The following is a 113,275-nucleotide window of genomic DNA, read 5'->3' as shown; positions in this document are numbered from 1 at the left end:
AATACTGCCGACGGCGGGAGCGTCACCGCCGGGCAGGAAGAGACTCGCCGTGGCGGGGAAGGCCGAGAACCGGACTTTGTTGTCGAGTGTCTGCTGGCGGAAGGTCTCGTCCACCACGAAGCCGCGGTTGGCCACCTTGATGGCAGGTTCGAGGGCCTCGTCAAGGTCCAGCGTCCCCCAACGCTCCAGCGCCCGTTCCCATGTGGCCGGCGTTCCGGGGACGCCCACAGAGACGCCGCTCGAGACAAGCTCTGCGAACGTGTATACGACGCCGGTGGCCGGATTCACGAACGCAGTGGTCGGCATCGTTGCCGGAGCCGTTTCCCGGCCATCGATGGTTCCCACTTTGCCGGACTTCCCGTCGTAGAACACGAAGTATCCGCCTCCGCCGACGCCGGCGCTGTACGGCTCGGTCACACCCAGGGTCGCGGCCGCGGCGACGGCGGCATCCGCCGCATTGCCGCCGTCGCGCAGGACCTCGATAGCCGCAGCGGACGCCTCTGGGTCAACGGTGCTCACCGCCCCGCCGTACCCGGTCGCCATCGCCTCCTTCTTGATTTCCCGGGGATCAGCAAACGCGGGACTGGTCACCGCCCCACCCGTCACGCTCAAGGCCAGAACAGCCGTTACAGCAGCCAATTGACGTCGCACACTAGGCATGATCTCTCCCAAGTCGGGGTGTTGCGCAGGGTGGGTTTGCGCCACGATACTCCGCCCTGTTGGGACTCTCAAGGCTCAACTTTTTTGTGCCGAGGCCATGGCTTCAGGCCGGTGCGCCGGCTTCGGTGGTTGCTGTGTCGGCCGGCGAGCGCCGCCGCCGGCTCGCCAGCAGGAACGGCACGGCGAACAGCTCGATCACACCGCTGATGGCCAGCGACAACGGATAGCCGTATACGTCTGCGGCCCGGCCCATCAGCGGCTGCACCACAATTCCACCGCTGGATCCCATGAGTGAATCGAAGCTGAGCACCGTTGCCCGCTGCTTTGAAGCAATCATGTCGTTCAAATAGGCCTGCCGCACCGGAGTGCCCGCCGCGGAGACGAGGGCCCAGAGCACCATCAGCACCAATGCCACCCAAAACACGCGCGTGAAACCCAGCGCCACCAGAATCAGCGCGCCCACGCTGCTGCTCACCACCAGCACCGTGGTGCGTCTGCGGACCCGGCGCCGGACAGTTGGTGCCAACCAGCCGCCCAGGATCTGCGCTCCCGCCATAACGGCCGCCGCGAGTCCGGCGACGGAGTAAGCCCGCGGGTCCCCGAAGAGCTCCAGCAGGTACGGTTGCAGCGCGTAGAACACATAGAACCCGATGCCGGCACTGAACGGGGCGGAAAGCATTACGTACCGTACGGGCGGGTTCTTGAGGCCACTCTCAATGGAGGCCGTCAGCACTGCCCGGGTCGCTTTGAGCGGATGCGGGGAGCGTTCCGGAGTGAATCCAACATCGCGCATCAGCAAGAAGGCCACACTGAACATCGCCACGAGCACTCCGACGCGCACCAGGAACGGCACGCCCAGGTCAGTAACCTGGGCGATCACGCCGCCGGCCGCCGAGCCCACCAGCATCGCGAAGCCCGACACCATCTGTCCCCGTCCGAAGACGGTCTCCAGGTCCCCGTAATAACCCGAAAAATGCAGCGCATCGACGAGCCACGCCTCCACTGCCCCGGAGAAGAACGTGAAGCCCAGGCCCAACAGGACCGACACCACCGCCCAGGACCAGAACGGCGCGGATATCTGCCAGAGCAGGTAGTACAGGTAGGTGGAGACTGCCAGGGTGACGGTGCCGAGCAGGAATGAAACGCGGCGCCCCCAACTGTCTGCGATGACGCCGGTGGGTACTTCGAACAGGACCATGCCAGCTGTGAAGAAGGCGTTGGCCGCGAATGCTTCAAGGTTGCTCAGCCCGGCGTCCAACAGGAAGAGCGTATTGATTCCCCAGATGAAGGAGGCCGCAAGGGTATTGCCCAGCGTCAGGGTGAGGTAGATGCGTTGGATCCTCCGCGCGGCAGCGTTCATGACGATCCGTTCATGACTTGGCGTTCATGAACCGCTGGGCACCGGGTCATGCCGGAGGTACCGGCGCCGGAACCGGCCGGTCCCGGCAGTCAGCGCCCGCAGCTCCACGGCGTACTTCAGCAGCTCCTGGTCAGGGACTTCAGCGCTGATTTCGGTAAGTTCACTACCGGACGTGGCCGTGCCGGTTAGCCTGCCGCGGCGTGCTGAAAGGTCACTCATCACGGCCCCCACGTGCGCCTCGGACACGGTGATGCTGACCGCAGAAACCGGCTCGAGCAGCTGGATACGACCGGCCGCGGCAGCCTCCCGGAGCGCCAGCGCCCCCGCCGCCTGGAAGGCGGCGTCGGAAGAGTCAACGCTGTGGGCCTTGCCGCCCACCAGCGTGACGCGGAGGTCCACCACGGGGAACCCGGCAGCCAGCCCTTTCTGCATCTGCGCACGCACCCCTTTCTCCACGGAGGAGATGAACGTTCCGGGGATCACCCCGCCCACCGTTTTGTCGACGAATTCGAACCCGCCGCCACGGTCCAGCGGCTCCACGTCGATGTCGCAGACGGCATACTGCCCGTGGCCGCCGGACTGTTTGACGTGCCGGCCGTGGCCCGCTGCCGGGGCGGCGAACGTCTCCCGCAGCGGCGTCACCACGTCAATGGTGTGCAGCTTCACGCCCTGGTCGCGCAGCCTGTCCAGCACCACCTCGGCATGGGCCTCCCCCATGCACCAGAGGATCAGCTGGTGTGTTTCCGCGTTCCGCTCAACCCGCAGCGTGGGATCGCCGGCGGCCACCTTCGCCAGGCTCCGGGCCAGCGCGTCCTCGTCACTGCGCGAGTCCGCCTCGACGGCCACCGGCATCAGCGGCTCCGGCATCTCCCAGGTAGCCAGCAGGAGTGGCTGGTCCTTCGCCGAAATGGTGTCCCCCGTTTCGGCGCTTCCGAGTTTCGCCACCGCGCAGATGTCACCGGCCACGCAGTGCGCGACAGGCCGCAGGTTGGGGCCCAGCGGAGAATACAGGTGCGTGACGCGCTCGTCGGTGTCATGGTCCTGATGGCCGCGGTCCGCGAGCCCGTGCCCGCCGACGTGCACGGGAGTATCAGCACGCAAAGTACCTGAAAATACACGCGTCAGGCAGACCCTCCCCAGGAACGGATCAATGGTGGTGCGGACCACCTCAGCCGCCAGCGGCCCGTCAGGGTCACAGGCCAAGGCCGCCGCTGGAGCGCCCGCCAGGTCAGTCACCTCCGGGAGGCCGCCCTCCACCGGCGACGGGAAGCCCCGGGTCAGGACTTCCAGCAGTTCCGCCGTGCCGAGGCCGGTGACAGCCGAGGCCGGCACCACCGGGAAAAAGGAACCGCGGGCGACGGCGGTTTCCAGGTCCGCGATGAGGACATCGGTATCGATGTCCTCACCACCCAGATAGCGGTCCATCAGGGTCTCGTCCTCGCTCTCGGCGATGATCCCTTCGATGAGCCGGCCCCGGGCGGCTTCCGACGCCGCGCGCTCGCCGGCGTCAACGTCCCGGGAACCGGCGGCCGGCTCCCCGGCGGAATAGTCAGAGACTGTGCCCGTCAGCAGTCCCAGCAACCCGGTGGTTTCGCCGGCGGACCTGACCGGGACGTACAACGGCAGCACCGCGTCGCCGAACGCCTGCTGGCAGGCGGCCAGGACGCCGTCGTAATCTGCCCGAGGGTGGTCAAGGCGGGAGATGACCACAGCCCGCGGCATCCCGAGGCCTTCGCATTCGCCCCAGAGCGCCGTAGTGGTGGCGTCGATGCCGTCAACGGCGGAGACAACAAAGAGGGCGGCGTCCGCAGCCCGGAGCCCCGCCCGAAGTTCGCCGATAAAGTCCGGATATCCCGGAGTATCCAGCAGGTTCACCTTGGTCCCGTCAACGAGCAGCGGAACCAGGGACAGCGTGACCGACCGTTGCTGCCGCACTGCCGAAGGGTCAGAGTCGCTGACGGTGGTGCCCTCCGCGATGGAGCCTTTGCGCGAAATCATGCCGTGGGCGGCCAGCAGTGCTTCGATCAGCAGGGTCTTCCCGGCTCCCGAATGCCCCACGAGCGCCACGTTGCGCACCTGTTCCGGATCTGTGGCCGCGATGCCGTGCGGAGCATCGGCCCGGCGCACCTCCGGCCCTCCCCGCCCCGGTGTCCGCGCTGCGTCCTTTGCGGCTTTCACTGACATGGGAACCTCCTGGCGTCTTTGCCATGCACCGGGCCGAATCGTGTTTCTCTGATTCGACACCCTGGCGCGCGCAAGGGCAAGAGCACGCGCCGGGACGACGTGGCCGCGGCGGAGGATAATGGCAGCCACAGCCCAAAGTCTGTGCCACTGCGAGGGGGTCCCATGCAGCCGGTTCCGCGCATCACAGTAGAGGTTCCCGTCCTCACAGTGGGATCAGGTTCCTCTGACTACGAGGCCTTGGGCAGCTATGTCAACGCCCTGCGCAGGCCGCCGGGGCTCCACCTGACGCTGCTGCATATCGGCATCCTGGCGGATTTTGCGCAGGACGTCGCGGACTGGACCAAGGGGATCACCCCGGCCGGTGAAGCCGCCCGGCGCACGACGGGGTGGTTGCAGGGCCTGCCCGTTCTCGACGGGTTTGCGGGCACCTCGGAACAACTAATCGTGCTGGGCGGCGGCGGCATCTCCGGGCTCGAAGTGGATGTGCCCGATCGCGTACACGACTACCAGGTGTCCCTGGTGCAGGGCCTGCACGTTCTCTTGGACGGGCTCCTCGTGGACAATGTGGACGACTTCATCCTCAGCTCACCGGCACTGGGCTACCGGTACCCGCACTGGGTGCCCCATGTCGCCGTCGGCCGTCCCCTGTCGCGGGATCACCGGCCGCGGACGATTGCCCCGCTGGACGTCGTTTTTGGCCCATCGCGGATCAGGAACGCCCGGTTCCTCACGGCTGACTGAGCTGCCATTGCGTCAGAGCGCGGCACCGTTCCAGGCCCGCACGCTGCGCGAACGGACACTTGAGGCCCCACGCGAAAAACTTTCCCAAAGTATTTCTCGTCACTGGCTAGAGGGGACCTTAAATGTCAGTGGCTCGCAAGATGATGTGAGTATGAAGGGGACAACCGCAGTGGAGGCGTTGGAGGCCATCAAGGCCTCTGTCGCTGCGCTTGCTGCGGTGATTCCTGGCGCGGGCCCTACCGGTCAAGAGGATCCGGATCCGCTGCGGCAGCAGTCTGACCGCTGGCTGGACACCCTCGCAGAGTCTGCCCGGCTGCAGGCTGCAACGGCTGCCCTGGTGGTCCACGCCGCAGCCGGGTTTGCCAACACGACCCGGACGATGGCCTCCCCGAACGCGCTTCCGCAGGGCCGCATCGCTCAGGAGATGGCGGTAGTCGCTGAGGTCGCGTGCGTCCTGGCGGTCAGCGAGCGGACGGCCGGTGCGCTCCTGTCCGAGGCCCACGAACTGACCACCACCCTGCCGCTGACGCTGGCCGCCCTGCAAGGCGGGAACATTTCGTGGCAGCATGCCCGGGCCATGGTCGACGAAACCGCCAGCCTGAACCCGGCTGGCGCCGCCGCCCTGGAAGCCCACTTTCTGGACCCCGACGCACCGAACCCTGCACAGGGCTGCCCCCCGGGGGAACTCGTGCCGTCCAGGTTCCGGCACAAAGCCCGGACCTGGCGCGAACGCCACCACCCGGACAGCATCGAAAAACGCCACACCAAAAGCGCCCTGGACCGCCGGCTGGAGTTCGCCCCGGACCGGGACGGCATGGCCTGGCTGAGCGCGTACCTCCCCGCGGACCAGGCGGCCGGGATCTGGGACCGCACCACCACGGCGGCCCGCGCCCTCCAAGGACCCCATGAGGACCGGAACCTGAGCCAAATCCGCGCCGACGTGGCCGCCGGGTGGCTCCTTGGCGGCACTGCGGAGCACGTGCCGTCACCGTCGGCGCAGGTTCTGGTGACTGTGCCGGTGTTCGCCCTGATGGGCCTCACCGACGAACCCGCCATGCTCGACGGATATGGGCCCATCCCGACGTCGATGGCCAGCCGGCTGATGGCCGAAAGTTCCTCGTCGTTCCACCGTGTCTTGACTGATCCTCGCGACGGGGCGCCGCTGGAGATCGGACGGACCAGCTACCGCATCCCCGTCAGCATGCGGCAATGGCTCCGTCTGCGGGACGGGAAATGCCCGTTCCCCGGCTGCAGCAACCAGTCTCTGGACAATGAGGCCGACCACCTCCTCGCCTGGGCCGACGGCGGCACCACCGGCATCAGCAACCTGGGCCAGCCATGCCGCAGGCACCACAGGCTGAAACACGCCACAGCTTGGACACCCACTTGGGCCAGCGCCGGCAAGCCACCCGGCTGGATTTCACCGACCGGCCGTCAGTACGCCAGCGAACAGCAGGACTGGGAACCACCCCATTGGCCACCCGAAATCCTGAACCAACGATGGCACCGGGAAGTTGGTCCTGCCCTGCCCGAAGAGATCCGGCCCGAAGACATCTTGCCCGGCGAAGCGCCTAAGGACCTGCGCCCGGTAGATCCCTTCCTGGAGTGGAGCTGGCAACAGGCACCGGTCGACGAGCCATGGCCGGAGTGGAGCATCCCCCAAACGGTCTAGCTGGCCTATGCAGCAATCACCGCTACTGCCGGTCAAGCGCGTCGAGCAGCCGTTTGACCGAGCCTCCAAGGTTCCATTCGACGGCGAGACGCTCCAGCTCGGCGCGCGATTCGCCGTCGACGGGGTGCAGCTGTGCTCCCGCTTCCTCGAGGGTGGGAAGCGGGAGGTCGCGCACGATTTTCACAACCGTTGGCGCGACCGTGAGGTAGTCGGCGGCCGCGGCCAGCTTTGACCGAACCGAGGCGGATACCCCGCCTCCCCCGTCGGCGGCTGCAGCGAGCAAGTTCTCCAGCGTGCCGTACTCGCCAAGGAGCGAAGCAGCGGTCTTCTCGCCGATGCCGGCAACGCCTGGCAGCCCGTCGGAGGCGTCGCCGCGAAGGGTCGCGTAATCGGCATACTGTTCGGGCAGCACGCGGTACTTCCCGACGACGACGGCGTCCGTCACGACTTCGAGGTTCCTCATGCCCCTCGCGGTGTAGATCACCCGGACCTGACGGTCATCGTTGACGGTCTGGAAAAGATCACGGTCGCCGGTGACCACATCCACGGGGAGGTCTGCGTGGCTGGCATAAGTACCGACGACGTCGTCGGCCTCGTGTTCCGCGACTCCCACGATGGCGATGCCGGCGAGTTCGAGCACGCGGCGAATCATCGGAAGCTGCGCCTCGAGCGCGTCCGGGACGACCTCGACGTCGGGGGCGTTCGACACAAGTTCGGCAACCCGGTGCGACTTGTAGGTCGGGATGAGGTCCACACGCCACTGCGGACGCCAGTCGTCGTCCCAGCAGGCAATCAGATGCGTTGCCCCGTAATCCGTGGTGAGGCGGGCGATCATGTCCAGGAGGCCGCGAACCGCGTTCACAGGCGTTCCGTCAGCACGGCGGATCGTGTCCGGCAAACCATAAAAGGCGCGAAAGTACAGTGACGCAGTATCAAGCAGCATCAGGCGGTGTGGCATACCTGATCCTGACACGGAAGCAGCTGCCGGGCTACGAGCATTTACCGGCGACAGAACGCTCCCATGGGGTTACGATGCCTCTATCGGTTCAAGCAGCGGGCCAACCTTCTGTGTTTGTGAGGTTTCCTCGTGGCCGAAGATGAACCCGTAAAGACTGCGCCCCGAGTGCCCTTGAAGCAGGCTTCGGACCCGCACCCGCCGCCGCGTCATCACGACGACGAACGGAACGGCCCCGCCGCAGCGGCTGACCGGGATGCTGCTCCCAACCCCTATGGCTTCGACCGAGAGCACTGGCCGGGCCCGTGAGCCCGGGTGGTGTCCTGCGATGAGCGCGCGAACTCCAGGCTGACGACATGCCCCACGTGAGCGTCAACGGTGTTGATCTCTACTACGAAGAGAGCGGCCAAGGGACACCAATACTGGGCGTGCACGGAACACCCAGTTCGGCTGTCATGTGGGCGGACGCCGCAACCGAACTCGCCCGGCATGGCCGCTGCATCATCTACGACCGCAGGGGTTTCCACCGCAGTGCCCCGCCGCGGCCGTTCGCGACCTTGGACCTGGTGGATCATGTCGACGACGCAGCCGCAGTCCTGGCGGCGCTCCGTGCCGGGCCGGCAATCGTGATCGGCCGCAGCACAGGCGGCCTGATCGCCATCGAACTTGCCCGCCGTTTCCCGGACAAAGTCAAAGCGCTGGTCCTATTGGAACCGGCGTTGTTCACCATCGCTCCGGATGCAGACGCCTGGGCCCGCGGCCTGCGCCGCCGTGTGCTTGAGCACACGGACGCTCAGCCCGGGCTTGCCGCCGAGATTGTGATCCGGGAAGCCCTGGGGGATGCGACGTGGGAGTCGCTTCCCGCAGGGCTCAAACACATGTTTGCCGACACGAGCCACGCTGTCCTGGCCGAAATCAACGGCCACGGCCTGGATCTCAGCGACGATGCTCTGGAACTGAACGAGGAGCAACTCGCAGGGATCCGCCGGACCACCCTGATTGTCTCCGCCGAGGACTCCCCCGAGGCCTGCCGGTCCGTGAACGCCAGGTTGTCGGGTGCACTGCCCTTCACCCATACGGTGCTGGTCCCGGGCGGGCACCTTATTAATCCTGCCCATCCGGCTGTCCTGGACTTCATCGACCGGAACGCCGGACCGGACCCTTGGGCCTAGACAGGTTGCCTTGATCCCGGCGGCTGCCCGGACCGTCCCCGCCGTCAGGGAGAATAGACAGCATGACCCTTACGACCTTCGCCCTGATCCGCCATGGCCAGACAGACTGGAATGCGCAGCGTCGGCTCCAGGGAGCCACCGATATTCCGCTGAACGACGTCGGCCGTGGGCAGGCGCGCGACGCCGTCGACGTCCTGTCAGACTACGAGTGGGATGCGATCGTGTCCTCGCCGCTTAGCCGTGCCGCGGAAACCGCCAGCGTGATTGCGGACGGGCTGGGGCTGAGCGTTACGCGGCACATTCCGGCGCTGGCCGAACGCAGCTTCGGACCGGCAGAGGGGTTGCAGGCCGGCCCCGAGCTGGAGGCCCTGCGCATACCCGGTGGTTACCGCGGCGCCGAAAGCGAGGAAGACGCGGCCGCGCGCGGGTTGGGTGCACTGGAAGCGCTCGCCGAAGAATTCCCCGCCCGCCGCGTCCTTGTGGTCGCCCACGGCACACTCCTCCGGGTGAGCCTTAACCGCGCCATCGGCCGCACATTGCACAGGATCGACAACGCGGTGCTGAACCTGGCCCACTACCATGCCACCGAGGGTTGGCACCTCGAATACTTCAACGGCGAGCGCGTAGTGGCTGCAGCCCAGGGCTGATAAACCTAGGCGTCCGCCGTAACCTCGAACGTTTGGATGGTCCTGCGCTCCAGCCGCGGAATGAGCTGTGCAGCCCCGATCCGCTCGATGTGTTCATATTCGCGGTGGGCGGCAAAACCCAAGGCATCCGTGTAGCGTGCTCCAGGATCACGATCTGTACGTCTCTGACACATCGGCATTCCTCGCTCAGGAGAGTATGGGCTGCTCCACTCAATTGTTTGCCGCACGGACCCATCCGCCGGCACCACAAGGGCGTAAGCCGGAGTTTCCGGGCGGCGCCGCGGTGGTCTTGACCGTAGCATCGGTGCTGGATAGCGTCGCGACTATGGGCACCATCTTTGGCGGCATGGCGGTCAGCCTCGATGGCTACATCCGTTCAGAGAGCGGGGACCTGTCATGGCTGAACGATGCCATGGCCAAGAATGAGGATTACGGATTCGAGGCAACTGAGCGCAGAACCGGGGCCTATGTCATGGGTGCCAATACCTACCGGGAAATGGCGGCAATGGGCAGCCGGGGCTCCGCGGTTCCCACGTATGTCCTCTCCCACGATGAAACTCTGGCCACGGGACGGAACACGCACCTGTACTCCGGAGATTTGCGCGATCTTGTCGTCCGGATAAAGTCCGCCATCCCTGCGGAGAAGGACATTTGCGTGTTCGGCGGCGGTCAGCTCATCACTGAATTCATCGAGTTGGGTCTGCTGGACGAACTGGGCGTCGCCGTCGTGCCGGTCATCCTCGGCGGCGGAGTGCCCTTCTTCGGCAGGATGAGCGAATGGAAAAAGCTTGCGCTCCGGGAGTGCCGCTCCTTTCCGTCCGGCATCGTGCTGCTGAACTACCAACTGACCGGCCCCACCGGCTAACGGGAACCGGCGCGGCCGGACCAAGCGGAAGCTGCCCTATTCAACTCAACCCCGGCCAGCTACACTCAGAGCCGAGAGTCCGTGACAGCATCCGGACATCTGGAGAGAAACGGAGGTGGTTTTGATGATTGCTACAGCCCCGCGCCCAGTGCGCCCCGCACGCATCAAACCAAGCATCACCGTCTCCAGCATCCGCACGGCGTAAGCGCCCAACACACCAACCGACAGGCCTAACGGCCGCAGGGCTGCGCTGATTCCGGAGTCTGGAGACCTCTCCCGAGGACTCACCTTGAACAATTCCTCAGGCACCAGCCTGGACAGCTACTCCCCATCAACCTCCGACTCGATCCCTGGGCCCGAAGGGCCCACGACGTATGGCTACTCCCCCGCCGTCGCCGGCTATTTTGACGCCCACCAAACCCAACACCGGACCCGCCACCCAGCGAACCAACACAGCGAGCGCGGACGGGTGGTGCGCCTGGACCGCAACCTCGTGCTCACAGCCGTTGGCGGCGAACTTCTCCACCTGCCGTACCCGCTCGACGCCGGCGTTCCGGTCACCGGCGACTGGGTCTGGATCGGGCCCAACCGCGCGGGCGGCCGCCAGATCACCGAGATCCTCCCGCGCCGGTCTGAGCTCAGCCGGAAGCGCGCCTTTGAAGATTCCTCGGAGGCGCAGGTACTGGCCGCCAACATGGATGTGGTGGGTGTAGTGGTCCCGGTGGACCGGCCGCTCACGCACAACCGCCTCGAACGCACACTCGTGGCAGCCTGGGATTCCGGGGCGGTTCCGCTGGTGATCATCACCAAAGCCGACCTTGCGGACATAGCGGACGACGTCGTCGGGAAGGTCATCCTGCAGGCGGCGGGCGTCGACGTGGTCACCACGTCAGCCGAGAACGGCGACGGGATCGATGCGCTGCTGGCACACTTGCCGCCGCACGGCACGCTGGTCCTCCTCGGCCCCTCGGGCGCCGGCAAGTCCACGCTCATCAACGCCTTGGCGGGCCGCGAGGTCCAGCACACCGGCGAGGTCCGCTCCGGCGACTTCAAAGGCAAGCACACCACCACGTCGCGCGAACTCGTGCCGTTGCCGAACGGAGCCGTCCTCATGGACACTCCGGGCGTCCGGGGATTCGGCCTGTTCGACGCCGATGACGGCATGGTGGAGATGTTCGGGGACGTGGAGGAACTGGCAAGCCGCTGCCGGTTCGCTGATTGCGCCCACCAGCAGGAGCCCGGCTGCGCCGTGCAGGCGGCTTTGGCGGACGGGACACTCGATGAGCGCCGCTGGCTGAGCTACGGCAAACTTCAGCGCGAACTCGCCGCCCTGGCCCGCCGCACCGATGCCGCCGCCCGCCGGGCCTACCAGCGCGAGTGGCACCAGAAGGTGGTGGTGGCAGGGAAATCGCAACGTTCGGCTGAACGTGACAGCTCCGAGCGGCGGGAGGAGCAACGGTCCAAACGTAAGCGGCGCTGAGCCGACGGTTCAGAGCCACAGATCCTGGTCATAGCCATAGAGACGGTGCCTGGCCTTTGGCTGGGCCTTGGGCTTGTCGGACAATTGTGATCTTCCTCGTGTCCCGCGGCGGTGCCTGGTTCGTCTTCCACTTTTTCGCTCCAAGGTGAAGGCAGGATTTCGTTTTTCTGGGCCACTTAGTGCGCTCCGAACGCTGGTGATTTTGATCCGGCCGCCTGAACCATTGGGCCCCACCCTAAATGGCAATGGGTGCACCAACATGCCGGTTTGGGTCAAGATTGCGGCAATACTGCTTCGGATCCGGCCGGAACGCGGGTTGCCGCCCCTCGCACCGCCGCCGCGTCGCCTCGCTCGCGCTTCCTGTGGCATCGGGCACAATGTGCGTCATGGGGCGTTGGAGCGAGGAACGGCTCACGTCCCGGGTGGACCGGGTGTGGCGGGTGGTGGACGAATTCGCCGCACACACTCAAGCTATTCGGCCGAGCGCGGTCCGCATGGCCCAGGAGGAATCCAATATCCGGCGCGAATTCATCGCCCGGCTGTTCAGCAAGTCCGAATTCTCGGCGGACACCATCAGCCAGGCGTCCGCCGCCCTGGTCGCCGACCCTGACGCCCGGTACTCGATTGAGGCCGCCAGCGCGGAGGCAGCCACCAAGCTCCGCGCCTTTGCCCAAGGGCCCCAGTCCTCGCAGCGGCTTTTTGTCCACGAGTTCGGCGGCAGCACGTATGTCTTCTGGCAATTGGGTAAGGCCACGGCCGGCGGGCGGCATCCTGCGGGGCCGTTCATCCCGGCCGGCATCGCCGGGATCCCCTGCGGCTATGTGGAAAGCTTCTCCGGCCTCCGCGGACTCCCGTCGGCCGCCCGGACCGCCGAGCGGCTGGCCCTGCTGCTCCACCCATCGGACCGTGGACCCCTAACGGCCGCCGCGGCGTGGGCCCGGCGGGCCAAACAACAGCTCCAGGACGCCAGCCTGGACCTGTGGGCGGACCTGGACGCGGCACTCTCACCGTGCCGCGGCGGAGAACGCGAACGCCTCGAGGAGACGGTGCGCCATTTCCTGTCCATAGGCAACATCACCACCACGGCCCAGGTCCTCTTCTGCCACCGGGTCCCCTTGACCGTGGAGCGCAACGGTGCCGTAATGAAGTTGAGTGGAGGAGGACGATCGTGGACGTCTTGGAATCCGTGTCCAAGGGAATGCGTGTTGTGGATGCGTCGGGCGATGATATCGGTGCTGTTGAGCGCATCGTTCCCCCCAACACTAAGGCAGAAGTGTTCGAAGAAGCCGCCACGGCTTCCCAACAGGATTTGATCAACCTCGGGCTGAGTGCTGTCTTCGGCAGGGAACCGAAAGTACCCGAGCTGATGGCCCGGCGGTTGTTCCATTCGGGCTACATCAAAATCGATGCCCGCGGATTCTGGGCCAGCGACTCCTATGCGGCTGCGGATGCCATCAACCGGGTCGAAGACGGAAAGGTGTACCTGAGCCTGACCCGGCACGAACTTTCTGCCCAGGTGTGATGCACTGATCCGGCGCAGACCGCCCGACTGGTAGTGGCCTGCGCGTAGCCGCCCATTAATACCCCAAGGGGTGTGTTGTGTGAACTCACATTTGTCGGCGTTTTCTGGTGGATTTATTGCCATTGAACTGTGATGGCCGACACAGAATAGTTGGTAACTACCTGCACCGGACATCGTCCCCGCACCCCATCTGGCGAACTGATGGCCAACATGGTAAATACCACCGCCACTGCTACGGCACGGCTGGACCTCACAAAAATCCGCAAAAATCGCCGTCGCCAGCGTCATCGGCACCACCGTCGAGTGGCACGACCTCTTCGTTTTCGGAACAGCATCCGCGCTCGTCTTCAACAAAATCTTCTTCCCCAGCTTCGACCCGCTGGTGGGCACCATGCTCGCATTCGGCACGTTCGCCTCGGCCTACATCGCCCGCATGGTGGGCGCCATCATCTTCGGCCACTTCGGGGACAGGCCGGGACGCAAGTCCATGCTCCTGATCTCGCTCCTGACCATGGGCGCCGCCACGTTCGCCATCGGACTGCTGCCGGACTACAACAGCATCGGCATCATGGCCCCAGTGCTCCTCCTCTTCCTCCGCGTCATTCAGGGCCTGGCCCTGGGCGGCGAGTGGGGCGGGGCCGTGCTGATGACAGTGGAACATGCACGCGCCTCACAGCGCGGGTTCTACGGTTCCCTGGTCCAGGTGGGCGTGCCCGCCGGAACACTGATCGCCAACGTGGCGTTCCTGATCGTCGCCTCAAGCGTCAGCACCGAGGCACTGCTCAGCTGGGGCTGGCGCATCCCGTTCTTGCACGCAGGTCCTCGCTGGCCTGGCGGCCGTCAGCTACGCCACCATCGGGCATTTCCTCGAAGTCGGATTCGTTGACCCGGCCATCCAGTCGCTGCTGGACGGCGTGAAGGTGGCCGGGCCTGCAGTCACCGTCCGGATCGTCGGCAATGACGCGATCGCCATGAACCGGGCGTTGCTGGAGCTGTACCCCGGCGCAGTGCTGGTGGTGGACATGGACGGCGATCGCCGCCATGCCCCCGTCGGCGCAGTGACGGCCGCAGCCGCCAAGGCCCAGGGCGCCGCCGGCATCGTGGTGGACGGCGTGGCAACGGACCTGCTGGAGCTGCGGAGCACCGGCCTGCCGGTCTTCGCCCGCGGCACGTCATGCCTCACCACCAAGCGCCTGCACGGCACGGAGTCTGCGGTCAACGTTCCCGTGACATGCGGGGGCGTGGACGTGGCCCCCGGCGACTGGGTGCTGGGCGACGATAACGGCGTGATTGTGTTGACCCAGCAGGAAGCGCCAGCTGTCCTGGAGCAGGCGCTCGACTCCGATGCGGCCGAGCCGGAGCTGCTGGCACGGATCGCGGCGGGAGAACCGCTCGAGACGCTGCTGGCGCACTGACCCGCGCATGCACTGACGCGATTGTGCACTGACCTGCTTGTCCATTGAAGCGGCCGGCCCCGGCAGACTGCCGGGGCCGGCCGCTTCTGCGCGTGTCAACGCCACCACCACGCGGCATCAGGCGGCGAAGATGCTCCAGCCGGCCTGGTGGCTGCTGCCTGGTTCCAGCTTCAGCAGATCCTGGCCGCTGTTGAAGGCGTCCGGCGGACAGGTCATCGGCTCAACCGCCAGGCCCAGCCTGTTCGCTGCGGGGGCGGGTTTGTCGGCGGTATGGATCTGCAGCCAGGGGCATGTCCGGTCCCAGGCCATGCCCACCCCGGTTCCGCCTGGGTCCCTGGCGATCAGGTGGGCGTGGCCGCCGTCGTCGAACTCTAGGTCGGTGAAGGCGTGGTCGATCTGCGTGCCGCCGATTGCCCGCGGCGCCCGGAAGTCGAACTGATGCCCCTCCACCGTCCGGGTTGCGACCGGCAGGAGCCGGTCCGGCGTGACCTCGAGAAAAGACCCCGCGGGGATCCCGACCGTCCACTCATCCAACGGTGCAGGTCCGGCCAGCAGATACGGGTGCGGGCAAACCCCGTAAGGGGCCGCCTCGTCTCCGGCGTTGTTTGCCGTGACGGTGGTGTGCAGCCCGGCGTCGTCCAGCTTGTATTCGACGTGGAGCCGAAGGTGGAACGGATACCCTGGGGCCCCGGGGAGCTCGCAGGACAGGCTCACCGCGTCGGCACGGCTGCGTTCAATGGTCCACAAACGGTCGAAGGCGAGCCCGTGCAGCGCCGTGCCCCTCTCCGGTTCGTTGATGGGCAGTTGATGCTCGACGCCGGCAATACGGTAGGTGCCGTCGGCGATCCGGTTGGGCCACGGCGCAGCGATGATCCCCCGGTAGGACGGGATGGGCGCATCGGCGTCGAACGGCACCACCAGGTCCCGGCCTTGGAACGTCAGCCGCCTCAGCGCACCGCCGCGCTGCACAACGGCGGCGTTGTAGTCCCCCGAGACGAGCTGAAGTTCGGTGCCGTTCACAGCCCGCCGGCCAGCTTGTAGTAGGCGGCGTTCCAGTTAAGTTCCTTCTTGAACTGCTTGATGGTGGTGCCTTCATCGATGGTGAGGAGCTCGGTCTTGGCAATTTCGGCGAAGTCCTCGAACACGTCCAGCCCCACCTGCGTGGACAGTACCGTATGGTGCGCGGCGCCTGCGGTGAGCCACGCGGCGGCCGACGTGGCGAAGTCGGGTTTCGGCGACCAGAGAGCCCGGGCCACCGGCAGGTTGGGCAGCGGCTCGTCCAGGTCCACGACATCGACGGCGTTCGCCACGAGCCGGAAGCGGTCGCGCATGTCCGAGAGCGCCACCACGACACCGGGGCCGGCGTCGGTGTCGAACACCATCCGGACCGGGTCTTCCTTGCCGCCGATACCGAGCGGGTGGATCTCGACGCGCGGTTTTGTGGCCGTCAGCGACGGGCAGACCTCGAGCATGTGCGCGCCCAGGATCTTCTCGGCGCCGGGCTCGAGGTGGTACGTGTAGTCCTCCATCAGGGAGGCGCCGCCGGGCAGGCCCGCGCCCATTACCTTGGCGGCGCGGACCAGAATGGCCGTCTTCCAGTCGCCCTCGGCGCCGAAGCCGTAGCCGTCGGCCATGAGCCGCTGCACGGCCATGCCGGGCAGCTGGCGAAGTTCGCCCAGGTCTTCGAAGGAGGTGGTGAACGCGGCGGAGCCGTTGGCCTCAAGGAAGCTGCGCAGCCCCAGTTCGATCCGGGCGCTGTATCGCAGCGACTCGTGCCGCGCTCCCCCGGCGCGGAGTTCCGGGACCACCTCGTAGAGGCTCTCGTATTCCGCAACCAGGGCGTCGACGTCGGACTCTGCGGCGCCGTGCACGGCGTCGGCGAGTTCGTTGACGGACCACGTGTTCACGGAGACGCCGAAGCGCAGCTCCGCTTCGGTCTTGTCGCCTTCGGTGACGGCGACGTTGCGCATGTTGTCACCGAAGCGGGTCAGCTTGAGGGTCCGGACCGCGGCCCAGCCGGCCGACGCCCGCTGCCACACGCCCACCTGGCGCGAGACTTCCGGGTTGGACACGTGGCCCACCACGGTCTTGCGGGGAATGCCGAGGCGGGACTGGATGTAGCCGAACTCGCGGTCGCCGTGGGCGGCCTGGTTCAGGTTCATGAAGTCGAAGTCGATGTCCGCCCAGGGCAGCTCAACATTGGCCTGCGTGTGCAGGTGCAGAAGCGGCTTGCGCAGCAGGTCCAGGCCCTGGATCCACATCTTGGCCGGGGAGAACGTGTGCATCCACGCCGTCACGCCGATCACTGAATCGTCCGAGTTCGCTTCCAGCGCGGTGCGGCGGATGGCCTCCGAATCAGTGAGGACCGGCTTCCAGACCACCTTGACGGGGACGTCGGAGGAGGCGTTCAGCGCGGCGGCAATCTCCTGCGACTGGGCGGCGACCTGCTTGAGGACGTCCTCGCCGTAGAGGTGCTGGCTGCCGGTGAGGAACCAGACCTCGTAGTGGCCGAGGGACGTGCTGTTGGCGTTGTTCATGGTTGTCTCCTGTGAAAGTTTGGGGCTGGGCCGACGGCGGCAGTTACTGGCCGTAGACGTTCTGGTAGCGGGCGTAGAGGGAGTCGATCCGGGACTGGTCGATGGCGATAGGTTCGCCGAGCTGGCGTGCGACATGGACGGTGCGCGCCACTTCCTCGCACATCACGGCGGCCTTCACTGCGGAACGGGCGTCCTTGCCGATGGTGAACGGGCCGTGGTTCTGCATCAGGACCGCGGGTGAGGTGGAATTCTTCAGCGTCTCCACAATTCCCTGCCCGATCGAGTCGTCACCGATCAGCGCGAACGGGCCTACCGGGATGGAGCCGCCGAATTCATCGCCCATCATGGTCAGCACGCACGGGATCGACTCGCCCCGGGCTGCCCACGCCGTGGCGTAGGTGGAGTGCGTGTGCACCACACCGCCGACGTCGGGCATGTGCCGGTAGACATATGCGTGCGCCGCGGTGTCCGACGAAGGCGACAGCGGCGGGTTGCCCCACTCACCATCCGCATCGCCATCCACGGGCACGCCGTAGAGGTCGGTGACCACCATCTGTTCGGGTGTGAGGTCATCGTAGGAAACGCCGGACGGCTTGATCACCATCAGGTCCCGGCCGGGCACACGGGCGGAGACATTGCCGGCGGTCCACACCACCAGCCCGTAGCGGGTCAGTTCGGCGTGCAGGGTGCAGACTTCCTGCCGGATCCGGGCGATGGTGTCCGGTGTCTTTACGTTCGCGGTGCTCATGCGGAGGCTCCAACAGTTGAGGGTGCGGCGGGTACTGCCGCGGCACCGGACGCCCGGGGCTGAACTCCGGTGGCCCGGCGCTGGATGGCCTTGAGCCGGTGCATTACGTCATTGGCGCCCCGGCCGAAGTAGTCGTGGAGCGTGCGGTATTCCTGGAACAGCTCCTCATATGCGGCCACGTTCTCGGCGATGGGCGTGTAGACGTCGCCGGGTTCTGCGCCCATGGCGGCCGCCGCTTCGCGGATATTGGCGTACTGTCCGGCCGCAACGGCGGCGTGGATGGCGGAGCCCAGCGCGGGGCCCTGGGTGGAGCCGATGGTGGAAAGCTGCAGGCCGGTGATGTCCGCGTAGATCTGCATGAGCAGCGTGTTCTTCAGCAGGCCGCCGGCCACGATGAACTCCTTGACGGGCACACCGGAATTGCGGAAGGCATCCACGATGGTCCGGGTCCCGAAGGCCGTGGCCTCCAGCAGTGCCCGGTACGTGTCCTCGGGCTTTGTGGCGAGGGTCTGGCCCACCACCACGCCGGAGAGTTCGTGGTCCACCAGTACCGAACGGTTGCCGGAGTGCCAGTCCAGGGCGATGAGTCCGTGCTCGCCGATGGCCTGGCGGGCGGCAAGGTCGGTGAGGTATTCGTGAATGCCCAGGCCTGCCGCGGCCGCCGCCCGGTGGTATTCAGGCGGGACACCGTTGTTCGTGAACCAGCCGAAGATGTCACCTACGCCGGACTGGCCGGCTTCGTAGCCCCACAGGCCGTCCACGATCCCGCCGTCCACTACGCCGCACATGCCCGGCACTTCCCGCAGTTCGGCGCCGTTCATCACGTGGCAGGTGGAGGTGCCCATGATGGCCACCAGCTGCCCCGGCTCCACGGCTTTTGCGGCCGGGGCGGTGACATGGGCGTCCACGTTGCCGACGGCCACGGCAATGCCTTCCGGCAGTCCGGTCCAGGCGGCGGCCTCGGCGGTCAAGTAGCCCGCGGCGTCGCCGAGGCGCCCGATGGTGTGTTCGAGTTTGGTGCTGACGAAGTCCTTGAATTCCGGGTTCAGCGCGGCGAGGAAGTCCTCCGAGGGGTACCGGCCGTCCTGGTAGATGCCCTTGTAACCGGCGGTGCAGGCGTTGCGAACGTACTGGCCGCAAAGCTGCCAGACGATCCAGTCGGCCGCCTCCACCCAGTGGTCCATGGCGGCATAGGCATCCGGGTCGTCCTCCAGCAATTGCAGGCCCTTGGCGAATTCCCACTCGGAGGAAATCAGTCCCCCGTAGCGCGGCAGCCAGGCTTCGCCGCGCTCGGCGGCCAGGGCGTTGATCCGGTCCGCCTGCGGCTGCGCGGCGTGGTGCCGCCACAGCTTCACGTAAGCGTGCGGGCGGCTGGCAAAGCCGGGCAGTTCGTTGAGCGGGGTGCCGTTGGCCTTGACCGGAACCATGGTGCAGGCCGTGAAGTCAGTGGCAATTCCGATGACGGCCGCCGGGTTGATCCCGGCGTCTACGATCGCTGCGGGGACGGCGTGGCGGAGGACGTCGCGGTAGTCGTTCGGCACTTGAAGTGCCCATTCCCCGGGAAGCCGGGCGGCGCCGTCGCCCGCATCACCCGCTACATCCGCCGGCAAAGCACCGGTGACCACGGCGTGCGGATAGTCGAAGACACCGCTGCCCAGTTCCTTGCCGTCACGGACCCGGACCACAACGGCCCGTCCCGAAAGCGTTCCGTAGTCCACGCCGATGACGTAGTTGTCTGTGCCGTCCACTGTGACGTCCATGAAGTCCTCCAAATAGCTGGTCCGGTGAGCGCGGATTGATTCAATTGTGAGCGCTAACAATTGGCACGTCAAGTGTCGGGGTTATGGCTGGGAAGATCAGGAAGGGTTCAGGCGGGAGCGGACGTGCTGCTGCGGACAACCAGCTCCGGCTCCACCATGATGGTGCCTGCGCCCGCGCCGCCCTCAAGGGCGTTCAGCATAACGCCCATGCAGCGCCTGCCGAGTTCCTCGAAGTCCTGGCGCACGGTGGTCAGGGGCGGCGTGAAGTAGCCCGACTCAGGCTGGTCATCGAAGCCCACCACGGAGACGTCGTCGGGCACGCGGACCCCCGCTTCGCTGAAGGCGCGCAGCAGGCCCAGGGCCATCTGGTCATTGCCAACGAACAGAGCCGTAGCCGTACGCTCAGCCGCAAGCTGCCGGCCGATCCGGTACCCGCTGCCGGCGCTCCAATCTCCCTCGATCAACAGGTCATCAGGAAGACCGGCCTCGCGGAGCCGCTCACCCCAGCCCTCGGCACGTGACCTGCCGTCAACCCAGTCCTGGGGCCCGGAAACATGCCCGATCCGCCGGTGCCCCAGGTCGATCAAGTGCGAGACCGCCAGGCGCGCCCCGAGCTTCTGGTCCACCAGCGCTCCGCTGAAGAGGCCCCCACCGGCGGCACCCACAAGGATCACGGGAACGTCCAGGGTGAGGCCCTCCAGCGCCTGAACGGTACCGTCGTGGGGCACAATGACGATGATCCCGTCCGCGCCCTGGTCCGTGAGATGGCGAACGGCGTCCGAGATGGCATCCGCTCCAGCCTCCTTGATGGCCTCGATGCTCACAAAGTAACCGGCCTCCCGGGCAGCCTGCTGGACTCCGAGAAGGGTGTTGGCCGGGCCGTACTGCCCCATTTCGGCCGCGAGCACACCTATGGTTTGCGAACGCCGGGTGACCAGGCTCCTGGCGGCGGTGTTGCGCCGGTAGCCGAGTTCCGCAATCGCCGCTTCCACTTTCTCCCTGGTGGCGCTGCTGACATTGGGGTGGTTGTTGATGACCCGCGAGACCGTCTGGTGGGACACTTTTGCCCGCGCTGCCACGTCCTCCAGGCGTGGCTGGCGTCGGTCAATGGTGTTGCCCATGCGAGGGACCCTTCGGTGGAAGACAAGGTGGTGTCCAATATTCTATGGCCGTGATCGATGCGGAAAGCAGCGTGCGCCGTGGGGACTGGCCCGGGCACGCCCGCCCACGGGGAGGTGCCGTCCTCAGGCCGCTCAGCGCACCTTCGCAGGAGGTGCGGGCAGGGTGGTGATGCCTGCCGGGTCCGCGAGTAATCGGGTAAACGCCAGTTCGGCAGCCCCGATCATCATTAGATCCGAGCCCAGCGCGGCACGGTAGATCCTGGCCCGGCCCGCCGCCTCGTCCAGGGCCTGGGTCCGGATCAGGCCGTCCAGCGTGTCAGGCGAGAGTGCGTGCAGAATGCCCAGGAACCCATCGAGGACGATCGCGTCCGGGTTGAACGTGTTGACGGCGTTGCGCAGGGTGATGCCCAGATAGCCCAGTTGGCGGGCCACTTCCGCGGCCAGCTCCTCACTGACTTTCGAGCGGAGGGCCGCTTCGAGCTGGCTGGCGTCGCCGCCGCCGAGCCCGGCCAGGTCAAAGAGCCGCGACTGGGACACTTCGGTTTCGAGGCAGCCGGAGGCACCGCAGTGGCAGATCTTACCGTCGGTGCGCACGAAGGTGTGTCCGAGTTCGCCGGCATATCCGGCGGACCCGCGCAGCAACGCCCCGTCCGCAATAACGCCGCCGCCGATGCCGCTGGCGCCGCCGTTGAGGTAGACCAGGTTGCCGCGTCCGGCGCCGGCCCCGAAAATGAGCTCGGCTTCCGCACCCAGGGAGGCATCGTTGTCCGCCAGGCACGGGTAGCCGGTGGCCTCGCCCATCATCCGGGCCACGGGTTGGTCGCGCCAACCCAAATGGGGAGCGTGGCGGACCACCCCGTCGGCACGGTTGACCAGGCCGGGCACTGCCAAGCCGATGCCAACGATCCGGTAGGACGCATCGAGCTCCGTCCGCATCCCTGCAATGACTGCGGCAGCGATGTTGACGGCTTCCTTGGCGGTGGGGATCCGCTCCGTGGCGAAGCGGATTTTCTTCTGGACTTTTCCGCCCAGGCTCACCAGTCCGATGGTGACGGCGTCCACTTCCGGGTTCACGGCCAATGCCGCCGTGGACGGATCAGGCCTTACGTCCGGGCTCGGACGGCCAACCTGGGCCTCGCCGGACGGCGCCGCTTCATAGACGAGTCCGAGGGCCACCAGCTGGCCCACCAGCGTCCCCACCGTGGACCTGTTCAGCCCGGTCCGTCTGGTCAGCTCCGCTCGGCTGAGGACACCATGGTGGTGCACCAGGGTTGCGATCAGGGCAAGGTTGTTCCGCCGCGACGGATCGGGATCGCTGGCCGTTGCGGGGAGGCGGGTTGCTGAGGACATCATCCGTGACAATATCAGGAGCCGAAGACCGCGTAGTCCAGGAACCGGTTGCGGAACTTTCCGGCCGGATCCAGCCGGCCGGCCAGGGCCCTGAAGTCATCGAAGTGTGGGTACAGGGGCCCGACGGCGGCAACACCGCCGTCGAACAGCTTGCCCCAGTGAGGCCGTGCGCCAAAGGGCGCCAGCTCCGCCTCAAGCAGTGGCAGTACCGCCTCCACCGCAGGCTGGTCCTGCCGCCAGGTGAAGTGCAGGCCGATGCCGTCGCGACCATAATTTGGGCTCAGCCAGAGCCGGTCGGCAGCAATCGTGCGGATCTCGGAGACCAGGAGCAAGGGAGTCAGGACCCCGGAGAGTTTGCGCAGCGTGCGGATGGCATCCGCAGCGTGTTCCCGGGGCACCAGGTACTCGGACTGGAGTTCGTCGCCCTTGCTGGGCGTGAATTCCATCCTGAAGTGGGCAAGCCGGTCCGACCACGGCCCCGGCACGCCGAGTTGTTCCGTGCAGTTGCTTCCGGAGACGCCCGGGAGCGGATGCCGGGCCGACAGGGCCGGGGTGCCGCCGAAGAAGTCACGCCTGACGGCATCCCCTTTCAGATCCGGCAACCGGCTTTTCAGCCAGGCTTGCCCTACGGTACTGCCGCTCCAGTCGGTGAAGAGGCTGACGCTGTACGCGGAGGAGGTGACGCCGTCGAAATTCTCCAGAACCTGCTCCCAGTCCAGGTTCTTAAAAACGTGCTGGGCAACATGGAAGGCGGGCTCTATGTCCAGGGTCACGCTGCTAACGATTCCTAGGGCGCCGAGTCCCACTACCATGCCGTCAAAGTCCATGGTCTCGCTGCGGCGGGCGGTGAGGATGCCGCCGTCGGCTGTCACCAGTTCCAAGCCGGCGACGGCGGTGGCCAGATTCCCGTTGCCGTCACCGGAGCCGTGCGTGGCCGTGGCCACCGCACCGGCCACCGAAATGTGGGGCAGCGAGGCCAGGTTGTGCAGGGCGAAGCCTTGCCGCTGCAGCTCAGCGGCGAGCGTCCCGTACCGCGTGCCTCCGCTCACGGTGACGGTCATGTTCTCAGCATCGACGGTGATGGCCGGATCCAGCAGGTCCAGGGCCGACAGTGTGCCGGAAGTGTCGGCGATGTCGTTGAACGAATGGCGGGATCCCAGGGCGCGGATGGTTCGGGCTCCGGCCACCAGTTCCTGCAGCTCCGCCACGGTGCGCGGGTGTGCGATCCGCTCCGCCCGGTAGCCGAGGTTTCCGGACCAGTTCCGTTCTTGCACACGTTGTTCAGTCACGCTCTGGGTCCTCCACGGAGTCTGGTTTTCAGGTTTGGTGTTCTTCGCAACATAACAGCTTCGGGTGCACAAAACCAGAGATTTGCAGGGAGTGGGCATTCAGAACCCAGCCTAGCTCGGAGTGCCTAGTGGTTGACATCACGGAAATTCCTAATATGTTTGTGTGCAGAACAAAATGCTGCGACTCATCAAAGGGACGCGGTACGCACTCCTCTTCACACCTACTAACGGAGCATTCAATGACGATTCAGCCCACCCGCGAAGACAAGTTTTCCTTCGGCCTTTGGACGGTCGGCTGGGAGGCCCAGGACCAGTTCGGTTCTGCCACCCGTCCGCCCCTGGACACCGTCAAAGCCGTCAACAAGCTGAGTGATCTGGGTGCCTACGGCATCACCTTCCACGACAACGATCTGTTTCCCTTTGGCTGCTCGGCAGCTGATCGCCAGCGTGAGATCGACCGGCTGACCGGTGCGCTCAAGTCCACGGGGATGATCGTTCCGATGGTCACCACGAATCTGTTCAGCCACCCGGTTTTCAAGGACGGCGGCTTCACGAGCAATGACCGGGGCGTGCGCCGCTTCGCCTTGCGCAAAGTGCTGGACAACATCGACCTCGCAGCTGAACTGGGCGCCGAAACGTTCGTGATGTGGGGCGGCCGTGAGGGCAGCGAGTACGACGCCGCCAAGGACATCCGCGGCGCCCTGGAGCGTTACCGCGAGGCCGTGAATCTGCTCGGCGACTACGTCACGGACAAGGGCTACAACATCCGCTTCGCCATCGAACCGAAGCCGAACGAACCCCGCGGCGACATCCTGCTCCCCACCCTGGGACACGCCCTTGCGTTCATCGAGACCCTGGCACGTCCCGAACTTGTGGGCGTTAACCCCGAGACCGGCCACGAGCAGATGGCCGGTCTCAACTTCACCCACGGGATTGCCCAGGCCCTTTACCAGGGCAAGCTGTTCCACATCGACCTCAACGGCCAGCGCAGCATCAAGTTCGACCAGGACCTGGTGTTTGGCCACGGCGACCTGCAGAACGCGTTCTCCCTGGTGGACCTGCTCGAAAACGGCGGCCCCGACGGCGGACCGGCCTACGGCGGCCCCCGCCACTTCGACTACAAGCCCAGCCGCACCGAGGACATCGACGGCGTGTGGGACTCCGCCGCCGCGAACATGCAGACCTACCTGCTGCTGAAGGAACGCGCGAAGGCCTTCCGTGCCGATCCCGAAGTGCAGGAAGCGCTGCTGGCTTCCCGCGTTGCCAAAATCAATGAGCCCACCCTCAACCCGGGTGAAGGCTACGAGCAGCTGCGATCGGACCGCGCTTCCTACGAGGATTTCGACGCCGATGCCTACTTTGGCGGCAAGGGCTTCGGCTTCGTGCGGCTGCAGCAGCTCTTCATCGAGCACCTTCTCGGAGCGCGCTGATACTGTGGCGGCTGCTTCCTTGAACCTCGTTGCCGGGGTCGACTCCTCTACCCAAAGTTGCAAGGTTGCGGTCCTGGACGCCCAAAGCGGTGTCCTGGTCCGCGAGGGCCGGGCGAGCCACCCGGACGGGACGGAAGTCCATCCTGACCATTGGTGGCGGGCCCTGGCCGAAGCCATCGAGGACGCCGGCGGTCTGGCGGACGTGGACGCATTGTCCGTCGCTGGCCAGCAGCACGGCATGGTGCTGCTGGACCGCGACGGAAACGTGGTGCGGCCCGCGCTCCTGTGGAATGACACCCGCTCCGCTGCAGCTGCAGCGGCACTCATCGACGAGGTAGGGGCCGGGGAGTTCGCGCGGCGTACCGGGCTGGTGCCGGTGGCATCCTTCACGGTGACCAAGATCCGCTGGGTCAGGGACAACGAGCCCGAAAGTGTGGCCAGGGTGGCAGCCGTTGCCCTCCCCCATGACTGGCTGAGCTGGCGCCTGCGGGGATACGGTCCGGCCGGGGCCAGCCCGCTGGGCCCGGACCTGGAGGCGCTCACAACGGACCGCTCGGATGCCAGCGGGACCGGCTACTGGAGCCCCGCTTCCGGCAGCTATGACGTGGAGCTATTCCGGCTGGCCTTCGGCAGGGACGCACGCGAAGCCCTTCAAGAGCAGGAAGCGGCAGGAGCTGCACCTGTTTCGGCTGCCCCCGCGGCCGGGGGCGCTGTCATCCTGCCGCGCGTGCTGGCTGCCGGCGAAACCGCCGGCCGTGTTCATCCACTCTGTTTTGCCGGGAGCAACGCCGGCGCTGGCCCTCGTACGGATGCTGGCCCAAGTGGTGGCGGCGGGCGGGCTGAAATCCTGCTCGGCGCCGGCGCCGGGGATAACGCAGCCGCGGCCCTGGGTCTGGGCGCCAGGCCCGGGGATGTGGTGGTCTCGGTGGGCACCAGCGGAACAGTCTTCGCCGTCGCATCCGAGGTTGGTTACGATCCCAGCGGAACAGTTGCCGGCTTTGCAGACGCGGGCGGCGACTACCTGCCCATCGCCGTGACGCTGAACGCCGCCAGGGCGCTGAGCTCCATGGCCACGCTGCTGGACGTCGGTTTTGATGAACTCTCCAGGCTGGCATTGGACGCTGCGCCCGGGGCAGATGGAGTGGTGCTCGTGCCGTATTTTGAGGGCGAACGCACCCCCAACCTGCCGCACGCCAAGGCCAGCCTGCACGGTCTCAGCATCGCGTCCGCCACCCGAAGCAACATTGCCCGGGCGGCCATAGAAGGGATGCTGTGCGGATTGTCCGGCGGCCTGGCAGCCTTGCAGGCTTTGGGCTACCCGGCGCGGCGGCTGCTGCTGATCGGCGGAGCCGTGCAGAACCCGGCGGTACAGAAGATCGCGTCACAGGTGTTTGACCTGCCGGTTGTGGTGCCAAGCCCCGACGAATACGTGGCCCGCGGTGCCGCAGCACAGGCCGCCTGGGCACTCACGGGAGCCCGTCCCGACTGGCAGGTGGCACTTGCCGCGGCGCCGGCGTCGGACTTCCAGCCCGTCATCGGCGAGCAGTACGCGCGGGCCTGTGGGCATATTGATGAGGACAGCCGCGCCAATGTGTCTTCGACGTCCAGCTAGCCGACCTCGTGTCAGCACCGAAGTGGGTCGCTAAGGTTCTCCTGTAAGGATGAAGCCCCCAGGACCCCAGAAAGTTCTGTCCAATGCCCAGTAACCCGCGTGGGATCGCCGTGGAGTTCGCTGCTGCCTGGAACGCGGCGGATCCGGAGGCCTTGGCGGCCCTCTTTGTAGAGGACGCCGACTTCGTTAACGTTGTCGGTCTTGGTGGACGAACCGGCCTCAGATCCGTGAGAACCATGCCATTGGGTTCCGGCGCATGTTCCCGGACACCGTGATGGTGCTGGAGCGCGTGTTCTGGAAAGTCCGACAAATTCCGCTCTCCGCTCCATCAGCCGCATCACCGTTTCGCCATCCCCCTCCGTGAGGCCCGCCGTCGTGACTTCCTCAAGTCTCCGCCAGAGCCCCTCCACGCGATTTTGTAGAGCCTAACCAGCGCGAGTGGCGCTAACGATGACCGTGCGGCGATCGACCGTGGAAGGCTTGCGGGAAACAAATCCCGACTGTTCCAAACGCTGCAGCAAGCTCACGAACCAGGAGACACAATGTCCGAGTCCTTTACCGCCCAGAACACCGCAATGCTGTTGATCGACCACCAGGTCGGCACCATGAGATGGGTCCGTTCCATTGGGTTCAACGAGCTCAAGGCCAACTCGCTTGCCCTCACCGAGGCCGCCAAGGCCCTCGACATCCCGCTGATGCTGACCTCGTCCATGGAGGCGTACGCCCAGGGGCCGCTGCTGTCCGAACTGAAGGACATCGCACCCGCCGAGTTCGCTGCCCGCATTCAGCGCCAGCTGTTCAACCTGGATATGGGCGGCATGCTCGGCCGGAAAACCGGCCGGGCCTCTCGCCTGCTCGCGTCATGATGGGAACCACTACGGCCTCGCCGCGCGCCCTTGACGCCGCCAGGGATATCTGCCATATTACTTCGTATACGATTTCGTACTCGATGAGGAGTAATTCTTGGATCAGGTCACCGAGCACACCTTGGCCGCGGCCCGCAAGGTCATCGCGGTGCACATCAATTACCCCAGCCGGGCAGCCCAGCGCGGCCGCACCCCGGAACAGCCTTCCTACTTCCTGAAGCCGCCATCCTCCCTGGCGTTCAGTTCGGCAGACGACCCTTCGGTTGTGGAGCGTCCGGCCGGCTGTGAACTCCTCGGTTTTGAGGGCGAGATCGCCCTGGTCATCGGCAAGGCCGCCCGGCGGGTCGGGCTGGAGGACGCCTGGAGCCACGTCGCGTGGGTCACCGCCAGCAACGACCTCGGCGTCTACGATCTCCGCTACGCGGACAAGGGCTCCAACCTCCGGTCCAAGGGCGGCGACGGCTTCACCCCGATCGGTCCCGGTTTGATCCCCGCGGATGCCGTGGATCCGGCCCAACTGCGTATCCGCACCTGGCACAACGGCGACCTCGTCCAGAACGACAGCACCGCGGGCCTGCTTTTCCCGTTCGCCCGGCTCGTCGCGGACCTCTCCCAGCTGCTGACGCTCGAGGCGGGCGACATCATCCTGACCGGCACCCCCGCCGGTGCCACCGTTGCCAAGCCGGGCGACGTCGTCGAGGTTGAAGTGAGCACGACGACGGGAGCCACCGGCGGTGCTGAAATCACCACCGGGCGGCTGGTCACCCGGGTGGAGGAAGGCACGACGGCTTTCGCTGAGTTTGGTGCGCAGCCCAAGGCCGATGACGTGCAGCGGGAGGAGGCGTACGGTTCCCGGGCAGCGGCGGGCCTTTCACCTGACGAAAGCGCCGCCGTCGGGCATGTCCTGACCCCCGAGCTGAAAGCGAAGCTCGAAAGTGTCTGCACCGCCACGCTCTCCTCCCAGCTGCGCAAGCGCGGCCTGAACAACGTCAGCATCGACGGCCTCACCTCCACCCGCCCGGAGAAGCGGATCGTGGGCATGGCCCGGACCCTGCGGTATGTGCCCAACCGCGAGGACCTGTTCAAGACACATGGCGGCGGTTTCAACGCCCAGAAGAAGGCCATCGATTCCGTGAACGAGGGCGAGATCCTGGTCATGGAAGCCCGCGGAGAGAAGGGCACCGGCACCATCGGCGACATCCTGGCCCTGCGTGCCCAGGTCCGCGGGGCCGCGGCCGTTATCACCGACGGCGGCGTCCGGGACTTCGCCGCCGTCGCGGCCATGGACATGCCTACCTACTATGCGAACCCGCACCCGGCCGTCCTGGGGCGCCGGCACATCCCGTGGGACACGGACATCACCATCGCCTGCGGTGGCACCACCGTCCAGCCCGGGGACATCATCGTCGCGGACTCGGACGGCATCCTGGTGATCCCGCCGGCCCTGGCCGAAGAGCTCGCGGACGACTCCATCATCCAGGAGCGCGAGGAAACGTTCATCGCCGAAATGGTGGCAGAGGGCCACAGGGTGGACGGCCTCTACCCGATGAACGCGGCCTGGCGGACTACGTATGAGCAATGGGAAGCAGGCAGAGTCAATGACTGAGACGTTGTTGGCGACTGGCAGCAAATCCGAACAGGCCTATGCCGCGGTCAAGGCACGGATCGTGGACGGGACCTACTCCCCCGGCTACCGGCTGGTCCTGGCCGCCATCGCCAAGGATCTGGGCATCAGCGTGGTCCCGGTCCGTGAAGCGATCCGCCGCCTCGAAGCCGAAGGACTGGTGACATTTGAGCGGAACGTCGGCGCCACGGTCTCCGGGATCGACCCCACTGAGTACCTCTACACCATGCAGACACTCAGCATCGTGGAGGGTGCCGCCACCGCGTTGTCTGCGCCGCTGATCGATGCCGTGGCGATCGCCCGCGCCCGGGCCGTGAACGAGGACATGCGCGAATGCCTCCAGCACTTCGACCCCGTCCGCTTCACGCACCTGAACCAGGACTTCCACAGCATCCTCTTCGAGCACTGCCCCAACCCGCACATCCTGGACCTGGTCCACCGGGGCTGGAACCGGCTCGCTTCACTGCGGTCTTCGACGTTCCGCTTTGTTCCCGGCCGTGCCCACGAATCGGTGGACGAGCACGAGGCGCTGCTGCAGCTCATCGAATCCGGCGCCGCCGCGGAAGAGATTGAGAAGTCCGCCCGCCGGCACCGCGCCGCCACCCTGGACGCGTACCTCGCCCAAAGCAACGCGGGACCACTTAACGCCCGATAAACGGCCTCGCATGGGCAAGAAGTGACCCCGCGTTGCATTAGAAGCAAAGGAAGATAACAATGACGTTCACCGCCGCAGAAGCCGGCACGCATTACGTGCCGCAGGACCTCCCCACCCACATCCAGCACTACATCAACGGCCAGTTCGTTGACTCCGTGAACGGAGCGACCTTCGACGTCCTGGATCCGGTCTCCAACACCAACTACGCCACCGCCGCGGCGGGCCAGAAAGAGGACATCGACCTCGCCGTCGCCGCCGCCCGCGAAGCCTTCGCCACCGGCCCGTGGCCACGGATGAAGCCCCGTGAACGCGCCCGCGTCCTGAACAAGATTGCCGACGCGGTCGAGGCCCAGGAAGCCAGGCTCGCCGAACTGGAAACCTTCGACACCGGCCTGCCCATCACCCAGGCCAAGGGCCAGGCCCTCCGTGCGGCGGAAAACTTCCGCTTCTTCGCGGACCTGATCGTGGCCCAGTTCGACGACGCCATGAAAGTCCCCGGCGCGCAGATCAACTACGTGAACCGCAAGCCGATCGGCGTCGCAGGCCTCATCACCCCGTGGAATACGCCGTTCATGCTCGAGTCCTGGAAGCTCGCCCCGGCCCTGGCCACGGGCAATACCGTGGTCCTCAAACCGGCAGAATTCACGCCGCTCTCCGCCTCGCTGTGGGCGCAGATCTTCAAGGACGCCGGCCTGCCCGACGGCGTGTTCAACCTCGTCAACGGCCTCGGCGAGGAAGCCGGCGATGCCCTGGTCAAGCACCCGGACGTCCCGCTGATCTCGTTCACCGGTGAGACCACCACGGGCCAGACGATCTTCCGCAACGCCGCCGCCAACCTCAAGGGCCTGTCCATGGAGCTCGGGGGTAAGTCCCCGTGCGTGGTGTTCGCGGACGCCGACCTGGACGCCGCGATCGATTCCGCCCTGTTCGGGGTGTTCTCCCTCAACGGCGAACGCTGCACCGCCGGCTCCCGCATCCTCGTCGAACGCGCCGTCTACGACGAATTCTGCGAAAAGTACGCCGCCCGGGCCAAGAAGATTGTGGTCGGGGACCCGCACGACCCCAAAACCGAAGTCGGCGCCCTGGTCCACCCGGAGCATTACGAGAAGGTGGCCTCCTACGTGGAGATCGGCAAGTCCGAAGGCCGGCTCCTGGCCGGCGGCGGCCGCCCCGACCACCTCCCCGAAGGCAACTACATCGCACCCACCGTGTTCGCCGACGTCGCGCCGGACGCGCGGATCTTCCAGGAGGAAATCTTCGGCCCGGTCGTCGCCATCACCCCGTTCGAGAACGACGACGAGGCGCTGGCTTTGGCGAACAACACCAAGTACGGGCTGGCCGCCTACATCTGGACCCAGAACCTGACCCGCGCCCACAACTTCTCGCAGAACGTCGAAGCCGGCATGGTGTGGCTGAACAGCCACAACGTCCGCGACCTCCGCACCCCGTTCGGCGGCGTCAAAGCCTCGGGCCTGGGCCACGAAGGCGGCTACCGCTCCATCGACTTTTACACCGACCAGCAAGCCGTCCACATCAGCCTCGGCACCGTCCACACCCCCAAATTCGGCGCCTGAGCCACCCACCCTTTCAAAGAAGAGAGACTCCCATGACTGACTTCGTTCCCATCCCCACCGTCCCGGCTCCGGACATCGTCCGCTGTGCCTACATGGAAATCGTGGTCACCGACCTCGCCAAGTCCCGCGCGTTCTACGTGGACGTCCTGGGCCTGCACGTGACCGAGGAAGATGAGAACAACATCTACCTGCGGTCCCTGGAGGAGTTCATCCATCACAACCTGGTGCTCCGCAAGGGACCCGTCGCCGCCGTCGCCGCTTTTGCCTACCGGGTGAAGTCCCCCGCCGAGGTGGACGCCGCCGAGGCCTATTACCAGGAACTGGGCTGCCGCACCGAACGCCGCAAGGAGGGCTTCACCAAGGGCGTGGGCGATTCCGTCCGGGTGGAGGACCCGCTGGGCTTCCCTTACGAGTTCTTCTACGACGTGGAGCACGTGGAGCGCCTCACCCAGCGCTACGACCTCTACTCCGCCGGCGAACTGGTCCGCCTGGACCACTTCAACCAGGTCACCCCGGACGTGCCCCGCGGCCGCAAGTACCTCGAGGACCTCGGCTTCCGCGTCTCCGAGGACATCCAGGACTCCGACGGCATCACGTACGCGGTTTGGATGCACCGCAAGCAGACCGTGCACGACACCGCCCTGACCGGCGGCAACGGCCCGCGCATGCACCACATCGCGTTCGCCACCCACGAGAAGCACAACATCATCCAGATCTGCGACAAGATGGGCGCCCTGCGCATCAGCGACCGGATCGAACGCGGCCCCGGCCGGCACGGCGTGTCCAACGCGTTCTACCTCTACATCCTGGACCCCGACGGCCACCGGATCGAGATCTACACCCAGGACTACTACACCGGCGACCCCGACAACCCCGTCATCACCTGGGACGTCCATGACAACCAGCGCCGCGACTGGTGGGGCAACCCCGTGGTCCCGTCCTGGTACACCGAAGCCTCCCTGGTCCTGGACCTCGACGGCAACCCCCAGCCCGTCATCGTGCGTGAGGAAAAGAGCGAAATGGCGGTCACCGTGGGCGCCGACGGCTTCTCCTACACCCGCAAAGACGCCGAAAGCACAGCCGAAGGCTTCAAGCTCGGGGCGCAGCTGTAGCCATGCTGGACGAGAAGACGATAGAGGCCATCGCCGACGAACTCCTGGAAGCCGGCCGGACCCGCACCCCGGTCCCCCGCCTCACGGCCCGCTACCCGGGGATGACGGTCGAGGACTCCTACGCCGTCCAGCAGCTGTGGCGGCGGCGCAACGAGGACGCCGGCCGCACGCTGGTGGGCCGCAAGATCGGCCTCACGTCCAAGGCCATGCAGGCCGCCACCGGCATCACCGAGCCGGACTACGGCGCCATCTTCGATGACATGGTGCTCGGATCCGGCTGCTCGGTGGAGTGGGACCAGTACACCCATCCCCGGGTGGAAGTTGAACTGGCATTTGTGCTGAAGAAGGACCTGTCCGGACCCGGCTGCACCATCTTCGACGTCCTGGACGCCACGGACTACGTGGTGCCGGCCCTGGAGATCCTGGACTCCCGGATCGAGATGGAGGGCCGGACCATCGTGGACACCATCGCGGACAACGCCGCGATGGGCGCCATGGTGATCGGCGGCAACCCGGTAAAGCCCGACGCCGTGGACCTCCGCTGGGTCTCGGCAATCCTCTACAAAAACCAGACCGTGGAGGAAACCGGGGTAGCAGCCGGCGTCCTGGACCACCCCGCCAACGGCGTACACTGGCTCGCCAACAAAATCGCCGCCCACGGCGACGGGATGAAGGCCGGGGACATCATCCTCGCCGGCTCCTTCACCCGCCCACTGTGGGTGTATAAAGGCGACACCGTCCACGCCGACTACGGACCATTGGGGGCCATCACATGCCGCTTCGAGTAGAACCCGGAAATCCTGACGACGCGGACACGTTCCGCGACGCCCTCGCCACGGCTGACCGTCCCCTGGCGGGGATGTGGGTCTGCTCCGGCAGCCCGCTGATCGCCGAACTCTGCGCCGGATCCGGCCTGGACTGGCTCCTGATCGACGCCGAACACAGCCCCAACGGCCTCGAATCCATCCTGGCCCAGCTCCAGGCCGTCAACGGCTACCCGGTCCAGGTCCTGGTTCGGCCGCCGGTCAACGACACCGTGCTGATTAAGCAGTACCTGGACCTGGGCGTGCAGAACCTGCTGGTCCCGATGGTGAACTCGGTGCAGGCGGCGGAAGCTGCCGTGGCCGCCACCCGCTATCCTCCGCACGGCGTCCGCGGCGTGGGGTCCGCCCTGGCCCGGGCCTCACGCTGGAACCGTGTCCCGGACTACCTCGCCCGGGCGTCAGAAACCGTCAGCGTCACCGTGCAGATCGAATCGACGGCGGCCGTCGAAGCCGTCGAGGAGATCCTGGCCGTGGACGGCGTGGACGCCATCTTCCTGGGCCCCTCAGACCTCGCCGCTTCCATGGGCGTGCTGGGACAGCAGGAACACCCTAAGGTGCGCGCCGCCGTCGAACGCTGCCTTGCGGCCGCAAAAGCGGCCGGGAAGCCCGCGGGCGTCAACGCCTTCAACCCCACCACCGCCCACAGCTACCTGGCGGCCGGCGCCACCTTCGTACTGGTGGGCGCCGACGTCGCCCTCCTGGCCCGCGGCTCCGAGGCACTCGCCGCCGCATTCACTAAGGCCTCCGACGGCGAAACCCCCGCCAGCTACTGACGCGGGAACTGCTGCGGGAAACATAGTTTCACCGCGTGTGGGCTTGGCCGCCCGCTCGTCGTCAGCGGGTGAGGACGAAGGCGGCAAGGATCGCCGTGGAGGCGTCGCTCAGCCAGTGGACGGCGGTGGATGCCAGGAGCCGGCGGCGGAGACGCACGAAGGTCAGTGTCAGACCTGCGGTGACCAGGGGTGCACCAAGTAACCGTGAGATGAGGTAGGTTCCGTCGGGAATGAAGCGGATCACCAGGTGCTGAGCACTCCAGAAGCAGACAACGACGGCTGCCCCCTTCCAGCCGCTGCCCGTGAACGCCTGAAGGCGTGGCAGCAAGAAGCCGAGATAGACCATTGTTTCAGTGAACGCCCAGATCACGGGCTACAGGGTGCTGCTGTAGATGGCAGCCCACAGCGGCAGGTGAATGGCTGTGACCTGGGGCGGGAGGGCTCGGGGCCCGTAAAAGGGAAGGGTGGCCGGGCTTGCGGCCGCGACGGCGGGCAGCAGGGCTAGCAAGTACACGGGGATGGCACGCAGTTGAGGGCCCCAGTTGGTGCGGGTGAGACCGAACACGTCGCGGAGGCGCAGTCCTTCCCGGCGGAGCAGCAGCACCAGCAGGACCAGGCACGCCGCGTCGGTGAGCGTGCCGTAGACGGTCCACCAACCCCGGGAGGATTCCCAGGGAGTCAGATCGCCCGTGGCCCAGAGGATGCCGGACGTTGTTATCTGCGCCAGGCGTAATGGATCGGTGTTCTTCACGGCGCGACGTTCGCGTTTCCCGCGCGACTGCTTGAGCGTATCCGCCAAAGCATCCCCGTGTGCAAATTGCGCATGAACGGTGCCGCAATGGTTGAAGGCAGTACGCAGCCGTCCCGATGAAGCATCGCTATGTTTCGAGGGCCGCCTCGGCCTGGGGTCGGTGAGAACATACAGGCATGGCATCCATACAGCGCATCCGCCCCCAGGGGCTCATCTCGAGCCCGGCCTTCAGCCACGTCGCCATCGTGCCGCCCGGCGCGACTACCATCTACGTCGGCGGGCAGAACGCCGTCGACGCCGACGGCGTACTCGTCGGGGAGGGCGACGTGGCCGTCCAGTCTGCCCGAGCCCTTGAGAACGCGCGGACCGCGCTCGCCGCAGCCGGCGCTACCCTCGGCGACGTTGTGCAATGGACAGTGCTCTTCGTCGATGGGGTGGACCTCGCGGCGGCGTACGGGGCGATCGCTTCGGAACTCGCGTCCGACGAACCGGCCCTGGTGACCGGAGCGCGTGTCGCGGCGCTGGGCGTCCCCGGCGCACTGGTCGAGATCAGCGCGGTCGCCGCCGTTATGCGGTGACGGAGATCCCGGCGAGGAGTTGGCCAAGCCCTCGGCTGGACGGTCACCGCCAATGTAATCGTCGACGACGACCGCGGCTATGTCGCGTTCGGCTCCAGTGGCGGTGGTGGCCACTGTCGTTACGGGCATTGTCCTCCGCCGCGTTCACGGCGCCGGAACCGGGCCGTCCGCTCCCCCGGTGAGCGCCGCCGTCGGGCGTTACACTGTGCTCGCTGGAATTTGTGGGATCGTTCGAACCGCATGGCTGGAAGCCGGCCGCGACGCTGACGCCGGTGATCTGCGTGGTGTGGTCACTTTGGCTGGCGGCAGTCGGCGTGGTCCTCCTGCTTTGAACTGCGCGAACATAAAGGACGAGGCTCCCGCTTTGGCGGTCCCTCCTGATGCAGCCATTCCGCACGGGGTCTGGCTGGGACAAACGATCGTTGCTAGCGTGGCGCCATGAGCCCGTCGAAGACCCCGGCCGAAATCCTCGACATTGCCGGCGCCGAGGTACGCATCTCAAGTCCGGACAAAGTGGTTTTTCCCGAGCCCGGGCTGACGAAGCTCGACCTGGTCCGCTACTACCTCGCCGTCGCGGATGGTGCGCTGCGCGGCGCCGGCGGCCGGCCCATGGTGCTCAAGCGCTTCCCGAAGGGCATCGCCGCTGAACCGTTCTTCCAAAAACGGGTGCCCGAAAACCACCCCGACTTCATCGACACAGCAACGCTGCACTACGCGTCGGGGACATCAGCCGAGGAGGCCGTCATCCGGGATGCCGCAGGCCTGGCGTGGGTGGTGAATCTTGGCTGCCTGGACCTCAACCCGCATCCCGTGCGCGCTGAGGACCTCGAACACCCGGACGAGCTCCGGGTGGACCTCGATCCTATGCCAGGCGTCGGCTGGTCCCAGATCGTTGATGTCGCATATGTCGCGCGGGAGGTGCTCGACGACGTGGGGCTGGTGGGGTGGCCGAAGACGAGCGGATCGCGCGGACTGCACATCCTGGTGCGCATCGCGGCGCAGTGGTCGTTCCGCGAGGTGCGGCTCGCCGCCGAGACCCTCGCCCGCGAGGTCGAAAACCGCGCTCCCGGCCTCGCTACCGCGCGCTGGTGGAAGGAAGAGCGCGGCGAAAGCGTGTTCGTCGACTTCAACCAGAACGCCAAGGACCGCACCGTGGCATCGGCGTACTCGATCCGGCCCCTGCCCGACGCCCGGGTCTCGACGCCGCTCACCTGGGAAGAGGTCCGCTCCATCCGGCCGGAACAGTTCACGGTCCGCACGGTGCCCGGGCGCTTCGCCGACGTGGGGGACCCCCACGCAGGCATCGATGACGCGGTTGGCACACTCGATAGACTTCTGGCACTGGCGGCCGAGCTCGGCCCCGCCGAGAAGCCGCCGCGCAGCGGTGACGGCTCCGGCCGCCGGCAGTCGCTGATGCCGCTCATCGAGGTGGCCCGCACCAGGACCAAGCCCGAGGCGCTCGCGGCACTCGACGTGTGGAAGTCCCGGCATGCGGACGTCACCCCGGCCCTGCACCCCGCCGACGTGCTCGTCGACGGAATGCGCGGATCAAGCTCGCTCTGGTACCGGGTGCGGGTGAACCTGCAGCACGTCCCCGAACCGGAGCGTCCGCCACAGGAGGGGCTCATCGCCGACTACGACCCGTGGGCCGGCAAGGAATGGCCCGGGCGCCCGGGATCCTGACACCGTAACGGAACCGGACGTGCGCGCGCGCCGAGCGGGTCTTCAGCGCTCCCCTCCCTGCAAAATGTGATAGACGCCACACGTCTCCGGTATCAAACTAGTTGGATGGAAGATACGGAGAAGCACGACACCATCACCAAAGTCAGCGACCTGCTCGCCGCACGCTATCCCGACGCACCCCGGCCGGTGGTCGTCCGCGTCGTCACAGAGGAATACGAAACATTGGATGCCGGCCGGATCCGGACCTACATCCCGACCCTTGTCGAACACGGCGCCAGGAACAAACTCCACCGCGAGTTCTCCCGCCGGAACAGGGAAACCTGACGTCCCGCCGAACCGCGTCCGCAGCTGGTCAAGGACGCGCCATCTCACTCGCAGGTCCCTGGTCGCCTCCGCTGACCGGATGATCCCACCGGCCGCGCAACATGCCATGGCGGGACGAGCCGGTTCAACCGTGTCCGAAGTCGCAGCAGGCCACTCGGTTCATATCTCATAGCCGCAAAGCTGTGGCTTCAATAATCAAGGAGGCGGCAGCGGCCCGCTGAGGCAAGCTGGCTGGGGACGTTGGTACTCGACTGATGGGCTGAGTACGGCACGGTGACCTTGGCCCCGCAGCCCGGTGGGGGAATCACCCCGGCGAGCGCCGCCGTCGGGACACCTCAAAGCCGCATCAGCCTGGACCGTCGCACGGGATATACCCTGGACGTCGAACTCCCCCGCGGCGTCAGGGCCACGGCGGAAATGCCGGACGACGGCGGCAGCCACCACGGCGCGGATCTCACCAGAGTTGTCGGCTGAGAGCCCGGCACGAGGACCCGGAGGCGGCGGCAAAAAGAGCCATGCTGGTCCGGCCCCAGGAAAGCACCGCGCGCTCGGGTTGGAGCCCGGGGTCCTGGTGCGTGGGAGCAGCTGGAGCTCCCGGCATCAGTTCAGCGCGATCAGGATGATCACTACAGCTGCAGTGACTGCCCCGCCCAGGCCGAGGAGCGGAACAATGATCGGCAGGGGAAGTGCAGCATGCTCGACTCGATGGAGACCCACCGCACTGCGGCGCCGGCACTGATCAGCATCCCGATAGCCACCAGGCTTAGCGAATCCCGCTGTCAACAACCAGCGTGATGTGAACGGGCCTGTCCGAGATGACCACCAGCTCGGTAGCCGTCGAAGCGTAACCGCCGACGTTGGTCGCCCTGATCATATAACGACCGTCAGGCAGCGTCAGATTGAAGGCACCGGTGCTATCAGTTTGTGTTGAGCCCTGGACGGCATCCCCGTCCAAGGCCACAACCGCGGCCCCTGATACTGGGCGCGGTGGACACTCCTGACCAACACGCTCGACGGGACAGACCGGGGCGGTCAGGACCACCCCGGCAACATCCCCGGAATGCCCCGTGACCGGACCGCTTGGACTGGTGCACCCGCACAACCACAGGACGGCGGCCAATAAAACCCAGACGGAACACTTCACCTCACTCACCAACCGCCTCGCGTAGGCGTATGTCCCTTTCGGGCATCGTCGGGCATGGCCATTTCGGCCCGCAGGCCTAGGAGCCGGATCGGACGGCCCGCTTCGATTCCTGCTGCGAGGCCCAAGGCCCGCGCGAGGATTTCCTCCCTGTCGAATGTCTGGGGAATCTTCCTCCCGTGGTTCTTGGTCACGAACGGCGCGTACCGAACCTTCAGAGTCAGCCCAACCACGGGCCGTCCTTCAGCCACAACATCCTCAAGGACACGAGCTGTCAGCTCCCTCACGGCGTCGTACACCTGGGCGGGCTCGGTCAGGTCCCGCTGGAAGGTGGTCTCCCGGCTGTGCCCGCGGGCAACCCACGGAGTATCGTCCACAACGCTGGCGCCGTCCCCGCGTCCGAGCTCCGCGTACCAAGGACCCATCCTGGGGCCAAACTCCGGAACCAGGTTCTGGGGGTCGGAGGCGGCGAGCTCGGCCACTGTATTGATGCCGAGCTTGGCCAGCCGGCCCGACACCTTGGTTCCGACACCCCACAGGTCCATTGTGGGCCGACTGCCCATAACGTCGAGCCAGTTCCCGGCAGTGAGACGGAAGACGCCGGCCGGCTTGCCGAAACCGGTGGCGACCTTGGCTCGGACCAACGTGTCACCGATGCCCACGCTGCAATGCAGCCGCGTTCGCTCCAGGACAGCGGCCTGCACCTGCCGGGCGTAGGCTTCCGGATTCTCTGTCTCAGTGCCCATAAAGGCTTCATCCCAACCCAGCACCTGCACGGTGGCGCCGGGCTGCGCTCGCAGGGTGGCCATCACCGTTTCAGACGCCGCGAGGTAAGCCTCCTGATCGACGGGCAGGATCACAGCGTCGGGCACTTTCCGGGCCGCAATGCGTAAGGGCATTCCGGAACCCACACCGAACGCCCTGGCCTCGTAGGATGCGGTCGATACCACCGCTCGTTCCGTGGGGTCCCCCCGACCGCCGACAATGACCGGCTTCCCCGCAAGCTCCGGCCGCCGGAGCACTTCGACCGCCGCGATGAACTGGTCGAGATCGACATGCAGCACCCACCGGATTCCGCTCACGCCACCAGTCTGCCCTAAACATCCCTGCCAAGCATCGGCCCCCACAGGGCGTGGCCTCTGAGCCCACTGATGGTCGACTAAAAGGCCTGACCCGTGGCCCGTATCGCCACTTCTGAGACGTCGACGCCGGCGGGCTGGGACAAAGCCCAAAGAAACGCCCCGGCCACGGATTCAGGTGCGATGGCGGCGTCGGGCGCTTCCGTCCACAGCGGCGTGTCCACATGGCCCGGGGCAATGTGCAGTACGCGGACCCCGGTGCCCACGACCTGCTGGCGGAGCGATTCCGCGTAGCCGGTGACAGCCCATTTGGTGGCGGTGTACAGATTGCCCGGATACACCTTGCGGCCGGCCGTGCTGCCCATCAGCACGAAGTGGCCGCGGTTGGTGATGAGCTCCGGGAGCGCAGCCTTCGCCAGGACTGCCGGGCCGTAGACGTTGGTGAGCACCATGTCCCGCCAGCGCTCCGGGTCGCCGTCCGCCAGGTCGCCGGGAGCCGAGAACCCGGCATTGGCCACCGCGACGTCGAGGCCGCCCATAGTTTCCACCGCGGCCGCCACGGCGACGCGGGTCTGGTCCCAGTCCCCTGCGTCGGCCACAGAGCCGTGGACAGGCCCGAGGCCCGAACACGACTCAAGGAACTCCGCCAGCCTCCCGGCGTCGCGCCCTGTGGTGAACACGGCGTGCCCGGAGCGGAGGGACTCGCGGACCAGGGCGGCTCCGATCCCGCTGGTGCCGCCCGTGACGAGTATGCGAAGCATCAGGACGGGTCCGCGATTCCGATGTACCGGGTCTCCAGGTATTCCTCGATGCCCTCCGTACCGCCTTCGCGGCCCAGGCCGGACTGCTTGACGCCGCCGAACGGGGCCGCCGGGTTGGACACAATTCCGGTGTTCAGGCCGAACATCCCCACGTCCACCTTTTCGGAGAGCCGCAGCCCTCGGTTGAGGTCGCGGGTGTAGGCGTAGGCCACCAGGCCGAACTCCGTGTCGTTGGCCGAGGCGATCGCCTCGGCTTCGGTCCGGAAACTCACGATGGGAGCCACCGGACCGAACACCTCCTCCTGCAGGATGCGGGCCGTGGCGGGCACATTGGTGAGTACCGTGGGCGGGTAGAAGTATCCGGCACCGTCCGACGGCGCTCCGCCGGTGAGTGCCGTGGCTCCCCCGGCGACCGCGTCCTGGACCAGTTCGTCCACCTTCGCCCGGCTCTTGGCATCGATCAGCGGCCCGATGTTGGTGCCTTCCGCCGATCCCCGGCCCAGCTTCAGGGACGCCATCCGTTCCGCGAGGCGCCGGCCGAACTCGCCCAGCAGCGATTCATGCACGATAAAGCGGTTGGCAGCGGTGCAGGCCTCGCCCATGTTCCGCAGCTTGGCCAGCATGGCGCCGTCCAGGGCAGCGTCGAGGTCTGCGTCCTCGAATACCAGGAAAGGAGCATTGCCGCCGAGTTCCATGGAGGTCCGCAGCACCTGGTGGGCGGAGTCGGCGATGAGTTGCCGACCCACGCCGGTGGATCCGGTGAAGGAGAGCTTGCGGAGGCGGCTGTCCCGGATCAGGGGTCCAGTCACCTCGCCCGGACGCGTGGTGGGAATGACGTTCAGGACGCCGGCAGGCAGGCCGGCTTCCCGGAAGACTTCGGTGAGCAGGAGCGCCGTCAACGGGGTCAGGTTGGCGGGCTTGAGCACCATGGTGCAGCCGGCCGCGATGGCCGGGGCGATCTTGCGGGTGGCCATGGCCAGCGGGAAGTTCCACGGCGTGATGAACAGGCACGGGCCCACGGGGCGCTTGGTGACCAGTAGCCGGGACTTACCGTCCGGTGCCGTGGAGTAGCGGCCGGAGATGCGGACGGCTTCTTCAGAGAACCAGCGCAGGAACTCGGCGCCGTAGGCCACTTCGCCGCGGGATTCGGCCAGGGGTTTGCCCATTTCCAGGGTCATGGCCAGGGCGAAGTCGTCCGCCCGGGCGGTGACCAGTTCGAAGGCGCGGCGCAGGATCTCGCCGCGTTCGCGCGGCGGCGTCGCCGCCCAGGAATCCTGGACCCGGGCCGCGGCGGCAAGGGCGCAGTCGCCGTCGGCCGGGGAGGCGTCGGCGATCTCCGCCAGGGTGGCGCCGGTGGAGGGATCCTCGACGGCGGACGTGGCGCCGTCGGACGCGCCCGTCCACTCGCCGTCGATGAACAGCTGCGTCGGCAGTGTCGCGAGGAACTCCCGCTCTTTGTCGGTCACGGACGTTTCGGCCAGGGCGGGGGCAAGGGTGTTTTCCACTTAGAGCGCTTTCTCGAGGATGGTGCGGATTTCGACGGCGGTGGGCGGCACCGGGGTGTTGTTGATGACGGCGTCGGCCAGGGTGTCCTCCACCAGCGAGTCGAGGTCCGCTGCAGTAACGCCGAAATCGGCCAGCCGTGCGGTCATGCCCACTTCGCGGGCCAGGGCGGCGACGGCGGCGACGGCTGCCTCCGCGTTCGTCCCCGTAGTGGCTGCGGTGTCCCCCACGCCCAGCGCGAAGGCGAGGCGGGCGGTCCGGTCCAGGCGGTTGCGGAGGTTCAGCCGCAGCACGTCTTCGATCACCAGGCAGAGGGCCAGGCCGTGCGGGATGTTGAAGCGGCCGCCCAGCGGGTGGGCGATAGCGTGCACCAGGCCCAGGCCGGTGTGGGAGAAGCCGACGCCGGCAATGTGGGACGCCAGAAGCAGCTGGGACCGGGCTTCGATGTCGGTCCCGTCAGCCACGGCGCGGGGCAGGAATTCGGCCACCATGGACACCACCTGCAGGGCGATGCCGTCGGAGTAGGGGTTCTGCCGGATGGAGGAGTACGACTCGACCGCGTGCGTCAGGGCGTCCATGCCGGTGGCGGCCGTGGCTTTCGGCGGCAGGCCCAGGGTCAGCTCCGGGTCCAGGACCGCGGCCTTGGGCAGCGCGGATTCGTGACCCACGTAGAACTTGCGGTGGGCTTCGACGTCAGTGACCACACCGAAGGCGTTGACCTCGGCGCCGGTGCCGGCCGTCGTCGGGACCGCCACGATGGGCAGCGCCGGGTTTGCGAACTGGTTGCTGTAGTCCAGGCCGGCCCCGCGGGCCGGGTTCACGGCGCCCAGGGAGATTCCCTTGGCCGCATCCATGGATGAGCCTCCGCCCACCGGGACCAGGACGTCCACGCCGGATTCCGCGGCCAGGTCGGAGCCGGCGTCCACGCACGTGGTGGTGGGGTTGGGGGTGACGCCGTCGAACACGGTGACCGAGAGTCCCGCGGCCTCGAGCGAGGTGCGGACTGCTGACACCACATCGGTGGTGGCGAGGAACGGGTCCGTGACGATCAGGGCCGATTTGGCGCCGAGCGAGGCCACGATGCCGCCCACCTCGGCCACCCGGCCGCGGCCAAAGTACGCGGTGGGTTTGGGGTCCAGGGTCAGTTCGGTGGAGGCGAGCTCCGCGTGGATCTGCATCCGGGTGTGCATGTCAGGCTCCTTCTGCCGGGGTGGCCTCGGTGGCGGCTGCGGTCCGCAGCTGCACGCCGATGGCGTCTTCGTAAAGTTTCACGGGGGTCATTTCGCCGGCATTGTCGCCGTAGAGGGCCTTGGCCCGGCGGTAGAGCTGCTCCACCAGGGAGGACAGTTCCACCGGAACACCCACCGAGCGGGCCAGGTCCACGGAGAGTCCCAGGTCCTTGCACGCGAGGGCGATCGCGAAGCCTTCGTCGTAGTCCCCGTGGTTGAGGATGGACAGGACATCGTTTTCGACGAAGTTGGAATTGGCCGGGCTGGCGATGAGGGCCTGGCGGAGGACTTCGAGGTCCACGCCGGCTTTGACGCCGGTGCTCAGGACCTCGGCGGTGGCCACGAGGTGGGAGAACCACAGCTGGTTGATCATGAGTTTCACGGCGTAGCCGGCGCCGTGGCCGCCCACGTGCAGGATCCGTTCGGGGTCGCCCATGGCTTCGAACACCAGTCGGAGGCGTTCGACGTCGGTGCTCTCGCCGCCGACGAAGATCTGCAGCATGCCGTTCGCAGCGCCCACTGACATGCCGCTGACGGGGGCGTCCAGGACGCGGATGCCGCGGGCGGCGCCGGCCTCACGGACGCGGTTGGCCACCTCGGGGACGGAAGTGGACATGTCCACCCAGGTGCCGCCATCGGGCAGTCCGTCCAGGATGCCGCCCGGCGCGAGGGCCACCGTCTCGACGTGCTTGGGCGTGGGCAGCATGGTGATGACGACGTCGGAGCCGGCGGCGACGGCCGCGGCGCTGTCCGCCCACTCGGCGCCGTTGGCGAGGAGTTCCGCGGCGGATTCCTTGCGGACGTCGTTGACGATCAACTGGAAGCCGGCGGCCTGCAGGTTCCGGGTCATGCCGGAGCCCATGTTGCCCAGGCCGATGAAGCCGATGCGGGCGGTTCCGGGCAGCAGGGGCGCTTGTGCTGGTGCCGCGGCGGCGGAGAGGGTGTGGGTTGTTGCAGTCATTTGTGGGGGTCTCGCTTCCGGGAGGTCAGGCGTCGTCCAGGGCTGCGTCGCCCAGGTTGATCCAGGTGGTTTTGAGGGCGGAGTAGGCGTCCAGGGCGTGCAGCGAGCGGTCCCTGCCGAAGCCGGATTCCTTGAATCCGCCGAAGGGTGTGATGATGTCCGCGACGTCGAAGGTGTTCACCCAGACGGTCCCGGCGCGCAGTTCGCGCGCCGCCGTGTGGGCCTTGGTGATGTCCTGGGTCCAGACGCTCGCGGCGAGCCCGTATTTGGTGTCGTTGGCCATCCGGACTCCCTCGGCGGCACCGCGGAACGTGCTCACGGCCAGGACGGGTCCGAAGATTTCCTCCTGGCCGATGCGCCCGGCGTTGTTGACGCGGTCCAGGACCGTGGGCTCCAGGTAGAAGCCGTTTTCGACGCCGGCCGGCCGGACCCTCGTACCGCCAGTGGCGACGCTGATGCCTTCGGATTCGGCGATTCCGTAGTAGCCCAGGATGTTCTCAAGCTGCCGGTCATCGATGATGGCGCCGACCTGCGTGGCGGGGTCCAGGGGGTCGCCGAGCTGGAGCGAGCGGCCCACCTTGATGACCTCTTCGAGCAGTTCGTCGTGCACGCGTTCGTCGACCAGCAGGCGGGAGCCGCCGTGGCAGGTCTGACCGGCGTTGTAGAAGATGCCCCAGGCGACGGCGGACGCGCACGCGGCGATGTCGCCGACGTCGTGCAGCACCACCTGCGGCGACTTGCCGCCGAGTTCCAGGGCCACCTGCTTGCCGTTGGATTCGGAGGCGTAGCGCTGGAAGTACCGGCCCACCTCCGGGGACCCGGTGAAGGTGATCTTGTCCACCAGCGGGTGGCGACCTAGGGCGGCGCCGGCCACTTCGCCGAGGCCGGGGACCACGTTGAAGACGCCGTCGGGGACGCCAGCCAAGGTGGCCAGTTCGGCGAGGCGGAGGGCGCTGAGGCTGGTCTGCTCGGACGGCTTGAGGACCACGGAGTTGCCGGCGGCGAGGGCGGGGGCCACTTTCCAGGCGGTGATGATCAGCGGGTAGTTCCAGGGCACCACGGCGCCGATCACGCCCAGCGGTTCCCGGGAAATGATCGCGAGGGCGTTGCGCGGGGTGGGCGCGACGTCGTCGTAGACCTTGTCCAGGGCTTCGGCGTACCAGCGGAACGTGCGGGCGCAGCTGGGGACGTCGACGCCGAGGGCGTTGCTGATCGGGTGGCCGCTGTCGGTGGATTCGAGCAGTGCGAGTTCCTCGAGATTTTCGAGAATCAGGTCGGCGAGCCGGGTAAGGACCTGCTGGCGGTGGCGCCGGTCGGTCCGCGACCAGGCACCGGATTCGAAGGCCCGGTGGGCCGCCTGGACGGCGTCGTCCACGTCCTGCCCACCCGCGGCCGCCACGTGGGCGGTGACCGAACCGTCCCGCGGCGACACCGTGGGGAAGGTGTCGCCGTTGCGGGCGTCCCGGAAACCGCCGTCGATGTACAGTCCCGTGGCCGGGCGCTGGGCGGCGGCCCGTGCGATCCAGTCGTTCTTTGTTGCTGTCATTGCCTGTTCCTTAGACCGAGTATTTCTTGACGGCGTCGTAGTCGATGACGGCGCCCAGGCCCGGCAGGTCCGGAACCCGCAGCGAACCGTCGCTGTCGATGTCCAGCGGCTCCATGAAGAAGTCGCGGCGCTCCGGGGTCCAGCCGGGCGGATCATAGGGGAACTCCAGATAGGGTCCGGCGTCCACGCCGGCAGCCACGTGCAGGTTCGCCAGCAGGCCGAGGCCGTTGCTCCAGGTGTGCGGGGTGAAGAAGCGGTGTTTGAGGTTAGCGGTTTCGGCCACCTGGCGCGCCCGGTACATGCCCACGGCCAGCGCCACGTCGGGCTGGTAGATGTCGTAGGCGTCGGCTTCGATCAGGGCCATCATTTCGCCCATGCTGCGGACCATTTCGCCGCCGGACACCTGGATGCCTGTCTGTTCGCGCACCCGCTGCGCGCCCCTGATGTCGGCCTGCGGGAGCGGCTCTTCCAGCCAGCGGACGTCGAGTTCGGCCAGCTGGGAGGCCAGCCGGTGGACCTTGGCGAGTTCCAGCGCCGGTTCGATGTCCCCGCTCATGCGCCACATCTGGTTCAGGTCCACCATGAGGTCGAAGCCGCTGCCTACGGCTTCGCGGGCGGCGCGGACGGATTCGACGCCTTCTTCGAGGCGGTCGCGGGAGATGCGGATTTTCATGGCCTTGAAGCCGCGGTCCTGGGCTGCGAGCGCCGACTCGGCACGGGCGGCCGGGGCCTTCAATTCCCCGGAGGATGCGTAGGCCACCAGCCGGTCGCGGGCACCGCCGAACAGGGTGGCAACCGGGAGGCCAGCCACTTTGCCGATGATGTCCCAGAGCGCTGCTTCGAGGGGCCAGTAGCGGCCGCCGTGGAAGTTGATCGTTTCGATCCGGCGGACCTGGTTGAGGATGGCCATCGGGTCGGTGCCGATGAACAGGTGCTCGTAGGCTTCGAATCCGTCCATCGTGTCGCCGGAGCCGACGCCGGTGATGCCTTCGTCCGTCTCCACCTCCACCAGCGTGGCCGGGAACGAGGTGCGGGGCTCCGGGTCCCAGGCGGCGTTGAACGGCGGGTCCAGCGGCAGGACCATGCGGGTCAGCCGGATTGCGGTGATCTTCATTGCTGTCAGCCTCGCGGGGTGAAGAAGGGATTGGACGGGGAGTTGCGTGCCTCGATCACTGCCGCGGTGGAGGGCAGGTGCCGGGCACCGTTTTCCAGTGCGGTACGGGCGGATTCGCGGTTGTTGCGGTAAACGGCGTCTTCGTCGTCGGCGGAGGGGTTGACCCAGACGGCGGCGATCACCACGTGGGAGTCGGCCTGCTCTTCGGTGACGGCGCCGTTGGCCAGGGCGTCCGCGACGCCGGCGGCGATGCCGGCCTGGGCGGCGCCCCAGATCAGGAGGCCGTGCTGGTCGCTGGCGGGGGCGGCCTTGGTGACGAAGAGCGTCAGTGGCTTGACCGGGAGGGACGGACGGAGGACGGTGACGAACGGGACGTGGCCCGCGCTGGGTGTGGCGAGTGCTGTGGCCCATGCGGTGCCGGCGGGACCGTTGCGGTGGCCCAGGACGGTGTTGACGTGGGCTGCGTTGACGCCGTCGCCGATGAACGATTCGCCGATCTGGACATCTGTCTGGTCCCGAGGAAGCACCTGGGCCTGGTCAACGGTCTGTGTTTGGGTGGTCACGGTTAGATCAGTCCTTCGGATTCGAGCCATGCCTTGGCGATTTCGTCCGGATCGTCGCCGTCGACGTCGGCCTTGGCGTTGAGCTGCTGCATGACCTCGGTGGTGAGCTTCGGGGAGACCTTGGCCATGATGTCGGCGATGGCCGGGTACTTGGCCAGGACGTCAGCCTTGATGGTCAGGGCGCCCTGGTAGATAGGGAAGAAGTGCTTGTCATCCTCCATTACCTGAAGCTTGAGAGCCGCGAGACGGCCGTCCGTTTCGAAGACTTCGCCGAAGTTGCAGTCCTGGCCCTTCTGGGTGGCGGTGTAGATGACGCCGGTGTCCAGCATGGAGACCTTCGCCTCCGGGCTCAGCCCGTACTCCTTCTGCAGTCCCGGCCAGCCGTCGTCGCGGGTGGAGAATTCGCTCTCCAGGCAGAATGTCTGCTCCTTTGCCGGGAGTTTGGCGACGTCGGAGAGGGATTTGATGTTCAGTTCCTTGGCTTTGTCTTCCCGGATAGCGAAGGCATAAGTGTTGTTGAGCGGCGCGGGGTCCAGCCAGGCGATGCCCTTTTTGGCGTCGGCGGCCTTGACGGCGTCGAACATCTCCTTCTTGTCCTTCAGCGGGGTGGTCTGCTTGTTGTAGGTGATCCAGGACGTACCTGTGTACTCCCAGTAACCGGCGAACTGCCCCGTTTCAAAGGCGGTGCGGACGTTGGCCGAGCCCACCACGCTGGTGTTGGTGGTGGTTTCGGCGCCGTGGGCGTTAAGCACCTGGCTGGTGATGTGGGACAGGATGAACTGCTCGGAGAAGTCCTTGGCTCCGAAGACGCCGGTCAGTCCCGCGAGCTCCTTGCCTTTGCCGTCGCTGGTGGATGAGGTGGCGGAGCCGCAGGCGGTGAGGCCCAGCGCGGCGACGACGCCGGCGGCCAGGAGGGCGAGAACGGGTTTCTTCATGATGGGGTCCTTTGTTGTGATGGGAAGCAAGGGTCAGGTGCCTTTGGGCTTGAGGAGGTCCTCGGCGAGGCCGGCAAGCCAGTCGATGGTGAGGGCGATGCAGGAGACCACCACGGCGCCGGTGATCAGGACCGGCCAGCGCTGGAGTTTGAGGCCGTTGACGATCATGTCGCCCAGGCCGCCGGCGTTGATGAAAGTGGCAACGGTGGCAACGCCCACACAGAAGACCAGGGCGGTGCGCAGCCCGGCCACGATCACGGGGATGGCCAGCGGCAGTTCGATCCGGGTGAGGACCTGCAGCGGGCGCATGCCCATTCCCCGGGCGGCTTCGGTAAGGCTTGAATCGACCTGTTCCAGGCCCACGAGGGTGTTCCGCAGGACAGGGAGGATGGAGTAGGCCACCAGTCCCACGAGTGCCACTTCGAAACCGAGTTTCCACACGATGGCGAGCAGGATCACGAGTCCGATGGCCGGCGTGGACTGGCCGATGTTGGCGATTCCGAAGACGACGGCGTGCACGGCTTTTGAATGAACCCGGCTCAGGGCGATGCCGGCGGGGATGGCGATCGCGGCCACGATCGCCGAGGCAACCACGGTCAGCCTCAGGTGCTCGGATGTCCGGTCCTGCAGGTATTGCCAGTTCAGGGTCCGCAGCTCGATGGAGTCCAGCGAGAGGGAGGATATCCACAGGAAGAGGGCCAGCAGTGCCGCGGCAATAACGATCGGGGTGCCGAACCGCTTGAAAGAAAAGTATCTTCCGCGGCGGTTGGACGCTGTTCCGAACGCTGTGGACAGGTCCCGGGTTGCCTGGGCCGTCATGGCCTGCCCCCGGCTGCAAGGACTCCGCCGGTCAGGGGCTCACCGCCCAGGCTTCCACGGGTGAGCGCAGGGATTTCGGCGCCCAGAACGGCCGAGATTCGCTCGATGTCAATGGAGCCCACCACGCGGCCCTGCCCGTTGACCACTGCCACCGGTGTTCCGCCGGAGAGGACCAGGGAATCTAGGGCGTCACGGAGGGAGTCGTTGATGCTGACTTCAATGGCTCCGCGGACGGGGACGTTGGGTCCCAGGGCCGCCTGATGGACGGGGATGAGGCCGAGGCGTTTCAGGGCGGCGCCGTGGCCCACAAACTGGGAGACGTAATCGTTGGCGGGGTTGGCCAGGATGTTCGCCGGAGTGTCGAACTGCTCGATCTGGGAGCGTTCGGAAAGCACGGCGATCCGGTCCCCGAGCCGGACTGCCTCATCGAAGTCGTGGGTGACAAAAACGATGGTTTTGCTCAGTTTTTCCTGCAGCCGCAGGAATTCGGTCTGCAGTTTTTCACGCGTGATGGGGTCCGTGGCGCCGAAGGGCTCGTCCATGAGCATGACGGGAGGATCGGCGGCGAGGGCACGCGCCACACCGACGCGCTGCTGCTGGCCGCCCGAGAGCTGCCTGGGGTAGCGGGACGCGTACGTTTTGGGGTCGAGTTCGACGACGGAGAGGAGCTCTTCGACGCGGGCCTGGGTCTTGTTCCTGTCCCAGCCGAGCAGCCTGGGGACCACGGAGATGTTCTCGGCAATCGTCATGTGCGGGAACAGCCCGATCTGCTGGATCACGTAGCCGATCCGGCGACGGAGTTCGTTCGGGTTCAGGGACAGGATGTCTTCGCCGTCGATGGTGATGGACCCGGACGTGGGCTCGATGATGCGGTTGATCATCTTCATGGTGGTGGTCTTGCCGCAGCCGGACGGTCCCACGAACATGATCAGCTCGCCGGGCGCAATGTCCATGGAGAAGGAGTCGACGGCGGGGCCTGCCTGGCCCGGGTAGGTCTTGGTAACGTCTTTCAGGACGATCCGGGCGCCGGCGGCCGGACGGGAGATTGGTTCAGACACGAAGTCCCCTTGAGGTAGTGAGGCGGCGGATGAGCACAAACGCTCCATCCAGCAGGAGTGCAAGGACGATCACGCCGACTGTGCCGACGATCGCGAAATTGAGGGCGTTCTTGGAGCCGAGGCTGGACAGGCCCTTGAAGATCATTTCGCCCAGGCCGGGGCCACCAACGTAGGCCGCAATGGCGGCGATTCCCATGGAAAGCTGCGCGGAAACCCGCACACCGGTGAGGACAACGGGCCAGGCCATGGGCAGCTGGACGCGGAAGAGGGTTTTGACCCTGCCCATGCCCATGCCTAGGGCGGATTCAGACACGGCGGGCGGTACTTCACGCAGCCCCACCACGGTGTTACGGATGATGGGGAGCAGTGCGTAGAACGCGAGACCCACCACCGTGGGCGTCCAGCCAAGTCCAAGGACCGGGATAAGGATTGCCAGCAAGGCCATGGACGGGATGGTCAGGCCCACGCCCGCTCCGGCAATGGCGACCGAGCGGAAAATCGGCTTGTCCCAGACAAGCACTCCGATGCCGACACCGACTACCGTGGCGATCAGCAGGGAAACCAAAACGACCACAAGGTGCTCGGTGGCGGATTCGGCGATGTCTGCCGATCTCTTCGTGAGGAACGTTCCGAAGTCCGAGATGAACGAGTCGTTCAACGTGATCCTCCTTTTCACTTCGTCGGGTCAAGGATCGTGGCTTACATCTGCGTGAGCCATGCCACAACCGTAGATCCGCAGTTCCCTTTTGCGCAATGCAAGTTGTTGATATGTCAACGCAGTGTTGTTATGGTCATCATGTGACTGACTCTTTGAACGGTGCAAACGGCGCCCCTGAAACGACTGCCCGCCCCGCGCGCCGCAACTCCTCTGGGCTCAGGCGCGACCTGGAACTGCTGGAAATCCTCGGTTCACCCGAGGCCGCCGCCGCCTCGGGCCTGGGCGTGAGCAAGGTCGCCGAAATTGCCGGCCGTGACAAGGCCCAGGTTTCCCGCACCTTGGCCACGCTTGCTGAAGCCGGCTTGGTGAATCGTGATCCTGAGAGCCTGCTCTACAGCCTCGGATACGGGCTCTATGCCTTGGCCGCCAGAACGGCCGAAGCTCGCATGGTGGCCGCCGCAGCCCCCTTCTTGAAACGTGTGTCGGCCGCGACGCATGAAACGACGCACCTGTGCGTGCTGCGCGGCGGAACGGTGCTGACACTCAAGAGCGAGATGTCCAACCACACTTACCGCGCCCTGGGATGGGAAGGCGTCAGCGTCGACGCTTGGGGAACCTCCGCCGGCAGGGTTCTCGTCAGCGACTGGGACCGCACCGCTCTCCGTGACTGGTATGACACACACGAGGCCAAGATCGCGGGTGAGCGAGGAGCGCCACAGCAGGAACTGTCGCCCCTGGCGCTGGAGGCAGGTCAGGGGCCGGCAACTGGACACATTCCGTCCAAAATCAAGTCGTTTAATGACCTTTGCCAAGAGATCGCCCTCATTCGGCGGCGCGGATATGCCGTCGTGGATGAAGAATTCGAGCTTGGCGTTGTCGGCGTCTCAGCACCGGTGTACGACTTCAAGCAGCGAATTGTTGCCGCCTTCAACGTCAGCGCCCCCAAACAGCGATTCGGCCGTCATCTCGAACAGGCAGGAGCCCTCGCCGCCAAAGTCGCCATGGAATTTTCCACAACGCTGGGTGCGCCATCCGAGTCAGCCGTAAGGCCACCCAGATAGGGGGCCGCGGAGTGTGGAAAACCCGGCGAGCCGTATCCAGGGTTGATTTCAAGTTGGCCTCCCTGGAACGGCGGGTTCGGCTCGACTCCAGTTGGCTAGAACTGTTGGACCGTCGTCTTGATCCACTCCGGCTTCCACTCCACGCGTACTGCAGAGTTGCGCTGCTCAACGCGCAGCAGGTTCCTGCCTTGTGGTGCCAGCGGCACTCCTCAGGCAATCACGTTGAGCGTGAGTTCTGCGGCGCCGAGGAAGAGTGCCAGAACCGACGTGCCAAGCCCAGCCACCAGAAGCAGGCCGGGGTGGGCGAGACCCACCACAACGCGCCGGAGTTGGGGCGAATGCCGCAGGAATCTCTTGGGCAGCCGCGAATCTTGCGGGTTCTGGCGCCAGCCGCGGAGACGGCGCAGGAACCACGCACAGCGCACAATAAGCGCCATCCACAACACCGAGACAACCAGGGGAACCGCCGCCAGGAGCAGGTTGAACCCCAACGACGTCACGGCTCGCTCGGAGTTCCCGGCCAGTGCCTGCACCGTTGTGGAAATCGAGGCGCTAGCCACCACAGAGAGTCCCCACACCATGAACGCAGCCGTCAGCGCGAGGAACCGGACAAAGAAGTGCGCGAGCACCGATTCTTTCTGGGGCTTGAGGTACCGGCGCGGGGTCGCATGGAGCACGGCCACTGTGCAGGCCAGTGTGGGCAGGGCAGCCATCCCCACAAGCACGTACCAGGTCCAGCCAGCCAGGTCCACGAATTCGTCAACGATGATCAGCAACGCCCAGAAACCCGTCCACGCCCAGCCTGCATGGAGCGGATTCCGGACAAGCCAGGCGGGCAGCCGCTGAGGCAGCCGGACAGGCGGCGCGATAGAGGGCCGGGAAGCAGGATTCCGGACTGTCCTATTTGCGGGCGCAACACCAGCCGGACCGACGCCGGCTGGGCCGTCCGGCAGGGCACCTGCCTTGGCGTCCGGCGGGTTTTGTTCACCGCTAGCCATGCTCATGGGCTCACTGTAGCAATGCGGGGGCGGGCCCGCCGTCGTCCGTCCGCGCGGTTAGGTATCAAGGCCTGGTCCATGACTGCGGCCGACGCGGCGGGTCCTCGGCAGCTATCGGTTACGACAGGCAGCGTCTCACAGACTTCGGCGGTCCAAGCCAGGATAGCGCGGAGGGTCGGTGATAGGTCAAGGTGGTGCGGGGTGCCGGTGAGGCCCGGTCAGGGGTGGCCTGCGGGAGGTCCAGCGGACTCGCGGATCACGAGTTCCACCGGGAGGGTGAAATGCCTGGGGCTCTCATCCCGGCCTTCAGGGGCCTGGACAAGACGCTCCACGCCCCTGCGCGGTTTCCTGGAAATCCGCCCGCACGGTGGTGAGCGGCGTGTGAAGGAAGGCGGAGGCGTCCGCGTCATCGAAGCCGATAACGCTGACATCGCCGGGGACCGACAGGCCTGAGCGTTCCACTGCGTGGATCGCCCCGACCGCCATCTTGTCATTGGCCACAAATACTGCTGTTGGCTTTTCTGCTTCAAGGAGCCGGAGCATCTGGGCGTAGCCTGACGCCGGCGTCCAGTCACCATAAACGGGCTCGACGGCGGGCGCCCCTCTGCCTCGAGGGTTTCCTGCCACCCCCGCACGCGCTGCCGGGCTGCTGCCCACGACGGATCGCCGGCAACGTGATGAACAGTGCGATGGCCCAGCGACAGGAGGTGCCTGACCGCCTGGCGCGCCCCGTCCACTTCGTCAGGTCCGACGACGATTTCCTCGGCACTGTGCCTGCTGTCCGGGAAATCGATACTCAAAAGCGGAACACCCGCCGGGGCGTGAATTCCCAGGTCGTAGGTATCCACGGGTTCGGAGAGAATCAGGCCGTCGATCCCCTGCTTATGAGCTGGGCAATCGCGTGCTGGATATCGTAGCCCTCGTCGGGCTGCGTGCGCACGATGGCCAACGAGTAGCCTTGCTGCCGGACCGCTTTCTCCACGCCGTCCAAAATGGCGGACGGGCCGGAGAGCGCCGTGCTGGCAGCAATCATCCCGATGCGGCGGGTCCTCTTGCTTGCGAGCGCCCGCGCCGACCCGTTCGGCTGGTGTCCGAGCTCCTCAATGGCAACTCGGACAACATCGCGGACGCTGATGCTGACATGCGGTTCATCATTGACCACCCTGGAAACAGTCTTCAAGGAGACGCCGGCAAGTCGAGCGACGTCGGACATCGAAACAGCCGCTGGGCGGCGTTCACGGCTGGCAGACTCCACGATTATTCCTTCCATTGACAGCGCTGTCAGTGATGACGCTCGTACTCAGCGAGGGAAGCGAACGTGTCGAAGATGAGCGTGCCGTGCGCGCTGAGGATATCCAACCACCGCTCAGCAAGGGAACGGAACTTATCCCCCGCTGGCGGAGCACTGTCGCGATGTCAGCCGGTCAGCGATGCTACGGTCCAGCCTGGACAGATCGGCCACCATCACCACATTGCCCGGCTGCAGGTAGTCAAGACATTCCGTCCAACGTCCCCTCGCTTGGGTATTGGTCCTTCTAATTTCAGGTTCACCACGTTGTTGGAACCCGACAAAATCTCGCTTGTAACTGGGAACTAGCGTTTCTTCCGAGGCATTATCCGCAGCTATGCACCCCCAAAGGACTATCGATGACGATGCAGCCAGAGCTCCAGGCCAACCCCGGCCCCATCCTCGAGACCGCCCGGAAGCAGGTTCTGGAGCAGGGCATCGGACTCTCCGAAAGCCAGCTGGTGGAAATCCTCAGGCTGCCGGACCAGGATCTGCCCGCAGCCCTGCAACTGGCCCACGAGGTGCGGCTCAGGCACTGCGGCGAGGATGTCGAGGTGGAGGGCATCATCTCCATCAAGACCGGTGGCTGCCCCGAGGACTGCCACTTCTGCAGCCAGTCCGGCCTGTTCGACTCGCCCGTCCGCGGCGTCTGGCTCGACATTCCTGAGCTGGTCAAGGCCGCCAAGGAGACCGCCGCAACGGGAGCCACCGAATTCTGCATCGTCGCCGCCGTGCGCGGTCCGGACATCAAGCTCATGAACCAGATCAAGTTCGCCATCGACCGGATCAACGAAGCAGTGGACATCAACATCGCCTGCTCGTTGGGCATGCTGACACAGCGGCAGGTGGACCAGCTCGCCAGCTGGGGCGTCCACCGCTACAACCACAACCTCGAAACCGCCCGCAGCTACTTCCCCGAAGTCGTCACCACCCACAGCTACGAGGAGCGCCTCGACACCTGCAACATGGTCAAGGCCGCCGGCATGGAACTGTGCTGCGGCGCCCTGATCGGCATGGGCGAATCCCTGGAACAACGCGCGGAACTCGCCGCCCAGCTCGCGGCCCTCGAACCCCACGAAGTCCCGCTGAACTTCCTCAACCCCCGCCCCGGAACCCCGCTGGAAAACCAGGGCATCATGGACGGCAAGGACGCCCTCCGCGCCATCGCCGCGTTCCGGCTGGCGATGCCCCGCACCGTGCTCCGCTACGCCGGCGGACGGGAGCTGACCCTCGGCGACCTCGGAACCAAGGCAGGCCTCATGGGCGGCATCAACGCCGTCATTGTCGGCAACTACCTGACCACCCTGGGCCGCCCGGCAGACGCCGACCTGAACCTGCTCGTCGAGCTGAACATGCCCATCAAGGAACTCCAGAAGACACTATGATCCCCAACCGCCCCCTAACCCCGCAAGCTCGGCCAGGGAACCCTGCGGTCGTGGCCCCAGCCTCGACGAGCTTAACCACCGGCGATCCAGCAACCGCAACCACGGCTGAGTTCTGCGGGCACTGCGGTGAACCTTCCGACGGCGGCGACAGCCCGGCGTCGGACGTTCACCGCCGCTGCGGTGAGCATCTCGCGATGGAACCGCCGCGGTACTGCGCCGCCTGCCGGCGCCGCATGAAAGTCCAGGTGACTCCGTTGAGCTGGTCGGCGGAATGCTCCCGCCACGGGGTGCTCGCACGATGAGTGGCGAGGCGCAGCCGGGCCTGATCCAGCGGGACCGCGCCAGGCTTTGGCACCCCTACGCGCCGGCGTCCCCGGACCTTCCGCTGTGGGAGGTCGAGGCGGCCGACGGCGTGCGGCTGCGGCTTCGGGCCGAGGACGGCGCACGCCACGAGGTGGTTGATGCGATGTCCTCGTGGTGGTCCGTGATTCACGGCTACCGCAACCCGGTGCTGGACGCCGCCGCCCATAAACAGCTGGAGAGTTTCAGCCATGTGATGTTCGGCGGACTCACGCACGCCCCGGCGGTGGAACTGGCCGAGCGGCTGGTGGACATGGCCCCTTCCTTACCAGGACGGCCGGGTTTGGAGCGGGTGTTCCTCGCGGACTCGGGTTCGGTTGCCGTGGAGGTTGCACTGAAGCTGGCCGTGCAGTTCCAGACCGCATCAGGGCACCCGCAGAGGCAGCGGTTCCTGAGCATCCGCGGCGGGTACCACGGCGATACGTTCGCGGCGATGGGGGTCTGTGATCCCGTGGACGGGATGCACTCCGCGTTCCCGGGCCTGCTGGCCGGCAACGTGTTTGCGCCCCGTCCCCCGGCGGCGTCGTCAACCACGCCCGAGTCCGTTCAGGCGTGGGCATCCGAGCTCGGGGACATCGCGGCTGCGCATTCCGGGGAGCTGGCCGCGATCATCGTCGAACCGGTCCTGCAGGGTGCCGGCGGCATGCACTCTTACCCTGCCGAATGCCTGGCCGTGCTGCGGCAGGTGGCGGACCGGCATGGCCTGCTGCTCATCTTCGATGAGATCGCCACCGGTTTCGGGCGCACAGGTGAGCTGTTCGCGGCCGATCATGCCGGCGTCGTACCGGACATCATGTGCGTGGGCAAAGCCCTGACCGGCGGGTACCTGACGCTGGCCGCCATGCTCTGCACGGCAGACGTGGCCGAGACAGTCTCCACCGGCCAGGCCGGTGCGCTGCTGCACGGCCCCACCTTCATGGGCAACCCGCTGGCGTGTGCGGTTGCCAACGCCAGCCTCCGCATCATCGACGGAGGCAACTGGCGGGCCGACGTCGCGCGGATCAACGCCGGCCTTGTGTCCGGGCTCGCCCCCGCCCTGGACTTTGAGGCCGTCCGGGATGTCCGCACCATCGGCGCCGTCGGAGTCATAGAACTGCACGACGCCGTCGACGTTACGGCGGTCACCGCTGCGGCCATCCGGCACGGCGTCTGGATCCGGCCGTTCCGGAACCTCGTCTACACCATGCCCCCGTACATCAGCACCTCGGCGGACATTGAGCAGATCACCTCGGGGATGACGGCGGCCGTCGCCGAAGTGCACGGGCGCGTCGTACATGAGTGCGTCCCGGCACGGGCGGGAGGCGCGGCATGAGCAGCTCCATGATCCAGTGGCTCGAGCGGCAGGCCGCGGTCCGGGAGCGCCGGGGCCTGGTCCGCCGCCCGCTCCCCCGAGCCGCGGACGAGCAGTTCATCGACCTTGCTAGCAACGACTACCTTGGCCTCGCGGCGGACCCTCGGGTTGCCGGGGCTGCTGCGGCCGCCGCTTCGGTGTGGGGCGCCGGCGCCACGTCCTCGCGCCTGGTGGCCGGAACCACACGGCTGCATCTGGACCTCGAGCAGGAACTGGCCATGCTGGCGGGGATGGAAACGGCGCTGGTGTTCTCCTCCGGCTACCTGGCCAACATCGGCGTGATCACGGCGCTCGGGGGCCCCGGGACTCTGATCGTCGCGGACGAACACTGCCACGCCTCCATGATCGACGGATTCAGGCTCAGCCGCTCCCGCACCGAATCGTTCACCCATAACAGCGTGGAGGAGGCCGGCCGCCTGCTTGCCAGCCGGCCGGAACCGCGCGCACTGATCGCCGTCGAATCCCTCTACAGCGTCCTCGGCGACGAAGCCCCGCTCGCCGCCCTGCTGGCCCTGGCCGAGGAACACGACGCCGTGCTGCTCATCGACGAAGCGCACAGCCTCGGCGTCACCGGCACCGGCACCTTCCAGGGCCGCGGCTCGGTGGCCGGCACCGCACTCGCCGGGCATCCGAACGTGATCGTGACCGCGACGCTGTCCAAGGCCCTGGGCAGCCAGGGCGGAGCCGTCCTGGGATCCGCCCTGCTGCGGGAACACCTGCTCAACCGGGCACGCAGCTTCATCTTCGACACCGGGCTCGCGCCCTCCTCCGCCGCCGCAGCCCTCGCGGCGGTGCGGATCATCCGGGAGGAGCCGTGGCGGGCCGGATCCGTCGGAAGCAACGCGGCAGCGGTGGCCGCCGGGCTTGGCCCTGCCCTTGCAGCCCGCGGCGCCGCCGTCGAGCAGACAGCGGCCGACCGGGCCGCCGTCGAGCAAACGGCGGGGGCCGTCCAGTCCATCGCTATGCCGTCCGCCGCATCAGCCCTGGCAGCTGCCGAGGCGGCACGGACTGCCGGCGTCCGGATCGGCTGCTTCCGCCCACCGTCCGTTCCGGACGGGATTTCACGGCTGCGGCTCACCGCCCGTGCCACCCTTACCCCCGCGGAAATCGAAGACAGCTGCGCAGTGCTGCGTGGCATTTTGGAGGAACTTCCATGAACCTGCCCGGCATCATCCTGGTCACCGGTACGGACACCGGCGTCGGAAAAACCATCACGACGGCGGCCCTCGCCGCCGTCCTCCACGGGACGGGGCGCAGCGTCGCAGTTTACAAACCGTGCCAGTCAGGAGCAGCCGACGGCGATTCCGACGCCGCCGAAATTGTCCGGCTCGCCGGCGCCGTGACAGCAGAAACCGGGGTCGTCCTGCAGCAGCCGCTGGCCCCCGTCGCCGCAGCAGCCCTCGACGGAACGCCGCTCCCAACGCTGGCTGCGCACGCCCAGAAGGTCCACGAGCTCGCAGCGTCCCACGACCACGTCCTGGTTGAGGGCGCGGGCGGCCTGCTGGTGGAGCTGGATTCCGACGGCGGCACCCTGGCGGACCTCGGATCACTCCTGGCGGCCGCTTTTGTGCTCGTCGCCCGGCCGGCCCTCGGCACCCTGAACCACACCGCGCTGACGCTCGAAGCGCTGGACGCGCGGGACCTGCAGGTCCTTGGGGTGGTGCTCGGCAGCTGGCCACTCTTCCCGGACGTTGTGCACCACAGCAACCGGCACGTGCTCGGATCGCTGGGGGTGCCCTTGCTCGGCACCCTGCCCGAGCAGGCGGCGGATCTGTCGCCGGCGGATTTCCGTGCCGGAGCCACTGCCTGGCTGAACGGCCTGCCCGCATGAACCCGGCGATGATCACCGCCCGCCCCGCGGAGACGCCGGTGGCGGCGGGACCGGCAGCGACAGAGGCCCCGGGACAGACTGCCGGCGCCGGCCAGGCGCGGTGCCCGTACCTCGTCGTGCGGAACCCGGACGCCGTCCGTGAGGTACTGCACCGTCCTGCCGACTTCAGCCCCGGCAATGCCCTGGTCGCGGTCACGCCCTTGGAAGGACCGGCCCTGCGGGTGCTGCAGCGCGTGGGCTTTGCGTTGCCGCCTGTGCTGGCGAGCAACGACACGGGCACGCACGCGGGGATCCGCAAGGTCGTGGCGGGCTTCTTCACCCCCGCCACAGTCGCCGCCATGGAACCACGGATCCGGGAACTGGCCCAGGAAGCGGCACGGAACGCCGCGGACCAACTCGACTCTTCCGGCCAAGTGGACCTCGTTCAGGCGGTCGCGGCTTTTCCCCCAGCAGTCGTCATGCTCGAACTCCTCGGACTGCCCGTCCGGGATCTTGCGGACCTCAAGCGGTGGGGTCTTGACTCCATGGAGCTGTTCTGGGGCTGGCCCGACGGGGACCGGCAACTCGAACTGGCCCACAGCGCCGCAGGCTTCTACGTCTGGCTGCGGAAGCTGGTTAAGGAATCCCTGACGGCCCCCGGCCGGAACCTGTTCAAATCCCTGGCCGACCACGGTCTGTCCACGCCGGAGATCTGTTCGCTGGGCTACTTTCTGCTGATCGCCGGACAGGAAACCACCACACAGCTGATCAGCACCATCCTGTTCCGGCTCCTGGAAGGGTCCACGCCCGTGGGCTGGAAGGACGCGGCCACCGAAACAGGCTCCGGGGCCATGGTCCGGCACGTGCTGGCCACGGAATCATCTGTGCCCACGTGGCGCCGGGTGGCAGCCCACAACACGAACCTCGGCGAAGATCTGATCCCTGCCGGCACCGAAATTCTCCTCGAACTGAGCGGCAACCACATCACGTCACCGGCCGCACTCGAGAGCCAGTCCATGCCTTCGGAGGCGGTCCGGCACGGGAAATCCGCCGGCTACGGCCTTGTTTTTGGCTCCGGCATCCACCGCTGCCTCGGCGCCAAGCTCGCCGAACTGGAAGCCGCCATAGTTGTCCAGGAGACTGCCACTGCACTGACGGACGTGCAGCTGCAGGACCACCAGCCCGATTGGATCAGACTCCTGTCCTTCCAAGCACCCCGGACCGTCACCGTGGCGACCAGTCCACGTAACTTTGCGCTTCATTCGTAAGATATTCCTGCCCCGTGCTGGTTCTAGACGCCCTGTTGACGCGACGGGTGATGCAGGTTACCCGGCGGAATGCGTCCCTCGAGTCCGGAGTGTGGTCTACGCGTCGGTCCGGTGGAACAGGCGGAGGTGACTTCCGTCGGTTATTAGGGTATGCGGTTGGCGGCCACCCGACGTTGTCCAGGGAGAGGGCCCGAGACAATTCAGGTGGTCGGGAGACGCTCTTGGCTGGTGCCTCATCTGCCCATTCCATAGAGCATGCGCACGTCAAGTTTTTGAGACAGTTTCGTCGTTGTATTTCGGTTACGCGGCCAAGGATGGCAGCTGAACGTACCCTCGGGCATTCCGTCTTCCAGCCCCCAACCCTCGCGCAGATGCCGCTATGGCGGCCTCAACCGCACGGTTCGCGGCCGCGGCGACGCGAGCTTCAGCTACAGCGGTACTCAAATCATGGCGGTGGGCGTTAACGGAGAGCCCACGCCGTGCGTTGTTGCCGTCGATCAGCGGGTGGAACCGCGCCACCGGCTCTGGCTTCATAGCCAAGTGCCGATAGGCTTCCACACCCATGACCGTTGCTGTCCTTTCGCTGCTAACTGACAGGCGCCACGACGTCCTCAAGCATTGACCTGTCGAAAAAACGGACCTCGCCAGTTGCCTCGAAGAACACCGGAACCACTGACGTGTTCGGGTCTTTGGACGTTTCGTAGATGTCAGGTCCGCTTCCATGCTTCCGGGCGATTGTTCCAACCAGCCCGGTACCGCGAACGCGGACGGTTCGATATTTGTAGCTCATGTTGACCCCTTCGTCGACTAGGGCAAACCCTACTCCTGAGACGTATTCGCAGGACCCATAGGAGCAGTCGAGGCACAGGAAACGCCAAATTCATTCGGCTCATCCGTCGATCCTGATCTGGATTTTTACACAGCTGGTGTTCGTGCCCTTCAGCATTCTCCAAGCCGCCTACTTTGCCGCCGGGGATGGCTGAACTTGGCTTCCTCCTGCTGCGGCTGGGTCGCAGTGCCCCGCAGCAGGTCGAAATTCTGTGAGAATGCCGGCTCAGGGCCGGAAGACACATACAAGGGCTGCTGGTGCGCCATAGTGACGGCATGAACGCTGCGACGAGAAAACCCGACCGGATTCTCATCGCCATCCTTTCCGCAATTGCGCTGTTGGTGATCGTGGCACTGGCAGTCGTTTTTACACGCGGCCAGACAGAGGCACTGGACGGGTCGACACCCCAGGGAGTGGTCCAGCGTTACAGCACCGCGGTCATCGACGGCGATACGGCTACAGCCAATTCCTACCTCACGGAAGCGGCCAGTTCCTTGTGCTCTTAGTGTTTGCGCTGCTGCTTGTCGGCTGCGCTGCAGCCCTCGGGCTCGCGCCGATCAACGTCGTCGTTGTTGACGACCGGGCAGGAGTTCTTGACCGCAACACCCTCGTCCCGGCCATCACTGCGATCGAGTTCCATGAGCCCACCAAGGTGGCTGTGTATACCTATAACGGGAGCGCCGCGGACAACCCGAACGAGGAGGTTCTCAGGTTCGCCCGCGAGGAACACCCGGACTGGATCAGTCCCGACGGGCAGAAGTGGGCCGCCGGGCTTGGGCCGCCGGTCGAACCTCAAGCTGGTGCGGGAGTACGCAGATGCGGCGGCGGAACTGGACGCCCTGGACGACGTCATTGCCGACAGCAACGCGTTGCTCAACAATTTCACTGCCTGGCCCTCAGCTTGGGACCGGCAGCTGGCGCCCCTTCCGCAGCGATCTGGCGGGCGTGGAGCAACTGCTCAGCAAACGTCACGGGCAAGGTGACTCCGCCACCGCCGCGGACCTCAGGTCCTTCCGTGACGCGAGCCTGCCCGAGATCGAGCGCTGGCCGCAGAACTCGCGGACGGCACGATCACACCGGAAACTGCCTTGGACCGGTTGCGCGACGGCCGGAGCCATCTTTCAGTTCTCCTGATTAACCACGCAGAAACCGTGATCGAGGGTTTACCAAGACCGACCGCGAAGCAAAGCTCATGCGCACGGAGATGGAGAACGCGTCGGAAGGCACGGACCGCCACCGTAAGGGGACTTACGAACCCAGCATCCTCGGCACCGTCTACCCGTCCTACTATTTCTTCTCTGTTCCCGCCTTCAACTCCGGCCTGAACGCAGGCGTGGGCAGCGTCAGCTCTGCCAGGGGCGGCGGCGGAACCACGGGCTATGGCAGCAGCCGCGGAAGCTTCTCCGGCTCAGGCAGTTCCTCGAGTTTCTACGTAGCAACGGGCCAAGGGCAACCACTCCCCCAGCACCGTCCCGGTCATGTAGCTCCAGTCGTGGCCCACTATGAATAACTACGAAACGACATCAGCCCACAGCGATAGAAGGAGGGGCCCAGGGCGTGCACAATGTGCACACCCCTTCTTGCCCACTTCACGTCCCATCACAGGCATGCGTCCACGCTGCACACCTTGCTCTCCAGGGGGAAGATGTCATGCCCGACTCATCCGGTCTCTGGATAGCAGCTCAAGGCTCCTGCTCCCGCAAATTTGTCGATAAGGCGAGTGGTTACACGGTTCGGACGGACCGGTGGACACTGCTTTAGCCCATGCGGCTACTTCGGTGATTGGACCTAAATAGCATCGGATTCCCGGACAGACCCGAGAAACATCCGTAGGCAGTTCCGTTCGCCTGCGGGTGCGCATATGCTCGGCACACAGCTACCGCTAATGGGAGCTGCAAACTAGGAACAACCAGGGGATTCACCTTCGAGGGAGAATGATCATGGATGCGGAAGCAAAGGTTCTTGTCGGTGTGGACGGTTCGGAATCGTCCATCCAGGCGCTCCGTCTGGGGGCACAGCTGGCTCCGGCCCTGAACGCCACCATTGTCGCTATTGCCTGTTGGGATTTTCCAGAGATTTACGCCGGATATGTTCCACCCGATTTCGCCCGGTTTGAAGCGGCTGCGGCGAAGACTCTTGCGGACGCCTTGGAAAAGGCGTTCGGTGAGGAGACTCCGGAAAGCATGACCTCGCAACTGGTCCGCGGACCGGCTGCGGCGAAGCTCGTCGAAGCGGCGGCCGACGCTTCATTGCTGGTGGTTGGACGCCGGGGCCACGGGGGTTTCCTTGGCATGCACCTCGGCTCCGTGAGCTCTGCGTGTGTTGCCCACGCGGACTGCCCCGTCTTGGTGCTGCATGCCGAAAGCAGCCACCGCTCCCATCATCTATGGAGGGGCTCCAAGGCGAAATGACAGCCTCCCGGAAAAGCCGGGATTCCGCCTCTCAAGCCGTAAGACACGGCTTCTCACACACGAACCGGGTCCCTCTCACTGCGCCGCTCCATCCACTCGGTTACCGGATTGGTCGAACTCGTGGCCTTCGATTTCGTGGCGGATTTCGGCGGCGATGGGGTCCAGTTTCCGGTTGGAGTAGCTGACATACCAGCCGGTGATGGCGAACGTGGAGACGAACTGCAGCAGGCCCAGGATCAGGCCGATGTTGATGTTGCCCCACACTTTGGTGGACATAAACTCGACGGCGTAGTCAGCCAGCAGGACGTATGCGAAATACCAGAGCAGGAATGCAATGGCCATGGGAAAAACAAAGCTACGGTGACGTTTGCGCAGTTCCTGGAACCGCTCTGTCGACTGGACCTGTTCGAAGTCCACGGACGCCGCTGCTTCCGGAGTTTCGGCTTCGTTACCCATCGTTCCTCCTCATTGAGACTTACAGTCCACACCGGCTGAACAGACGTCCGGCCAATGTGACTGCTCTCACTGTTGCACGTGGCGGCCGCCGTTCCCATTGTCTCGCATAGCCCCGATTTAGTCTCGCACTACTGCGACATCAGCCCCGAATTGAGGCGCACAGAAAGGGAACTATCTCGGAGATCATTGCGCCAAACCCAGCCCTTACCAAGGCCACAAACGCCTACTGAAACTGAGTATCAGTTGACTTGACACTCAGTTTCAATGTAGAACGGTGACATGGTTCCTGACAATGTCGTAGAAACTGCCTCACTCACTGGCGCTGCCGTCGACCGCAAGTCGCCCGGAAAATCGGCGCAGACGTATGCCGCGGCCCTACTGGACACTCAGCGGCAGCGGCCGGCGGGCGCACCCAGCGCCGATCCGCGCCCCGTCCGAAGTGTTGGCGTAATCGGGGCCGGGCTCATGGCGAGCCAGCTTGCCCTTGTTTTTGCCAAACAGCTCGGCGTTCCTGTCCTGATCACGGATCTTTCCCAGGCAAAGGTGGATGGCGCGCTTGGCTCGATCGCCGGGCACTTGGAGAGGCTGGTGAGCCGGGGGCAACTCAGCGAAACGGCGGCCCGCGACTTGGGAAGTCTTGTCCGCGGCACCGTGGATAAGCGCGAGTACCAGGACTGCGATGTGGTCATCGAGGCGGTGTTCGAGGAGTTGGCCGTCAAACGCGCCGTCCTCGCGGAGATCGAGCCCCTGCTGCGCACTGATGCGCTGCTCCTGACGAATACGTCGTCCCTTTCCGTGACGGCGATGGGCCACGGCCTGGCCCATCCGGAACGCCTGGTGGGACTGCATTTCTTCAATCCGGTGGCTGTGCTGCCGCTCGTGGAAATCATCAGCACTGAAAACAACGACGACGTCAGCGTCGCCACCGCGTGTTCGCTTGCCCGGCTTCTGGGCAAGCGTGCGGTCCTGGTTACGGACACGCCGGGCTTTGTGGTGAACCGGATCCTGACGCGGCTGTTCTGCGAACTGCTGCAGGTCATTGATGACGGGACGGATATCGAACTGGCGGACCATACTTTGGACCCGCTCGGGCTACCCATGACTCCGCTGACGCTGCTGGGTTTCATCGGACCCGCCGTCCAGCTGCACATCTGCGAGACCATGCACGCCGCCTACCCTGACCGGTTTTATGTCAGCAGCAGCCTGGCAGCCATTGCGGATGCCCGGCTGCGCGGCTACCTGGCTAAGTCCGGCACGGTGCTTCCCGAGGCGGCCGCCCTGCTGCCGTCTGCCGATGCCGGAGGTTCAGTGCCGGCACGGGACGCGGAGGCCATCAGGGCACGGATACTTGACGCCCTGGCCGAGGAGGTGGGCCTGATGCTCGCCGAAAAAGTGGTGGCCGGTCCGGCGGAAGTGGATTTGTGCATGCTGCTGGGCGCCAACTTCCCCCAGCGTCTGGGGGGCCTCACCCCGCTGCTAGACCAAAGCGGCGCCTCCCGGCGTGTGTGGGGTAGGGATTTCCACCCCGGGTCCGGCTTCGCCTGATAGCCCGGGCCGCGCGGCCCGCCTCAAACAAGCGCCGCCACCTCCGCGCCATTTCTCAGTTCCTCCCCAAAAAAGGATGTAAGCCCATGCCCGACTATGACGTCGCTGAACCGCTGGACACGGACTACTACTCCGTCTTCGCCAACATTTCTGCACCCGACCGCGAAGCGTGGAGGCGTGCCCGGGATTTCACCGCGGAGGCCCTGCCGCAGATGAACGACTACTGGGAACGGGCCGAGTTCCCCGCCCACCTGGCGAAGCGGATGGGCACCATGAACCTCCTGGCCGATGGCATTGACGTACAGGGCCTGGAGCCCATGTCCGCGCTGGCAGCCGGCCTGGTCAACATGGAGGTCTCCCGCGGGGACGGTTCCCTGGGCACTGTCATCGCAGTGCAGGGCGGCCTGGTACTGCGGTCGATTGCCCTTTTTGGCTCCGACACCCAGCGCCGGACCTGGCTCGGTCCGCTGGCCCGCGGCGAAAAGCTCGGCGCCTTCGCCCTAACGGAACCGGACCACGGATCCGATTCCGTGGCACTGGAAACCACCGCCTCGCTCGACGGGGAGGACTACGTCCTCAATGGCGAGAAGAAGTGGATCGGCAACGGCTCCGTAGGCGATGTCACGGTGGTCTGGGCACGCGATGACGACGGCGATGTCCGCGGTTTGCTGGTGGAACAGGACCGGGAGGGTTACGAGGCCGAAACCATCACTGGAAAGGCCTCGCTGCGCGCAATCCACCAGGCCCGGATCAAGCTCAACAACGTCCGCATTCCAAAGGCCAATCTTCTCCCCGGTGCCCGCACTTTCAAGGACACGTCCGAAATCCTTGTTGCCACGCGTTTGGGGGTGGCCTGGTCCGCTCTCGGCCACGCCACCGCCGTCTACGAAGCCGCGTTGAACTATGCCACGCAGCGGACACAGTTCGGCAAGCCGCTGGCAAAGTTCCAACTTGTCCAGGAGCGACTGGCGTACATGCTCTCGGAGCTGACCAGCATGCAGCTGCACTGTTTCCACCTCGCGGAGCTTGATGCGGCCGGCGAGATGCGCCCCACCCAGGCCTCGATGGCGAAGTACCACAACACCCGCAAGGCCCGCGAGCTGGCGTCCATTGCCCGCGACATGTTGGGCGGCAACGGCATCCTGCTGGAAAACCACGTGATCCGGCACCTTCTCGACATTGAATCCATCCATACCTACGAAGGAACGCAGAGCATTCAGACCCTATTGATCGGCCGCGATGTCACCGGACAAAGCGCCTTCGCCTAAGGATTCGCCATGACCACAATTGAGCTTCCCAATGAAACCCCACTGAGCCCCCTGCGGTTCCTGCAGCGCTCCGCCGAGGTGTTCGGACAGAAAACGGCGATCATCCACGGTGACCGCTCCTATACTTACCTGGACTTCGCTGCCGAAGCCCAGGGGCTGGCCAAAGCGATCAAGAGCAGGATCCAGCCCGGTGACCGGGTGGCCTTCCTTTGTCCTAATGTGCCGGAACTGCTGATTGCCCATTACGCCGTCCCCATGGCCGGCGGCGTCCTGGTGGCCCTGAACTCGCGGATGTCCGCCCGGGAACTCCAATACATCCTGGAGCATTCCGAAGCCAGGCTGCTGTTTGCCGATTCGGAACTGCTGGCCACCGTGGCGGGAATGGACCTGGGCCTGACACAACTGGCTGAGGTGATCGAAGTGCCTGACAGCACCATCCCGTATCCGGAGGTCCCGGCAGGCATCGGCACGACGCAGTACGCAGACTTCCTCGCCGCGTCCGGACACCAGGACGCAGATCTTCCGTGGAGCGTGGAGGACGAACGCGCCCCGATCACGCTCAACTACACCTCCGGCACCACGGGCAAGCCCAAGGGCGTGCTGTATTCGCATCGCGGTGCCTACCTGAACTCGCTCGGGGAAACCTTCCACAATCACTTCACCGGCGACACGCGCTACCTCTGGACCCTTCCGATGTTCCACTGCAACGGTTGGTGCACCACTTGGGCCGTGACGGCGGCCGCAGGCGTCCACATCTGCCTGCGAGCAGTGCGCGCCGACGCCGTCTGGGACGCCATCGACACTCTCGGAGTCACCAACCTCTGTGGCGCCCCCACGGTTTGCAGCATCATTGCCGGCGCACCCCAGGCCCACGAGCTGAAGGTGCCGCTGCGCATCACGACGGCGGGCGCACCGCCGTCGCCCGCGATCATCACGTCCCTGGAGTCAATCGGGATCAGCGTGGTCCACGTTTATGGGTTGACCGAGGTGTACGGCCCGTACACGATCTGTGAGCATCAAACCGAGTGGGATGATCTTTCCGCCCAGGACAGGGCCGTCAAGATCTCCCGCCAGGGGGTGGGGATGCTGCAGGCCGAGACGGCGCGCATCGTGGACCTGGACATGCTCGATGTCCCGGCCGACGGCGCAACGCTGGGCGAAATCGTGCTGCGGGGTAACAACGTGATGCTCGGTTACTTCAAGGATCCCGAAGCCACGGCCGACGCCTTCCGCGGCGGCTGGTTCCATACCGGCGACCTCGGCGTGATGCATCCCGACGGCTACATCCAGCTCAAAGACCGGGCCAAGGACATCATCATCTCCGGCGGAGAAAACATCTCCACAATTGAGGTGGAGCAAGCCATCATGAGCCACCCGGCAGTGCTGAACGTGGCCGTGATCGGCGTCGCGCACGAGAAATGGGGCGAACGCCCGGTGGCCTTTGTCATCCGCAGCAGCTCCAGCTCGGTCACGGCCGAGGAGATCCGCTCGCACGTCAAGGGCCTGCTCTCAGGATTCAAGGTTCCGGACAGGATCCTTTTCCCCGAAGAGCTCCCCCACAACTCCACCGGCAAAGTCCTGAAGTCGCGGCTACGTGCCCTGGACCTCAGCACCCCCGTCCCCTGCAAGGAACCCACCAAATGAGTAGCCAGGACATAGTTGTTGTGGGCGCGGCCCGCACCCCTCAAGGAAAACTGATGGGCCAGCTGGCATCACAAAGCGCTGTGCAGCTGGGCGCCGCGGCCATCGCCGCGGCCCTGGAACGCTCCGGGATCGGACCGGCGTCCGTCGACGCGGTCATTGTGGGCCAGGTCCTGACGGCCGGCGCGGGCCAGAACCCCGCGCGGCAAAGCGCCGTCGCGGCAGGAATACCGCTCAGCGCCCCCGCCGTCACCGTCAACAAGGTCTGCCTCTCCGGGCTGAGTGCCATCATCCAAGGCGTCAGGCTGCTCAAACTGGGCGAGGCGGATGTGGTGGTCGCCGGCGGCCAGGAATCCATGAGTCAGGCGCCGCACCTGCTCACCGGCTCGCGCGCCGGCTACCTCTACGGCGGCATCACGGCCGTGGACTCGGCCGGCCATGACGGGCTCACGGATGCCTTTGACCAGGAGCTCATGGGCATTGCCACGGACCGCGCCAACGCGGACCTTCAGCTCTCCCGCGAAGCGCAGGACACTATCGCGGCGCTGTCCCACCAGCGGGCAGCCGCGGCCCGGGCCGGGGGAAGATTCAGCGCCGAAATCGTCCCTGTTTCGGTGCCGCAGAAGCGCGGCGCGCCCGTACTGGTAAGCGATGACGAGGGCGTCCGCCCGCAATCCACGCAGGAGGTGCTGGCCGCGCTGAAGCCGGCCTTCACCGCGGAGGGAACAGTCACCGCCGGAAATGCTTCACCGCTGAGCGACGGCGCCGCCGCCGTCGTGCTGGTGACCCGCGCGTACGCCAACGCCCACGGGCTCGAGGTGCTGGCCGTCGTCGGGCCCGCCGGGCAGATCGCCGGGCCCGACACAACACTGCCGGACAAACCGGCGCAGGCAATCGCCGCGGCCCTGGCCCGCGCTGGCTGGACGGCAGGGAACCTTGACTTCGTGGAGATCAACGAGGCATTCGCCTCGGTGGTGGCGCACTCCGCAGCGGCCCTGGGCCTCGGTTTGGACAAGGTGAACGTCAACGGCGGTGCCATTGCCATCGGACATCCGATCGGCGCCTCCGGAGCGCGGCTGGTGGTCTCGGCCGTCCATGAACTGATGCGGCGCGGGAGTGGCAAATCCGCGGTCGCGCTTTGCGGCGGCGGCGGACAGGGTGACGCGCTGCTACTGTACCGGGATGGCATCAGTGGCTAATTTCCGTTCCGGCGTGGCCGAGGCCGCGCTGGATCTGTTCACCGACAATGGCTACGACCCGACCAGCGTGGACGATATTGCCCTCGCTGCCGGAATCTCCCGCAGCACCTTCTTCCGTCAGTTCCGCGCCAAGGAAGACGTGATCTTTGCGGACCACGAAGCCCTGCTCGCCGAGCTGACGGGCTACCTGGCAGCCAGCCATCCCGATCCCTGGGAGGCTGTGTGCCAGGCCGCAGAGCTGGTCTTCGTGAAATTTTCCGAACGCCGGAAGCTGTCCCAAAAGCGCTACCACGTGGTGCAGGCGGTGCCCGCGCTGCGGGACCGGGAAACGATCATGGTCTCCCGCTATGAACGGCTTTTCTCGGACTACCTTCGCCAGGCACTGCCGGGCATATCAACTCTTGATGCAATCCGATTCGCCGCTGCTGTCACCTCAACCCATAACTATGTGCTGCGCGAAATGATGCTGGACTCCGCCCGCGGTTCCCTCCAGAACCTGGAACACGAGCTGCTGGCGGTGCGGCGTATGTTCGGGGTACTGCCGCAGGGCGACCCCGCATCCGTCCCGGCTGGGGACGACCTGGTTGTGGCCGTCTTTCCCCGCTCTACACCCACTGCTGAGCTGGCGCGTCGCATCCAGGACAAGCTCGACGGCCGCTCCGTCTAGCCTGCTCCATCCAGCTGCTCCATCTTGCTGCTCCATCCTGCTGCTCAATCTAACCGGAGAAGGGCCCTATGACAGGGCATGACAACGACGTCTACCGTCCGAGCGACCGCGACCTGCTGAAGCGGGCGATCCGGGAAACCGCAGCCCGGACTGGCTCAGCCGTGTTCTTCGCTGGCCTCGTCAATCGCACCGAGCTCACCATCACCGAGTTCTTTGGCACGACGACGCACGGTCTGAAGAACCTCAGCGTGCAGCCCGGCGAGGGCGTGGGCGGGCGGGCCCTCTCCCAGGCGCGCACGGTCGGGGTGGCCGATTACTTCGACTCCGACAGCATCACTCATCATCACGACGACGCCGTACGCATCGAGGGGCTGCGGACCATGGTGGCGCTCCCCATCCTCGTCGACGGCCGCGCCCGGTGTGTCCTCTACGCGGCAACGCGGGAGCGCACATCGATCGGCGAGTGCGTGGTGACGGAACTCAGCGCTGGCGCCTCGAGGATCTCGCGGGAACTGGCCATTCGGGACGAGGTGGACCACCGGGTCGCGATTCTCCGAGTCGTCCAAAGCCTGGCCGCGGAGCCACCGGACCGGAACCTCATCGAGACCGTCCGGCTCGCGCATGCCGAGCTCCTCTCGGTGGCCAGCACCACGACTGATCCCGAGCTCGCCCAGCGCATCCTCGCCGTGACCGCACGGCTCGAGGGCTCCGACGCGGCGCCGGCCGGCGTCCCGCACCTCACCCGACGGGAGACGGATGTGCTCGCCCAAGTGGCGCTCGGCTGTTCCTATGCCGAAACCGGCAAACGGCTCTCACTCAAGGCAGTCACCGTGAAGAGCTACATGCAGTCGATCATGGCGAAACTGGACGCGCACAGCCGTGCGGAGGCCGTTGTGGCCGCACGCCGGCTCCGCCTTTTGCCCTGACCGGTGGCGCGAAAACACCTCCATCGGGAGGTGGTGGCGAACGCACGGCGCTGGCACGATGACATCTTCGCGTCGAAACAAACCTCGTTTCGACGACCGATGTCAAAGGAGATATCGCATGCTCGGAAGCCTCGCACCGGTTGCGAACCAGTCCAGTCCGCGCCCCACCTCGATGGCAAGGGTCGCCGTCGCCAGCTCGATGGGCAGCATCATCGAGTTCTACGACTTCCTCATCTACGGTACGGCTGCCGCCCTCGTCTTCCCCCAGGTCTTCTTCCCGGCGCTCGGCCCGGCCGCCGGCACTCTCGCCTCATTCGGAACCTTTGCCGTGGCCTTCGTCTCGCGCCCCCTTGGTGCCGTCCTGTTCGGCCACTTCGGTGACAGGCTGGGGCGCAAGAAAACGCTCGTCAGCACACTGCTCATCATGGGCATCGCGACCGTCACTATCGGGCTGCTGCCCGACGCCAGCGTAATCGGGATCGCCGCGCCGATCATCCTCGTTGTTCTCCGCTTTCTTCAGGGATTCGCTGTCGGCGGCGAATGGGCCGGCGCGGCACTGATGGCCGCCGAGTACGCCCCGCCCAAACACCGGGGCCTCTTCGCAGCCTTCCCCCAACTGGGCCCGTCAATTGGCTTCGCCCTCGCGAGTGCAACCTTCCTCATCATCAATCTGTCACTCGGCGACAAGTCGGAGGCATTCCTCACGTACGGCTGGCGCATTCCTTTCATCGGAAGTGCAGTGCTCGTTATGATCGGTCTCTACATCCGCCTCAAGATCGAAGAGACTCCGGTCTTCAATGAGGCCAGCAACTCGAGCGCCGTCCCGGCCGGGCCCCGCAAGCTGCCCGTGTGGGAGTCGGTGCGAAACCAGCCACGCCAGATCCTCCTGGGCGGCGCCTCCACCATGATGCTCTTTGCCTTCTTCTACATCGGCACAGCCTTTCTCAGCAGCTATGGCACAAGTGCCGAGGGCCTTGGCCACAGCCGGCCCACCATCCTCTCGCTGGGAATCGTCGGCGCGATGTTCTTCGCAGCAGGAACTATTGGCAGCGCAATGCTCTCCGACCGGATCGGCCGCCGAGCCGTGATCATTGGCTCGTGCGTCGTGGCGATCCCCTGGTCGCTCCTGCTCTTCCCGATCCTCGACATCGGCACCACCTGGTCGTTTGCAGTCGGGCTGTCCGGCACGCTGCTGATCGTCGCCGGAATCTACGGTCCGGTGGGCGCCTTCCTGCCGGAGCTCTTCGCCACCCGCTACCGCTACACGGGTGCCGGAATGGCCTACAACCTCGGAGCGCTCGTCGGCGGCGGCATCACACCGCTGGTGGCGGCATCGCTCGGCGCCAGCCTGGGAAGTCCCGCCATCGGGCTGCTTCTGGCCGGCGTGAGCCTGGTGAGCCTCTTCGCCACGTTCGGCCTCCCGGAAACCCGTGGCATCGACCTCGCAACCTCCGGAACCACCGCCGCAAAGTGACCGCAGCGGGCGCCCTTTTCACCAGATTTGTCGGCATGGACGAACTCGATTTCCTGCTCCCGGGCCCAGGGCGTGTCTCCTAAATCGGTGGGGTGCTGGCTTGAATGCTTAAGGGGTGTCGCGAGCTTCTGTTTTGAGTGATGATCAGTGGTCCCGGATCGAGCCGTTGCTGCCGTGTTCTGACGGGGAAAGGGTCTCAAGAAATCTCGTCCAGGTCATATCATCAGCGCAACCGCGAGACATGAATACGTGACAGACCAACTACGGCCGCCACAGCAACCGGAAAGGAAACACAAATGCCCCACATCCCAGCAAACGGAGGGCCTACTCGCCAGGGTCCTGAGCCCGCCACCCACACAGTTTTCATAGGCGCGTGCGGCGCCAGACACGCTCCGCAGCCGGTCTCAGAGGGACACGCGGAGGGTAAATGTACACACATCAGAAGCAAAAAACGCCTCTGACATGGGAAAACGTGCCCGAGGTGGGACTCGAACCGGACTCCAGCCTTTGCAAACACTGGGAAGTCAAGGAAACATCCCCAATCCAAGCCAGTCCGACCCGATCCGACGCCCAGGGTGTGCACATTGTGCACAATACAGCTCAGTCAGCTGGGTGTTGACTGTGGCGCAGGGCGTGCAGCCCTGACCTTGCGCTTGACGAACAGGCACTGCCTCCTTTTTGCAAAGCCGTCGAAGAGTACGCCGAAGGGCCAATATCCTTCCACGAGCACAAGCTCGCTAAGTCAAGGAGTCAACAAAACCGGGGCAGTCCCTTCTGCCGGGCAGAGCATGTCGGCTAGTTCCATGAGCTGTTTCGGCCGGAACGGTTTGGTCAGGTAGGCGGCTGCGCCAGAGGCCATGCTGGCCATCTCGTCGTCGGGCTCGGCGTGGGCGGTGACGAAGAGCATCGGGGCTTCTGACAGGTCCCGGATCCGGTGTGCCACCTCGTGCCCATCGATGTCAGGCAGCCCGAGATCCAGCGTCACCAGCACCGGATGCAGGGTCCTGGCAGCGGCTAGGCCCTCTGCACCCGAAGCGACAGCATGGACGTCGAACCCCATCTGGGTCAGAATGACGCAGATCAAACTTCGAATGTCCTGGTCATCTTCGATGACCAGGACAACTCCTCGTGATTTCATGGCATCTCCCGGTGCTGTCTGCGAAGTGTAAGACCGAAGCCGCCGCTGCACGTCCTAGGACCGCCTAAGCCCACACTCACAGACAACTTTGGAATGATTCAATGCTGTTTGCGCCGGGGGTGTAGGCCCAGCTTAGCGCCGGGTTTGACCCGTGGAGCCTTTACTCGTGCAGCCCGACGGATACGGAGCAGCTTCACCGAACGGGCAAACTCCTCCGAGGCTAGCTCAGGCGTGTTTTGAGGTTGTCGTCCAGAGCTGCGAGGAAGTCCTCGGTGGTAAGCCATTTCTGGTGCGGGCCCACCAGAAGCGCGAGGTCCTTAGTCATCTTGCCGGATTCGACCGTCTTAATGACGACCTCTTCGAGGGTGACGGCAAAGTCTATGACGGCGGGGGTGCCGTCCAGTTTGCCGCGGTGCATGATGCCCCGGGTCCAGGCGAAGATCGAGGCGATCGGGTTGGTGGACGTGGGCTTGCCTTGCTGGTGCTGACGGTAGTGGCGGGTGACGGTGCCGTGCGCGGCTTCGGCCTCTACGGTCTTGCCGTCCGGGGTCATCAGCACGGAGGTCATGAGACCGAGCGAGCCGTAGCCCTGGGCGATGGTATCCGATTGGACGTCGCCGTCGTAGTTCTTGCAGGCCCAGACGTAGCCGCCGTCCCACTTCATCGCCGATGCCACCATGTCATCGATCAGGCGGTGTTCGTAGCTGATGCCGGCTGCTACGAACTGATCCTTGAACTCGGCGTCGAACACTTCCTGGAACAGGTCCTTGAACTGGCCGTCGTAGGCCTTCAGGATCGTGTTCTTGGTGGAGAGGTACACCGGGTAGTTCCGCTGTAGCCCGTACGCGAAGGAGGCACGGGCGAAGTCGCGGATGGAGTCGTTGAAGTTATACATGCCCATGGCCACGCCACCGCCGTCGGGGTATACGACCACCGTCTGCTTGATCTCTTCGCCGCCGTCGGAGGGGGTGAAGGTCATGGTCAGCGTGCCCGGACCCGGGACCTTGAAGTTGGTGGCCATGTACTGGTCACCGAAGGCATGGCGGCCAATGATGATCGGCTTGTTCCAGCCCGGGACCAGACGGGGGATGTTGGAGATGATGATCGGCTCGCGGAAGACCACCCCGCCCAGGATGTTGCGGATGGTTCCGTTCGGGGAAGCCCACATCTTCTTCAGGCCGAATTCCTCGACCCGGGCCTCGTCGGGGGTGATCGTGGCGCACTTGACGCCCACATTGTGTTCCTTGATGGCGTTTGCGGCGTCGATCGTGACCTGGTCATCGGTGGCGTCGCGGTTCTGGATGGACAAGTCGAAGTACTTCAGGTCCACGTCCAGGTGCGGGAGGATGAGGCGGTCCTTGATGAACTGCCAGATAATGTGCGTCATTTCGTCGCCGTCCAGCTCCACGATAGAGCCGACGACCTTTATCTTTTTACTCACAGGGTCTCCTTGATGCACGGGCAATGACCCGTGGTTATGGTCTTTTTTCGCTGCAGAAGCCCGGTGATGATCCTTCCCGACACCCCCGGGCCGGGTGGGGCGCGGTCCGGACGCTTCCGAGCCGCCGCATCGGCAGGCAAACCCAAGGGGTTGCGTCCGGCGGGGACGTTTCCGGACCTCGGGCGCATTCTTGTGAACCTAGCGGGAGCTGATGCGCGGCGTCCCCCGTCGGGCGGCGAAGCGGTTTTTGAGGCGTTGCAGCTCGACCGGCAGCTCGGGGGGCAAAGAGTCGCCGAACCGGGCATACCACTGGTCAATGCTGTCAATTTCCTGGGCCCATTCCTGCGAATCGACCGCCGACGCGGCCCGGAGGTGTCCGGGTGTGATGTCGAGGCCTTCGATATCGAGGCAATCCAGCGCTGGGACGAAACCGATTGGGGTTTCAATGGCGGCAGCTGTCCCCTCGAGCCGTTCGATGGCCCATTTCAGGACGCGGGAGTTGTCTCCGAATCCGGGCCAGAGGAAACTTCCGTCGCTGTCGCGGCGGAACCAGTTGACCAGGAAGATCCGGGGCAGTCTGGCGGGATTGGCCGTCCGGCCGATCTCCAGCCAGTGTTTGAGGTAGTCCCCGGCGTTGTAGCCGATGAAGGGGAGCATGGCCATCGGATCGCGGCGGACGACCCCGACCTGACCGGCCGCTGCTGCTGTCGTCTCGGAGGAGAGAGTTGATCCCATGAAGACGCCACCCGTCCAGTCCCTGGACTCGGTGACGAGGGGGATGGTTGTTTTACGTCGGCCGCCGAAGAAGATCGCAGAGAGTGGGACCCCGTCTGGTTGGTAGTATTCATCGGCCAGAATGTCGACCTGGCTGATGGGGGTGCAGAACCGCGAGTTGGGATGGGCCGCGGGCCGGCCGGAGGCGGGGGTCCAGTCCTGTCCGGTCCAGTCGGTCAGGTGCTCCGGTGTGTCCCGGGTCATGCCTTCCCACCAGACGCCGCCGTCACCGGTGAGGGCCACGTTTGTGAAGATGGTGTTGCCCTTGGCGATGGCGTCCATCGCGTTGGGGTTGGTGTGCCATCCGGTGCCGGGTGCGACGCCGAAGAGGCCCGCCTCCGGGTTGGTGGCCCGCAGTTCCCCGTCCTTTCCGACACGTATCCAGGCGATGTCATCTCCGAGGGTTTCCGCCTTCCAGCCGGCAACCGCGGGGTTCAAAAGTGCGAGGTTGGTTTTGCCGCAGGCGGACGGGAACGCGGCAGAGATGTAGTAGACCTTCTGTTCGGGGCTGGTCAGTTTGAGGATGAGCATGTGTTCCGCGAGCCAGCCCTCCTGACGGGACATCGCGGAGGCGATGCGCAGCGAGTAGCATTTCTTGCCCAGCAGCGCGTTGCCCCCGTAACCGGAACCGTAGGACCAGATGGACTTTTCCTCAGGAAAGTGGACGATCCGTTTATCGTCATTGGAGGGCCAGCTGACATCCTGTTGACCTGGCTCCAGCGGTGCGCCGACGGAGTGCAGTGCTGGGACAAAATCCGCGTCCAGTTCGACCATTTTGGCCAGGACATCGTTACCGGTGTGGGCCATGATGCGCATGGAGGCGACGACGTAGGCGCTGTCGGTGATCTCCACCCCGAATTTGGGGTCCTCCGCGTCCAGGTGGCCCATCACAAAAGGAATCACGTACATGGTGCGCCCCCGCATGGCCCCGCGGAAGAGCCCGTGCAGCTTCTCCTTCATCCGTGCCGGCTCCATCCAGTTGTTGGTGAAGCCCGCGTCGCGTTCGTGTTCGGAACAAATGTAGGTCTGCTCCTCGACCCGGGCGACGTCCTTGGGGTCGGAGAAGGCGGCAAACGAGTTGGGAAACCTGTCCTCGTCCAGGCGGACCAGGGTTCCGGCCGCAACGAGCCCGTCGGTGATCGTGCGGTATTCGGCATCTGAGCCGTTGACCCAGTGGATGCTGTCCGGCCGGGTCAGGCCGGCAACTTCGCTGACCCAGTCCGAGAGGCGGGCAAGGGCGGCCGGGGCGGTATCCATGACGGTGGACTGTGTGGAATTTGGCAAGGTTCTCTTCCTTCCCCCGCGCTTTGTACCGTTGGCGGGGACGATCTTAGAAGGTGATGGATTAGTTCATCGGAGGACCGTAGTCAGGGGCAGATGAGAGTCCAGGAGCGGCTGCGAATCCTTCGAAGGTTGGCCACATTCCTTCAGGCACTTAACTATTTGATGGTTTCATCATTTTATATAATAGTCCATATTGGGCCGCCGGTTCTCCTGAGCCCGGCGTTCCGGGGCGCCGTCATGCCGCGCCGTGACGCATCGCCAAGTGAAAGCGACTGTTCCGATGGACCGAATTCCCGACCGGCAGGGCGCACGTATGCGAAGTAAAAGCCGAGATCTTCAATGGTCTGGTCCGGCTCCGTCAGGAGTCATTCGAGCACTTCGAGCACCGGCGCTGCGTCGGTCAGGGTTTGCCCGCGGGCCGCGGTCCATTCACGGTGCTGCTGCACCGACCTACATTGGGCATCGAGCTATCCCTCCCCGGAAGCAGCGTTGCCCGTCGGTACCCTGGTGAAAGAGATTGCATAGTCTCGGACGGTGCCCGCGCCCGGGTTGTGCCGTCAAAAATCCGCGGGGCGTCCGCTCATCACCCGAGGCCTCCCGGCGTCACCAGGGGCAGCGATACCGAGGTCCTCCCGAACTCGGCCAGGGAGGCCCGCGGGAAGAGCGCCGTGACGAACACACCCGCAGGACGGGGCGCCGCGGCGGTGCAGAGTGCGGGTGCTGGTCCCAAATTCGTAGGTCGTCAGGCCGGTGCCGCGCCCTACGGATACTGACCGTGAGGTGCCTGGTCGTGTTCCGGTCCGCGTCGCCTTCGCGGAGCCCGACCAGGCAGCTCCCCCCGCCGGCCGGCGCGTTCCGCACTGTGAAACGGGAGCGGACCGGTCCGTGGAAACCGGGCCTGACGGGGACGGGATGCTCCGACCCCTGTTATATTGGATGATGGATCTATAAAGTAGTCAAGCAAGCGTTTATTATGATCGGCCGGGGAGGCACGCATGGAAGAATTCTCGGATTTCCGGGCACCGTTGTACGAGGTGAAGGCCAACCTTTTCAAGGGCTTGGCGCACCCGGTCCGGATCCGCGTGCTGGAGCTCTTGTGTGAGGCTCCGGAGGTGTCGGTGACGGAGCTGTTGGCGGCGACGGGACTGGAGGCCTCGCACCTGTCCCAGCACTTGTCCGTGTTGCGCCGGTACCATCTGGTCCGGGGGGAGCGGCGGGCGCTGCAGATGTTCTATTCGTTGGCGTACCCGCAGGTCGCCGACCTGCTGTCCGTGGCGAGGCTGCTGCTCAACGAGATGCTGCACGCCACCCGTGAGCAGCTCGAACATTCAGCCGCCACGTCCCCTCTGACTGCGGCAGCCGGAAGTTCAAAATGAAGGCATTGACGGCGGCGCGCGCGCTGCTGCCGGGGTGGAAGGACTATGCAGATCTGCCCCGCACCTGGAAAGGCGACCTCATCGCCGGGGTCACCGTGGGTATCGTCGCCCTGCCGCTGGCACTGGCCTTCGGGGTCAGCTCCGGCGCCGGAGCGGCCAGCGGACTGATCACCGCCGTCATCGCCGGCATAGTCGCCGCCGTCTTCGGCGGTTCCAACATCCAGGTTTCCGGCCCGACCGGGGCGATGGTCGTGGTCCTGGGCCCGGTCATCGCCACGCACGGCGGCGGGGCCCTGGCAGCCGTGGCGGTCCTCGCAGGGGTCATCGTCGTCGCCGCCGGGGTGCTGAAGCTCGGCAGAGTCGTGACGTTGCTGCCCTGGCCCGTCATCGAGGGCTTCACCCTCGGGATTGCGATGATCATTTTCCTCCAGCAAGTCCCGGCCGCGTTCGGCGTCAAAGCCGGCCCGAGCAGCAACGCCGCTGTTTCGGCCCTCCAGGGACTCGCAACAACGTCCCCCGCCGCACTCCTGGCCCCAGTGGCACTGGTGGCACTGGTCACGGTGATAATGATTACCTCACCCCGCATCCACCCGCAGATCCCCGGTTCCCTCGTCGCCATCGTCGTGGCCAGCATCGCCGCCCAGGTACTCGACCTGCCCGTGGCCCGGATCGGCGCCCTGCCCGACACCCTGCCGGCCCCTTTAATCCCCGCCCTGGGCTGGGGTACCGTGACCGCCCTGGCCGCACCGGCGGCGACCATCGCGGCGCTGGCGGCGATCGAGTCGCTGCTCTCGGCCCGGGTTGCCGCGTCGATCTCCGATACCGGCCCCTACGACGCCGACCGTGAGCTCCTGGGCCAGGGCCTCGCCTCTGTGGCATCCGGGTTTTTCGGCGGCATGCCGGCCACCGGGGCCATCGCCCGCACTGCGGTGAACATCCGCTCCGGCGGCCGGACCCGGCTGGCCGCCATCACGCACGCCCTGGTGCTGCTGGCCGTGGTCTATCTGGCCACCGGTCCCGTCTCGAGGATCCCGCTGGCGGCGCTGGCCGGGGTTCTGATGGTCACCGCCACCCGTATGGTCTCCCTCGGCACGCTGCGCAGCGTGATCGGCTCAACCCGGGCCGACACTGTCGTGTTCTTCGTCACTGCCCTGATCACCGTGTCCTTCGACCTGATCGAGGCAGTGGCAATCGGCATCGCCGTCGCTTCCTTCTTCGCCCTGCGCGCCCTGGTCAAGTCCAGCGGCGTGCATCGCGAAGAGATCCCCGGCCCCGCCCGGGACGGGGATGAGCACATCGCTGTCTTCCGCCTTGACGGGGCCCTGTTTTTCGCCGCCGCCGAGCGCGTCCTGGACCGGGTCAGTACGATCCGCAACGTCGATGTCGTCATCATCCGCATGTCCCAGCTCCAAGTTCTGGACGCGACCGGTGCCCGGGTCATCACCGACATCGTCAATGCCCTCGAACGCCGCGACATCACCGTGCTGATCAAAGGCATTCAGGACCGCCACCTGGCCTTGGTCACCCGGGTCGGCGTCCTGGAATCCCTGCGCCACCACAAACACCTCTTCGCGGAACTGCCCCCGGCCGTGGAGCACGCCCGCAGCCACGTTGCCCGTGCCCAGGCCGAACGCGCCGCACAAAACCCCGGACAGGGCGCCGCGCCTGGCGCCGGCACGGCGGAGGCCCCCGGCATGCCCACGGCGCGCAATGAATGATATGGAGCACCCATTGCTGTCAACAGCGCCCGTGCAATCCCGGCCGGAACGGGACCGCATGCCGCAGTACCTCATGGTTTTCGGACTAGCGGCCCTTCTTCTGCTCGACGGCCCGGCACTCGTCACAGTGCCCGGGAGCCCGGCCTGGATGGCCGGGGTGGTACTGACCGGCCCGATCGTCGGCATCCCCGCGGGGATCGCCGTTTTCCGACTCCACAACCGGGCGGGCCGCCGCTCAGACGGAACAGCCGCCCGGCGCCCGAATGGGAGCCGGCCATGAGCGTGGATGGCATGCCGTTGCCGGCGTGGAAGCACGCAGGGCGGGGCCGGCCCGGCTACCCCGCCGACGCCCCGGCCTGGAACCGCTGGTACGCCGAAACGGACTACGGCTGGGCGCCTGCCAGCTCGTCGGTGCGCTCAGAACTCAACGGACTGGCCCCGGGACGAGCGCTGGACCTCGGGGCCGGGGACGGGCGCCACGCGGTGTGGCTGGCCGGCCGCGGCTGGCGCGTGCAGGCCATGGACTTTTCCTCCGAGGCCCTGGCGATCGGACGCGAACGTGCCTTCGCCGAGGGCGTGACCGGCCTGATCACCTGGTCGGTGGCCGACGTCACCGCCCACACCCCTGACCCGGGGAGCCTGGACCTGGTCCTGGCCGCCTTCCTTCACCTGCCCGGACCGGAACTCGAAGGAACCATCGCCCGCAGCGCTCGGAGCCTGGTCCCCGGCGGGCTGTTCCTGTACATCGGCCATGCCCCGGCGGACCCCCGCGAAAGCGCCCCCGTGCCACGGACCGCGGCCGTGCTGCACGACAGCGCCCGGGTGGCCGCCTGGGCCCGGAGGGCCGGACTGTACGTTGAATCAGCCGGAACCCGGTCCCGGCCCGTTCCAGGTTCCCGCCGCCCCGCGCTGGACTGCGTCGTTCTGGCCCGCTGCCCGCCCCCTCCAGACCCGTCTCCGTCCACCGAACACGCTCACCGCGAGGTCCCGTCATGACAGCACGCACCAGCACCGCTACGGTCCCTGTTTCTGTGGTTCCCAGGTCCAAGGGCAAGACTGTCGTCAGCTGGATCACGACCACAGATCACAAGACCATCGGGTACATGTACCTCATCGCGTCCTGCCCGTTCTTCTGCCTGGGCGGTGTGATGGCCCTGCTGATCCGGGCCGAGCTCTTCGAGCCCGGGATGCAGATCCTGCAGACCAAGGAGCAGTACAACCAGCTGTTCACGATGCACGGCACCGTTATGCTGCTGATGTTCGCGACGCCAGTGTTCGCCGGGTTCGCCAACGTCATGTTGCCGCTGCAGATCGGTGCCCCCGACGTCGCGTTCCCGCGGCTGAACGCCCTGGCCTTCTGGTTCTTCCTCTTCGGTTCCCTCATCGCCCCGTGTCCGGCTTCATCACCCCGCAGGGGGCGGCGTCGTTCGGCTGCTTCGCTTACGCGCCGCTGTCCAACACGACGTTCAGCCCTGGCATCGGTGGTGATCTATGGGACTTCGGCCTTGCCCTGTCCGGCTTCGGCACCATCCTTGGTGCGGTGAACTTCATCACTACCATCATCTGCATGCGCGCACCGGGCATGACCATGTGGCGGATGCCCATCTTCACCTGGAACACCCTGGTCACGGCCATCCTGATCCTGATGGCCTTCCCGCCCCTGGCCGCCGCCCTGTTCGCGCTGCGCGCCAGCGAAGTCTGACCCTCTCCCGGTCTCTGCCATATCCCCGACCCGCCCGCCCACAGGAGGACAGCCATGGAGAAATACCTGAGGAACATCTGGTCCGCTTCGGCGGAGCTGGAAATGATCCAGTTCCAGACCGACCAGGCTCACGACGGGCTCGTTCAGGCCATGTGCGAGGCAATGGCGGCACGGATGTCCCCCGCCGACGTCGCAGCGGCTGCCAACATGAGCCTGAGCGAACTGTTCGACACGCTCCGCAGGCGCAGCACCGTTCCCTCCGCGGAGAACAACCATGCGGTACACGACTCGTAAGCCCGGTCCCCTGCGCCTAAGCGTGGAGCAAAACACCCCCGGAGCGAACATCACCACTTTCGGCGAAGCCCTCTGGTGGGCCGTGGCCACTATCACGACGATCGGCGACAGCAATTTCTACCTCGTCACGGAGCTTGGCCGGTTTGTCGCCGCTGAAACCGCCGCCGCCGAAGCCCCTCACGAAGAACTCACCCGGCTCACCGCCCGCATCAAAGAACTCACAGCCTGCATCCACCAGCTCAGTGCCCCTTCCCTGGGGCATGCCGGCGCCGAACACGTTCCCACTCACCGGCGCTGACGGGCCCGTCATGCCATACCGCACACAGACCCAGGAGCCACCCATGAACCCGTCCCTGCCCCGCAGTATGCCGGACCCGCCTGTCCGCGGATCCCGTGTCGTCGGCGTCGGATCCTACCAACCGGCCAGGATCCTGACGAACAGTGAGCTGAGCCTGATGGTGGACACCAGTGACGATTGGATCCGCAGCAGGACGGGCATCGAAACGCGCCGCATCGCCGATGCCGAATCCGTGGCCGACATGGCCATCCGGGCCGGACAGGACGCCCTTCAGCACGCCGGGATGGACGCCGGGAACCTGGACCTGATCATCGTTGCCACCGTCACGGCCAAGGACCGCTCCCCCAGCACCGCAGGCCGGGTCTCAGCCAGCATCGGCGCCGGCTCGCCAGCCGTTTTCGACGTCAACGCCGCCTGTTCCGGTTTCACCCATGCGATGGCCATCGCCGATCAGGCGATCAGGGCCGGGTCCGCGACCACGGCGCTGGTCATCGGAGCGGAAAAACTTAGCGCCTTCACTGACTGGGCCGACCGGAGCACCTGCGTCCTGGTCGGAGACGGTGCCGGCGCGGCACTCCTGACTGCCACCGACGAACCCGGGGTAGGGCCGGTCCACTGGGGCTCAATACCTGCCCTCGCACAGGCAGTTAGAATAGAAGAACCCTCCCTGCACCTGGAACAGGAGGGCCTCACCGTCTACCGCTGGGCCATCACACAGGCAGCGCAACTGGCACGCCGCACCTGCGAACTGGCAGGAATCCGCCCCGAGGACCTCGCCGCGTTCATTCCGCACCAGGCGAATCTGCGGATCATCGAACCCCTTGCCGACCAGCTCGGCATCCCCCGGGCAATTACCGCCCGCGACGTGATCCACTCCGGAAACACCTCATCAGCCAGCATCCCGATCGCACTTGCCAAACTCGTCCGCTCCGGGGAAGTCCCCCCGGACAGCCCGGCCCTGCTCTTCGGATTCGGCGGCGGTTTCGCCTTCGCCGGCCAGGTCATCCGCACCCCTCGGAACACCGCAGCTGCTCCCCCGGCAGGCGACCCCGACCTCTCCTGACCGCCGAGAACAGTGCCGGGGCAGGACCATCGGCACTCACGGGCCCAAACGAAGTACCGAAACTTTTATGGGCACGGCGACGATTCAGGACCAGGCAGAAACACATCCTGCGCTTGTTCAAGGTGGAGCCCAAGGACGAGGCCACCAGCGCCTACACCCTGGACGAGGTCGCGAACATCGTGGAGCAGTCCATCCGGGACGGTATGCTCACCGACGCCAGCGGAACGTTGACAGCGGCGTTCGAATTCACGGCCAAAACCGTCGCGGACGTGGAAGTGCCCATTTCCGAGATGGTCCTGCTTCCCGCGTCCTCCACGCCGGCGGACATCCAGCGCGCCGTGGCCGAGCACGGCTTCTCCCGCTACATCCTTACCCACGAGGACGGCGAGCCCTCGGGTTACCTGCACCTCAAGGACGTCATGGACCTGACGTCCGCGGAGCAATTCAGCCAGCCTGTGCCCGCCAAGCGGATCCGGCGCCTGGCGTCGGCGTTCAGCGGCAGCGAACTGGAGGACGCGCTGGCCACCATGCGCCGCACCGGCGCCCACGTCGCCCGGGTTTTCGACGCCCAGGGCAACACCACCGGTGTCCTCTTCCTGGAGGACATCATCGAAGAACTCGTCGGCGAAGTGCAGGACGCCACCAGCGACTAACCGGGGCATGCCGACTTCGCTGTTGGCGATCTGAAGCACGACGGGTGCGGCTCCAATGGAGCCGCACCCTTCGCCAGTTGAACCCCGGAATCAATCTCACTATCAATGAGAACGTGCTCTTCGAAGCCGACGGCATCACCAGCGAGGAAGCCTGGAGCGTAGTGGTCAAGGGAACGGCCCGTGTGCTTACCCTGGGCCAGGAGATCGCCGATGCGGAAGCACTGAACCTGAAGACGTGGGTGCCCACGTTCAAAGACTTCGATGTCGAAATCAAACCGTCGCGGATCAGCGGGCGACACTTCAACTTTGGCGAGCAGCCGGAACGGTTCTAACGCATTCCGACTAGACTGCATCGCGGCCGGCTCGACGGCATCTGCTTTCGGATAGGGCGGGGACCAAGAATCACCGGAGAGATACATGCATACCGCAACGCCTAGGCACCCTGTCCGCTCCCATCAGTGAATGACCGCGTGCAGCGCACCCGGCCTCGGCGTACCTGGCCAATAGAGGCGGGGAAACGCTAGCCAAATCTGTGGTCATCTTGGCCCTCCGTCGGCAGACCTCAGCAAACGCGAAATCATCAGGTGCCGCTAAAGCTCCGAGCTATGTTGTCTACAGCACGTTTGTATGCCGGTTGACCATCAAAAGGAGCATCGCGACATGCATCCCCTAGCGCGGGACGTAGCCTATCACTTAGTGTGTGCGCATGGCTGCCGGACCTTTAGTAGTGGGGCTCGATGGGCCCGCCTCGGATGCAATGTTGAAGCTGGGCCGGTTTTTCACGAAATGGGACCAGACCGACGATGGCAGGGCTGTGTTCCGGGAGGGTGGCCGCAAGGGCGATATTTTCTACCGCGACCGGTGGAGCCACGACAAGGTGGTCCGCTCCACGCACGGGGTAAACTGCACCGGTTCCTGTTCCTGGAAGGTGTACGTCAAGGACGGCATCATCACGTGGGAATCCCAGCAGACGGACTACCCCTCGGTGGGGCCGGACAGTCCGGAATACGAGCCCAGGGGCTGCCCGCGCGGGGCGGCATTTTCCTGGTACACCTACTCACCGACCCGGGTCCGTTTCCCGTACGCACGGGGCGTGCTGGTGGAGATGTACCGCGAGGCGAAAGCCCGGCTGGGCGACCCGGTGCTGGCCTTCGCCGAGATCGCCGGTGACCCGGAACGACGGCGCCGCTACCAGCAGGCCCGCGGCAAGGGCGGCCTGGTCCGTGTCTCCTGGCAGGAAGCCGTCGAGATCGCGGCCGCTGCCCACGTGAACACGATCAAGACCTACGGCCCGGACCGATGCGCAGGCTTCTCGCCGATCCCCGCGATGTCGATGGTCTCGCACGCGGTCGGGACCCGCTTCATCCAGCTGATCGGCGGGGTGATGACGTCCTTTTACGACTGGTACGCGGACCTTCCCGTGGCCAGCCCGCAGGTCTTCGGAGACCAGACCGACGTCCCGGAATCCGGCGACTGGTGGGACGCGGGTTACCTCATGATGTGGGGCTCCAACGTCCCCGTGACCCGGACCCCCGACGCGCACTGGATGGCCGAAGTGCGCTACCGCGGCACCAAGGTGGTGACGGTCAGCCCGGACTACGCGGACAACACCAAGTTCGCCGACGAATGGCTCCCCGCACAGGCCGGAACGGACGCCGCGCTGGCGATGGCCATGGGGCACGTCATGCTCAAGGAATTCTTCATCGACCGTGACGTGCCATTCTTCTCCGACTACGTCCGCCAGTACACCGACCTACCCTTCCTGGTCCGGCTGGAAAGGCGCGACGACGGTTCCCTCACGCCGTCGAAGTTCCTCACCGCCCAGGACCTCACTCTGGAGTCCGGGGCCGAGGACGCGGCGTTCCGCACCGTCCTGTTCGACAAGAAGACCGGCCTACCCGCCGTGCCAAACGGCTCGATGGGGTTCCGCTACTCGGGCAGCGGCGAGGGCAAATGGAACCTGGACCTGGCGGGGATCGAGCCGGCACTGTCGCTGCGCGAGGTGTCCGGGGAAAGCGCGGAGATCCTGCTGCCGTGCTTCGAGGACGCCGGCGGGGCCGGCACTGTGTTGCGGCGCGGAGTGCCGGTCCTCGAGGTCGAGGGCCAGCTGGTCACCACCGTGTTTGACCTGATGCTGGCCCAGTACGGAGTCGGCCGCGAAGGGCTCCCGGGGGACTGGGCAGCCGGCTACGAGGACGCCTCGACGCCGTACACTCCGGCCTGGCAGGAGGAGATCACGTCCGTCCCGGCGCAGGCCTGCATCCGGGTGGCCCGCGAGTTTGCCCGGAACGCCGAGCAGTCCAAGGGCCGCTCCATGATCATCATGGGCGCCGGGATCTGCCAGTGGTTCCACGGCGACACCACCTACCGGGCGGTGCTTGCCCTCGTGATGCTGACCGGCTGCATGGGCCGCAACGGCGGCGGCTGGGCGCACTACGTTGGGCAAGAAAAGACGCGGCCGGCTACCGGCTGGGTTTCGCTGGCGAACGCTCTGGACTGGTCCCGGCCACCGCGGACAATGATCGGTACCGGCTACTGGTACATGCACACGGACCAGTGGCGCCAGGATGGCTACTCCGCGGACGCCCTGAAGTCACCGCTCTCCACCGGAGCCCTGGACGGGATGCACACCGCGGACGCGCTGGCCCAGTCCGCGCGGCTCGGTTGGATGCCGTTCTATCCTCAGTTCGACCGGAACCCGCTGGACCTTGCGGACGAGGCGGAAGCCGCAGTCGCTGCCGGCACCGCGAAGGACACCCCCAGCTACATCGCGGACGCGCTGAAAAACCGCACACTGAATCCAGCGATCGAAGACGTCGATGCCCCGGAGAACTGGCCACGGACGCTGGTGCTGTGGCGCTCCAACCTGTTCGGCTCCTCCGCCAAGGGCAATGAGTACTTCCTCCGCAACCTGCTGGGAACCCACAACAATGTCCTGAAAGACCACGCCGAAGGGCTTAAGCCCAAGGACGTGAAATGGCATGAGCAGGCGCCGGAAGGAAAGCTGGACCTGCTGGTCTCCGCGGACTTCCGGATGACCTCCACCACACTGCTGTCCGACGTCGTGTTCCCGGCCGCCACCTGGTACGAGAAGCACGACCTGTCCTCCACCGACATGCACCCTTTCGTGCACGCCTTCAGCCCCGCGATCGACCCGCCCTGGGAAACCAAGACGGATTTCGACACTTTCCACCTGCTGGCCCAGGAGTTCTCCCGCCTGGCGAAAACCCACCTGGGCGTCCGCCGGGACCTGGTCAGCGTGCCGCTGCAGCACGACACCCCCGGCCAGCTCGCCCAGCCCGGCGGGATAGTCCGGGACTGGCGGGACACGTCCATTCCCGCGGTTCCCGGTCAGAACATGCCCATCTTTTCCATGGTCGAGCGCGACTACACCGCCATCGCGGACAAGCTCGCCGCCGTCGGGCCGCTCGCCGACAAACTGGGCTTCACGGTCAAGAACGTCACCTACAAACTCGCCAGCCCGTTGGAGAGGCTCAGCCGCTCCAACGGTGTGATGCTCGGCGGCGCCGCGGACGGCCGCCCAGCGATCGACACCGACGCGAAAATGGCCGAGGCCATCCTGGCCTTCTCCGGCACCACCAACGGCGCCCTGTCCGTGCAGGGCTTCAAGGATTTGGAAGTCCGCACCGGCCGGAAACTGGCGGACCTGTCCGAAGGCTCCGAAGAAAAGTTCATCACCTTCGCCCAGACCCAGGCCGGTCCCGTACCGGTGATCACCTCGCCGGAATGGTCCGGTTCCGAAACGGGCGGCCGCCGCTACGCCCCGTTCACCATCAACGTCGAGCGACTCAAGCCCTGGCACACCCTGACCGGGCGGATGCACTTCTTCCTGGACCACGACTGGATGATCGATATCGGCGAGGCCCTGCCAATATACCGACCACCGCTGGACATGCACCGCCTCTTCGGTGAGCCGAAGCTCGGCCAGGACGGGGCCATGGAGGTGGTGGTCCGCTACCTGACACCGCACTCCAAGTGGTCCATCCACTCCGAATACCAGGACAACCTGCTGATGCTTTCACTGTCCCGCGGCGGGCCCACGGTCTGGATGAGCCCCTCCGACGCGGCCGCCATCCAGGTCAAGGACAACGACTGGGTGGAGTGCGTGAACATCAACGGCGTCCTCGTGGCCCGGGCGATCGTCAGCCACCGGATGCCCGCCGGTGTGGTCTACGTCCACCACGCGCAGGAACGCACCATCGACGTGCCGAAGTCCGAGGCGACGGGCCGGCGCGGCGGTATCCACAACTCCGTAACCAGGCTGCTGGTCAAACCCTCGCACCTGATCGGCGGCTACGCCCAGCTGGCCTACGCGTTCAATTACCTTGGCCCCACCGGAAACCAGCGCGACATGGTTGCCACCATCCGCCGTCGTTCACAGGAGGTGCAGTACTGATGCGTGTTATGGCTCAAATGGGCATGGTCATGAACCTGGACAAATGCATCGGCTGCCACACCTGTTCCGTGACCTGCAAACAGGCTTGGACCAACCGCGCGGGCACCGAATACGTCTGGTTCAACAACGTCGAAACGCGCCCCGGGCAGGGGTACCCGCGCCGCTACGAGGACCAGGAGAAATGGCAGGGCGGCTGGGAGCTGAACAAGCGCGGCAAGCTGGTGCTCAAGGCCGGCGGCCGGGTGAAGAAGCTCCTGGGAATCTTCGCCAGCCCGATCCAGCCCGAGCTCAAGGACTACTACGAGCCCTGGACCTACGACTACAAGACCCTTGTGGACGCGCCGCTGGGCGACGACTTCCCGGTGGCGCGGCCCAAGTCCCTGATCACCGGGGAGGACACCAAAATCACGTGGTCGGCGAACTGGGACGATGATTTGGGCGGCTCCGCCGAATACGGCCACCTGGACCCGATCGTGGAAAAGGTCCGCCGCGAGTCCGAGGACAAGATCAAGTTCGCGTACGAGCAGACCTTCATGTTCTATCTCCCGCGGATCTGCGAGCATTGCCTGAACCCGTCCTGCATGGCCTCCTGCCCCTCCGGCGCCATCTACAAACGGGTGGAGGACGGGATTGTCCTGGTGGACCAGGACAAGTGCCGCGGCTGGCGGCAGTGCGTCACAGGTTGTCCCTACAAGAAGATCTACTTCAACCACAAGACGGGCAAAGCCGAAAAGTGCACCTTCTGCTACCCACGGGTGGAGGTGGGGCTGCCGACGGTCTGCTCGGAGACCTGCGTGGGGAGGCTGCGGTATCTGGGGTTGTTCCTGTACGACGCCGATGCCGTCACCGCTGCGGCGTCCGTCACTGACCCCCAGGAGCTCTACGACGCCCAGATGGACGTACTGCTGGATCCGAACGATCCCGCGGTCCAGGCCGAGGCCCGGGTCCAGGGCATCCCGGAGGACTGGATCGATGCCGCCCGGCGCTCGCCGGTCTACGCCCTGGCCAAGGTCTACAAAGTGGCACTTCCGCTGCACCCCGAATACCGGACCATGCCCATGGTCTGGTACGTGCCGCCGCTTTCGCCGGTGGTGGACCTGCTGCGGGACCAGGGGCATGACGGCGAGGATCACGTCAGTCTGTTCGGCGCCATCGACGCGCTGCGGATCCCGGTGGAGTACCTCGCGGAACTTTTCACCGCCGGGGACGCGGACCGGGTCACAGCGGTGCTGAAGAAGCTCGCGGCCATGCGCTCCTTCATGCGCGGCATCAGCATGGGCAACGACCCCGACGACTCCATTCCGGAGGCTGTGGGCATGGACAGCCAAACCATGTACGAGATGTACCGGCTGATGGCGATCGCCAAGTACGAGGAGCGCTACGTCATCCCGAAGGCCCATGTGGAACAGGCGCACGACCTGGAGGAGATGGGCTGCTCGCTGGACTTCGACGGCGGGCCGGGCATGCAGGATTCCTCCCCGTTCGGTGAAGCCAGCGGGAAGCCCGTTCCGGTGGCGGTCGAGACTTTCAACGCACTCCGGGACCGGCAGACCTCCGGCTCCGCGCCCGGCGAAACCACCTTGCGCGGCCGGGTGAATCTGCTCAACTGGGACGGTACCGGCGCCCCTTCGGGGCTGTTCCCGGAGAAGCCTCCGCTTCCCAGGGCAACCGGCGGCGCGGCCGGAACCCCGGCATCGGGGGAGCAGCCGTGACCCGACGCCTTCAGGTCCTCTACCTCGCGGCAGCTTGGTGCCTGTCCTACCCGGATGAGGAACTCATCGGCCGGGTCCCGCTGATGCGCGCCGCGCTGGCCGAGTTTCCCGGCACCGTGGCGGACTTCCAGGAGGTCCTGCACCGGCTGGAATCCACGCCGCCCATGGAGATCCAGGCCCACTATGTTCGCGAGTTCGACCTCGGCCGGCGCCATGCCCTCCACTTGTCCTACTGGACCGACGGGGATACCCGGCGCCGCGGCGAAGTCCTGGGCGCCTTCAAACAGGCCTACCGTCAAAGCGACATCCTGGTGGACACCCACGGAGAACTGCCTGACTACCTGCCGATGGTCCTGGAATACGCCGCACTGGTGGACTTAGCGGCGGGGCGTGACTTGCTGATCCGATACCGTGCAAGCCTTGAGATGCTCCGCTTTGGCCTGCTCAGGGACGAACTCCCGCATGCGTGCATCCTCCAGGCCATCTGCGCCACCCTGCCCGGGAAATCCCCCGCCGACGAGCAGGCCGTCATGCGGATGGCCGGTTACGGTCCGCCCACCGAAGCCGTGGGCCTGGACCCCTACGATCCGCGGCTGCTGCCCGTGAAGGAGGCCTGACCATGCTGACTTTCGAAACCGAGCCCAGCTCCGCCGCCGAACTCTCCGCCCTGGACACTGTGCTGTGGGGCGTCTTGCCGTTCGTCATGGTGGTGGTGCTGGTGGGAGGCCTCATCTGGCGGTACAAATACGACCAGTTCGGCTGGACCACGAGGTCCTCCCAGCTCTACGAATCCCGGCTGCTGCGCATTGCGTCGCCGCTGTTCCACTTCGGTCTGCTTGCCGTGATCGCCGGGCACTTTTTCGGGCTTGTCATCCCTATGGCCTGGACGCAGGCAGTGGGGATGAGTCAGGAGTTCTACCATTTCAACGCCCTGCTGGTGGGCGGCATCGCAGGACTCGGAACGCTTGGTGGGATCCTCCTGCTGATTTACCGCCGCCGCACCACGGGGCCGGTTTTTATGGCCACCACGAAAAATGACAAAACGATGTACGTCGTGCTGACGGCTGCCATCGTTTTCGGGCTCTGGACAACCCTGGCCAGTGTCTTTGAGGGCGAGCACGGGCACAACTACCGCGAAACGGTGGCTCCGTGGTTCCGTTCCCTTTTTGTCTTCCAGCCGGACATCGGGGCCATGGCGGCAGCGCCGTTCTCCTTCCATCTGCACACCCTGATAGGCATGGCCTTGTTCGTGATCTGGCCGTTCACCCGGCTGGTACACGCGTTTACGGCGCCGCTGCACTACCTCTTCCGGCCCTACATCGTCTACCGCTCCCGGGACAAGCACAGGACTTCCAGCACCCCGGTGCGGCGAGGCTGGTCGCCGGTGGGAACCAAGGACAGAGATACCCGCAGCCGTTGAGCTGAAGGAGGAAACCGTGGCCGGATCAGTGCCGCTTCCCACGTCCGCCCCCGCTGGCCGGACACTCAACCTGGTGCTCGCCACCTCAGCCTCGGTGGTGTGCTTCTGGGCCTGGAACTCCGTCGCCACGTTGGGCTCGTTCTACACACAAAACCTCCACCTGAATCCGGCATCCACCGGCGTGCTCGTGGCCATGCCCGTGTTCGTCGGCTCGCTGGGACGGATCGCCGTCGGCGCCCTCACGGACAAGCACGGGGGCCGTGCCATGTTCACTTTCGTGCTGCTGGCGTCCATCCTGCCGATCCTGCTCGTGTCTGTCGGCGGCATGCTCAGTTCGTTCGCCTTGGTGCTGGGCGCGGGGCTGCTGCTGGGTGTTGCCGGGACCGTGTTCGCCGTCGGAATCCCCTTTGTCAGCGGGTGGTATGAGCCGCACCGCCGTGGCTTCGCCACCGGCGTCTTTGGCGCCGGCATGGGCGGCACGGCGCTAGCGGCGTTTCTGAACCCGAGGCTGGTTGCCGGAATCGGGTACTTCCCCACACACCTGCTGATCGCCGCGGTCCTTTCCGTCATGGCGGCCCTGGTCTGGTTCCTGATGAAGGAATCCCCGGGCTGGACGCGCAGCAACGCCCCGGTGATTCCCAAGCTCATGGATGCTGTAAAAACCCCTGTCACATTGAAGATGTGTTTCCTCTATGCCGTCGTTTTCGGCGGGTTCGTGTCCTTTGCCACGTACCTTCCGACCTACCTGCGCGATGTCTACAGTTTCGACCCGAGCGGCGCCGGGGCACGCACCGCAGGTTTCGCGCTGGCGGCAGTATTGGCGCGGCCGCTGGGCGGCGTTCTCGCTGACAAATTCGGCTCCAAGCCGGTGGTGCTCGTCTCCCTGGCAGGGGTGGCGGTGCTTGCCTGGGTGGTGAACTTGCAGCCCGACGGCGAAGTCCCCGCAGGCCTGACCTTCGTGGCGATGGCAGCAGCCCTGGGCTTAGGCGCCGGAGGAGTTTTCACTTGGGTGGGGGTGCTTGCGCCGCAAGGCAAGGTCGGCAGCATCAGCGGCGTGGTCAGCGCGGCGGGCGGCCTGGGCGGGTACTTTCCGCCCCTTGTTATGGGGGCAACGTACGACGCATCGACCCACAGCTACTCAATCGGCCTTATGCTGCTCGTGGCCACAGCCCTGGTGGCCTTGCTCTTTACTCCGCTAGCGTTGCGTGGTCCCTCGAAGCGGCCTGTCTCGGCGTAAGTCAGATGAGCGGCCGATATCGAACCCTTGCCCTTCTGAGTCGCTGTTCCCGTTATTTTCGGTGAACAGCTGGTCCGGAGCATCCTCTTCGGTCCTCATCAAGAGGTTCAGGGTATTGCGTGCGTCACAGTTCAAGCCTGCGCGCGTCCTCCAGCCGTCTCAAAACGCGTCTTCCACAGCCATGTTGAAAAACGAGTGGGCTCACCCGTGTTCCGGTTGCCCGGCCGAGGGCGAAGATGATGGTCCCGGGCGGCGGAGCCGCAGCCTTCCAAGGCGCAGGGTTGCCGCATAGGCACCGGCGCCCATGATGATGAAGCCGATAGCGCCAAGCAGCATAGCCTGGACCGCTATCGCGACCAGAAGCACCAGGCACCCGACGATGGCCGCGAAGATGCCCGCGACGGTGTGCTGTGACGCCGCGGGCTGCTGTGCTCCGGATCCGAGCTTGGAAGCCAGTCTCGGATCGTCGCGCTCCAGATTCACGGCGATCTCTTCCAACGCCCTCTTCTCATGATCGGTCAGGGCCACCATGCGCCTCCTGTGCTCGGATGCTTCGAATGTGAGGCATTAGTGCGGGTTCTCCAGCTGGATGGACTCGAGGTATTCGGGGACCCTTGCGCTCCAGCCCATTTCGCGCTTGATTCGGGCGCGGAGGGCATCGGAGGCTTCGGGCTCTCCGTGGGTGATGTAGGTCATGCGCGGCGCCTGTAGTGCGGTGCGCATCCAGCGGATGATGCCATCGGCGTCGGCGTGGGCTGAGAAGCCTTCAATGGGGATGACTTCGGCCCTGATCCGGACGTCCTGTCCGTAGATTCTCAGGTCATGGTTTCCGGCCGTGAGGGCAGCCCCGCGGGTTCCGCCGGCCTGGTAGCCGCTGAGGATCAGGGCGTTCTTCGGGTCCGGGCCGTAGGCTTCGATGTGGTGCAGGATGCGCCCGCCGGTGAGCATCCCGCTGGCCGAGATGATGATCATGGGCCCTCCCCTGAGGTTGAGGAGTTTGGAGTCATCTGCCGTCCGCGTCATGGTGGCCAGCTTGTACATCTCTTCGAACTCGTTGGCGCGGAGCCGGTGTTCTTCCCGGTGTTTCCGGTACATGTAGGACGCGTCGATGGCCATGGGGCTGTTGAGATAGACCGGAATGTCGGGGATGAGGCCTTTGTGGCGCAGCCGGGAAAGGTGAAGCAGCAGCGTCTCTGCGCGGCCGACTGCGAATGCGGCGATGAGGATGACCCCGTTGCGTTTGGCCACCCGCCGGACGACGTCGCCGAGTAGATCTTCCGGGTGTTCCGCCGGGTGCGTCCGGTTGCCGTAGGTGGACTCGGTGACAAGCACGTCGACGCTTTCCAGGTCGCGGGGCGCGAACATGAGCGGGTCATCGGCGCGGCCGAGGTCGCCGGTGAAATGGATGGAGTGTCCCTCGGCGCTGAGGTGGATCTGGGCTGCTCCCAGGATGTGCCCGGCAGGAAGGAACGTGGCCTCGATGCCGTCTCCGAGCTCCAGAGGAGCGTCAAAGTCCTGGGGCCGGAAACTGTTCAGGGACTTGACCGCATCGGCTGCCGTGTAGAGGGGCAGTGCAGGGGAATGTACCGAGGAACCGCGGTACTCGGCGTAGCGGGCTTCCTCTTCCTGCAGGTGGCCGCTGTCCGGAAGCAGCAATTTGCACAACTCGCTGGTTCCGTGGGTGGCGTAAACCGGGCCGGTGAAGCCGTCCCGCACCAAGGCCGGGACGTAGCCGGTGTGGTCGAGGTGGGCGTGGGTGAGGAGGACCGCGTCGATGGAGGCCGGAGGCACCGGGAACGGGGTGCGGTTGCGGTCGCGGATGCGTTTGTAGCCTTGGAACAGACCGCAATCAATCAGGATCCGGGTGCCACCTGATTCGAGAAGATACCTGGACCCGGTAACGGTGTCGGTTGCACCGAAAAACCGCAGCCGCGCCGGGTGTTTGCTTTTCATTTCCGACCCTCCGGGGAAATGGGCGGGGTTCCGACTGCCCCGCCAACGGCGGGGCAGTCGGAAGTGGCTGGCTGGTTAGGGGGCCGGCACGATGTGGTGGTGCCGGTATTCCTCGGTGCTGGGCTTGATGGCCAAAGCCGTGACGGCCAGGGCGGCAGCGCCGGGGATCCATGCGCTCCACGCAGCACCCATGCTCGAGGCGAAGCCGCCGACCCACGGTGCCAGGATGAGTGCGACCGCGAGCACGGCTTGGGCCCATTCGGCGGCCGGCAAACCGGGCAAGGCCAGGTTGGTCGCTCCGCCCACGATCAGCAAGGCGCCCAGGGTCACCATGAGGGCGGTGGAGGACCCTGCCTGGGCGGTCCACAGTACCGACAGTGCCGCGTATGCGCCGGCGGCGATGACGGTCCAGTCCTGCCAGCGCGTCCATTTCTTCATCGGGATCATGCTCCTTCGGGGATTCGTGATTTCGGGGCGGCCGCCGAGGCGTGTGCGGGGCGGGGCTGTGGGTTCACGGTGGGCCCGGGTGCCGGGACGACGAGGACGGGGCAGTGGGCGTGTGCGACACACGCCGTGGTGACCGAGCCCAGCAGCAGCTCGCGGAATCCTCCGTGTCCGCGCCGTCCCACAACGAGCAAGGAAGCGTGTTTACTGGCTTCAATCAGTGCGGGGCGGGGGGATCCGTGCACGAGTTTAGTGTTGACGTTTCGTGGCTGTTGGCGGCCGAAGGCTTCGGCCATGGCGTTGTGGAGGCCTTCGGCCACTGTGTGGGCGAACCCGTCGACCCCCATCGCGTCGTAGGCGGCAAACCCTGCCGGGAAGTCCCAGCACCCCCAGGCTTCGACGGAGGCGCCCAGTGGCAGGGCGAGTCGCTGGGCCTGACGCAGGGCCTCAACGGACGCCGCGGAGCCATCGACGCCGACGATGATCATGCCGCGCCTGGTGCCTGTGGCCATGGTGGCACCTTCCTCTTTGTCGCGTTGACGTTTCTCTAAGACTGGCGAACAATGACGGTACGTGACAGGGCCGAAAGTCACGGCATCGCCCCTGGTCCATCCGAATCGTCCCCACGTCGGTTACCGGACGCCGCTTTACCGTCACCCCTCCCCTGACATGGTGGAGCCCGTTGGACGACGCCACTCGGGCGGGACCCGAATAGCATGAACGAACCACAGGACCTCATCGAACGGCTCGCCCCGGACGAATGCCGGGAACTGCTCGGAAGCACCACCGTGGGCAGGCTCGCGGTGATCGTCGATCACCGCCCCGACATTTTCCCCGTGAACTATGTACTGGACCAAGGCAGCATCGTCTTCCACACAGGGGTCGGGACGAAATTCTGGGCCACCATGAAGGACCGGTGCCCTGGAAATCGGCGGCTACAGTGCTCAGACCGAGAAGGCATGGAGCGTCGTCGTGCGCGGCCAGCGAGTCGGCCGACGTCGTGATCATGCTCGATGACCTGTCCAAAACCGCCACCGTGGCCACCGGCCAGCGCACTATCCGCATCGCACGCACCAGCATCTGGACCGGCATCCTGCTCAGCATCAGCCTGATGCTGAGCAGGATCCCTTACGGCTACGTCCCCGCCGTAGCCGGCGCGCTCCTGCACGAACTCGTGGATCTCGCCACAATCCTGATCGCTCTCAGGGCACGCAGGGACGGGCGGTCCAGACTGGGACCCGCAACGATCAGTACCGTTCCGGTTCCTCGCCAAGTTCAAAGTGGCGGCCATGGATCCGGGTTGGAGCGATCTCCACATAGGTGTATTTGCGGGTCGGAATCCATGGCCTGAGAGGCAGCTTGTCAGCCTCGTCGATCTCCGTCTGCGACTCGATCGCCCTGGCCGTGCCGTGCAGCACCACGCTCCAGGCCTCATCGTCGAGCACGTCGTCCACTTCAAAGGCCACTTTGTCGTTCACCGTCAGCCCGGCCAGCTTGGTGCCCGGATTCGTGCGCAGGAGCAGCACCCCGTCGTGGGCCAGATAGTTGATGGGATAGATGTCAGGCTCACCCGCAACGCAGATGGCAAGGCGCCCATGCTGGCTTCGTTCCAGCACTGTCCACGATTCGGCGTCGGACAGCACGGTCCCGGGTCGTTCGTCACTTTCCATGCTGCCTGCTCCTGAGTTGGTGGGTGCGTCCTAGCTCGGATGAGATGACGCAGGTAGTACCCGAAAGCCTATGGCCGCTCCGTGGCCGCCGGCAGTGCCGAAGGTCCCTCTGGTCATGTTCAGCCGCCGGGTCTGGACAATCCTGGAACCGGGCTGCGACCAGGGCCTATGGGCCTACTCGCGGATCCGGTCAACGTGTAGGCTCGGCGCCATGGATGGTTCGTCGTCGGCACCGGAAACTGAAGCCCTGAGTGTTCATGACTGCTGGAAGTATCTCCGGTCCACTTCCACGTGCAGAATTGCGGTTGTCGCCGGCGGAAATCCGGAGATCTTCCCCGTGAACTTCGTGCCTAATTACGGAACGGTGATATTCCGGACGGGCCCGGGAACCAAACTCGATGCCGTGCTGTCCGGGGGGTTGCTCGCGTTGGAGGCCGACGGTTTCAACGCCTACGGCACGATTGCCTGGAGCGTCGTCGTCAAGGGATTTCCCGAGCTTGTTGCGGGCCACGATGACATACAAGAAGCCGTGGAGGCGGGTCTTTCGCCCTGGGAACCGGGATCCAAAGACCGTCTGGTGCGGGTCACACCCACGGAGATCAGCGGCAGGCGGTTTGTCATCAATGCACCCACGCGATGGTGGCCTGCGCTCGATTCGACATCGTCGCGGGGACACGGAACCAGCGGGCAAACAAGCTGATTAGGCCGCGTCCGGCTCTCAGGCTGGCCGGGTCAAGAGCGCCGGACCCTGGATGCCCAGCAGCACGGACTGAACGCCGGGTGTCCAGGACTTCATGCAGGACCAGCCCAGGGTATTTGACTTCACCACGCCGATGTCGTGGAGAACGGCGCTCGACGACGCAACGCGGGCAGGACTGGGGTAGTCCGTTCCAGCGCTTAGGCGAGCCGCGTGCCAGTCGATCCACAACCGAGGATGAACCAAACGCCAGACCGCGTACTCCTTGGTCATCACACATCAGGCATTGTCCCGCTGGTGGCTGTTTCGCCTGCGGGGAGCCAGCGGCCTTGGTTTGGGCGAAGCCTCCACGGCAAGTCTCGTGGACCGCGTTCGCGCGCCGCTTGGACTCTTGCTCGCAGCTGGGCTTGTGGCGGTCTATCACTTCGGGTTGTGGGGACGTGAACACGCAATGACCGTACTGATCGGGCGGGGGTCACGAACAAATAAAAGGCAGGACCAACGGGTGTGGTCATTCACTTCGAGATCCCCGCAGACGACGAAGCCGCGAGTTTCATCCGCTTGCCCGCTCCGTCGGTGTCGGTGGTCAGCGCCGTCGGCGCCGGTGACAGTTTCCTGCGTGCATTTGTGTTGCGGCTCGCACAAGGTCGCCCTGTTGAGGCGCGTTCACGATGGCTGGGGCCGCGGGAAGCGCAACAGAAATGACGCCAGCAACGGAACCGTGTGATCGCCGCGCCATCGAACGTCTGGAGGCAGCACTCGCCTTTGTGAGTGACACCAACCGTAAGGCCCGGGTCTGTGACTTTCGGCCCTGTTGTGCGCCAAGCAACCGGCGAATCATGGATCAGGCAGCGAATGGAACTTCGGACACCCCTCCCTCAGCTGCGGCGTCCAGCCAAGCGTTGGGCCCTCGAGCCTTCCGGCCAGCTTCGACGCAAGCCTGCAGAATCACCGCTATCCTCGGCATGGAATTAGGAGCATCACATGGAACGCGTCATCGACAAGGTAGCCCTGGTCAGCGGGGGTGCACGCGGCATTGGAGCCGCGGCGGCGGCGAGGCTGCACGGCGAAGGGGCAAAGGTTGTCATCGGCGATGTGCTGGATGAGGAAGGGAAGGAAACCGCCGAGCGCATAGGCTCCGGCGCCCTCTACGTTCATCTGGACGTGACCAATCCGAGCGACTGGGAGGCCGCGGTGAAGGCCGCCGTTGAGACATTTGGGGGTCTGAACATCCTCGTAAACAACGCAGGGATCGTGAACTTCGCATCGATCGAGGACTACACATTGGAGCAATGGAATACCGTCATCGGGGTCAACCTGACCGGCACGTTCAATGGGATCAAGGCCGCGATACCGGCCCTCAAGCAATCCAAAGGAGGGGCCATCATAAACATTTCCTCAATTGCCGGCATCCGCGGCTATGAACAGATTCCCGGATACACTGCCTCGAAGTTCGGCGTGCGTGGCCTCACCAAGAGTGCTGCCCTGGACCTCGGCCGCCATGGCATCAGAGTCAATTCCATCCATCCTGGCGTCATCTCCACCCCGATGACAGCAGGAATGGCGATCGACATGAGCCACGTGGCGCTCGGCCGCATGGGCCATCCAGGGGAAGTTGCGGACCTCGTCCTGTACTTATCATCCAACGAATCCTCGTTCGTTACCGGTGCCGAGTTCGTCATCGATGGTGGCGATACCGCAGGAATAGTAACCCCGCCCGAGGCAGCGTAGCGCCCACACCAGCAAAGTCTAAGAAAGGAATGTGGGCGGTTTCATCATGACGGTCCTCGTTGCCTATGTAAGTGCGCTGGGTTCCACCCGGGAGTAGCCCAACGGATGGCCTCCCGTTTGGCAGTTGGACTGGTCGACGTCGAGTGCCGGTCCGTGGAGGAGGTCGATTCTGTGTCCGGCTACGAAGTCGTGGTCGTAGCGCCATCCGTAACCAGGCGGGGCTCCCCCCGGCCAAGGATTTCTTCGGCCGTTTTGTACCCGAACGACCCGTCTGGGCCCGGTCAACCACCTGCAACCCTTCCTCGATCTCGAGGTACGCGGTCACGCATCCTCATGGCAGGTGAGGGGCTCCGCATGATGGCTCATGACGAAATTCGGCCCATCACCGAGGTCACAGCTGCGCCGGTGACGCTGCAACACAAGCTCTGCGCCCTGAGCAGCAGCTCGGACTCGACGCGTGCTCCTCGGCCGCCTGTTTCGAACAGCGGGCCAGCAGCCGTGACATTGCCAACATCCGGTAGCGGACGACGGCGCGTGGTTGCCGTCGCGGTGGTGCTCGCCGTCGTGACCGCTGTGGTGATCGCTGTGGTGATCGCTGCCCAGCCCGGCAGGCCGCCGCCCGTGACCGTACCTCCTGTCCCGGAGCCGACCCAGCCGGAGCCGACACAGCCGGAGCCGACACAGACCGAGACATCCGCTCCGCCGCCGGCTGAGCCGGTCACGCCGTCGCTGAGAGGCCAGGACCTGACGGTTCTCCCGGGCGCAGGGCGCGCGGTGGCGCTGACGCCGGGCCCAACGCAGCGGGCTTGCCGAGAATACTGTCAACGCTGTCCGCAAAAGGAGTGGCCGGCACCTTCTTCCTGACGGGGAGCTGGGCTGCCACGAATCCTGGAGGAGTCAGCGAGATCGTTGCGGCAGGACATAGCGTGGGCAACCACTCCATGACGCATCCCGGATTCAGTAGCCTCTCCTATGAGTGCTCTTGAACCGATAGGGCACTGGACGGCGCCGGCCCCATAGGAGGAAACATGCGCAGAGCCTCACTGCTCGTCGTGCTCGGCATGGTGGCCCTGACGTCGATCATCGGCGGGAAAGTAATGGTCGTGGGCACACTGCTTGGCCCGGAGCGCCTGGGCATTCCATCCGACATGGCACTCCCCCTGGAACTCCTCCAGGGTTCGCCATTCAGCACCTACCTGGTTCCAGGGCTCCTGCTCGCGCTCATTGTCGGCGGAATCCACTTGGGCGCGTTCATCCTGCTCATCCGTCGCCATCCGTGGGCGCCCCTAGCCAGTGCGACGGCGGGCTTTTCGATCCTCATCTGGATTTTCATCCAGATGGTATTCGTGCCCTTCAGCATTCTCCAAGCCGTGTACTTCGCCGCCGGACTGGCTGAGCTTGGCTTTCTCCTCCTGCTACTGGATCTCATTGACCGGCAGGACAGAAGGATGTGAGCTGGGCCGAAATAGGGCCGGAAGACACATACGAAGGGGGCAACCCGTAGGCCATACTGGCGGCATGAACGCAGCGCCGGGAAAGCCCGACCGGATTCTCCTCGCCATCGTGTCCGCTATTGTGCTGTTGGTAATAGTCGCACTGGCAGTCGTTTTCACACGCGGCGATCCAGAGGCACTGGACGGGTCGACACCCCAGGGAGTCGTCCAGCGGTACAGCACCGCGGTCATCGACGGCGATCCGGCCACAGCCAATTCCTACCTCACGGAGGCAGCCAATTCCTTATGCGCCGACCACCGTGAAAACGGCCCGCTGCCTACCCGCGTGGTCCTGATCTCGACCACCGAAAAAGGCAACTCGGCTCTCATAAAGGTCTCCGTGGTCAGTTCAGGTTCGGGCGGTCCGTTTGGACCGTCCGAGTACGAGATGGAGGATCGTTTCTCCCTGGTGAAGACCGATGGCAAATGGCTCGTGGACCAGGCACCGTACCAGCTCCTGTCGTGCACCGGATCGTCAGTGAAGCCATGACTTTCCAAGTGCCGACGACAATTTCAGCGGCAGGTTCCGCCCAACTCACCCTCCGCCGCCTGATCCTCTACGTGCTGCTGTTCGCCTTGGTGGTGATCGCGGCGGTAGGGCTCAGCGGTCTTTTGGAGCGCCTGTTCCGCACGGGCGCGGTGCTGGCGTCAACCGATGTGGCCGGTGTTGCCCGTTCCCTGGCGTTCACGCTGATCGGAGGACCGCTCGCCGCGCTTTTGTGGTGGGTTGTCTGGAAAAGGCTCGACGACGGCGCGGAGCGCAGCTCAGTGGGGTGGGGCCTGTACTTGTCTGCCGTCTACGCGGTCTCACTGATGGCGTCTGTGACGGCCTTCCTCGGGATGGCGGCGTCGTTCATCGGCCGGGCGGAACCTCAATGGTATTCGCCCTTGTCGGGTGGGCTTGTCTGGGCCGGCATCTTCGTCTGGCACCGCTGGATGTGGCGGCACCCCGTCAAACATCCAGTCCACCTTGAGGATGTTCCGGCGGTGATCGGTTCGGTCTTCGGGCTGGTGGTGGGCGCGGTTGCCGCCATCACGGCGTTGGGCGGCCTGCTTGACGTCGCAATCCGGGGGTACATCAGCCTCACCCCCGGCGGGGACGCGTGGTGGCAGTCGGTGCTCCGGGCGATGGTTTGGGCCATCGGCGGAAGTATCGTATGGCGGTGGCACTGGCTTCGGGGCGGCGGGCGAAAACTGGACACCACTCTGGTGGATGTGGCGTTGATTGGCGTGGGGATCTTCGCGGCGGGCATCACCGCACTCGGTGGCGCCGGCGTCGTGGTTTTTGTGCTCCTCAGAACGGCATTCGATCCGGGTGAGCCGATGAACGAACTGCTGGCCCCGCTGGGTCCAGCCATGGCCGCCGCTGCCGTCGGTGCTTTGGTGTGGCGCTATCACCGCGTCAGCGGGGCTCATCGGTCTGTTGCCACCCGGCGTGCGAGTCGGCTGGTGACGTCGGGGGTTGCCTTGGCAGCGGCTGCGTCCGGCGTCGGCGTAGTCATCAATGCTTCGCTTGCCGTGGCCGTTTCACCCCTCGCGGGCACCGGCACACGAACCCTCCTGCTGGGAGGTATCAGTTCCCTCATTGTGGGCGGTCCGGTCTGGTGGCGGGCGTGGCGACCTACGCGGCAACCGCGAACCGCGGACTCCATTCCGCCAGGCAGGCGTGTTTACCTCGTTGCGTTCTTCGGCATCAGCGCCGTGGTGGCGCTGATCGCCCTCCTCGTCATTGGCTACCGGCTCTTCGAGTTTCTGCTGGGTGAGGTAACCGGAGGCAGCCTCCTGGACCGTATCCGCACGCCGCTCGGCCTCCTGGTGGCGGCCGGCTTCGTTGCGGCTTATCACTTTGCCCTGTGGCGCCGCGAACACGTCCTGGCGGCCTCTTCCCCGCCGAGGGCGCACACCGTCGACCAGGTCACATTAGTGACCGCCTCCTCTCCGGAACCCTTATCCAAAGCAATCACCGACGTGACCGGCGCCAAAGTCACCGTGTGGAGAAGGGCCGACGCGGCACAGGAAAAACCGCCCACAGACGGCGCCCTGCCGGCTGAACAGGAGCTGGTCGAACACGTGCTGAACGCAATTGCTGGCGTCACGGCCAAGCGCATTCTGCTGGTGATCGGTCCGGCTGCCGGTCAGGGGACCGGGATCGACGTAATTCCCCTGGAAACAGCAAGATAAGCGCAATAAACGCCCCCACTTCAGAAAGGTGAGTCCAATGGGTGGAGTAGTGCATTTCGAAATCCCCGCAGACGACGAAGAACGCGCCAGGGAGTTTTACAGATCGGTGTTCGGCTGGAGCTTCCAGGTGCTGCCGGAGATGGAATACAGCCTGGCCATGACCACACCGGTGAACGACCAGGGCAGGGCCACGGAGACCCGGTCCATTAACGGAGGGATCTTCCGCCGCGGAGACATGCTCCAGGCCCCGGTGGTCACGATCGATGTCGAGGACATCGATGCTGCGCTTGAGCAGATAAGCCGTCTCGGAGGCGGGACGATACGGGGCACGATGGAAGTTCCCGGTTCCGGCTGGAATGCCTACTTCCGGGACAGCGAAGGAAATGTGATCGGACTCTGGCAGAACGCGGCAACTAACGCCCAGGCACGGTCCATGGATGCAGTGAACCCGGAACCAACAACAGTCCACTGCGCCGAGCAGCCAACCGCCGTCCTGCGGGAAAGAGTCGCCATGGATGCACTACCGGAGTTCTTCAGCCGCGCGTTCGCCGCCGTGGCTGCGGAAGCCCAGAGACAAAACGTCCAACTGGCCGGACCGCCGTTTGCCCTCTACCGCGGGACGCCCACCCAGACGGTCGACGTCGAAGCCGGCTTTCCGGTCAGGGGCACCCTCGCGGACACCGGGACGGTGGTGATCAGTACCCTTCCCGAGGCCGAGGCTTTCGAAGCAATGCACATAGGACCCTACGACACGCTGCCTCAGACCTACGCCGCCCTCCAGGACCAGATGAAGAAGGCCGGAAAGACGCCTTCTGACACGATGTGGGAGTACTATCTGAACGGGCCACCATCCGAGCCCGATCCGCAGAAGTGGCAAACGAGGATCGTTTGGCCGGCCACCTGATGCTGAAGAAGTTCAGGCTGCTGCTGCTGCTGGTGTTTGCGGTACTGCTCGGCAGCAGCCCCGCAGCCTGCGCGGTCACGCCTGTCGACGTCGTTGTGGAGGACTGGGCGGGAGTACTGGACCTCAACACCCTGGTCCCTGCCATCAATTCGATCGAGTTCCACTCCCCTACCAAAGTGGCTTTGTACACCTACAACGGGAGCACTGCGGACAACCTGAACGAAGAGGTCCTCAGGTTTGCCCGGACCGAACACCCGGAATGGATCAGCCCCGACGGGCAGAAGTGGGCAGACGGGCTCTTCATCTTCGCACTGGATCCCGTGGGCCGGCATGTGGGCACCTACATGGGCGAGGACCGCAAGGTCTCGCTGGAACAACGCGATGACATGCAGAGCGCTGCCAAGGATCTCCTGCGGGACGCCCAATGGACGGACGGGACCATCGCCGGAGTCCGGCGCGGCGCTGAACTGATCAACCAGCCCTGGTACCAGTCAGCTGCCTTCGTGATCACCTCGTGGGTGATCGGAGCGGCCGCCGCTCTCGGCGCCGGCGCGTGGTTGACAGTCCGGGCAGTGACCAGGGCCGGCAGCCGGAAGGAACTGGAACGCGGAGACAGGAGCTACGCCAGCGTAAGTATGGATCTGGACGTCACTGAACTGAATGCCAGCACCATCCCGGAGTCCTCCCTCTACGGCAGCAGCGTCTTGGAGAAGCACCGCAACTTCCGCACCCGGTACGGCGCCGCCACCGAGCTGTCGAACCGGGTACATGCCCTCACACCGAAGGCGCTGGCCCGCCGATCCAGCCTTAAGCTCGCGCGGGAGTATGCCGATGCGGCCGCTGAACTGGACGCTCTGGACGACGTCATCGCGGACAGTAACGCGTTGTTGAACCGGGCCAGCACCTGGCCCACCGCCTGGGACCGGCAGCTGGCACCCTTCCGCAGCGACCTCGCCGGCCTCGAACAACTTCTCAGCAAGCGTCACGGGCAGGGCGGCTCCGCCACCGCTGCCTCCCTCAGGTTCTTCCGCGACCAGAGCCTGGAGGAGGTAGAGCGCTGGACCGCCCAACTTGCAGGCGGGACGATCACACCGGAAACGGCGTTGAACCACCTTCGTGACGCCCGCAGCCGTCTGTCCAACCTCTTGAAGGAGCACGCGGAAGCCGTGATCGAGGGCTTTGCCAAGACGGAGCGCGAAGCCAAACTCATGCGCAGGGAGATGGAGAATGCGCAGGAAGGCACGGACCGCCACGACAGGCGAACTTACGAACCCAGCATCCTCGGCACTGTCTATCCGTCCTACTATTTCTTCTCGGTTCCTGCCTTCAACTCCGGCCTGAACACCGGCGTCGGCAGCGTCAGCTCGGCCCGGGGCGGAGGCGGAAGCACAGGCTACGGCAGCAGTGGCGGTAGCTTTTCCGGCTCAGGCAGTTCGTCGAGTTTCTAAGTGACTTTCGGCCCTACAGCTCCGCTGCTGTCTGCCGCAGGCTGGAGAGGCAGCCAGCGCGTACTGAAGGGAACCTGTCATGGAGGAGTCAGCGTCAGATAGTGCCATGTTCGTGGTGGGGGTGGACGGGTCGGAGGCCTCGGTGGAAGCACTCCGGCAGGCCCAGCGGCTGGCTGTCCCGCTTGGAGCCAAGGTACTGGCCACCGCCTACTGGGATGATCCGCAGGTATACGCCGGATATGTGGCGATGGGCATAGACCGCTTCGAGGAACGCGTCATGATCATCCTCACCGAAGCCCTGGAACAGGCCTTCGGGCAGGAGATTCCGCCGAACGTCATTCCACGAGTCGTCCGGGGGCACCCCAGGGACTCCCTTCTAGACGCTAGCCGACACGCGGACATGATCGTTGTTGGCAGGCGCGGCCACGGAGGATTCGGAGGCCTGCTTCTGGGATCCGTCAGCTCAGCCTGTGTGGCCCATGCGCACTGCCCCGTCCTAGTTGTTCATAGCCCCGACCCAGACAAAAAGGGAGACCAGCCGTGAGAACGTCTAAACCGATCGCCGTCGCCACCAACGACTCTCCGCAAAGCCAGGCAGCCGTGCAGTGGGCGGCCCGCCGGGCTTCCCACGCTGGCCTGCCGCTGATCGTTCTGCACGTTGTTGACGACCGTTGGATGGCCGAACCCATCCCGTGGACCGCGATCCTGGTGGAGAAGGGCGAAGAACTGCTGGAAGCCGCTGCCGGGCGCGTGAGGGGCACAGTCCCGATTGAGACCACCACGAAACTTCTGGAAGGCAGCGTTGCCGGCTCGTTACGTAAGTACTCCACCCAGGTGTCGATGCTGGTGGTCGGGTCCGGTGCCGCCCATTTGGGTGGTTCGCTGACCGACCGTGCACTACAGGTCGCCGCCGCAGCGAAGTGCCCGGTTGCGGTCATCGGAATTCAGGAGCCAGAAGGCGGGCGGGGCGTCGTCGTGGGCGTTGACGGGTCCGAAGAATCCACCCAGGCCGTTGCCTACGCTGCCGCGGAGGCAGACCGGGAGGGCCAGGAGCTGACGGTCGTTCATGCCTTCAGCGGACCTGACCGGTGGATCGACAGAGGAGCTCTCACGGAGAACCTCGCCCAGCGAATTGAGGACGAGGAGCAGGTGGTTCTGTCCGAAACAGTCTCCGGCCTGGCCGAGGATTACCCGGACCTTGTGGTCCACAAAGTCCTGGAAACCGAGATGGAGCCGGCCGCAGCTCTCGTAAAGGCCGCCGCTGGAGCCCAGATGCTGGTGGTGGGAAGCCGGGGCCGGGGCGGATTCAAACGGCTGCTGCTGGGTTCCACAGCTCACGCGGTTCTGACCCATTTGCCGTGCCCAACGGTGATAACCCCAATCCACCGCAGCTAACTCCAGATGTAGTAGCCTGCGAGCATGCAAAGCAACGCTTCGGGACCTCAGACGGAAATCCTCAACGTTCATGACTGCTGGAAATACCTCCGATCAGCTTCGGTCTGCCGGGTTGCTGTCACCACTGACGGTGAGCCCGAAATTTTCCCCGTGAACTACATCCCCGATTACGGGACCGTAGTGTTCCGCACCGCCCGGGAACCAAGCTGGACGCGGTGCTCGGCGGCAGTCCCATCGCGTTGGAAGCGGACGGCCTCAATACCTACGGGACTATCGCCTGGAGCGTCGTCATCAAGGGCACCGCTGCAGTTGTGGACTCGCAGGAGGATTTCCAGGAGGCCGCCGATGCAGGGCTCTCGCCTTGGGAGGCCGGAAGCAAGGATCATCTGGTGCGCGTAACGCCCTCCGAGGTCAGCGGCCGGAGCTTCGTGATCAATCCCCCGTCGCGCTGGTGGCCGCCGCTGGACGCCGGGCAGCTCTGACGTCCAGGCAGGCACAGAGCAGCTCACGACGTCGGTGCTCACCTCACGCCGGCGACGCTGACTGGCCTGCCTCCTACCGCCGTCGTGTTTCCCCTTCCTCCACTTCGGAGGGCCCGAAGCGCGTTGAGGATCGTGGCCAGGTCGACCAACTCCTGGAGGAGTGCGCCCGCAACAGCGGGAATGCAGCCAAAGGCTGCCGCAACCATCAGTCCGACGCTGAGCAGGATGCCCGTCCAGATGCTCGCCAGCGCTATCCGGATGGTGCGCTGGCCAATTTCGACGGCAAGCGCTGCTTTCGATAGATCGTCAAGCATGATGACGACGTCGGCCGACTCACTCGCCGCGGTTGATCCCCTGGCGCCCATGGCGACACCGACGTCGGCGGCGGCCAGGACCGGGGCGTCGTTGACGCCATCGCCCACCATCATGACAGGGCGTTTCCGCAGTCCTGCCACGATGGAAACTTTGTCACCGGGCAAGCAGCCTGCCTGGACCTGGGTGATCCCGGCCTGGGCAGCAATCTGTTCTGCCGTGGGCAGGGCGTCGCCAGTCAGCAGAAGCGTTTCCTGGATGCCCAGCCGGCGCAAGCCAGCCAGGGTGTCCACCGCATTATCCCGCAGCGGGTCGCTCATAATCAGCGCTCCCCCGAAGCGTCCGTCCACACCCACATAGACCGCAAGTTGTCCGCCGGCCACGTCGGCCTCCTCAAAACCAGAAGTGACAGACCGGACAAAGTCAGGTTTGCCCACCACCACCCGATGGTCGCCGCACGTTGCAGTGACTCCCTGCGTCGCGTGTTCGTTCGCGTCGCTTCCCGGCAGGAGCTCGAGGCCGCGTTGCCGGGCGGCCTCAATCACCGAAGCGGCAAGCACATGGGAGGAGTACTGCTCTGCCGAAGCGGCAAGCTGCAGCAGCCGGTCCTTGCTGACCAGCCCGGCTTCCGCATTCGGCATCCTGATGCCATGCAGTGTTGGCCGGCCGTGGGTGAGCGTGCCGGTTTTGTCGAACACGGCCGTCTGCACCCGGGCAAGCTGTTCGAGGGTGCCGCCGTTCTTAATGATGATCCCCGAACGGGCGGCCCGGCTGGTGCCGGCAAGGAACGCCACCGGAGCGGCAATGAGCAGCGGACAAGGGGTAGCGACCACAAGAACCTGGGCAAAGCGCGCCGGGTCCTGGCTGAAATACCAGCCCACGCCGGCCAGGGCGAAGGCCAGAATCGTGAACGGAATGGCGTATCTGTCGGCCAGCCGGACCACTGGCGGCCGGCTCGATGCAGCTTCCTGGACCAGGGCCACAATCTGGCTGTACTGTGAGTCCTTCGCCGTGGATGTCGCTGTCATGGTCACAGCGTTATCGCCGTTAACGGATCCGCTGAGCAGCGTGTCGCCCGTCATGTGTTCCACCGGCAGGCTCTCCCCCGTCAACATGGATTCATCGAAGCTGCCGGTGGCGGTAAGGAGCAAACCGTCTACGGGCACCACCTCCGACGGTTTGATCAGGAGGAAGTCTCCGGGGCGGACTGCTGCGGCGGGGATATCCTCGGGCGGACCGCCGTTCCGCTCCCGGTGGGCCGTCTGGGGGGTGCGTTCGAGCAGGGACCTCAGCTCGCGCGTCGCCCTTCCTTGGGCGATGTCTTCCAAGGCTTCACCCCCGGCAAGCATGAGCACAATGATCAGGGCCGCCACGTATTCGCCCACGGCCACGGTAGCGCCGATGGCCGTCACGGCAAGGAGGTCAATCCCCCACCGGCCACCCAGCAACGCCCTGACCATGGAGCCGGACCGGATGACGGCCACCAGAAGCGCGTAAACACTTGCTGTCCATCGGGCCGCCGGGTACTCCCCGGCTGCCAGCAACACGGTGACGACTCCCCCGACCGCCAGTGTGGCGGCAACCAGCGGGAAACGCACAATCGCGGCCCTGAGGGCTATTGGACTCATGGACACGACCTTAGGGCCGGCTGGCGGCCACGGCTAGGGGCCTTCGGACCCATTGGGTCCGACTTTAAGAGACGTTCCGGGACCTTTGTCCCTGACGGTGTAAGTCCCGTTCTGGAAGCATAGGCACAACTACCGCCGCCCATCACCCGAACGACGAAGTTTTGCAAGGAGTAAGCGCATGGCAGGATCATTCGAATTATTCACGGATGAGGAATCAAAGGTGCGGTTCACGCTTGTGGCACCGGACGGGACGGTGCTCGCCGTTTCCGGGCCGTACCCGGATAAACGCCACGCCGCTGTCGCCATCCAAGATGTCCGTGAATGCGCCGGAACCGGTCACATCAAAGATCTCTGTCCCGCAGGCACCTGACATGCGTGAAACGGCGACGGCGGACATCAAGACCCGCACCGAGGAAGTTCTGGCAGTCAACGGTCTGGTAAAACGCTATGGCGAACGAACGGTCGTTGATCAGGTTTCTTTTACCATCCAAGCGGGCGAGACCTTCGGCCTCCTCGGGCCCAACGGTGCAGGCAAGACCACAATCATCTCCATGGTGGCCGGGCTGATCGCGGCCGACGCCGGGTCGGTCACTGTGGTTGGCGAAGCCATGGCTCCGACGTTGACGCGCCCTAAGGGACATATTGGCTTGGTTCCCCAGGAGCTCGCGATCTATCCGGACCTGTCCGCAAGGGAAAACCTGCGGTTCTTCGGCCGACTGCAGGGACTGCACCGCAAGGAACTGAATACAAGGACAAACGAGGTGCTGGAACTCATCAGGCTGGCCGACCGGGCCGGTGAACAGACGAAGAAATTTTCAGGTGGGATGAAGCGCCGGCTGAACATCGGGATCGGCCTGCTCCACCGTCCCACCTTGCTGATTCTCGACGAGCCTACGGTGGGCGTTGATCCACAGTCCCGGAACTCCATCCTGGAGTCGGTAGAGGGCCTGGCCACGGAGGGCATGGCGGTGCTCTACACCACGCACTATATGGAAGAAGCGGAACGGCTGTGTGACCGCATCGCCATACTTGACGAAGGCCGTGTCCAGGCTGAAGGGACAAGGGACCAACTGATCAGGCTGACCGGCGGGGTGGACCGCATCAACCTTCGTGGCAGCGGCAACACGAGCGCGGCAGCGGCAGCCCTGAAGGCCCTGCCCGGCGTGCAGCATGTCGACGGCGGGGGGACAGGCCTCATTCTCACCGTCCGGGACGGACCGAGTGTCATGCCAGCCATTGTCACTGGAGCGGGCACAGCGGGAATGGCGGTGACGTCGGTGGAGATTGCCAGGCCGGACCTGGAATCCGTCTTCCTGCACCTCACCGGCAAGGCCCTGAGGGATTGAAGTGCGTAACATTTGGACGATGGTTGCGAATGACCTCAGGCAACGTATCCGCGATAAATCTGTCTTCATTTTCTCGCTTGTTGTGCCGCTGTCCCTCATGGGTGTCCTGAATCTGGCTCTCGGCGGGTTAGGCGCGGATAGTGTCGAGCTGAAGCCGGCCACGGTGATTGCCAGTAATGAAGACGGCGGACAGCTTGGTGGCGCCCTGATCAGTGCCCTTGACTCGCTGGAGATCATGGATCTCACGGTCAGGGAAGTTTCAGCCGCTGCTGTCCGTCAGGAAACGCAAGACAGCGGCGCCGATCTCGGCCTGGTCATCCCCGCGGACTTCACTGCCGCCGTCACGTCGGGCCAGGCTGTGTCCGTGCAGGTGGTCGAGGGCGACCGGCTGGGCATCGAAACCGACGTCCTCATCTCAGCGGTGGACAGCCTCCTTGACCAGTTTGGCGCCGGAACAGTCACGGCGGCGGCAGGAGAGCGGGCCGGACTCCCCCACGACGTCGTCGCAGCCCTCGGCCAACGGACTGCCACCGGCACACCGGTGCTGACCTTGTCTGAGGGTACGGCATCTGCTGAACAGCTCTCGTTGCGAGGAAGCCTGGTTGCGGGGCAAACCGGGCTCTTCCTCCTTTTCACCGTGGGATTCGGGGTCCTGGGGCTGTTGGCGGAACGGGAGCAGGGCACGTTGGCCCGCCTCAAGTCGACTCCTGTGGCGCCAGGTTCAATCATCGCTGCCAAAGCCCTGGTGGGGTTCATTCTGGGCATCGCAGCGACAACAGTCCTGCTGACCGCCGGTGCCACACTGTTCGGAGTGTCCTTCGGCTCACCGCTGGTGGTGGGATCCCTCGTGATCGGCGTAACGGCAGCGGCTACCAGCATGACGTTCATCGTCGCCCGCATGGTCCGCACCGCAGAACAGGCAAATGTTGCCCAGTCCATCCTCGCGATGGTGCTCGGCATCGCCGGAGGCGCTTTCTTTCCGGTCGAAGCTTCCGGGGGCGTTGCCACCCTCATGGACTTGAATCCGATAGGCGCCTTTATCCGCGGCTTGGGCATCTCAGCGGGGGGCGGCGGGCTGGCCGATGTGGTGGTCCCGCTATCCGTCATGCTGGGATTCGCCGCCGTGTGCACGCTGGCCTCCCGGCTGGTACCGGACCGGGGCGCCCGGGCATGAGCACCATCCTGGCCGTTGCGGGCGTGGAGGTCCGGCGCTTCCTGCGGGACCGGTCCAACATCTTTTTTGTGTTCATCTTCCCGCTGCTGCTGATACTGCTGCTTGGCTCGCAGTTCGGTGCCGCCAGCGGACAGTCGCATGTGTCGCTGGCCGGAGGAGCAGGGACCGAACTGGAGCAGCGATTGGCCAGCCGGCTGACGGCGGACGGACTCCGGGTCACGTCCGGAGGCGCGGACGCTGTGCGGGCCGACCTGAGCCGGGGTCGTACCGACGTCGGCGTCTTCATAAGCGATGCCGCCGCCATGGCATTTGATGACGGCCGGCCCGCTGATGTGGAAGTGGTGATGGCATCACAGTCTGCCGCGCAGGCTGCGCTTCAGTCGGTGCGCGCCTCGGTGCAGGCAGTCGACGCCGGGCAGCGCCAGCTTGCCGCCATCGAGGCAGCAGGCGTCGGCCATGTTGAAGCAGCCGCGGCACTGGAAGCGGCCCGGGATGCCGTGGAGCTGCCGCGCCTGGAGATCGTGGACACCAACAATGTGACCCAGGAATTCACGGGATTGGGCCAGTTCGATCTGGGCGCCGCCCAACAGCTTCTGTTGTTTGTTTTCCTGAGCTCCCTCACCGGAGCGGCAACACTGATCCAGGCCCGGCGCCTCGGCGTCATCGCGCGCATGATGTCAGCTCCCGTCACAAGCTGGCAGGCCATTGCCGGGCAGTCCTTGGGGCGCTTTGGGATCGCAGTGGTCCAAGGCGGCTACATCATGCTCGGGACCGCGCTGCTGTTTGGCGTCGACTGGGGCAATGCGCTCCTGGCCGGCCTCATCCTGGTCCTGTTTGCGGCAGTCTCCGCCGCGGCCGCCATGGTGATCGGCTCTGTCCTGGACAACGACGCCGCAGCTTCCGGCGTCGGAGTGGGCCTGGGCCTGGTACTGGCGGGCCTGGGAGGTTCCATGGTGCCCCCGGAGTTCTTCTCTGAAACTCTTCAGACCGTTTCGCGGGCCACCCCGCACCGCTGGGCCTATGACGCTTTCGCCATAGTCCAGCGACACAACGGCGGGTTTGTCGACATCCTGCCTCAATTGGCGGTCCTCGCCGCTATGGCCGCGGCGCTGCTGGTACTGGGGGCCCTGCTGCTTCAACGGAGCCTCAACCGCGCGCTGTAGGACCATCCGGTGGGGATGGTGGGCGCACCGTATTAGCGTCGCCCGCACCTGGAAAACGCTCGTGGACTTCCCGGGCGCCCTGGTCCAGGCGGAACGGCGGGTATTCATCCCGCATCAGGGCCGTGTAGGTAACGACCCG

112 protein-coding genes and 8 pseudogenes (1 of these 120 cut by a window edge) are annotated in these 113,275 nt (G+C 65.6%); 74 read left to right on the top strand and 46 right to left on the bottom strand.

Going from position 1 to position 113,275, the window contains the following annotated elements:
• The 3 genes from CXR02_RS07455 to CXR02_RS07445 form a co-directional block, all read right to left on the bottom strand.
• Positions 1-660, bottom strand: partial view of a gamma-glutamyltransferase family protein gene (locus tag CXR02_RS07455; protein WP_104061387.1) — the 5' portion only. 1,194 nt of this gene lie to the left of the window's left edge; only the first 660 of its 1,854 coding nucleotides appear in the window; the start codon lies at positions 658-660; its stop codon lies off the left edge, out of view.
• A 103-nt stretch (positions 661-763) separates the two neighbouring features.
• Entirely contained in the window at positions 764-2,020 is a 1,257-nt protein-coding gene (locus CXR02_RS07450) for an MFS transporter (RefSeq protein WP_104061386.1), read from the bottom strand.
• Positions 2,021-2,044: 24 nt separating this feature from the next.
• Positions 2,045-4,204: an elongation factor G-like protein EF-G2 gene (locus CXR02_RS07445; RefSeq protein WP_104061385.1), complete on the bottom strand. Its 2,160-nt coding sequence runs from the start codon at positions 4,202-4,204 to the stop codon at positions 2,045-2,047.
• Positions 4,205-4,366: 162 nt separating this feature from the next.
• Between CXR02_RS07445 and CXR02_RS07440 the strand changes: the two genes are divergently transcribed.
• Both CXR02_RS07440 and CXR02_RS07435 read left to right on the top strand, forming a co-directional pair.
• Complete coding sequence (locus CXR02_RS07440; protein WP_104061384.1) at positions 4,367-4,945, top strand: hypothetical protein; 579 nt, start codon at positions 4,367-4,369, stop codon at positions 4,943-4,945.
• A 151-nt stretch (positions 4,946-5,096) separates the two neighbouring features.
• A complete protein-coding gene (locus tag CXR02_RS07435; protein WP_104061383.1) occupies positions 5,097-6,617 on the top strand; it encodes an HNH endonuclease signature motif containing protein in 1,521 nt (506 codons plus the stop codon).
• A gap of 22 nt (positions 6,618-6,639) precedes the next feature.
• Here CXR02_RS07435 and CXR02_RS07430 read toward each other — a convergent pair whose 3' ends face one another.
• On the bottom strand, positions 6,640-7,575 hold the full coding sequence (locus CXR02_RS07430) for a 5'-3' exonuclease (protein ID WP_181037160.1): 936 nt from the start codon (positions 7,573-7,575) through the stop codon (positions 6,640-6,642).
• Between the two features lie 353 nt (positions 7,576-7,928).
• Between CXR02_RS07430 and CXR02_RS07420 the strand changes: the two genes are divergently transcribed.
• From CXR02_RS07420 to CXR02_RS07385, 8 genes are all read left to right on the top strand, one after another.
• Positions 7,929-8,744: an alpha/beta fold hydrolase gene (locus CXR02_RS07420; protein ID WP_104061380.1), complete on the top strand. Its 816-nt coding sequence runs from the start codon at positions 7,929-7,931 to the stop codon at positions 8,742-8,744.
• A 62-nt stretch (positions 8,745-8,806) separates the two neighbouring features.
• Complete coding sequence (locus CXR02_RS07415) at positions 8,807-9,391, top strand: histidine phosphatase family protein (RefSeq protein ID WP_104061379.1); 585 nt, start codon at positions 8,807-8,809, stop codon at positions 9,389-9,391.
• A gap of 136 nt (positions 9,392-9,527) precedes the next feature.
• Complete coding sequence (locus CXR02_RS07410) at positions 9,528-10,256, top strand: dihydrofolate reductase family protein (protein ID WP_258060862.1); 729 nt, start codon at positions 9,528-9,530, stop codon at positions 10,254-10,256.
• Positions 10,257-10,545: 289 nt separating this feature from the next.
• Positions 10,546-11,736: a ribosome small subunit-dependent GTPase A gene (gene rsgA / locus CXR02_RS07405; RefSeq protein WP_181037159.1), complete on the top strand. Its 1,191-nt coding sequence runs from the start codon at positions 10,546-10,548 to the stop codon at positions 11,734-11,736.
• 386 nt (positions 11,737-12,122) lie between these two features.
• On the top strand, positions 12,123-13,049 hold the full coding sequence (locus CXR02_RS07400) for a hypothetical protein (protein ID WP_146072488.1): 927 nt from the start codon (positions 12,123-12,125) through the stop codon (positions 13,047-13,049).
• Positions 13,046-13,258: a hypothetical protein gene (locus CXR02_RS07395; protein WP_104061377.1), complete on the top strand. Its 213-nt coding sequence runs from the start codon at positions 13,046-13,048 to the stop codon at positions 13,256-13,258. Before CXR02_RS07400 ends, CXR02_RS07395 begins: the two co-directional genes overlap by 4 nt.
• 217 nt (positions 13,259-13,475) lie before the next feature.
• Positions 13,476-14,144 (top strand): MFS transporter, encoded by a 669-nt coding sequence (locus tag CXR02_RS07390; RefSeq protein ID WP_308470669.1) that lies wholly within the window; start codon positions 13,476-13,478, stop codon positions 14,142-14,144.
• Positions 14,089-14,673, top strand: coding sequence for an RraA family protein (locus tag CXR02_RS07385; RefSeq protein WP_104061376.1), 585 nt, complete (start codon positions 14,089-14,091; stop codon positions 14,671-14,673). Before CXR02_RS07390 ends, CXR02_RS07385 begins: the two co-directional genes overlap by 56 nt.
• A 117-nt stretch (positions 14,674-14,790) precedes the next feature.
• On the opposite strand, the gene CXR02_RS07380 is transcribed toward CXR02_RS07385, so the two are convergent.
• The 7 genes from CXR02_RS07380 to CXR02_RS07350 form a co-directional block, all read right to left on the bottom strand.
• The gene (locus CXR02_RS07380) at positions 14,791-15,693 is read right to left on the bottom strand and encodes an aldose 1-epimerase family protein (RefSeq protein WP_104061375.1); all 903 of its coding nucleotides are present in this window, start codon (positions 15,691-15,693) and stop codon (positions 14,791-14,793) included.
• Positions 15,690-17,210, bottom strand: a complete 1,521-nt coding sequence (gene araA, locus CXR02_RS07375; RefSeq protein WP_104061374.1) for an L-arabinose isomerase — start codon at positions 17,208-17,210, stop codon at positions 15,690-15,692. Before araA ends, CXR02_RS07380 begins: the two co-directional genes overlap by 4 nt.
• Before the next feature lie 43 nt (positions 17,211-17,253).
• Positions 17,254-17,958, bottom strand: coding sequence for an L-ribulose-5-phosphate 4-epimerase (locus CXR02_RS07370; protein ID WP_104061373.1), 705 nt, complete (start codon positions 17,956-17,958; stop codon positions 17,254-17,256).
• On the bottom strand, positions 17,955-19,718 hold the full coding sequence (araB, locus tag CXR02_RS07365; RefSeq protein WP_104061372.1) for a ribulokinase: 1,764 nt from the start codon (positions 19,716-19,718) through the stop codon (positions 17,955-17,957). Before araB ends, CXR02_RS07370 begins: the two co-directional genes overlap by 4 nt.
• Positions 19,719-19,825: 107 nt before the next feature.
• Positions 19,826-20,839, bottom strand: coding sequence for a LacI family DNA-binding transcriptional regulator (locus tag CXR02_RS07360; RefSeq protein ID WP_104061371.1), 1,014 nt, complete (start codon positions 20,837-20,839; stop codon positions 19,826-19,828).
• Between the two features lie 132 nt (positions 20,840-20,971).
• A complete protein-coding gene (locus tag CXR02_RS07355; RefSeq protein ID WP_104061370.1) occupies positions 20,972-22,192 on the bottom strand; it encodes an ROK family transcriptional regulator in 1,221 nt (406 codons plus the stop codon).
• 11 nt (positions 22,193-22,203) lie between these two features.
• On the bottom strand, positions 22,204-23,478 hold the full coding sequence (locus tag CXR02_RS07350) for an FAD-binding protein (protein ID WP_258060861.1): 1,275 nt from the start codon (positions 23,476-23,478) through the stop codon (positions 22,204-22,206).
• 239 nt (positions 23,479-23,717) lie between these two features.
• Between CXR02_RS07350 and xylA the strand changes: the two genes are divergently transcribed.
• The 9 genes from xylA (at position 23,718) to CXR02_RS07300 (ending at position 33,948) form a co-directional block, all read left to right on the top strand.
• Positions 23,718-24,908 carry a xylose isomerase gene (gene xylA / locus CXR02_RS07345; protein WP_104061368.1) on the top strand — a complete coding sequence of 397 codons (1,191 nt, stop codon included), beginning with the start codon at positions 23,718-23,720 and terminating at the stop codon, positions 24,906-24,908.
• Between the two features lie 19 nt (positions 24,909-24,927).
• Positions 24,928-26,520, top strand: a complete 1,593-nt coding sequence (locus tag CXR02_RS07340; RefSeq protein ID WP_104061510.1) for an FGGY family carbohydrate kinase — start codon at positions 24,928-24,930, stop codon at positions 26,518-26,520.
• 542 nt (positions 26,521-27,062) lie between these two features.
• Positions 27,063-27,386, top strand: a complete 324-nt coding sequence (locus CXR02_RS07330) for a hypothetical protein (RefSeq protein ID WP_181037157.1) — start codon at positions 27,063-27,065, stop codon at positions 27,384-27,386.
• A gap of 97 nt (positions 27,387-27,483) precedes the next feature.
• The gene (locus tag CXR02_RS07325; RefSeq protein ID WP_104061367.1) at positions 27,484-28,992 is read left to right on the top strand and encodes a fumarylacetoacetate hydrolase family protein; all 1,509 of its coding nucleotides are present in this window, start codon (positions 27,484-27,486) and stop codon (positions 28,990-28,992) included.
• Positions 28,985-29,665: a GntR family transcriptional regulator gene (locus tag CXR02_RS07320; protein WP_104061366.1), complete on the top strand. Its 681-nt coding sequence runs from the start codon at positions 28,985-28,987 to the stop codon at positions 29,663-29,665. Before CXR02_RS07325 ends, CXR02_RS07320 begins: the two co-directional genes overlap by 8 nt.
• A gap of 59 nt (positions 29,666-29,724) precedes the next feature.
• Positions 29,725-31,239 (top strand): 5-carboxymethyl-2-hydroxymuconate semialdehyde dehydrogenase, encoded by a 1,515-nt coding sequence (hpaE, locus tag CXR02_RS07315; RefSeq protein WP_104061365.1) that lies wholly within the window; start codon positions 29,725-29,727, stop codon positions 31,237-31,239.
• Between the two features lie 32 nt (positions 31,240-31,271).
• Positions 31,272-32,351, top strand: coding sequence for a 3,4-dihydroxyphenylacetate 2,3-dioxygenase (gene hpaD / locus CXR02_RS07310; protein WP_104061364.1), 1,080 nt, complete (start codon positions 31,272-31,274; stop codon positions 32,349-32,351).
• A 2-nt stretch (positions 32,352-32,353) separates the two neighbouring features.
• A complete protein-coding gene (gene hpaH, locus CXR02_RS07305; RefSeq protein ID WP_104061363.1) occupies positions 32,354-33,139 on the top strand; it encodes a 2-oxo-hept-4-ene-1,7-dioate hydratase in 786 nt (261 codons plus the stop codon).
• Positions 33,124-33,948, top strand: a complete 825-nt coding sequence (locus CXR02_RS07300) for an HpcH/HpaI aldolase/citrate lyase family protein (RefSeq protein WP_181037156.1) — start codon at positions 33,124-33,126, stop codon at positions 33,946-33,948. Before hpaH ends, CXR02_RS07300 begins: the two co-directional genes overlap by 16 nt.
• A 61-nt stretch (positions 33,949-34,009) precedes the next feature.
• Here the strand turns inward: CXR02_RS07300 and CXR02_RS07295 are convergent, their stop codons facing one another.
• Together CXR02_RS07295 and CXR02_RS07290 are read right to left on the bottom strand one after the other, a co-directional pair.
• On the bottom strand, positions 34,010-34,318 hold the full coding sequence (locus CXR02_RS07295) for a CPBP family glutamic-type intramembrane protease (protein WP_181037155.1): 309 nt from the start codon (positions 34,316-34,318) through the stop codon (positions 34,010-34,012).
• A 3-nt stretch (positions 34,319-34,321) separates the two neighbouring features.
• Positions 34,322-34,699: a hypothetical protein gene (locus CXR02_RS07290; protein ID WP_104061361.1), complete on the bottom strand. Its 378-nt coding sequence runs from the start codon at positions 34,697-34,699 to the stop codon at positions 34,322-34,324.
• A 176-nt stretch (positions 34,700-34,875) separates the two neighbouring features.
• Between CXR02_RS07290 and CXR02_RS07285 the strand changes: the two genes are divergently transcribed.
• The 4 genes from CXR02_RS07285 (at position 34,876) to CXR02_RS22105 (ending at position 37,758) form a co-directional block, all read left to right on the top strand.
• Complete coding sequence (locus CXR02_RS07285) at positions 34,876-35,277, top strand: RidA family protein (RefSeq protein WP_104061360.1); 402 nt, start codon at positions 34,876-34,878, stop codon at positions 35,275-35,277.
• A gap of 438 nt (positions 35,278-35,715) precedes the next feature.
• Positions 35,716-36,960 carry a non-homologous end-joining DNA ligase gene (gene ligD / locus CXR02_RS07280; RefSeq protein ID WP_104061359.1) on the top strand — a complete coding sequence of 415 codons (1,245 nt, stop codon included), beginning with the start codon at positions 35,716-35,718 and terminating at the stop codon, positions 36,958-36,960.
• A 105-nt stretch (positions 36,961-37,065) separates the two neighbouring features.
• Positions 37,066-37,284: a three-helix bundle dimerization domain-containing protein gene (locus CXR02_RS07275; RefSeq protein WP_104061358.1), complete on the top strand. Its 219-nt coding sequence runs from the start codon at positions 37,066-37,068 to the stop codon at positions 37,282-37,284.
• Between the two features lie 273 nt (positions 37,285-37,557).
• Positions 37,558-37,758: a hypothetical protein gene (locus CXR02_RS22105; protein ID WP_146072486.1), complete on the top strand. Its 201-nt coding sequence runs from the start codon at positions 37,558-37,560 to the stop codon at positions 37,756-37,758.
• Here the strand turns inward: CXR02_RS22105 and CXR02_RS22100 are convergent.
• From CXR02_RS22100 to CXR02_RS07205, 14 genes are all read right to left on the bottom strand, one after another.
• Entirely contained in the window at positions 37,739-37,885 is a 147-nt protein-coding gene (locus tag CXR02_RS22100; RefSeq protein ID WP_146072485.1) for a DUF202 domain-containing protein, read from the bottom strand. The two genes, CXR02_RS22105 and CXR02_RS22100, sit on opposite strands and share 20 nt — an antisense overlap.
• A 162-nt stretch (positions 37,886-38,047) precedes the next feature.
• Positions 38,048-38,326 (bottom strand): carboxypeptidase-like regulatory domain-containing protein, encoded by a 279-nt coding sequence (locus CXR02_RS22335; protein WP_258060860.1) that lies wholly within the window; start codon positions 38,324-38,326, stop codon positions 38,048-38,050.
• Between the two features lie 107 nt (positions 38,327-38,433).
• The gene (locus CXR02_RS07260; protein ID WP_104061508.1) at positions 38,434-39,489 is read right to left on the bottom strand and encodes a DNA polymerase IV; all 1,056 of its coding nucleotides are present in this window, start codon (positions 39,487-39,489) and stop codon (positions 38,434-38,436) included.
• Between the two features lie 95 nt (positions 39,490-39,584).
• The gene (locus tag CXR02_RS07255; RefSeq protein ID WP_104061356.1) at positions 39,585-40,265 is read right to left on the bottom strand and encodes an SDR family oxidoreductase; all 681 of its coding nucleotides are present in this window, start codon (positions 40,263-40,265) and stop codon (positions 39,585-39,587) included.
• Positions 40,265-41,770: an NAD-dependent succinate-semialdehyde dehydrogenase gene (locus CXR02_RS07250; RefSeq protein WP_258060859.1), complete on the bottom strand. Its 1,506-nt coding sequence runs from the start codon at positions 41,768-41,770 to the stop codon at positions 40,265-40,267. The genes CXR02_RS07255 and CXR02_RS07250 overlap by 1 nt, the downstream gene beginning before the upstream one ends.
• Positions 41,771-42,958, bottom strand: coding sequence for an iron-containing alcohol dehydrogenase family protein (locus CXR02_RS07245; protein ID WP_104061355.1), 1,188 nt, complete (start codon positions 42,956-42,958; stop codon positions 41,771-41,773).
• A gap of 1 nt (position 42,959) precedes the next feature.
• Positions 42,960-43,958 (bottom strand): NAD(P)-dependent oxidoreductase, encoded by a 999-nt coding sequence (locus CXR02_RS07240; protein ID WP_104061354.1) that lies wholly within the window; start codon positions 43,956-43,958, stop codon positions 42,960-42,962.
• A gap of 25 nt (positions 43,959-43,983) precedes the next feature.
• Entirely contained in the window at positions 43,984-45,504 is a 1,521-nt protein-coding gene (locus CXR02_RS07235; protein ID WP_104061353.1) for an aldehyde dehydrogenase, read from the bottom strand.
• A gap of 10 nt (positions 45,505-45,514) precedes the next feature.
• Positions 45,515-46,618 carry a mandelate racemase/muconate lactonizing enzyme family protein gene (locus CXR02_RS07230; protein ID WP_104061352.1) on the bottom strand — a complete coding sequence of 368 codons (1,104 nt, stop codon included), beginning with the start codon at positions 46,616-46,618 and terminating at the stop codon, positions 45,515-45,517.
• A 5-nt stretch (positions 46,619-46,623) separates the two neighbouring features.
• On the bottom strand, positions 46,624-47,181 hold the full coding sequence (fae, locus tag CXR02_RS07225; RefSeq protein ID WP_258060858.1) for a formaldehyde-activating enzyme: 558 nt from the start codon (positions 47,179-47,181) through the stop codon (positions 46,624-46,626).
• A gap of 2 nt (positions 47,182-47,183) precedes the next feature.
• Entirely contained in the window at positions 47,184-48,116 is a 933-nt protein-coding gene (locus CXR02_RS07220) for a glycine betaine ABC transporter substrate-binding protein (RefSeq protein WP_104061506.1), read from the bottom strand.
• 33 nt (positions 48,117-48,149) lie between these two features.
• Positions 48,150-48,935, bottom strand: a complete 786-nt coding sequence (locus CXR02_RS07215) for an ABC transporter permease (RefSeq protein ID WP_104061350.1) — start codon at positions 48,933-48,935, stop codon at positions 48,150-48,152.
• On the bottom strand, positions 48,932-49,993 hold the full coding sequence (locus CXR02_RS07210) for an ABC transporter ATP-binding protein (protein WP_104061349.1): 1,062 nt from the start codon (positions 49,991-49,993) through the stop codon (positions 48,932-48,934). Before CXR02_RS07210 ends, CXR02_RS07215 begins: the two co-directional genes overlap by 4 nt.
• On the bottom strand, positions 49,986-50,651 hold the full coding sequence (locus CXR02_RS07205; RefSeq protein ID WP_219816392.1) for an ABC transporter permease: 666 nt from the start codon (positions 50,649-50,651) through the stop codon (positions 49,986-49,988). The genes CXR02_RS07210 and CXR02_RS07205 overlap by 8 nt, the downstream gene beginning before the upstream one ends.
• A gap of 140 nt (positions 50,652-50,791) precedes the next feature.
• Here CXR02_RS07205 and CXR02_RS07200 point away from each other — a divergent pair, with 140 nt between their 5' ends.
• The gene (locus CXR02_RS07200; protein WP_258060857.1) at positions 50,792-51,712 is read left to right on the top strand and encodes an IclR family transcriptional regulator; all 921 of its coding nucleotides are present in this window, start codon (positions 50,792-50,794) and stop codon (positions 51,710-51,712) included.
• 104 nt (positions 51,713-51,816) lie between these two features.
• Here CXR02_RS07200 and CXR02_RS22860 read toward each other — a convergent pair.
• The 5 genes and pseudogenes from CXR02_RS22860 to CXR02_RS07180 form a co-directional block, all read right to left on the bottom strand.
• Positions 51,817-51,918, bottom strand: a pseudogene (locus CXR02_RS22860) (lipoyl synthase); the annotation flags it as partial.
• 3 nt (positions 51,919-51,921) lie between these two features.
• Positions 51,922-52,716 carry a hypothetical protein gene (locus tag CXR02_RS07190; protein WP_258060856.1) on the bottom strand — a complete coding sequence of 265 codons (795 nt, stop codon included), beginning with the start codon at positions 52,714-52,716 and terminating at the stop codon, positions 51,922-51,924.
• A gap of 300 nt (positions 52,717-53,016) precedes the next feature.
• A complete protein-coding gene (locus CXR02_RS22570) occupies positions 53,017-53,337 on the bottom strand; it encodes a substrate-binding domain-containing protein (RefSeq protein WP_146072484.1) in 321 nt (106 codons plus the stop codon).
• Positions 53,334-53,558 (bottom strand): annotated as a pseudogene (locus tag CXR02_RS23255) (hypothetical protein); the annotation flags it as partial. The pseudogene CXR02_RS23255 and the gene CXR02_RS22570, both read right to left, overlap by 4 nt.
• Before the next feature lie 14 nt (positions 53,559-53,572).
• Positions 53,573-53,965: a LacI family DNA-binding transcriptional regulator gene (locus CXR02_RS07180; protein WP_181037151.1), complete on the bottom strand. Its 393-nt coding sequence runs from the start codon at positions 53,963-53,965 to the stop codon at positions 53,573-53,575.
• 392 nt (positions 53,966-54,357) lie between these two features.
• On the opposite strand from CXR02_RS07180, the gene bioB reads away from it, so the two are divergent.
• From bioB to CXR02_RS07145, 5 genes are all read left to right on the top strand, one after another.
• Complete coding sequence (gene bioB, locus CXR02_RS07170; protein ID WP_258060855.1) at positions 54,358-55,383, top strand: biotin synthase BioB; 1,026 nt, start codon at positions 54,358-54,360, stop codon at positions 55,381-55,383.
• A gap of 298 nt (positions 55,384-55,681) precedes the next feature.
• Entirely contained in the window at positions 55,682-57,055 is a 1,374-nt protein-coding gene (locus CXR02_RS07160) for an adenosylmethionine--8-amino-7-oxononanoate transaminase (protein WP_104061344.1), read from the top strand.
• Positions 57,052-58,251 (top strand): 8-amino-7-oxononanoate synthase, encoded by a 1,200-nt coding sequence (locus CXR02_RS07155; protein ID WP_258060854.1) that lies wholly within the window; start codon positions 57,052-57,054, stop codon positions 58,249-58,251. Before CXR02_RS07160 ends, CXR02_RS07155 begins: the two co-directional genes overlap by 4 nt.
• Entirely contained in the window at positions 58,248-58,925 is a 678-nt protein-coding gene (bioD, locus tag CXR02_RS07150; protein WP_104061343.1) for a dethiobiotin synthase, read from the top strand. The genes CXR02_RS07155 and bioD overlap by 4 nt, the downstream gene beginning before the upstream one ends.
• A complete protein-coding gene (locus CXR02_RS07145; protein ID WP_258060853.1) occupies positions 58,922-60,172 on the top strand; it encodes a cytochrome P450 in 1,251 nt (416 codons plus the stop codon). Before bioD ends, CXR02_RS07145 begins: the two co-directional genes overlap by 4 nt.
• 586 nt (positions 60,173-60,758) lie before the next feature.
• Here CXR02_RS07145 and CXR02_RS07140 read toward each other — a convergent pair.
• The gene (locus CXR02_RS07140; protein ID WP_104061341.1) at positions 60,759-60,962 is read right to left on the bottom strand and encodes a hypothetical protein; all 204 of its coding nucleotides are present in this window, start codon (positions 60,960-60,962) and stop codon (positions 60,759-60,761) included.
• Between the two features lie 314 nt (positions 60,963-61,276).
• Here CXR02_RS07140 and CXR02_RS07135 point away from each other — a divergent pair, with 314 nt between their 5' ends.
• On the top strand, positions 61,277-61,507 hold the full coding sequence (locus CXR02_RS07135; protein ID WP_104061340.1) for a hypothetical protein: 231 nt from the start codon (positions 61,277-61,279) through the stop codon (positions 61,505-61,507).
• On the opposite strand, the gene CXR02_RS22855 is transcribed toward CXR02_RS07135, so the two are convergent.
• A complete protein-coding gene (locus CXR02_RS22855; RefSeq protein ID WP_258060852.1) occupies positions 61,504-61,641 on the bottom strand; it encodes a hypothetical protein in 138 nt (45 codons plus the stop codon). The two genes, CXR02_RS07135 and CXR02_RS22855, sit on opposite strands and share 4 nt — an antisense overlap.
• On the opposite strand from CXR02_RS22855, the pseudogene CXR02_RS22850 reads away from it, so the two are divergent.
• The 5 genes and pseudogenes from CXR02_RS22850 to CXR02_RS07125 form a co-directional block, all read left to right on the top strand.
• Positions 61,621-61,716 (top strand): annotated as a pseudogene (locus CXR02_RS22850) (DUF5129 domain-containing protein); the annotation flags it as partial. The gene CXR02_RS22855 and the pseudogene CXR02_RS22850 overlap by 21 nt on opposite strands.
• Positions 61,717-61,801: 85 nt before the next feature.
• A complete protein-coding gene (locus CXR02_RS22845) occupies positions 61,802-61,984 on the top strand; it encodes a DUF5129 domain-containing protein (protein WP_258060851.1) in 183 nt (60 codons plus the stop codon).
• Entirely contained in the window at positions 61,947-62,135 is a 189-nt protein-coding gene (locus CXR02_RS22840; protein WP_258060850.1) for a DUF5129 domain-containing protein, read from the top strand. The genes CXR02_RS22845 and CXR02_RS22840 overlap by 38 nt, the downstream gene beginning before the upstream one ends.
• Before the next feature lie 58 nt (positions 62,136-62,193).
• The gene (locus CXR02_RS22835) at positions 62,194-62,511 is read left to right on the top strand and encodes a hypothetical protein (RefSeq protein ID WP_258060849.1); all 318 of its coding nucleotides are present in this window, start codon (positions 62,194-62,196) and stop codon (positions 62,509-62,511) included.
• A 430-nt stretch (positions 62,512-62,941) separates the two neighbouring features.
• Positions 62,942-63,412 carry a universal stress protein gene (locus tag CXR02_RS07125; protein WP_104061502.1) on the top strand — a complete coding sequence of 157 codons (471 nt, stop codon included), beginning with the start codon at positions 62,942-62,944 and terminating at the stop codon, positions 63,410-63,412.
• 75 nt (positions 63,413-63,487) lie between these two features.
• Here the strand turns inward: CXR02_RS07125 and CXR02_RS07120 are convergent, their stop codons facing one another.
• Positions 63,488-63,868 (bottom strand): DUF485 domain-containing protein, encoded by a 381-nt coding sequence (locus CXR02_RS07120; protein WP_104061339.1) that lies wholly within the window; start codon positions 63,866-63,868, stop codon positions 63,488-63,490.
• Positions 63,869-64,147: 279 nt separating this feature from the next.
• Between CXR02_RS07120 and CXR02_RS07115 the strand changes: the two genes are divergently transcribed.
• From CXR02_RS07115 to CXR02_RS07085, 7 genes are all read left to right on the top strand, one after another.
• Positions 64,148-65,413: a 3-hydroxyacyl-CoA dehydrogenase family protein gene (locus CXR02_RS07115; protein ID WP_104061338.1), complete on the top strand. Its 1,266-nt coding sequence runs from the start codon at positions 64,148-64,150 to the stop codon at positions 65,411-65,413.
• A gap of 86 nt (positions 65,414-65,499) precedes the next feature.
• Entirely contained in the window at positions 65,500-66,681 is a 1,182-nt protein-coding gene (locus CXR02_RS07110) for an acyl-CoA dehydrogenase family protein (protein ID WP_104061337.1), read from the top strand.
• 9 nt (positions 66,682-66,690) lie between these two features.
• Complete coding sequence (locus CXR02_RS07105; RefSeq protein ID WP_104061336.1) at positions 66,691-68,325, top strand: AMP-binding protein; 1,635 nt, start codon at positions 66,691-66,693, stop codon at positions 68,323-68,325.
• Positions 68,322-69,521 carry an acetyl-CoA C-acyltransferase gene (locus CXR02_RS07100; protein ID WP_104061335.1) on the top strand — a complete coding sequence of 400 codons (1,200 nt, stop codon included), beginning with the start codon at positions 68,322-68,324 and terminating at the stop codon, positions 69,519-69,521. Before CXR02_RS07105 ends, CXR02_RS07100 begins: the two co-directional genes overlap by 4 nt.
• Positions 69,505-70,188, top strand: a complete 684-nt coding sequence (locus CXR02_RS07095; RefSeq protein ID WP_104061334.1) for a TetR/AcrR family transcriptional regulator — start codon at positions 69,505-69,507, stop codon at positions 70,186-70,188. The genes CXR02_RS07100 and CXR02_RS07095 overlap by 17 nt, the downstream gene beginning before the upstream one ends.
• A gap of 68 nt (positions 70,189-70,256) precedes the next feature.
• On the top strand, positions 70,257-71,114 hold the full coding sequence (locus CXR02_RS07090) for a LuxR C-terminal-related transcriptional regulator (protein WP_104061333.1): 858 nt from the start codon (positions 70,257-70,259) through the stop codon (positions 71,112-71,114).
• Between the two features lie 118 nt (positions 71,115-71,232).
• Positions 71,233-72,588, top strand: coding sequence for an MFS transporter (locus CXR02_RS07085; RefSeq protein ID WP_104061332.1), 1,356 nt, complete (start codon positions 71,233-71,235; stop codon positions 72,586-72,588).
• Between the two features lie 742 nt (positions 72,589-73,330).
• Here the strand turns inward: CXR02_RS07085 and CXR02_RS07080 are convergent.
• The 3 genes from CXR02_RS07080 to CXR02_RS07070 form a co-directional block, all read right to left on the bottom strand.
• Positions 73,331-73,726, bottom strand: a complete 396-nt coding sequence (locus CXR02_RS07080; protein ID WP_104061331.1) for a response regulator transcription factor — start codon at positions 73,724-73,726, stop codon at positions 73,331-73,333.
• 220 nt (positions 73,727-73,946) lie between these two features.
• Positions 73,947-75,167: an NADP-dependent isocitrate dehydrogenase gene (locus tag CXR02_RS07075; RefSeq protein ID WP_104061330.1), complete on the bottom strand. Its 1,221-nt coding sequence runs from the start codon at positions 75,165-75,167 to the stop codon at positions 73,947-73,949.
• A 198-nt stretch (positions 75,168-75,365) separates the two neighbouring features.
• Entirely contained in the window at positions 75,366-77,225 is a 1,860-nt protein-coding gene (locus tag CXR02_RS07070) for a phosphoenolpyruvate carboxykinase (GTP) (RefSeq protein WP_258060848.1), read from the bottom strand.
• Positions 77,226-78,220: 995 nt separating this feature from the next.
• Between CXR02_RS07070 and CXR02_RS07065 the strand changes: the two genes are divergently transcribed.
• From CXR02_RS07065 to CXR02_RS06995, 14 genes and pseudogenes are all read left to right on the top strand, one after another.
• Complete coding sequence (locus tag CXR02_RS07065; protein WP_104061328.1) at positions 78,221-78,601, top strand: metalloregulator ArsR/SmtB family transcription factor; 381 nt, start codon at positions 78,221-78,223, stop codon at positions 78,599-78,601.
• Positions 78,598-80,319 carry a SulP family inorganic anion transporter gene (locus CXR02_RS07060; protein WP_104061327.1) on the top strand — a complete coding sequence of 574 codons (1,722 nt, stop codon included), beginning with the start codon at positions 78,598-78,600 and terminating at the stop codon, positions 80,317-80,319. Before CXR02_RS07065 ends, CXR02_RS07060 begins: the two co-directional genes overlap by 4 nt.
• Before the next feature lie 276 nt (positions 80,320-80,595).
• Complete coding sequence (locus tag CXR02_RS22560) at positions 80,596-81,315, top strand: bifunctional 2-polyprenyl-6-hydroxyphenol methylase/3-demethylubiquinol 3-O-methyltransferase UbiG (protein ID WP_219816391.1); 720 nt, start codon at positions 80,596-80,598, stop codon at positions 81,313-81,315.
• Positions 81,312-82,003 (top strand): annotated as a pseudogene (locus CXR02_RS07045) (cbb3-type cytochrome c oxidase subunit I); the annotation flags it as partial. The gene CXR02_RS22560 and the pseudogene CXR02_RS07045, both read left to right, overlap by 4 nt.
• A gap of 72 nt (positions 82,004-82,075) precedes the next feature.
• Complete coding sequence (locus CXR02_RS07040; RefSeq protein ID WP_104061325.1) at positions 82,076-82,315, top strand: hypothetical protein; 240 nt, start codon at positions 82,076-82,078, stop codon at positions 82,313-82,315.
• Entirely contained in the window at positions 82,296-82,613 is a 318-nt protein-coding gene (locus tag CXR02_RS07035; protein ID WP_104061324.1) for a potassium channel family protein, read from the top strand. The genes CXR02_RS07040 and CXR02_RS07035 overlap by 20 nt, the downstream gene beginning before the upstream one ends.
• A 43-nt stretch (positions 82,614-82,656) precedes the next feature.
• The gene (locus tag CXR02_RS07030; RefSeq protein WP_258060847.1) at positions 82,657-83,676 is read left to right on the top strand and encodes a beta-ketoacyl-ACP synthase III; all 1,020 of its coding nucleotides are present in this window, start codon (positions 82,657-82,659) and stop codon (positions 83,674-83,676) included.
• 104 nt (positions 83,677-83,780) lie between these two features.
• Positions 83,781-84,329 (top strand): annotated as a pseudogene (locus CXR02_RS07025) (CBS domain-containing protein); the annotation flags it as partial.
• A 95-nt stretch (positions 84,330-84,424) separates the two neighbouring features.
• Positions 84,425-84,661 (top strand): annotated as a pseudogene (locus CXR02_RS07020) (pyridoxamine 5'-phosphate oxidase family protein); the annotation flags it as partial.
• A gap of 374 nt (positions 84,662-85,035) precedes the next feature.
• Positions 85,036-88,746 (top strand): nitrate reductase subunit alpha, encoded by a 3,711-nt coding sequence (locus CXR02_RS07015; RefSeq protein ID WP_104061500.1) that lies wholly within the window; start codon positions 85,036-85,038, stop codon positions 88,744-88,746.
• A complete protein-coding gene (gene narH, locus CXR02_RS07010; protein WP_104061323.1) occupies positions 88,746-90,458 on the top strand; it encodes a nitrate reductase subunit beta in 1,713 nt (570 codons plus the stop codon). Before CXR02_RS07015 ends, narH begins: the two co-directional genes overlap by 1 nt.
• Complete coding sequence (narJ, locus tag CXR02_RS07005; protein ID WP_104061322.1) at positions 90,455-91,075, top strand: nitrate reductase molybdenum cofactor assembly chaperone; 621 nt, start codon at positions 90,455-90,457, stop codon at positions 91,073-91,075. The genes narH and narJ overlap by 4 nt, the downstream gene beginning before the upstream one ends.
• A 2-nt stretch (positions 91,076-91,077) precedes the next feature.
• Positions 91,078-91,878: a respiratory nitrate reductase subunit gamma gene (gene narI, locus CXR02_RS07000; protein WP_104061321.1), complete on the top strand. Its 801-nt coding sequence runs from the start codon at positions 91,078-91,080 to the stop codon at positions 91,876-91,878.
• 16 nt (positions 91,879-91,894) lie between these two features.
• The gene (locus CXR02_RS06995) at positions 91,895-93,115 is read left to right on the top strand and encodes a nitrate/nitrite transporter (protein ID WP_104061320.1); all 1,221 of its coding nucleotides are present in this window, start codon (positions 91,895-91,897) and stop codon (positions 93,113-93,115) included.
• Between the two features lie 201 nt (positions 93,116-93,316).
• Here the strand turns inward: CXR02_RS06995 and CXR02_RS06990 are convergent, their stop codons facing one another.
• The 4 genes from CXR02_RS06990 to CXR02_RS06975 form a co-directional block, all read right to left on the bottom strand.
• Complete coding sequence (locus tag CXR02_RS06990) at positions 93,317-93,646, bottom strand: DUF3040 domain-containing protein (RefSeq protein WP_104061319.1); 330 nt, start codon at positions 93,644-93,646, stop codon at positions 93,317-93,319.
• 36 nt (positions 93,647-93,682) lie between these two features.
• A complete protein-coding gene (locus CXR02_RS06985) occupies positions 93,683-95,068 on the bottom strand; it encodes an MBL fold metallo-hydrolase RNA specificity domain-containing protein (protein ID WP_104061318.1) in 1,386 nt (461 codons plus the stop codon).
• A 75-nt stretch (positions 95,069-95,143) separates the two neighbouring features.
• Positions 95,144-95,506: an SPW repeat protein gene (locus CXR02_RS06980; protein ID WP_104061499.1), complete on the bottom strand. Its 363-nt coding sequence runs from the start codon at positions 95,504-95,506 to the stop codon at positions 95,144-95,146.
• Positions 95,507-95,511: 5 nt separating this feature from the next.
• Complete coding sequence (locus CXR02_RS06975) at positions 95,512-96,024, bottom strand: universal stress protein (RefSeq protein ID WP_104061317.1); 513 nt, start codon at positions 96,022-96,024, stop codon at positions 95,512-95,514.
• Between the two features lie 98 nt (positions 96,025-96,122).
• On the opposite strand from CXR02_RS06975, the pseudogene CXR02_RS22830 reads away from it, so the two are divergent.
• Both CXR02_RS22830 and CXR02_RS06965 read left to right on the top strand, forming a co-directional pair.
• Positions 96,123-96,227 (top strand): annotated as a pseudogene (locus CXR02_RS22830) (pyridoxamine 5'-phosphate oxidase family protein); the annotation flags it as partial.
• A gap of 1 nt (position 96,228) precedes the next feature.
• On the top strand, positions 96,229-96,516 hold the full coding sequence (locus CXR02_RS06965; RefSeq protein ID WP_258060846.1) for a pyridoxamine 5'-phosphate oxidase family protein: 288 nt from the start codon (positions 96,229-96,231) through the stop codon (positions 96,514-96,516).
• Between the two features lie 243 nt (positions 96,517-96,759).
• On the opposite strand, the gene CXR02_RS06955 is transcribed toward CXR02_RS06965, so the two are convergent.
• Positions 96,760-97,182 carry a pyridoxamine 5'-phosphate oxidase family protein gene (locus tag CXR02_RS06955; protein ID WP_104061316.1) on the bottom strand — a complete coding sequence of 141 codons (423 nt, stop codon included), beginning with the start codon at positions 97,180-97,182 and terminating at the stop codon, positions 96,760-96,762.
• 70 nt (positions 97,183-97,252) lie between these two features.
• Between CXR02_RS06955 and CXR02_RS06950 the strand changes: the two genes are divergently transcribed.
• Complete coding sequence (locus CXR02_RS06950) at positions 97,253-97,882, top strand: pyridoxamine 5'-phosphate oxidase family protein (protein ID WP_308470668.1); 630 nt, start codon at positions 97,253-97,255, stop codon at positions 97,880-97,882.
• Positions 97,883-97,900: 18 nt separating this feature from the next.
• Here CXR02_RS06950 and CXR02_RS22325 read toward each other — a convergent pair whose 3' ends face one another.
• A complete protein-coding gene (locus CXR02_RS22325) occupies positions 97,901-98,152 on the bottom strand; it encodes a hypothetical protein (RefSeq protein WP_104061315.1) in 252 nt (83 codons plus the stop codon).
• 234 nt (positions 98,153-98,386) lie between these two features.
• On the opposite strand from CXR02_RS22325, the gene CXR02_RS06940 reads away from it, so the two are divergent.
• Both CXR02_RS06940 and CXR02_RS06935 read left to right on the top strand, forming a co-directional pair.
• Positions 98,387-98,584: a PfkB family carbohydrate kinase gene (locus CXR02_RS06940; RefSeq protein ID WP_258060845.1), complete on the top strand. Its 198-nt coding sequence runs from the start codon at positions 98,387-98,389 to the stop codon at positions 98,582-98,584.
• 279 nt (positions 98,585-98,863) lie between these two features.
• The gene (locus CXR02_RS06935) at positions 98,864-99,610 is read left to right on the top strand and encodes a glucose 1-dehydrogenase (protein WP_104061314.1); all 747 of its coding nucleotides are present in this window, start codon (positions 98,864-98,866) and stop codon (positions 99,608-99,610) included.
• Between the two features lie 362 nt (positions 99,611-99,972).
• Here CXR02_RS06935 and CXR02_RS22820 read toward each other — a convergent pair whose 3' ends face one another.
• Positions 99,973-100,332, bottom strand: coding sequence for a hypothetical protein (locus CXR02_RS22820; protein WP_258060844.1), 360 nt, complete (start codon positions 100,330-100,332; stop codon positions 99,973-99,975).
• Positions 100,333-100,452: 120 nt separating this feature from the next.
• On the opposite strand from CXR02_RS22820, the gene CXR02_RS22815 reads away from it, so the two are divergent.
• The 9 genes and pseudogenes from CXR02_RS22815 to CXR02_RS23250 all read left to right on the top strand — a co-directional run bounded on the left by CXR02_RS22815 (position 100,453) and on the right by CXR02_RS23250 (position 107,513).
• A complete protein-coding gene (locus CXR02_RS22815) occupies positions 100,453-100,596 on the top strand; it encodes a polysaccharide deacetylase family protein (RefSeq protein ID WP_258060870.1) in 144 nt (47 codons plus the stop codon).
• Positions 100,597-100,638: 42 nt separating this feature from the next.
• Positions 100,639-101,064: a hypothetical protein gene (locus tag CXR02_RS06915; protein WP_104061313.1), complete on the top strand. Its 426-nt coding sequence runs from the start codon at positions 100,639-100,641 to the stop codon at positions 101,062-101,064.
• Between the two features lie 64 nt (positions 101,065-101,128).
• The gene (locus tag CXR02_RS06910) at positions 101,129-101,593 is read left to right on the top strand and encodes a hypothetical protein (protein ID WP_104061312.1); all 465 of its coding nucleotides are present in this window, start codon (positions 101,129-101,131) and stop codon (positions 101,591-101,593) included.
• Entirely contained in the window at positions 101,590-103,284 is a 1,695-nt protein-coding gene (locus CXR02_RS06905; protein WP_104061311.1) for a DUF5671 domain-containing protein, read from the top strand. Before CXR02_RS06910 ends, CXR02_RS06905 begins: the two co-directional genes overlap by 4 nt.
• A 37-nt stretch (positions 103,285-103,321) precedes the next feature.
• The gene (locus CXR02_RS23175; protein ID WP_308470667.1) at positions 103,322-104,188 is read left to right on the top strand and encodes a GyrI-like domain-containing protein; all 867 of its coding nucleotides are present in this window, start codon (positions 103,322-103,324) and stop codon (positions 104,186-104,188) included.
• Complete coding sequence (locus tag CXR02_RS06890; protein WP_308470666.1) at positions 104,155-105,636, top strand: DUF5129 domain-containing protein; 1,482 nt, start codon at positions 104,155-104,157, stop codon at positions 105,634-105,636. Before CXR02_RS23175 ends, CXR02_RS06890 begins: the two co-directional genes overlap by 34 nt.
• 79 nt (positions 105,637-105,715) lie before the next feature.
• Entirely contained in the window at positions 105,716-106,180 is a 465-nt protein-coding gene (locus tag CXR02_RS06885; RefSeq protein ID WP_104061310.1) for a universal stress protein, read from the top strand.
• Positions 106,177-107,031 carry a universal stress protein gene (locus tag CXR02_RS06880; RefSeq protein WP_104061309.1) on the top strand — a complete coding sequence of 285 codons (855 nt, stop codon included), beginning with the start codon at positions 106,177-106,179 and terminating at the stop codon, positions 107,029-107,031. The genes CXR02_RS06885 and CXR02_RS06880 overlap by 4 nt, the downstream gene beginning before the upstream one ends.
• A gap of 24 nt (positions 107,032-107,055) precedes the next feature.
• Positions 107,056-107,513 (top strand): annotated as a pseudogene (locus tag CXR02_RS23250) (pyridoxamine 5'-phosphate oxidase family protein).
• Positions 107,514-107,551: 38 nt separating this feature from the next.
• Here the strand turns inward: CXR02_RS23250 and CXR02_RS06870 are convergent.
• The gene (locus CXR02_RS06870; RefSeq protein WP_104061308.1) at positions 107,552-109,453 is read right to left on the bottom strand and encodes a heavy metal translocating P-type ATPase; all 1,902 of its coding nucleotides are present in this window, start codon (positions 109,451-109,453) and stop codon (positions 107,552-107,554) included.
• A 178-nt stretch (positions 109,454-109,631) separates the two neighbouring features.
• On the opposite strand from CXR02_RS06870, the gene CXR02_RS06865 reads away from it, so the two are divergent.
• Genes CXR02_RS06865 through CXR02_RS06850 form a run of 4 tightly spaced genes read left to right on the top strand, consistent with a single transcriptional unit; the run spans position 109,632 to position 113,136 of the window.
• On the top strand, positions 109,632-109,823 hold the full coding sequence (locus CXR02_RS06865) for a YegP family protein (RefSeq protein WP_104061307.1): 192 nt from the start codon (positions 109,632-109,634) through the stop codon (positions 109,821-109,823).
• Between the two features lies 1 nt (position 109,824).
• Entirely contained in the window at positions 109,825-110,799 is a 975-nt protein-coding gene (locus tag CXR02_RS06860; RefSeq protein WP_104061306.1) for an ABC transporter ATP-binding protein, read from the top strand.
• 19 nt (positions 110,800-110,818) lie between these two features.
• Positions 110,819-111,973, top strand: coding sequence for an ABC transporter permease (locus tag CXR02_RS06855; protein WP_104061305.1), 1,155 nt, complete (start codon positions 110,819-110,821; stop codon positions 111,971-111,973).
• Complete coding sequence (locus CXR02_RS06850) at positions 111,970-113,136, top strand: ABC transporter permease (RefSeq protein ID WP_104061304.1); 1,167 nt, start codon at positions 111,970-111,972, stop codon at positions 113,134-113,136. Before CXR02_RS06855 ends, CXR02_RS06850 begins: the two co-directional genes overlap by 4 nt.
• Positions 113,137-113,275: the final 139 nt, after the last annotated feature.

It is taken from the genome of Arthrobacter sp. 4R501 (assembly GCF_002929755.1).
GTDB lineage: Bacteria > Actinomycetota > Actinomycetes > Actinomycetales > Micrococcaceae > Arthrobacter.
Note: the sequence above shows the minus strand (reverse complement) of the source record. Positions and strands in the feature narration are given on the sequence as shown.

Excerpts from the sequence above, each read along its gene's own strand:
- CXR02_RS07430 (WP_181037160.1), bottom strand. The coding sequence starts at position 7,575 with ATGCCACACCGCCTGATGCTGCTTGATACTGCGTCACTGTACTTTCGC.
- CXR02_RS06905 (WP_104061311.1), top strand. The coding sequence starts at position 101,590 with ATGACTTTCCAAGTGCCGACGACAATTTCAGCGGCAGGTTCCGCCCAA.
- CXR02_RS07440 (WP_104061384.1), top strand. The coding sequence starts at position 4,367 with ATGCAGCCGGTTCCGCGCATCACAGTAGAGGTTCCCGTCCTCACAGTG.
- CXR02_RS07285 (WP_104061360.1), top strand. The coding sequence starts at position 34,876 with ATGGCATCCATACAGCGCATCCGCCCCCAGGGGCTCATCTCGAGCCCG.
- CXR02_RS06850 (WP_104061304.1), top strand. The coding sequence starts at position 111,970 with ATGAGCACCATCCTGGCCGTTGCGGGCGTGGAGGTCCGGCGCTTCCTG.
- CXR02_RS22100 (WP_146072485.1), bottom strand. The coding sequence starts at position 37,885 with ATGCCGGGAGCTCCAGCTGCTCCCACGCACCAGGACCCCGGGCTCCAA.
- CXR02_RS07080 (WP_104061331.1), bottom strand. The coding sequence starts at position 73,726 with ATGAAATCACGAGGAGTTGTCCTGGTCATCGAAGATGACCAGGACATT.
- CXR02_RS07360 (WP_104061371.1), bottom strand. The coding sequence starts at position 20,839 with ATGGGCAACACCATTGACCGACGCCAGCCACGCCTGGAGGACGTGGCA.
- CXR02_RS23175 (WP_308470667.1), top strand. The coding sequence starts at position 103,322 with ATGGGTGGAGTAGTGCATTTCGAAATCCCCGCAGACGACGAAGAACGC.
- CXR02_RS07065 (WP_104061328.1), top strand. The coding sequence starts at position 78,221 with ATGGAAGAATTCTCGGATTTCCGGGCACCGTTGTACGAGGTGAAGGCC.
- CXR02_RS07355 (WP_104061370.1), bottom strand. The coding sequence starts at position 22,192 with ATGATGTCCTCAGCAACCCGCCTCCCCGCAACGGCCAGCGATCCCGAT.
- araB (WP_104061372.1), bottom strand. The coding sequence starts at position 19,718 with ATGGACGTCACAGTGGACGGCACAGACAACTACGTCATCGGCGTGGAC.
- CXR02_RS07320 (WP_104061366.1), top strand. The coding sequence starts at position 28,985 with ATGACTGAGACGTTGTTGGCGACTGGCAGCAAATCCGAACAGGCCTAT.
- CXR02_RS07015 (WP_104061500.1), top strand. The coding sequence starts at position 85,036 with ATGGCTGCCGGACCTTTAGTAGTGGGGCTCGATGGGCCCGCCTCGGAT.
- bioD (WP_104061343.1), top strand. The coding sequence starts at position 58,248 with ATGAACCTGCCCGGCATCATCCTGGTCACCGGTACGGACACCGGCGTC.
- CXR02_RS07085 (WP_104061332.1), top strand. The coding sequence starts at position 71,233 with ATGCTCGGAAGCCTCGCACCGGTTGCGAACCAGTCCAGTCCGCGCCCC.
- CXR02_RS07450 (WP_104061386.1), bottom strand. The coding sequence starts at position 2,020 with ATGAACGCTGCCGCGCGGAGGATCCAACGCATCTACCTCACCCTGACG.
- CXR02_RS07030 (WP_258060847.1), top strand. The coding sequence starts at position 82,657 with ATGAACCCGTCCCTGCCCCGCAGTATGCCGGACCCGCCTGTCCGCGGA.
- araA (WP_104061374.1), bottom strand. The coding sequence starts at position 17,210 with ATGAACAACGCCAACAGCACGTCCCTCGGCCACTACGAGGTCTGGTTC.
- hpaH (WP_104061363.1), top strand. The coding sequence starts at position 32,354 with ATGCTGGACGAGAAGACGATAGAGGCCATCGCCGACGAACTCCTGGAA.
- CXR02_RS07095 (WP_104061334.1), top strand. The coding sequence starts at position 69,505 with ATGGCATCAGTGGCTAATTTCCGTTCCGGCGTGGCCGAGGCCGCGCTG.
- CXR02_RS07105 (WP_104061336.1), top strand. The coding sequence starts at position 66,691 with ATGACCACAATTGAGCTTCCCAATGAAACCCCACTGAGCCCCCTGCGG.
- CXR02_RS06975 (WP_104061317.1), bottom strand. The coding sequence starts at position 96,024 with ATGGCCACAGGCACCAGGCGCGGCATGATCATCGTCGGCGTCGATGGC.
- CXR02_RS07435 (WP_104061383.1), top strand. The coding sequence starts at position 5,097 with ATGAAGGGGACAACCGCAGTGGAGGCGTTGGAGGCCATCAAGGCCTCT.
- CXR02_RS07040 (WP_104061325.1), top strand. The coding sequence starts at position 82,076 with ATGGAGAAATACCTGAGGAACATCTGGTCCGCTTCGGCGGAGCTGGAA.
- CXR02_RS22560 (WP_219816391.1), top strand. The coding sequence starts at position 80,596 with ATGAGCGTGGATGGCATGCCGTTGCCGGCGTGGAAGCACGCAGGGCGG.
- CXR02_RS06980 (WP_104061499.1), bottom strand. The coding sequence starts at position 95,506 with ATGAAGAAATGGACGCGCTGGCAGGACTGGACCGTCATCGCCGCCGGC.
- CXR02_RS22325 (WP_104061315.1), bottom strand. The coding sequence starts at position 98,152 with ATGACCAAGGAGTACGCGGTCTGGCGTTTGGTTCATCCTCGGTTGTGG.
- CXR02_RS07035 (WP_104061324.1), top strand. The coding sequence starts at position 82,296 with ATGCGGTACACGACTCGTAAGCCCGGTCCCCTGCGCCTAAGCGTGGAG.
- hpaE (WP_104061365.1), top strand. The coding sequence starts at position 29,725 with ATGACGTTCACCGCCGCAGAAGCCGGCACGCATTACGTGCCGCAGGAC.
- CXR02_RS07115 (WP_104061338.1), top strand. The coding sequence starts at position 64,148 with ATGGTTCCTGACAATGTCGTAGAAACTGCCTCACTCACTGGCGCTGCC.
- CXR02_RS07235 (WP_104061353.1), bottom strand. The coding sequence starts at position 45,504 with ATGACAGCAACAAAGAACGACTGGATCGCACGGGCCGCCGCCCAGCGC.
- CXR02_RS07090 (WP_104061333.1), top strand. The coding sequence starts at position 70,257 with ATGACAGGGCATGACAACGACGTCTACCGTCCGAGCGACCGCGACCTG.
- CXR02_RS07145 (WP_258060853.1), top strand. The coding sequence starts at position 58,922 with ATGAACCCGGCGATGATCACCGCCCGCCCCGCGGAGACGCCGGTGGCG.
- CXR02_RS06855 (WP_104061305.1), top strand. The coding sequence starts at position 110,819 with ATGGTTGCGAATGACCTCAGGCAACGTATCCGCGATAAATCTGTCTTC.
- CXR02_RS07240 (WP_104061354.1), bottom strand. The coding sequence starts at position 43,958 with ATGACTGCAACAACCCACACCCTCTCCGCCGCCGCGGCACCAGCACAA.
- narH (WP_104061323.1), top strand. The coding sequence starts at position 88,746 with ATGCGTGTTATGGCTCAAATGGGCATGGTCATGAACCTGGACAAATGC.
- CXR02_RS06885 (WP_104061310.1), top strand. The coding sequence starts at position 105,716 with ATGGAGGAGTCAGCGTCAGATAGTGCCATGTTCGTGGTGGGGGTGGAC.
- CXR02_RS06870 (WP_104061308.1), bottom strand. The coding sequence starts at position 109,453 with ATGAGTCCAATAGCCCTCAGGGCCGCGATTGTGCGTTTCCCGCTGGTT.
- CXR02_RS07125 (WP_104061502.1), top strand. The coding sequence starts at position 62,942 with ATGGATGCGGAAGCAAAGGTTCTTGTCGGTGTGGACGGTTCGGAATCG.
- CXR02_RS07415 (WP_104061379.1), top strand. The coding sequence starts at position 8,807 with ATGACCCTTACGACCTTCGCCCTGATCCGCCATGGCCAGACAGACTGG.
- CXR02_RS07220 (WP_104061506.1), bottom strand. The coding sequence starts at position 48,116 with ATGAAGAAACCCGTTCTCGCCCTCCTGGCCGCCGGCGTCGTCGCCGCG.
- CXR02_RS07135 (WP_104061340.1), top strand. The coding sequence starts at position 61,277 with ATGAACGCTGCGACGAGAAAACCCGACCGGATTCTCATCGCCATCCTT.
- CXR02_RS07370 (WP_104061373.1), bottom strand. The coding sequence starts at position 17,958 with ATGAGCACCGCGAACGTAAAGACACCGGACACCATCGCCCGGATCCGG.
- CXR02_RS07100 (WP_104061335.1), top strand. The coding sequence starts at position 68,322 with ATGAGTAGCCAGGACATAGTTGTTGTGGGCGCGGCCCGCACCCCTCAA.
- CXR02_RS06965 (WP_258060846.1), top strand. The coding sequence starts at position 96,229 with ATGAACGAACCACAGGACCTCATCGAACGGCTCGCCCCGGACGAATGC.
- CXR02_RS07245 (WP_104061355.1), bottom strand. The coding sequence starts at position 42,958 with ATGCACACCCGGATGCAGATCCACGCGGAGCTCGCCTCCACCGAACTG.
- CXR02_RS07120 (WP_104061339.1), bottom strand. The coding sequence starts at position 63,868 with ATGGGTAACGAAGCCGAAACTCCGGAAGCAGCGGCGTCCGTGGACTTC.
- CXR02_RS22835 (WP_258060849.1), top strand. The coding sequence starts at position 62,194 with ATGCGCACGGAGATGGAGAACGCGTCGGAAGGCACGGACCGCCACCGT.
- CXR02_RS07060 (WP_104061327.1), top strand. The coding sequence starts at position 78,598 with ATGAAGGCATTGACGGCGGCGCGCGCGCTGCTGCCGGGGTGGAAGGAC.
- CXR02_RS07330 (WP_181037157.1), top strand. The coding sequence starts at position 27,063 with ATGTCCGAGTCCTTTACCGCCCAGAACACCGCAATGCTGTTGATCGAC.
- xylA (WP_104061368.1), top strand. The coding sequence starts at position 23,718 with ATGACGATTCAGCCCACCCGCGAAGACAAGTTTTCCTTCGGCCTTTGG.
- CXR02_RS07445 (WP_104061385.1), bottom strand. The coding sequence starts at position 4,204 with ATGTCAGTGAAAGCCGCAAAGGACGCAGCGCGGACACCGGGGCGGGGA.
- CXR02_RS07215 (WP_104061350.1), bottom strand. The coding sequence starts at position 48,935 with ATGACGGCCCAGGCAACCCGGGACCTGTCCACAGCGTTCGGAACAGCG.
- CXR02_RS06985 (WP_104061318.1), bottom strand. The coding sequence starts at position 95,068 with ATGAAAAGCAAACACCCGGCGCGGCTGCGGTTTTTCGGTGCAACCGAC.
- CXR02_RS07300 (WP_181037156.1), top strand. The coding sequence starts at position 33,124 with ATGCCGCTTCGAGTAGAACCCGGAAATCCTGACGACGCGGACACGTTC.
- ligD (WP_104061359.1), top strand. The coding sequence starts at position 35,716 with ATGAGCCCGTCGAAGACCCCGGCCGAAATCCTCGACATTGCCGGCGCC.
- CXR02_RS07400 (WP_146072488.1), top strand. The coding sequence starts at position 12,123 with ATGGGGCGTTGGAGCGAGGAACGGCTCACGTCCCGGGTGGACCGGGTG.
- narI (WP_104061321.1), top strand. The coding sequence starts at position 91,078 with ATGCTGACTTTCGAAACCGAGCCCAGCTCCGCCGCCGAACTCTCCGCC.
- CXR02_RS06865 (WP_104061307.1), top strand. The coding sequence starts at position 109,632 with ATGGCAGGATCATTCGAATTATTCACGGATGAGGAATCAAAGGTGCGG.
- hpaD (WP_104061364.1), top strand. The coding sequence starts at position 31,272 with ATGACTGACTTCGTTCCCATCCCCACCGTCCCGGCTCCGGACATCGTC.
- CXR02_RS07275 (WP_104061358.1), top strand. The coding sequence starts at position 37,066 with ATGGAAGATACGGAGAAGCACGACACCATCACCAAAGTCAGCGACCTG.
- bioB (WP_258060855.1), top strand. The coding sequence starts at position 54,358 with ATGACGATGCAGCCAGAGCTCCAGGCCAACCCCGGCCCCATCCTCGAG.
- CXR02_RS07190 (WP_258060856.1), bottom strand. The coding sequence starts at position 52,716 with ATGAGCATGGCTAGCGGTGAACAAAACCCGCCGGACGCCAAGGCAGGT.
- CXR02_RS06915 (WP_104061313.1), top strand. The coding sequence starts at position 100,639 with ATGCGCAGAGCCTCACTGCTCGTCGTGCTCGGCATGGTGGCCCTGACG.
- CXR02_RS07420 (WP_104061380.1), top strand. The coding sequence starts at position 7,929 with ATGCCCCACGTGAGCGTCAACGGTGTTGATCTCTACTACGAAGAGAGC.
- CXR02_RS06955 (WP_104061316.1), bottom strand. The coding sequence starts at position 97,182 with ATGGAAAGTGACGAACGACCCGGGACCGTGCTGTCCGACGCCGAATCG.
- CXR02_RS06860 (WP_104061306.1), top strand. The coding sequence starts at position 109,825 with ATGCGTGAAACGGCGACGGCGGACATCAAGACCCGCACCGAGGAAGTT.
- CXR02_RS06935 (WP_104061314.1), top strand. The coding sequence starts at position 98,864 with ATGGAACGCGTCATCGACAAGGTAGCCCTGGTCAGCGGGGGTGCACGC.
- CXR02_RS22855 (WP_258060852.1), bottom strand. The coding sequence starts at position 61,641 with ATGGAACTCGATCGCAGTGATGGCCGGGACGAGGGTGTTGCGGTCAAG.
- CXR02_RS06990 (WP_104061319.1), bottom strand. The coding sequence starts at position 93,646 with ATGGTGGCCCTGACCGATCATGAGAAGAGGGCGTTGGAAGAGATCGCC.
- CXR02_RS07255 (WP_104061356.1), bottom strand. The coding sequence starts at position 40,265 with ATGCTTCGCATACTCGTCACGGGCGGCACCAGCGGGATCGGAGCCGCC.
- CXR02_RS07160 (WP_104061344.1), top strand. The coding sequence starts at position 55,682 with ATGAGTGGCGAGGCGCAGCCGGGCCTGATCCAGCGGGACCGCGCCAGG.
- CXR02_RS07230 (WP_104061352.1), bottom strand. The coding sequence starts at position 46,618 with ATGAAGATCACCGCAATCCGGCTGACCCGCATGGTCCTGCCGCTGGAC.
- CXR02_RS07110 (WP_104061337.1), top strand. The coding sequence starts at position 65,500 with ATGCCCGACTATGACGTCGCTGAACCGCTGGACACGGACTACTACTCC.
- CXR02_RS07155 (WP_258060854.1), top strand. The coding sequence starts at position 57,052 with ATGAGCAGCTCCATGATCCAGTGGCTCGAGCGGCAGGCCGCGGTCCGG.
- CXR02_RS06950 (WP_308470668.1), top strand. The coding sequence starts at position 97,253 with ATGGCCGCTCCGTGGCCGCCGGCAGTGCCGAAGGTCCCTCTGGTCATG.
- CXR02_RS06910 (WP_104061312.1), top strand. The coding sequence starts at position 101,129 with ATGAACGCAGCGCCGGGAAAGCCCGACCGGATTCTCCTCGCCATCGTG.
- CXR02_RS07140 (WP_104061341.1), bottom strand. The coding sequence starts at position 60,962 with ATGAGCTACAAATATCGAACCGTCCGCGTTCGCGGTACCGGGCTGGTT.